Origin of the sequence: Micromonospora chokoriensis (assembly GCF_000718555.1) — a bacterium.
Lineage (GTDB): Bacteria > Actinomycetota > Actinomycetes > Mycobacteriales > Micromonosporaceae > Micromonospora > Micromonospora chokoriensis_B.
This window is the reverse complement of the sequence record NZ_JOAN01000024.1, coordinates 57,672-143,467: the sequence shown is the minus strand read 5'-3', so window position 1 is coordinate 143,467 and position 85,796 is coordinate 57,672. Positions and strand designations below refer to the sequence as shown.

Sequence of the window (85,796 nt, the reverse complement as noted above, 5' to 3'; positions counted from 1 at the left end):
ACTCCTCGCGACCTGGACCGGCGCCTGCATCACCTGCCACCAACCCGTGAAACCGTTACACCGCAACAAACGCCACAGAACCTAACAAAGCACTACTAGGCCCTAGGCCCTGACAGTGACCTGGTGGTTCTCACAGGCAGCGATCATCCGGGGAATAGCTCGACCCAACTCGGCACGGCGAAGCTCAGCTCCCGGCCCGATGTTGCGAGGGTCCTGCACACGCTGCACCATCCCCGCCGCGAACACGCCCGCAGACTTCAGGTCATCGTGAGCAGAACGTTCGAACAACTCACCCACCCGCTGCACCTCATCGGCGGACGCGACCTGTCCTTGCTCGGCCCGAACCAGCACGCCAGCCGATCGGCACCCCGTCACCCCGGGGTCCTCATTCCCACGGCCATTCAGCTCCCAGTAGACCGCCGCGCCACCTACTAGAACGAGCAGAACAAGGAACACCGCAGCCAGGCCAATCCAGCGGCGCTGAAGCCTCGAGCCGGCAGAGGAACCTGTGTCGGCTTGGGAGTCGATCACGCAACATCTCGCTTCTCGTCAACAAAAGGGGTCGGTAAGTTACCACCTGCTGGGCGACCACGAACCTGTGCCGACATACAGCCGAGAGCCCACAATGGGTCAGCCGACGGATCCGCATCACCACAGGTCGACGCCCGCCGACCTGTCCAACATCGGTGAGCATTTCGGATGCGCTGACCACTTCGCCAACCTGTACCCAATCTGCTCCCAGTTGCAAGGCCATGCCACCCGACAGGTCCTCGCCGCCGTGACCTGCGCGCACTCCCCTGCCAGGGGACATAGAGATGGTTGACTGCTGCCCGAAACCGCAGAGCACCCCGCGGTGAAACAGGACGCCGCACCGACTCTGACCTGCGAAAACGCAGATCCGCAGGCAGGGGTGGGTGCAGTTGAGCCCTGTTCGATGCCGTTGGACGCAGTTTCAAGGCCGTTCAGGGCACCCCACTGCTCCCGACCTGCTTCCCCTGAACCGGGCTCGCACCGGGCCGCCGACCGATCGTGAACTGCCGGCCCAGTGCTCTGGTTGGCGCCAGCGCCGGCTCCCGCAGCCGCATCGGTCGGTCGGGTGCACGCTCACGACCGCGGCGCCTTGTCAGCGGCAGATGTGCGCCGTGGGGATGACCCCCGTGAAGTTGCGGATGAGCGGGATGTTTGCGCGGTCCGGGCGGGATGCGAGGCTGAACGTGTGGCTTCCGGGTCGACATACACGGGGACAACCCCGGCTGCCCGGCGGCTTGGTACGCAGCTTGGACGCGTCGGTGTATCTGAAGACCGGCGAAAGCGCGGTGGAGTGTTAGGCAACCAGGCTCACCCCGCGCAGGTCGATGACGTCCTCGCCCGGGTGGAGTCTGGCCGGGTTCCTCGACTCGTACGCCCCGGACGCCCGCCAGTCCCTGAGCCGGCGCGACGCCCGCCCCCGGTGACGCCCGCATGAGCTTGGTGTCGGCGTTCGCACCGATCTGGATCCTTACCGCGGTCGGCTACGCGGCCTGTCGTTGGGGCCTGCTGGACGAGGCGGCGTCGTCGGTGCTCGGCCGATTCGTGTTCCATCTTGCGATGCCGTCCGCCCTGTTCCTAGCCCTGTCCCGAGTGCCGCTCTCCGGGTTCGCCGGCCGCTCGCTGCTCGCCTTTGGGGTGAGCACGGCCGCGGTCGTCGGGTTCGGGTGGGTCGGCGCGAGCTGGCTGTTCGGTCGCCAGCCCGACGAACGACCGATCTGGGGCATGGCCGCCGGGTACGTAAATTCTGCGAACCTCGGCATCCCGATCGCAACGCAGGTTCTCGGCAACGTGTCGTTCCTGGCAGAGGTGGTGCTGCTGCAGGTGCTGGTGGTGACGCCCGTGATCATGGTTGCCCTGGACCGGCACAGCGACCCGGCCGGGCGGGTACGGGTCCGCCGTATCGCCTCCCTGCCGGTACGCAACCCTGTGATCCTGGCGTCGTTGCTCGGTGTCGCGTGCTCGGCTGCTGGCCTGCGTCTGCCGTCGGCGGCTGGCGCGTCGCTCACCCTGCTGTCGGGCGCCGCGGTTCCGGCCGCCCTGGTCGCGCTCGGCGCGTCGCTGCACCACACGGTGCCCTCGCGGGCCGAGCCGGCCGAGCTGGCCGTGATCAGCGCGCTGAAGCTCGTCGCACAGCCGGTCATCGCGTACGCGGCCGGGCTGGCCTTGCACCTATCCGCGCCGCAGTTGCTCGCCGTGGTGGTGTGCGCGGGCCTACCGACAGCGCAGAACACGTTCATCTTCGGCCAGGAGTACGGCGTCGGCGAGGCGGTGGCCAACCGGGCGGTAGTGGTGACCACGACGCTGTCGCTGGCCACCCTGGCCGCGGCGGCGGCGCTGCTCGGGTAGGTCCGTCAGCTGACTCGTCCAGCATCATGGTGAGTCACGCTGACCATGGCGTTGAGCGGTTCGAACCGGGAATCTCATCCTCGAACAGCGCCTCCAGCGCATCCCCCGAAGCATATTTCTGGCACACAGCGAGTGCTCCTTGGTCAGGGTGATGTGGGACCAGACCATGCCCGTGATGCCGGTCGTCGGCGTGTCCACCTGGGACTTCCGGTACCCCCGATGACATGGCGCCAGCAGCAAGACCGCGATCTCGCCTGGTCCCGCCGGAATGGCCGCTGGCCCTACAACATCTCCAGCGGTTGCGGGCCGGCCGGCGGCGGGAACGCCGTGTCGAGTGCCGCCGCGTCCTCCTCGGTCAGCTGCACGTCGCGCGCTTCGGCGTTCTCCCGGGTGTGTTCGGGGTTCGACGATCGGGGGATGGCCGCGACCAGCTCCTGCCGCAGCAGCCAGGCCAGCGCGACCTGAGCGGGCGTGGCCTCGTTCCGGGCGGCGACCTCCGCGACCTGGTGGTGGCCGAGCAGCCGCCCCTGCTCGATCGGCGAGTACGCCATCACCGGAATGCGGTGCTCGCGTAGCCACGGCAGCAGGTCGTACTCCGGACCGCGACGGGTGAGGTTGTACAAGATCTGATTCGTCGCGCAGGCGTTTCCGCCCGCCTCAAGGAGGTCCGTCATGTCCGAAAGATCAAAGTTGCTCACGCCCCACTGTCCGATGTCGCCGGCGTCGACGAGTTCGGCGAACGCCTCGATCGTCTCCGTGAGTGGATGCGTGCCGCGCCAGTGCAGCAGGTAGAGGTCGATGTGGTCGACGCCGAGTCGTTGCAGGCTGCGGCGACAGGCCTGCACGGTTCCCTGTCGGCTGGCGTTGGATGGCAGCACCTTGTCTACGAGAAAGACATCGGCACGGCGTCCGACAATCGCCTCGCCGACGAGTTCCTCGGAAGCGCCGTCACCGTACATCTCCGCAGTGTCGATCATGGTCATGCCCAGGTCGAGACCGGTACGCAAGGCGGTCAGTTCGGCCTGCCGACTTGCAGGACGTTCCCCGAGGTACCAGGTTCCCTGGCCGAGCACGGGCATGGCCTGGCCGGACGGCAGCTCGATCGCATCGCTGGAGAGGGTCATGTCAGCCTTTCCCGGGTACGAGTGGGTTGTCTGCCTTACCCGCTGCGGCAGGCAGCACACGCCCATGACACGCCTCTTCCCACAGGCGCCGGCTGTGCGGCGAGCAGGTGGCCCGAATTATCCATTGTCAGGCGGGCTTCGCCGGCCGTTTGCCCGTGCTGGCGCTGGGAACGAGCCAGCAACACGCCGCTGACGGAGCGGCGCCACGAGGGGGAGGCCGCCGAAATGGCGCAGAGCCAGCAGCCACTGACCGGCAAGCGAGTCGCTTGCCTTGCCGCCGACGGGGTGGAGGACGTGGAATACACGCAGTCCCGAGCCGCCGCAGAGCAGGCGGGAGCCGAGGTCCACCTGATCTCGTTGCAATCCGGCGAGATCCAATCGATGAACCAAGACATCAACCCGGCCAACCACTATCGGGTGGATCGGACTGTGAACGAGGCCAATGCGGCCGACTACGACGCCCTGTTGCTGCCGGGTGGGACGGTCAACCCCGACCGGCTCCGGATGAACCCGCAGGCGATGGACTTCGTCCGGGCGTTCTTTCAGCAACAGAAGCCGGTGGCGGCGATCTGCCACGGCCCCTGGTCGTTGGTCGAGACCGGCATGGTCAACGGCCGGACTCTCACCTCATTCCCCAGCCTGCGCACAGACATCCGCAACGCTGGCGGGAACTGGGTCGACCAACAGGTGCAGGTCGACAACGGCCTCGTCACCAGCCGCAACCCCAGCGACCTTCCGGCCTTCTGCGCAAAGATGGTCGAGGAGTTCGCCCAGGGCGAAGACGTCCGCCAGATGGCGACGGCCTAACAACGGGGCTCAGGGCCGGGAGCATCAGGCCGGCCCTGAGCCGTGGTGGCGGTTATCCCCCGCCCGAAATGCCTCCGCTCCCGCCGAGCAACGGCTGGTAGACCCGTCCAAAGCGACGGTTGGCCGGTGTCCAGCAGCCGGTCGGCCTCCGGCGGCTGGCGTACGCGGTACGGGCGCACGGCAGGTCTGTGACCGACGACCTGGTCGCTTGGCTGGCCGTACCGGTGCTGGTGATCGGCCGCGACGCCGTGCTGCGCAGCGGGACAGGGATCGCCTCCATACTGCGGCCGATGGGCGGGTTGAGGTGGTTTCCAAGGGGTATCCGGGCATTTACGGGTCGCGCCCGGACCGTCGCGAACCGGAATACGCGGCCGGTGCGACCGGATACGGAGGACTCAACTAGCAACCCGAGAGGCAGTAAAGGCCAGGCAGGACGAGATTCAGCGGCGGGGGCTCGGCTGGGTGAGTCTCGGTCTGGCGTGGCACAGCTGGCGGCACCGGACCCGATGCGCCGGATCAGCGGAGTGGACGACTCCCCGACGTCACGGACGGTGGTGCCCCTGGTCGGGGTGCAGGAGTTGGTACACGCGGCCGGGCTCTTGACGAGCCGCGTCGTCTCGTCGGTGTCACTGGTGCCGTCGTCGGGATCACGGTGGTGGACCTGCTGACCGCCGTGCAGGCCGCCCGGGCGAAAAGGGATCAGGGCGGTACGAGGCTTACGCGAAGGAGGATCTATGGAGCTGACGGCCACGACAACCATCCGCAAACCCCCACCCAAGGTCTACGCGTTCTGGCGCGACCTGGGCAACCTCCCGACGTTCATGGCCCACCTTGAGGAGATCCGCACCACCGGTGATCGCACGAGCCACTGGTCCGCCACCGCTCCGTTCGGCAAGAATGTCGAGTGGGACGCGGAAATCGTCGACGAGGCACCCGGCGAGACGATCGCGTGGCGGTCGACCGGGAAAGCGGATGTGCCGAACGCCGGTACGGTCCGGTTTGTGCCCGCCCCGGACGGGGTGAGCACCGAGGTGCACGTCGTTCTGTCGTACGACATCCCGGGCGGTGCGATCGGCAAGGCCGTGGCCAGGTACTTCGGCGAGGAACCGCACCAGCAGCTCGACGACGACCTGCGCCGACTCAAGCAGGTGATGGAGACCGGCCAGGTGGTCCGATCCGACGGTGCCCCGTGGGGCAAGCGGGCCCGCAAGGAGTTCCCGCAGCGTCCGGCGCAACCGCTGTCGGACTCCGAGCTCGCTAAGGGGGCGGACGCGTGAGGGCGAACACCTGGGCCGGCCGCAACAAGGTCGAGGTCCGCGACGTACCAGATCCGAAGATCCTCAACGACCGCGACGCCATCGTACGGATCACCTCCACGGCGATCTGCGGCTCGGACCTACACCTGCTCGATGGGTACGTGCCCACCATGCAGGACGGCGACATCATGGGCCACGAGTTCATGGGCGAGGTGATCGAGGTCGGCCAGGGCGTAGATCCGGGTCGGCTGCGCGTGGGTGATCGCGTCGTCGTGCCGTTCCCCATCGCCTGCGGCGCGTGTGGCGCCTGCGCCGCCGAGCTGTACTCCTGCTGCGAGAACTCCAACCCCAACGCCGGGATCGCCGAGAAGATGTTCGGTCACCCGGTCGCCGGAATCTTCGGCTATTCGCATCTCACCGGCGGCTTCGCCGGTGGTCAGGCGCAGTACGCTCGGGTGCCGTTCGCCGACGTCGGCCCGCTAAAGATCGAGTCCGACCTGACCGACGAGCAGGTGTTGTTCCTCTCCGACATCCTGCCCACCGGTTACATGGGCGCCGAGATGTGCGACATCCAGTCCACCGACGTGGTGGCGGTGTGGGGCGCTGGCCCGGTCGGCCAGTTCGCGATGGACAGCGCTCGCGTGCTCGGCGCCGCGAAGGTCATCGCCATCGACAAGGAGCCCTACCGGCTACAGATGGCCGAACGGGCGGGCCACACACCGGTGAACTTCGAGGAGGTGGACGTGCGATCCCGGCTGCTGGAACTGACCGGTGGGCGGGGACCAGACAAGTGCATCGACGCGGTCGGCATGGAAGCCAGCCACGGCAGCGCGCACATTCACGCCTACGACCGGGTCAAGCAGGCAGTCCGCTCGGAGACCGAGCGCCCGCACGCGCTGCGGCAGGCGATCCTGTCGTGCCGCAGCGGCGGCATCGTGTCGGTGATCGGCGTGTACGGGGGCTTCCTCGACAAGTTTCCGGCCGGGGCGTGGATGAACCGAGCGCTGACCCTGCGTACCGGTCAATGCCACGTGCAGCGCTACATGAATCCGCTGCTGCAGCGCATCGAACGCGGGGAGATCGATCCAACCCGGGTCATCACCCACACCCTGCCGCTCGACCAGGCAGAACGCGGCTTCGAGATCTTCAAGAACAAGCAGGACCACTGCGAGAAGGTCGTCCTCAAACCCTGACTGCCAACCGCATCCGGCTACCACGGCGCGCCCGGTAGCCGGATGCGGCGTGTCGGGAGGCATCGATCTGCAGGCGCCATGCATTCGCGAACCGAGCTGCCCAGCTGTTTGCCGCGGACGACCCTGGGTAGGCGCACTTGGTGAGTGGGCCAGACACGGACCTAGGCAACCGATCGGACACCAGCCGTGCCGTCGCGTTCAGCGACGCGATCTTCGCCATCATCATCACGCTGCTGGTCCTGGACCTCCGGGTGCCGGACGTCCCGCCGGGCCGCCTCCTGTCCGGCTTGCTGGAGCAGTGGCCGTCGTACGTCGCCTATCTCGCGTCCTACTCGTATGTGGCCGTCGTCTGGCTCAACCACAAGGCGGCATTCAACCGCATTCAGCAGGTCGATCGCGGCCTGCACTGGATGAACCTCCTCGTACTGTTCAGCACGGCGCTGCTGCCGTTTCCGACGGTCGTCGTGTCGCACGCACTCCAGGAGCACAACAACGTGGACCAGCGTGTGGCCATCGCCTTCTACGCGCTGATCGGCGCGTTGCTGTGCGCGACGTGGCTGGCGTTCTACCACTACCTGGCCCGCAAACCCGACCTGCTGAAGGACCAGGCTAAGGGTGGCTTCTTTCACGTCGAGCGGTTCCGGGCCCTCGCCGGGGTCGTCCTGTACCTCCTCGCGGGGCTGGTCGGCTACCTGGTGGCGCCCTTGATCGGCCTGGTCATCTTCCTCCTCCTTCCGGTCTTCTACGCCATCACCAGCGCCGGCCTGTACCACTCGCGGGTGACCCGACGTATCACCCACCGCCCTCCCCCACCACGCTGAGAGCGGGCGAACCGCCGATTCAACCGGGCGGTAGCGGGTACCCGCCGCAATCCGGTTCGAGGGGGGGGATCCGAGGTGAACTACAGCGAGTTCAAGTTTCCGCAGTTGACCGGGCCAGGGTCGGGACAGCTCAGCCCCGCCGGATCGGCACCTAGGCCACACCGAGGTGGCATTACCCGGCGTAGTACCCGGTCGGAGCGCATCCGCGCGAGGACCTGCACGGGCAGATCACGCAGGAGAAACGCGAGCCGGCGCGTCGTAGCCGGCGTCGGCCACGACCAGGATCTCCAGGTCACCGGGCTGCCACTGCCCGGCCGCGATCAGCCGCCCCACAATGTCGCGCAGCTGCTCGGCGGTGACCGTGGCCGCGTCGCCACCAGGCGCAGCACGTCAATCCATTTCTGACCGCCCAGGCGAACTTGTCGGCAGCGGTGGGGTTGCCGATCAGGGGGTTCGCGCCGAATCCCGTTATGCACACCCGAAGAGTTACTTTGGGTTTTTCGATGTCCAACATCACCCGAGAGCAGGCCCGCCGAGACATCTTCGCCTACCTCACCTACTACAAACACCAGCGTCTACACTCGACACTCAACCGCCGCACGCCCCACGAAGCGCGCGCCTGCTACCGTCAAGCCCACACCCTCGCGGCATAAACCCCGGTGTCCGGTCCCGGGGTGGAACCTCGCCCAGAGGGACTTCACCTGTCGGTGCAGCAGACCCTCTTCTGGGTCACCTGGCACGGTCGACTACAGAGGCACTTGAACGCCTGGCACACTACGCCAATGCAATCCGCGATCACCTCGGCTGAGCCGTTCCGCCCCACAGTAGTCGACTTTCACAGGGCAAACCGAGGGGGCGGCCTGTTCAGCGAGTTGATTAGCCAGTGGCTAGGTGCCGCATTCGCGGTCGCTGCGCACCGGCTCGGGCTGCGCCCAACCGCGCTGAGCCTCACCAACCTGATACTTGGGCTGGCCACCTCGGTCACCGCGGTGGCGCTCGCTGGTAAGGTCGCTGCCGGGCAGGTGCCGGCCTGGGTGGTCGGGCTGGTCGCACTGATCGGCTGGCAGGTCGCGTACTCTTTGGACTGTGCAGATGGGCAGTTGGCCCGGGTGACGGACCAGCGCACCGCCGCCGGAGGACGAGTGGACGTGCTGTGCGATGTGGCCGCGCAGATCGCCTTGGTCGCCGCGCTATGCGCGACCGCAGTGGCGCAACGACCGGCGACGCCGGCCTGGCTGATCGCGGTCTTTGCCGGCACATGGATGGTCAACCTGGTCACCGCGGTGATGCAGGCCGGGCCGAACGCGGCAAGCATGGTCACCTCGACCTCACTGCCTGTCCGGTTGGCGAAGCTAGTCCGCGACTATGGCGCCGTGATCTTTGTGACCGCGGTGGTACTAACCTTCTCCCCCGCACTCATCCTCTGGGTGATCGTTACGTTCACCGCTATCAACGGCGGCTTCCTTCTCGTCAGCATCGCCTTTTCCGCCCGCGCCTCGCTGCTCTGACCTCACCACAACCCGGCCGCCGTGGCCTGCCGCGCCGGCCTTGCCGGGCCGAACCGGGCCTAATACTCCACCGTCACATGGCTTGTCTGCGCTGGTATTGGGCTCGGCGGGCTCGGGCTTGGGATGTTCGTCGCCAGATCGACCAGTGCAGGGTGTGCTCTGGCGGGAGCGTCACGGCGAGGACAAAGGCGTTGAGGAAGAACGGGCGCAGCTCTCACTGAGTTTGACGAACTGCCTCTCTCCGGGGCGGCCCTGCCCAGCCGGCCGTCCCGCGCAACTGCCCAGTATCCGCAGTTCGGCCTCGGTGAGCATCGCGGTAAGCGGTGCTTGGGGCGGTGCACCCGGCCCAGCAGGCCGTTCAACTGGGCCGTCCACGTTAGGTCAAAGCCTAGGAAAGAACCTGCTTGATGCCAGAGCTATTAGCATCGCAGCTGCTGCAAGGCCTGGGAAGAGACCCAGTGCCCCCCCAGCCGTCACCACACTTCCGGCTGATATCGGCCCGACGATTCGGCCAATGTTCAGCGCCACGCTTGCCGCACCGTTATACCTGCCGCGATTAGCAGGTGTGGCCAGAGAATTAACGGCTCCCGGCATGGCTCGGGCGAGAAAGAGTTCACCCGCCGCGAAACCCAAGCCCGCAAGGACAGCGAGCACTAGACCAACCGATACTTGCGTCAACATCGGAAGCACACCAATCAAAAGCCAACTTAAACACCAGCAGAAGGCCGTGAAGACAAATCCAAGGCGATAGCCGGGCTTTCCGAACATCTTGGCGAGCAGAGCGCCGCAAGCCACGACGGCGATGGTGTTGGCTGCATAAATGAGGGAAACTCCGGCAGTGGGCACTACCGAATATCCAGTAATGAAGGGAGGCATCACACTTTCGAACTGCCCATAGCCCACCATGCCCAACGCAGAGACCAAAACAAGAACTACGAGTAGACGCTTATCGGTAAACACGGAAGCTGCCTTCGGTGCCCCGCTTTCACTACCGAGCGCGACGGTGTCCTGATTAAGCGTAGGGGCAAGGAACAACAGCAAAATCGTTCCGCAGACCAGAAAAGAAGCCGCGTCAATAATGAACAGAGCGGAGAAGTGTCCATGACCTCCTTGCGCGACTATGGCGCCACCAATGAGACCGCCGCATCCGAGGCCCGCGTTGAATACAATGTAATCCCACCCGAAAGCCTTCGAACGCAGCGTCCCCGACACGGTCCGAGCGATCAGCGTGGGCCATAGCCCACCTCCCGCTCCAACGCCCAGGCCAAAAAGTACAGAAGCCAAGAAGACGATGGAGAATTTATCTGCGAACGCGTATGAACCACTACCAAGCGCCGCGAGCAGAAATACGGCCACCGTAACCAAGCGCCACGAAAACTTGTCCAGGAGCCACCCACCCAACATGCCGCCGATGACAGCGGCGACTGAGGTGATGGACGCTGCAGCCGTGGCTGTCACCATGGCGAACCCTTGGACGTCGCGGAGATAGATGACCAAGTAGGGGCCTACCACCCCTGTCCCTGCCGCTGTGATGAGCCTGCCGACCAGGATTGGCACAAGGCCCGCAGGAAGCGACCTCCGAACAGAGGCTTGTGAATCAGTAACCGCATCTCGAAGTTCTTGGCTCAACCCTGGTTCCTATTCTCGGTGCTGCGCGGGGCATTCATGTCGCAAATATCTCTACAGGACGCTCTGAAGATCCACACTCGTCCGAGAATTCGTCTGACCATTGCGGGGGTCACTCAACTCAATGTAACGGGCAACCCGCTGCGGCACGTCTTCCGGGTCTACGCCCTGGGACGCATAGAGGTGACCTATTGTCGATTCGACCGCTGCAAGATCGTTCGAACTTTCGCCAATCAGGATCGCAGCACTCTGCAATGCCGTACGCAGGGTACGTTTACGTCCCTTCTTTCGAGGACGCATTCCTGCAGCGAGCAAGAGTTGTGAGATCGCCAGACAGTCGGCGAGTTTGATGTCAATCGCGTTCCGGAAGACCAGGTTCTCGGCTACCGGTGAGGCTAGGATCGGATGCCCGACGTTATGACGTAGGGCGAGAACCATAGGGACACTGATTCCCAACTCCGAGGCAATCGGGACACCGTCTTTCTCCATGATGACCAGGTTTCCCGCAATGTCAGCGAATCCCAATTCATTCCGGGTGCCAAAATTGAAATTTCGGCCGGTGAGCCCTGGGACACCGTACACATGCCGATATCGAGCAGGCGGCTGGGTGTCATACAGGATCTCGGAATCGGCGAAGTAGGTTTCAACCAAATCCACGAGATCTTTATCCGCACTCGACAGCCAAACGACCAGTCGCTGCGCATGACCTCGGTCAAATGATCGGAACCACGTCGCGCAGTCATGGGCGAGTAGCGGTGTCATTTCTGGCCAGACAGTCGCGCCGATCATGCGAAACGCCGAGGCCCGGTAGGGAACCTCTGAGTCCAGATTTAGTGTTTTGAGGTTCTGAGTACGCAGACAAGCCTGGTTTATAAGTACGCCTTCGGCAGGGAGTCGACCTGCAAGCAGATCCACTTTTATGAGATTAGTGTTGGATCCGATAAAGTCGACACTGGGATCGACTTGTTGAGTAACCGGGATCTCCTGCAACTCACGATAACCTGTCGGCCGGAAGTGGGTCAGAAAATCATGGCAAAGCTCTTTCCAGCGTTCCGAGGCGTCACGGATGGTAAGCATGACGGAATCCGTGTTTTCGAATTCCGAAGACTGCGACTCAACTAGAGCGCGCATCAGTGGACCCCGTCTTCGTCGGTATCTTTCGCGATGGGCCACGCTCTTCACGTCGAGTCAGCAACACCGACTCAGTGGGTTCATTCTGCCGCCCGTAGTGCCCCTTATACGGATCGACAGAACCAAAGTTCGTCCAGAAGGAAACCTGCCCGATCGTCATCGCCGGATATACGCGGAACGGCTTTACGCAGACCAATTCCAACGTCCACTGGTGGCAGGACGTCGTGTGTCCCAGGTTCGCGGAGACTTGGAGAAACAGACCAAGCCGGCCAATAGAGCTGCGCCCGATGAGGGACATTGCATATTCGCTACTCCCGATTACCTCCATTGTGTTACCCAGGTACATACGCCCTGGTTGGAGAACGTAGCCGTCGCTCGGGATCTCCACCTCCGAGAAGACTGGCAGGCCGACATCATCCACCCCCTGAAAAGGCTTGATGACAGGCCCTAGTCGATAGTTGTAACTGTTAGGATTGACCTGGGCAGGCATGAAGGGGTCCAGCGTGATGTTGCATAAACGTCTTTGGCGGACGATCTCGTTACCAGTTAGGATCACGCTGCCGCACCTGCGCTGTCCCGGTACGACAACGACGGCATCGGTCCAGTGCTGCCCGCATACTTCCCCGAATACAGCGTGATTTCACCGACCGGCTTCCAGAAGGTCACCTGCGCGATTGGCATGAGGTGATAGATCCGCACCGGAAGCGTGGCAAACAGCTGCAGCGTAGATCGCCCATAACTGCCAATATCAATCAGGTCGGCCGTCACGTGCACGAATAGACCGAGTCGTGCGGTCCCAGACTTGGCGTGGATGAGTGGAACGTTGTGGTCACTGCCAATCATCTCGTGCGTTTCCCCGAGGACGAAATCTCCACTCTGGAGCGTCAGGCCATCATCAGGAATCTCGACCATTTCATATTCATTGTTGACTCGTGGATCGAGAATCTCACCCGTGTAACGAATGATCCTTCTGCCGAGAAGCAGGTCGTATGAATTCGTGGTGATGCGACTAGGGTCGAAGTCGCTGATCCGAATTGCTCCGGATTCCCACTGCGAACCTATTTCCGTTCCGGTTAGAATCATGCCTTATGCCCTTTCGGCGGGATCTCTGACGTGGACGAGGCTGTGATAGCGAGCTACGCAACTCAGATGGTCGCGCATCCTTCGCTCTTCTGGCGCTGCGGGCCGTGTGGGGTTACGGCTCTTCAGCTAGAGATGCTGTGCCGCAGCACCCTTCGGACCGCTCGTTCAACGGTCCGCAGTTCCTCTAGATCCGCGCCTTCGATTAGAGCCTCCGCAACGTTGTTCTCGACGCTCAACGAAGTGATTGAAATACCGTCGAGGACGTAAGCGTCGAGAACCCCTGAGAGCGCCTTGAGGTCTTCGGCAGTTGCCTCGAAGCTCACCTTGCCGATGGCTGCTGCCTCGAAAACAACCATCCCCACCAACTTCCCCGGATGTTCTGCAGGGTGAAATTGCCGGTCCTGACCTGCGACCGCCATCCGCACCGCTAGATCAACTGGATCGATGTTGGTCGCGTGCATCACGGCTTGGCGGTACAAGCGACCGCCCGGCCGCGGATTGATCTCCAGGATCTCCGTGGAACCGTCGGCTCGAGTACGCGCCTCGACATGTAGCCACAAACCGTCGAGAGCGAGGCTCTCGCTGAGGCGGTCGATCATCTTGGCGATTGTGGCTGCCGCGCCCTGGACCAACGTCGAGACCGGCGGCGATACGAGCAAGCCAGCGTCGTGATGCCGGATATCATCGTGATCGATCTTCTCCACGTGCAACAGCGGATGGAACGCTCCATCCAGCACCGGGCCATCCATGGATGATTCGATCCCGTCGATGAACTCTTCGACGACGATCTCGGTGTCCGCTGCGAGCTGGGTGAGCAGGGTCGCGAGGCAAGCCTCGAACTGCGCGGGACTATCAGCCCGCATCACGGAGCGAGATCCTCCCGAGTCTCTCGACGGCTTCACGATCACGGGGTACTTTGCAACGTCCGCCGATGTAAGATCGCCGAGCCGGCCGCCGCCAAATGCAATCGAAGTCACGCCTACATCGAGCAGGGCCCGACGTGTCTCGAGCTTGCTCGCCAGGACCCGAAGTCCCCTCGTCGAACCAGGAAGCCCGTAGTGCTCCAGCAGGTCGCACTGCCAGGGGATCAGGGGCTCAACGAAGTTGATGACCGCTATCGGCTTCACGCCCTTCTGCGCGATCGACCGCGTGACGGTCGGCAGATCGGCCTCCCAATCGGTTACGACATGGGCATTGCAAAGGTTCCGATTACGATCATCCGGCAGAGCGGACACGAGAACTGATTGCAATGACAGCATCCGAAGGGCCGCGGCAACGTCTCTCACACCGCCCACTTGTCGGACAGAAAGAACCAGCGCATCGTTACTCATGACCCACTCCGATCAGTGCTTTGACGGTATTTGCTTTATAGAGATTCGGCATCGTCACGCGGACTTGCATTGAGATCGAACTCGACCAACAGGGGAGCCTAAGCTGAAGCGTCGCGTGATTTGAGCTGGACGACTCAAGCGCACAGCGCTGCGGCTACGGGACGTCGTAGAACAGCAGGGTCTCGTCAACAACGCCCTGACGATCTTCGGAGGGCCGATGACGACGGGCGGGTCGAGGAAGATACCCCTCAATCGTCTGCATATCCAGATTGCTCAAGTACCTCGCATAGAAGCTCTCTGGCGCGGAGAACCACTCTGGCCGAAGGGCGCGATTGACGATGATGTCCTTGCAGAGCATCATGAAGTAGAATGCGCGCGCGGCCGGCGAGGCCGACGAGGGGGACTCGACATCGCCCTCTTCCAAAATCACCACCGATCCCATGGGGGCGATACGCTTCAGTCCAGCGCCAAACTCGGACCACCGTAATTCGGGAAACACGTGATGCAGCGTCCAAAAGGCCAAAATTACGTCGAATGCTGGACCGTCAGCCTCTTCCAACTCGTTCAGTCGGAGATCAGTGACGTCAGAATTTTGGATCCTGCTAAACGGGTTGTAACGAAAGATGGTCGCTTTTTTGCAGATTCCCAATTCGAGGAGATGCTCGGCCACCCTGCGTTCATCCGTACACGAGTCGGCTCCGTATCCGAGGATATTGATCGAGTCCCGAGCAGGCAAGGTCGAAAGGTGCCCCAATATCGTCGCGGTGCGAGCCTGGTCGCGGGCATCGGTTTTCTCGAAGAAGGCCTTGGTTGATACCTGCGACGGCTGGTCGAGATTGTCTCCGATAAGCTGTTGGATCAGTTCCCGTTCAACGGCTTCACCTGAGAGGAATCGCGTCAACAGCTCGGCGCGCTGGGCGACGAAACGCCTCGCCATGCTGCAGTACTCGTCGCCAATCACCGGATAGAGCCGAAACGTTCCAAGCCTCCGACATCGGCTTTCCATATCCGACGACTCGATCATTTCTAGAATATCTCGCGGCGTAAGACTGCTCGGTCCAAAAATGAGGTCCGAGTTACTCATCGTCTTCTGCACGGCGCTGACCCCTTTCCCTTGGCATTCCTTGGTGCTGGCGAAACACCAGCTGAGATTTCCGGTGAACCCTTTGTGATCGACGAATGCTGCCTGTGCGTCGAGGCCCGCCATTTCGTTGACTGGAGCTCGTAGACGCCGCAGCTCGCCCCGAATTCAGTGAAAAGGTGGCCCTGGCCCGATCGGGCAATTTGTGTTAGCTGAGCGTTGGCGCACCAAACCACGCGCCAGATCGCCCGCCATTCGGAGCGACCCACTCTGCCGCGCACCGCTCGTTGAAGTCGACAGGTTCACCGCCCGGCCAAAATGTTCAGAGTGGCCACGGTGTCATTCAACAACTGCGCGGCTGTACGAGGGTCAACACCATCCTCACGATGCAGCAAAATCAGCTCCCACCCTCCGTCGGGCTGCGGCACCGCTTCGAACATCAACTCCAGGGCTGTCGCCGGCGGTGGAATCCGCACCGCTTGCAAGCTCAGGTCCGGCCCGAGTTGACGGCTGGGCGGCTGCTGTTGGAGAACGACCCAGATCTGGAACCAGGGATGCCGGTCACGGGGAGGGCCGAGTGCCCGGACGAGTTCGTCGAATGGCGTTCGAGCGTGCGCGAGTCCTGCCACGACCTGCTTCGCGGATCGCTTGAGTAGTGACTCCGGCGCGTCGTCCCGGGCCGACGGAAGCGGCACCACCAGCGGGTTGACGAAGTACCCCACCAACGGCTCGAGCGCAGCGTCCGGCCGGCCCGCCGTCACCGTCCCCAGGCAGACGTCGGGGACGTCGAACCGGCGGGCCACTGCCTGCCCGACGGCCGCCAGCAAAGTCGCCACTCCGGGGCCACCATGGCGTCCGGCCGCCTGGTGCAGCCGTCTGACAGCCTCGGCCGGTACCTTCGCGGTCAACTCCCGTCGAGGCGCCTCCTGAATGCTCGCGGGGGGAGGCAGCACTGGCTCCGGCACCTTGGCCAAGGTTCGACGCCAGAACGGCAGCTCCGCACGCAACCACAGCTCAAGCGAGGTCCGTTCCCAGCGGCTGTACTCCGCGTAGGAGGGCCACGCCGTGACGTTGGGGACCTGGCCCAGTAGATACGCCGTGTAGACGTCGGCCAGATGATCGATCAGCCGGTTCTCCGACCACCCGTCGAAGCAGACATGGTGAACCTGCAGGCACAGCAACCACCGGCCCTCCCCCAAATCGGCAACCCGGGCACGAATCGGGAGCTCCTTTTCGAGGTCGAACGGCCGTTGCCACCAGTTATCGGTGGCCAGGCGAGCCGCCGCGGCCACCCCCAGTTCCCCCGACCCGGGCGGCAACATCACCCGCTCCAGCTGTAGGCGGAGGGCCCCGTCCGGCAGGACGTGCTGCTCGGGCGCCTCGCTCGCCCAGTGGTAGACGGTGCGCAGCGCGTGGTGCCTGGAGACCATCTCCCGCAGCGCCGACTCCAGCAGCCCTTCGTCGATCTTCCCAGTGAGCAGGTAGGCGAGCACGACCATGTTGTCCGCGCTGGCCGGCGACATCTGCTCAGCCATCCAGAACCGCGTCTGAGCATGCGACAAGGGCGCGGGGCCGATGTCACCTCCGGTCCCGCCGAACCCGCCGGACGGCGGGGCCGTTTCGGCGGCGGCCCGGATCTCGGCAAGGCTGCCCAGCCGGTAGATGTCGGCCACGGTCGTGAGGGCGCCCAGCCAGGCCTCCGTGCGGGCGGCGAGCCGGACCGCGTCCAGCGACGTGGCACCCGCCGCGAAGATGTTGTCCTCGGCTTCCAGCTGGGGCAGGTCCAGCAGCTCACGCACCTGGTCGAGGAAGATGTCGCCGGACGCCACCGCCGGCGCTGACGGGGACGCCGTACGGACCGCGGCGAGGTGGTCCGCCAGCAGTAGCGCGGCGGCATCCGGATCGGACTTGCCGGTGGCGCCAAGGGGAAGCCGGTCGACCTGGTGCAGCACGGTCGGGATCATGGCGTTGAGCAGGTGGGGTGCCGCGACGGCGCGCAGCTCTCCTGCGTCGATCGTCGCACCGTCGGTGCTCACGTAGAGGAATCCCACCTGGGGCTGGCCTGCGGTGGGCTCCAGCCGGACCACGCAGCAGGCAGCCACGCGTGGATGCGATTCCAGAACCGCCTCGACCTCGCCCGGCTCGATCCGTACTCCATTGATCTTGAACTGCCGATCGGCCCGGCCCCGGTAGCGCAGATTCCCCTCGGCGTCGAGGCTCGCGACGTCCCCGGTCCGGTAGTGCCGGACTCCGTCCAGGTCGAAGAAGCGGCGGGCGGTCTCGTCGGGTGCCGCGAGGTAGCCGGTCGCGAGTCCGTCGCCGGAGAGGGCCACCTCGCCGGGCTCGTCGCGGCCCACGCGGCGTCCCTCCGCGTCGACCAGCGCCACGCCGGTGTACGGAATCGGCCGTCCGATGGGGACGTCCGCGCCGGGGCTGGAGACGTCGGCGGGCCGGATGACATGGGTGGTCGCGAAGATGGTGCACTCGGCAGGGCCGTAGCCGTTGACCACCTGCACCGCCGGAAAACGATCGAGGATCGTTCGTACGTGCCGTGGCGAGACCCGTTCCCCGCCCACCAGCAGCAGCCGCAACCGCCCGAGGAGGTCGGGTGCCTCCTCCGCGAAGAGATTGAACAGCGAACTGGTCAGCCACAGGGTGTTCAGGCCTCGCCTGAGGGCCTTCCGCAAGGCGTCGGCGTCCAGCACGTCGCTACGTCGGTCGAGCAGCACGCAGCGGCCGCCGTTGAGCAACGGCCCCCACAGTTCCATTGACGCCGCGTCCCAGGCCAGCGGCGCAGCCTGGAGAAAGACGGTCTCCCGGTCGAGCGGAACCGTGGGACACCCAACCAGCGTGCGGATCGTCCCCCGGTGGGGGGAGAGCACCCCCTTTGGGCGCCCGGTCGAGCCCGAGGTGTAGAAGACACAGGCTGGCGCTCGGCCATCGAGGTCCATGGGCAGGGCTGGCCGATCAGGCCCGGCCGGCATGTCGGACGGATCGAGGAGTGACAGGTCGGAGCCGGACCGGTCGGTCCCGATCTGGAGACGCGCGCCACAGTCCCGGAGCACGTCGGCGCGGCGCGCGGACGGCCAGGCCGGATCCATGGCGATGTAGGCGGCACCGGCGGTCAAGACCCCGAGAAGCGCCACCACGAGGTCGGTCGAGCGGCCCAGGCACACGGGCACGACGTCGCCCGGCCCGATTCCTTCCTTCGCCAGCCGTGCCGCGACGGCATCAGCGGCCGCGACCAGTTGCGCGTAGCTCAGTCGTTCGTCACCCTGCTCCAGTGCGACGGCGTCGGGCCGCAGCGCGGCGTGGTGAGCGATGACGCGCTCGATGCGGTCGCCGTGCTCGTAGGCGTCACTGGGGGCCCCGACGAGCAGCGGCACGGCGTCCCTCACCGAATCTCCACCGGCAGCGACGTGGTGCCGAGGATGAAATTGGAACGCAGGCGGCGGACCTCACCCGCGAGTGCGAAGCGCCCGCTGATCGGGATCAGCCGCTCGAAGAGGAGCAGCAGCTCTGTCTGGGCGACCGGGGCGCCGATGCAGCGGTGGATCCCGGCGCCGTAGGACAGATGACGGTTCGGGCTGCGGCCGACGTCGAAGAGGTGGGCATCGGGGAACTGGGTCTCGTCCCGGTTGGCCGAGACGTTCCACAGGGTCACCGACTCACCCGCGCGCAACAGGACGCCGTCCCGTTCGACGTCCTGCTTCACGACCCGCTGCACATAGGCGTTGACCGAGCCCCACCGGAGCATCTCCTCCACCGCGCTCGGCAACAGATCGGGTGACTGCCGGAGCCGCTCGTACTGCTCGGGATGGGCGATCAGCGCCTCCAGTCCCAGACAGGCGGTGTAGGAGGAGGTCTCGTTGCCGCCCACAGCCACGTTCATGCAGTTGTAAAAGATGTCCTCCTCAGACAGTGGGCGGCCGTTGAGCCGCGCCCGGCTGAGCACGGAGAGCAGGTCGTCGCCCGTACGGGTCCGGCGCTGCGCCAACAACTCGGCGAAGAACTCGAAGATTTCAGCCTGCAACCAGGCCAACCGCAGCTTCTGGTCTCCGCCGGTGTCCACGAACGTCTCATCCCGGAAGCCGACCATGCGGCGGGTCAGCCCGATGAGGTGGTGCGCCTCCGCATGGTCGATGCCCATGACGACCATCAACGCGCCCGCCGGCAGCTCGGTGGCGATCTCGGTGGCCACGTCGGCGCCGCCCTGCGCCACCATCCGCTCGACGGCGGCGTCGATCAGGACGCGAACCTGCTCGGTCACCCGAGCCACTACCGAGGCGGCGAGAGCCGGGTGGATCTGCTGCTTGAGCAGACGGTGCCGGGGCAGGTCCGAGGCGACGAGCATCCGGTTACCGGCGGTGTCGTCCTCGCTGCGGAACGACCCGCCGAGGATGGCGCCGCGGGCGGAGCCGAAGAGGGCGTGTTCCCGATACGCCCACAGGACGTCGTCGTACCGGGTCAACGCCCAGAACGTATTGCCGTCGCCACCCTCGTTGCGGTAGATCGGCGCGTGCGCGCGGAGCCACTCCAGGGCTTCCGTGTGCTTGCCGTCGACGAAGAGCTCGACATCGGTCAGGTCGATTCCGGGATTGTTCGTCACAGCAGCGCCCCGCCCTTCTTCAGTTCGTCGATCCGGGCCGCGAGGTCGGCCAGGACGCTGTTGCGCAGGATCACGCTGTACTCGACCGGGACCGCAAACTCCCGTTTGATCCGGCTGTTCATCCGGAAGGCCAGCAGGGAGTGGCCGCCCAGGCTGAAGAAGTCATCGTTGCCGCTGACCGACTCGATGCCGAGCAGTTCCTCCCACAGGGCGGCGAGGTAGCTCTCGGTCCCGGTGGTCGGGGCGACGTAGCGGTCCTGCCGGCCGCGGTGCTCCTCCAGCAGCCGTTGCAGCGCAACCGGGTCGCGCTTGCCGTGGTCGTTGCTGGGGATCTCCGACAGCTGCACGAGATGGCTGGGCACCATGAAGTCGGGCATCTCGGCCTCGGCGTACTCCCGTAGCCGCTTCGCGGTCAGGGTGCCGCCGAGAACGACGAACGCCACCAGGTGCTTGTTGTCCCCCGACCCGGAGGCGAGCACCGCGACCTCCTGCACGTCCCGGTGTCGGGTGAGCGCGCGCTCGACCTCACCCGGCTCCACCCGGTATCCGCGGATCTTGAGCTGGTCGTCCGCGCGGCCGACGAATTCCAGAACGCCGTCCGGGTTCCACCGGGCCAGGTCACCAGTGCGGTACAGCGGCGTCGCACCGTCCGGGAACGGGCTCGGCACGAATCGCTCGGCGGTCAGCTCGGGTTGCCCGAGGTAGCCCCGCGCCACACCCGGTCCGCCGACGTGGATCTCGCCGATCTGACCGGGGGCCGCTGGGCACATCTCCGGGGTCAGGACGTGCACGGTCACCCCGGCCAGCGGACGTCCGATGGGGACGCTGTCGAGTTCCGCCTCGGCCTTCGTCACCCGCTGCAACGTGCACGCGGTGGTGATCTCGGCGGGTCCGTAGAGGTTGTACAGCTCGCCACGGAAGTCACCGTCGAGCAGTTCGCGGCAGGCGGCTGGCAGCAGCACGTCGCCGCCGGCCTGGAGGATGCGCAGGGAGGCGAAGGCGTCCCGGTCCTCGCGGACGACCTGGTTGATCACCATGGTCGGCACCAGCATCGCGGTGATCCGCCGCCGCTTCATCTCCCGACGAAAATCGGCCGCCAGAAGGTCGGGGACTGGGGGCAGGATGACCACCTCGGCACCGTGCGCGAGCGTCGACCACATCTCGAAGTGGAACGCGTCGAAGGAGAGGCTGGAGATCTGTCCGGTGCGGTCCTCGGGGGTCAGGGCGGGCAGCGACGGATTCGTGGCGAACGAGCAGATGTTGCGGTGTTCGAGGACGATGCCCTTGGGCTGCCCGGACGAGCCCGAGGTGAACAGGATGCTCGCCGCCCACTCCGGTTCCACGCGGACGCGCGGCTCCGCCTCGGGTCCCGGGTCGGCCGCCGCGGCGCTGCGGAAGCCGACGACGTCCAGATCGAGATGGGCGAGGCGGTCCTCCCACTCGGGCCGGGTGACCACGAGCCGGGGGTCGCTGCTGGACAGCATGTGGTCGCGGCGGGCGTCCGGGTACCGGGTGTCCACGGCAACGTAGGCACCGCCGGCCTTCAGGATCCCGAGGATCGCGACGAGGACGTCGACGGACCGGTCGAGATACAGACCGACCCGGTCCTGCGCGCGGACGCCGCGTGCGCGCAGTTGCGCGGCCAACTGATCGGCGCGTCCGTTCAGCTCCGCGTAGGTGAGGGTCTGCTCGTCGTCGCTCACCGCCGGGCGCTGTGGGTGTCTGACGACGTTCGCGGCGAACAGACCCGTCAGGGTCGAGACTTGGTCCGGACTGTTGGTGCTCGGCATCGGGTTCTCCATCGCAAAGGCTCTGCTGGCTGTCGGGTCTGCGTCGGTCGTGGTCGCGGGCTCAGACATGGATCCACACGGTCCTGGTCAGGCAGCGCACCGCGCCGTCGGCAGCCAGCAGGATCTTGAAAGGCTGCACGTCGGGAATGGTCAGGTCGGCGTCACTGGTGCCGACGAAGGTGGTGGTCGTCCGTTCGCCGGGCCCCAGCGTGAGGGACCGGCTGTCCAGGATCCGGCAGTGGAGACGATCCTCGTGAGCAAAGGCCGTGCCGAGGGCGACGTCGAGTGGCCTGTCTGGTGGGGCCTGAATGGTCACGTCCACGGTGATCGGATCACCGCGGCGGGCCTCACCCTGGCTGCGGATCCCGACGTCGGCCGGGAACGCCTCCAGACCGGAGAGCACCTCGCCGCAGCGGACGCAGACTTCGTATCGCAGCGCCGGCCCGGCGCCACCGGCGGGCCGGACCCGGTGTCGGATGGTGGAGCGGCCAGCGCACTGCGGACACTTGTGTGTCTCCTCATCGGTCTCCGACTGCCACGGTTCGGGCCAGCCGTCGACGAAGCTGTAGAAGGTCCTGCTCGCCCACCTGATCTCCTTGTCGATCATCCGGTACTGAATCTCCGCCAGCTTCCGCTCCGCCTCCGTGAAGGCGGCATCGGCGTCTCGCGCCGCCGTCAGGTCTGCGGCCTCCGCCCGGGCCCGCACCGCGCTGGACGCCATCCGGTGGGCGGTGTCGAGTTCCGCCGTGCTGACGTCGAGGCCAAGGCCGGCCAGACCGCGCAGCCGGTCCAGCCAAGGACGGAGTCGGCCGCTCCAGCGTCCGTCCAACCGGTCCGGCACCTGCGCAATCCGGCCACCGGACCGACCAAGAACTGCCGTCAGCACCCAACTTGACGAGCCTGTCGCTCGTGGGACGACCAGCGGACCTCCGGCGTCCAGGGCCAGCAAGCCGGTGCCGGGCACCAGCACGGCGGCGTCGCTGGCCAGCACTTCGACGCCGCCCTCGCCGTCGATTGGCGTCACCGTCTCCGCGGGGTGGAGGTCAACCGCCACCGGGGCCAGTCCAGCATCACCGAAGAGGGCAAGCTTCCCTACCGCCGCCGGATCGGCGAAGATCGCTCCGTTCATCTCGCTGAGCGCCTGACCGAGCGACGCACCCCTGCGTACCAGGGCACGGAACAGAGGGCCGGCGTGGGCGGCCCCCCCGCGGGTGCCCACGGCGCAGTTGACCGCCAGGGCGTTGCCCTCCAGCATGCTCAGCGGGATCGAGACGTCGGTGCGAATCCGAGCGCCGCCTGCGACGGCCGTCCGGCAACTGTCCAGCACGACAAACGCCGCCCGAATCTCCGCGCTGCGCAGGTGGTCACCGATCTTGACGTCACCCCGCCAGCATCGAGGGCCTTGCTGACAGGCGGTGGGATACTCGGTCCAGCTCGCGCCGAGCGACGGCTGCACACCCAGCAGCGGCCGTTCCTGCTGTCGACCGCAGATGCCACCGCCGTTGAGGTGCATGAGGCAGTCGCGGGCGTGGCCGCGACCGGCAAGCACGGCCGCCCCGGCGCCGAGGGCCGAACGCAGCCCGGTGGGTGTCAACCGGACGCCAGTCAGCCAGCCCGGCGCTGGGTCCTGGTCGGCGAAAGTGTCGAACGACACGTCGTGCATGGCCGCCATGACGGCCGGACCGTGCAGCACCGTCCTGGCGACCAGCTGAGTGGTGGCAGCGAGGTCACGCCCGACGAGCACGCCCAGTTGGGCGTCGTGGGGAACGGTAGCCAGCCGCTCGGGGGACAGCGCGGCGGGTTCCACCAGGACAGTCACTGGAGCGGTCCGGCTGGCCCGGACCGCCTCGTCGAGGTCACCGTGGTGCAGGGGTCGTCCCGTCGCGCGGGCGAGCACCTGCGCCGCCGCGCTCAGCCCGCTGGCGCAGCACCAGACAGACCCCCGCCAGTGCCTCGGATCGTGGTCGACCACAGTCGGATAGGACAGCAGGCTGCCGGTGGTGCCGTCCGACCGGCGCAGGATCGGCAGCGGTGCGGCCAATCCGTCGACGTCGGCCGCCCGCCGCGCATATTCGGCCTCGTCAACGACGACTGCCACCCGGGTCGGCTGGCTCGCCGTAGCATCAATAGTGATCATGATCTTTGCCCTTCGGCCTTGATGGGAAGCGGCAGGTGGCCTAGATCAGGGAGGAGAAGCCGCAGCGATCCGGCGGACAGCCGCGCTCTTCGGATGGCTGACTCGGCCGCGGGGTTTCTCTGGGGGTACCCAAAGTCCATCGATGCACGGGGCGCGCCAAGACAGGGTGCCGGGCCTGTCCCCGGGAGGGATGTGGGTTGCGGTCACGGGAGATGCCGAGCCGGTGCTGCTGCCTCAAGCTAGATCCGCCTTCATCCATGACGCCCGACCGCCGCTCGGCGCAGGGGAGTCATATTGAGGGCGGCGGCAACGTGTTGGAGCACCGCGGGTTCCGCCTGATGGAGAAAGAAGTGGTCCCCGATGAACGACGTCGTCGCGAAGGCGCCGCGGGTACGCTGCGCCCACCCGGCGGCGGCCAGGTCCGGCCGCGGACCGTCCGAAGTCCCCCACAGCGCGTCAATCGCGCAGTCGACAGCCGCATCTGTCTCTGGCTGGTAGGTCTCCGTCAGCCGAAAGTCCGCACGAAGGATGGGCAGGTACAACCTGACCAGTTCGGGATCGCGGAGGAACTGGGGCGGTGTGGCGCCGAAGCCCTTCAGAAGCTCCAGGAACTCGCCGTCGGGCAGCTGGTGATAGCGGGGTCCCGCAGTGTCCGGAGCGCGGGATGCGGAGGCGAACAACCGGCGAACCGGACGCCCGGCGGCCTCTAGTCGCTGGGCCGTCTCGAATCCAATCAGCGCGCCCAGGCTGTGGCCGAAGATTGCCACGTCGCCGTCAGGCAGTTCCCGGATCTGTCTGGCCAACCGGTCGGCCACCTCGGCCATGCTGTCCGGCAGGTGCTGGCCGACGCCGCGCCCCCGCCCCGGTAGCTGGACGATGTGGACGTGAAGCTGACCCAACGCTGTGGGCCAGCGTCGGAAGGCCTGGAGGCTGCCACCGGCGTACGGGATGCACACGAGGTGGGTTCCTCCGGTCGCCCGAACAATGCTCCTGCCCCCACCATCTGCAACGGGGTTGGCGATCATGAACCGATCTCGCCGTCGAACGTCACGACCATGGCTGCGGTGATCCGGCGGCCGTTGGTCAAGGTCGACGGTGTCACCGTCCCGGCAGTAGTTCCCGCAGAAGTTGGCTGTGCGGGTGAGCTGCGCGGCAGGGGCGTCGGCCTGTCAGGAGGTCGCGGGGTCACCGCCTGCCAGGTCGCCCAACGCCGAAAGGAACCGCTGAGAGTCGGCATCCGTCCTGGGCCCCGCAAGCGGGTCTGGCGGTGATCGTCTCGCGACGGCCGTGCCCAGCTCGGCGTCGAGGTGACCGACAACCGATCTATCGAAAGCCAAATAGATAGCGGCGGTGCCGTCCGTGCGGCGGCATTGCATCTGGATCCGGCGAGTCTGGTGAACGAAAGAAACAAGCAGTCTGGTAGGACCAGGACGGCTTGAAACATGGGAATACGGCTGCGATGACTGCTTTGGAAAACCGCGTCCAGTACGCATGCGGATAGGCTGTGGCGGTGATCATCACCGCCTCGAAGCGGACTGGGAACCGCTTCGAGGAGGGCCGAGAATAGATTTTCACCATTCGATCGGCTTGAAGATGGCGGTGGGTCGCCGAGCATTTCGGTGACGTCGTGGCTTTCCACGCCATGAGCAACCATGGGCATATTTACGACGACGTCCGATTGCCCGTTGAAGCGGCGCAACCGTGCCTGGTGGGCAGCGAGGACCGAAGTTGTCATCTTTGCCCGGCGGTCCCGGTTGCGCAGTGCCGTCGACGTCTGCATCGGCAGGTCTCGGGCGACGGTCCCTGCAAACAACGAGCGTCCGGTCCGGTGCCGAAGAGTGATCGGAACCTTCCACCCTGTTGCAGCGGCCACCCGCTGAGGAGTCTGGACGGCCGTTTGGCGCCGCCGCATCCCGGGCGCCGGGACCCGATCGGGGCCAAAGGGGGTATTCCATCCCGCCACGCACGGGGCATCCAGGCGCCGGCCGAAGCGCTCGGCCGGCCGGAGACACCCCGGGCCGCCCGAGAGCCCGGTGGACCAGGTCCGGTGGTTGATGTTGTTGATCGGTGCGTCCGGCCACCTCCGCCCCAGCACCAAGACACATTTCTGCTGGGAACGGATCGGGCGGGTCACCATTGCGCCTTCCGCGCCTCGGCCATGCTTAACGGCGGAAAACAGCGCTGGCGATAATCGGCCTTCAAAAGAGCACATGAAACGAATGGGCGAGCGGTTTTAATTTGTTCCTCCCCCGTGGAGGTGTAGCCATTACCCGAACATGTTCGGTGTGACTCGGTTGCGTACCGAACGGCAAGTAGTGTTACACGGATCGACACCTCTGCCAGAGTGACCTGGATCACAACAAGCGGGCTTGTCGATTCGTGAATTTGTTGATTAACTGGCTGCTCGCACCTGGTTGCAGGTGTGCCAATGAACATCACGTAGCGCAGTCGCAATCCGGGGTCCACTGGAGTTCCTCCATGGCGGATCGGCGATTCGACCACGCGAATCGAGCGTCGCCAGGCCATAGACAGCTGCACTACTTCGAGTGGCGGCGAGACTCGGAAGCGGTAGTGGAGGACGCCTCATGGCCGCCGCGGGGGGGCCAGGAGCGACGCGCACGCCGGACGCCTGACTGGGCAGAACAACGGCGGGAATCACTGACAAGGCGCCGCACGTCATCGGAGAGTTCGCCTAGCGCTGGTCACTGAGAGTAGTGCAGACTCGGTGTCGGATGGGCTTAATAATCCTTTTTCATCCTTCGTGGCGGTTTGCTTCAACTTTGTGCAGAACGAGATGGCCTGCACGATCGGAGTCGCTCGCCGTGGGCAGCAGCGCAGCTTGGCCAGGCTCTTCCAAGTCTTGAGGGTGGCGATCGCGCGTTCGCGCGGGCGCGGAGTTTTCGCGTAGGCGCGGTTCACGCCTTCTGCCTACGTGACAGCTTTGGTCGGCAGCGGCGCCGCTTGAACGGTGTGCGCATGCTGCCGAGGGCTCCTTGGTAACCCTTGTCGGCGAAGGTTCATCACGTCTGCCCTGGTCAGCGCCTCGATGATGCCGTGGGTCCTGGCTGCGGTCAGGTTATGGACCGAACCGGGCAGCGCCGGTGAAGCCCAGACGAGCCGGCCAGCGGCATCGGCGATGACCTGCATGTTCACGCTGTGGCGTTTGTGCTTTCCGGAGTAGTAGGGCTTCTGCTTGGCGACCCGGTCGGTCGGGATCAGGGTGCCGTCCAGGATCGCGTACGCCAGCAGCCGGATGCGTCGCATCGCGGTGTCCAGGTCGTCGGCTGCAGAGCTGAGCAGGGCTATCGCCTCCTGGACGTAGCGCCAGGCGGTGGCGACGCCGATCTCGAAGCCGGCCGCGAGTCGGTGGCAGTCAACGCGGACGCCGCCCGGGCCGCGTTCGACGACCTGGCCGAGAAGTGGCGTGGCCGGTATCCGGCGGTGATCCGGTTGTGGGACAACGTCTCGGCCGAGTTCATCCCGTTCCTCGACTACGACCTCGAGATCCGCAAGGTCATCTGCTCGACCAACGCGATCGAGTCGTTGAACGCCCGCTACCGGCGGGCCGTGAAGGCCCGCGGCCACTTCCCCACCGAGCAGGCCGCGTTGAAGTGTCTGTACCTGGTGACCCGATCCCTGGACCCCACCGGAGCAGGCAGAACCCGATGGACGATGCGCTGGAAACCCGCGTTGAACGCCTTCGCCATCACTTTCAGCGACCGCTTCCCAGCCGCTGAAACCTACTAACCAAGATAGCCGGAAACACCGTTAGCGAGACAGCCCCCGCGCCTCGGCTCGCGGGTCGTCGGCAGCTCGCGTATTGAGTGGTACAGCCCGTCGATCGTCCGGTCAAGCAGGAATTTCCACCGCGCGAGGGCAGGCCACCGGCGATGACGCTCGAACGTCGTCGGGGAGGTGGGGCACGAGGGCGGGCTGGAGGTGACGCAGTTTCGTGTGCACCGTATTCCAGGTCCCTTGTGCTAGCCGCTCGACAGGACACCCGCAACTGTTGTGATTTTCGTTCGGGGTGACACGGGCGCGTACGCAGGCAAAGGCGTCGTTGCCAACGTCCGCGCGCAGCAGATGCCACCGACCGGCTTGCTGCTCCGCAGGTGTCGCGGCGAAGACCTCTGGAGTCTGGGGCAGGTACAGGTGGTTGCCGTGATGACGCAGAAGGTAGAGCCCATCGACCGGGTCGATCTCGTCGACGGCGGGCTGGTGGGTGGCCAGCCAAGTGACGGCTTCGGCGGCGGAGCCTGGCCCCCACAGGTATTGCGTCGGGACGCGAGTCGTGACGTATCGGGAGTCGAAGCGCTCGCCCTCGTAGCCGTCGGGCACCCCGCGGTACAGGATCCACCGGGTGGTGGGATCCTCATCTGCGGTAAGGTTCCCCGCCCGCGTGGACTCCTGGACGCCGGTGGCCGGGTTCCAGCCGACCGCGAGCGTCTCGCGTCGTACTGGCCCCGGGTAACACCTGCCGTCGGGAGTCGCGACGCCCCACAGTTGATTGATGAACTCGGCCAGGTTACGCAGAGCCAGTGTCGCGTCGACCGGGGTATGGATGTGATGTGGTCGGGCGTGCGCGAGGTAATTGCGCATCTTGACGATCACCTGCTCGCGATGTCGTGCCCGCTGTCCCCTCAGGAGTTCGTGCTGGCGTGCCCATGCGAACAGGTCAGCGAGCATGCCAGTGAAGCGCTTTGGCGCCCCACTCCCAGCGGGCAGGCGAAGTTTACGTCTGCGCAGATGCTTGGCGATGTCGTCGTAGTTGGTGCTGGTCAACGACTGTGGTCTGCCTTCGTCGTCGGTGAAGGGGATCACCCTGCCGTGGTAGAACTCGACGAATCGGGCACGTAGAGCGGGCTCGTAGAGGCCGATGGCAGCGTCAGCAACGACGGTGAACTGCTCGTAGTCGACCACACCCAAGCTGTGCTGGTCGCGCAGCCGCTCAAAGCTCACCTGAAGATCGCCAGACACGGCATCGTTCAGCACCGCTCCGGCGATCTGGGAGCGCTGAAAGGCAAGCGCATCATCCTCATGCAGAAGCCCGTCGAGGCTCAGCCCCATCGAGGTGAAGCGCAGCGTCCGCTCATCCGGCTTCGTCAACTCAGCGAACACGCCTACTCCCCATCATCCCTTCGGGCAACAGGACAGCATCTACCCCTGCAGGCGCAGCCGGCATCCCATATTCGGATGAAGAGACAACGCCCGTCCGGCGCCCCCTCGCCGTAACACTGATAGCGGGTAATTCACCACAGACGCCCTCCATCACAGGCGGGTGTTCGGCAGGTTGCCCGTGTCCCGGACAGCTCGCGTCGGAGCATTGTCGCGCCGCCCGGCCGCCGAGCGGCACACCGCCCTCTCAGTGTCTGGGGGCAGCGGCGGTTCGCGTAATCAGCTCGGCATAGTGGGTGTGGCGCTCGTCCACGTGCGTCTTGTCGCGAACGAGCGTGCCTTCTTCTGGGCGGTAGGTGTGCGTGGGCTGGTCCCGGAACGACAGCCAGTCGAATCGGCTGTTCACCCACGTGTCGTCGAAGATCAGGATGTTCGGCTGCGGATCGGGAACGTGGGCAAGGGTGAGCCTGGGGTACCGGCCGGCGAGTGCACGCAGCCGGCTGAGGGCATTGTTGCCGCTCTGCGCGGGCTCCTGGCCGAGGCCGTAGCCGATGCGCGCGGTCAAGCCGGACCTACGCAGCATGATCTCAAGCTTGGCCAGGAAGTCGCCGTTGACGACAGCGTCGCGTACGAACGGTGCGGCCAGCGGGAACCTAGTGCGGGCGGTGTTGAGCGCGGTCGTCAGCAGTTCCCGGTGCTCGAACAGCGGCACGGAGCGGACGGTCAGAGCTTCCAGCTCGCCGCGGGCGGTGACGCTCTCATGCTCCTCTGTGCCGGTCGCGGCCGCAGCGTGCGTGCTGTCGTCGGCCGGCAGCTAGACGCATGAGGTGGTGTCCGCAGCCGCTCCGGAGAGTAGTCGCGCTATCGCCTCCTCGCAGGCTTGGGAGGTGCTTCAGTAGGCGTTACCGCCTTCCTAAACCCGCATGTCGCAGATTCGAATCCTGTCCGAGGATGCCCGCGAATCGAGCAGATAACGCCTAATCGGACTCGCCACGCCCGCGTCGTCGCTTCGATCGCGCTGCCGGACCCACCGACGACCGCGGACGTGGCTGCCCGCCGCATACCAGCGCGGATAGAGGCCACCCCAACGGTTCGGCTGTCGACATCGCCGGTCCGCGCCACCTCAGCAGGGGTGCAGCACCCTTGGCCACCGTCTCGCCAGGTCTACCAGATATCGCGTACCGCAGCTGGAGGCCGCCTCCGCCGCTGCATGGGCAGACAGACTCAAGTGCTACCTCCTAGCCGAGAGTCAGTAGCTACTGGGGTGGACGTCCGGGCAGACCGGGTTACTCCCACTTGTTGGGGTCGACGTACGTATCGGTCTTCCTCAGGTAGGGCACGGCACGGGTCCACTCGCCAAGGAGATTGGCGAATCCGTCATCGTCGGTAGCCCAGACCTCACCCAATCCCACGGGCCCGGAGCCTGAGCGCGACTCGACCACCACCATGGGAGCGACCGGGTCGCTCGCCCGCTTGCTGCGCTGCTTCTGCGCCGGCCGCACGTACAGGATCCTCGAATGGACCTCATCAGGCTGCGGAAGGACCAAGTGCGCTTCAAGAGGGTCGTCGTCCGCCGTGGCTCTACCGCCACTGGCGATACATGCCGCGACGAGTTGCTCTATGCGTACCAACTGCTCGCGGGCGCCCCACCGGCGCGCTGGACTTGTTTCGAACATCCATGCCTGCACGATCCACCCGGCCGCGCCGTCTGGCAGCGGTCCAACCTCTCCGTTGCGCAACGACCGAGTCACCTCGCACATCTGCCATATCCGCGAGGACGCAAGCTCCGGATCACCCCCGGTCGGCAGTAACCGCAGCGCCTCGGCCCGTTCCGCCGCGTCGGCAGCGATCTCGTCCGCGATCGTCAATCGCTGGGTCCGTGGCAATGCACCGAACACCTCGGGCAGTTCGCCACCGAACAGCTCGACGAGATCCTTGTGGCTCCACGCCTCCGCGTGGCGGCTACCCTCATCGGCCATCAACGACACCGGGTCAATCGCAACCTCCGAGTCCCGCAGCGCCTCGACGAGGCGTTCGATCGCTTCCTCAATGGCCGGATGAGTATCGAGAAATGCCGCTGCGTCCCATGCGTCCTCAGAAAGCCGCGTGAGGACACTGGCGAGGCGGGCTGCGCGCTGCGGGTCGTCTATGGTGGTGATCTTGCAGCTTTGGTCGCACTCCTCGCCGGACCATGTCGCGATCACGGTGGTCCGGGGACCGGTGGGCAGAACGCTGTAGCTGGTCATCGCCAAGCTCCTAACGGGGCGCAGAAAGCCGCCAGGAACCCGCGCATCACCGCGATCGATCCTGGCGAACTAAGAATGATTTCCGGTAACCCCGCAGCACGACCGCAGCGCCGATCCGTACCGTCAGCATCACATGCCCGACCACGCAGACGCAACAACCTCCCGGCCGCAAGAAGCACGCGGACGCGATGACTCCCATCAGCACGTCAGAAGGGAAGGCAGTCGCCTACGCCAGGTCCCAGCGGACGCCCGGGACGAAGACGGCGGCGGCTGATGTTCGTGCCACCTCGACTTTGGTAAGCCAGTAGGTGTAGGGCTTGCCGTCTCTGAGGTGGTGCTCGCCGAGATCGCAGACGAGGTACTCCGCAGACTCGATGTGCTGCAGGCCGGCGGTCGACCATTCCTCGCTCTGCCGCCACTGCACCAGGCTGAATGGGTTGGGGATCACTATGCCGGTGACGAACTCCATCTCCGGGTCGATGCTGGTCCCTGATGTCACGATGTGGGCTATCGGCTCGATCGGGACCCTCATCCAGTCCGGCAGGTGGAGTACGCGGCGTGACCGTTCGGCGAGGGTGCGGAAGTAGGTGCCGTGGTGAACTCCGATCGACCGGCAGAGTTGGAGCAGCGGGCCGGTGTCGAGCGGGACACCGTGAAGTTGGATCGACAGGTGGGTCTGGGTCGCCCGCCGGTAGTCGTCTGCGCCGATGGTCGAGGTTAGGGTGTAGAAGCCCCCGTCGCAGTTGTCGACGTAGCAGAACTCCTCACTGTGATGCGCCTTAGGCGTGTCAGCCCGCGCTTTCCACTGGCTCAGTTCTGACGCAAACGCAGCGGCTCCGAACCCATGCCAGTTGGTTCGGGCCTGCTGGATGCTCCACCGGGCATCGGGCGACGTCCAACCAAGATCCGCGAGCTTGTCGATGACGGCGAGCACGTCACGTTCATCGAAGGCCGGCACGTCGACGTCGAGTGTGGCACCGCTTCCAGCGGCGATCACCCAATCCACGTCGACGACATCATGGGCAAAAGTGAATTGATCAAACCCGCCTCCACAGGCGAAGACCGGCGCGTCCGGCCGCCCTGCCGCAACAAAACGTGAGGCGGAGCCCGGAAGCGGCCGACGGGTCCGTGTCCGCCTTGGCTGCGCAGGTTCGTCAACGAGTGCCTTGCCATCGACCTGCAGCGCCTGCCTCTTCCGCCACAGCAGATGGGCCAACTGTTCTGGCCGCCGGGCGAGCCTGCGGATTTCCTCGCCTGAAAGCAGGAGAATCGGCTGGTGACGGTGGTCTGCGACCTCCGAGATGGCAGTGCCGGAGAATCCGGAGTTGCTGATGAGCAGACCGACGGTGCCGTTTGTCCTTCGGAGTCGGCTGCGGAGGCCGTCCACGTCGTCAATGTCTGCTCGGGCCGAGCGCCACTTGCACTCAATTAGATAGGTCTCGGTTGCCCGAGTTGCCAGGAGATCGGTTTGCCGGGGACGGGCGCTCCCCGCGTCCTTCGTGACCTCGAAATGGCTCGCGGCGAACAGCGCGGCGACGTAGTCCTCAAAGGCCCGTCCGCGCCGCTGCGGGTCCGTTATCGCCTCGATCCGGCTGTACTGCTCGTACAGGTCGGCCGCCGCCATCCGATCGCTCCCCTCACTGGGTCGCATCGACCCTAGACCAGCACTGCTCGTAAATAAGTGCCTTGAGGGGCTGCCGAGCCGCGCCCTGCGACGCGATGATGAATGCCCACCATTCAGCATTGTTCAGCCACACGTCGCCAGCATGACCGTGCATGCCGTCGACGCCCACGAACGCCGTCGTCTCGGCGCGGCCGGGAAGGCGGAGGCGCCTCGCGAAGGTGATCGCCAAAGAATCCTGTGCACGCATAGTGCGGGGGCACCCATACCGGGTCTCGATCACATGCGCCTGATCCGTGGAGATCACCTGGTCATGATCAACGGGACTGGATCGAGGCGCCGCCAACATATCCGGCGAGTACGTCATCCGATGAGCGTCGCGACCTGCTGGGCGGCCAGAAACTCGGTGAGCGCCTCGATCTGTTCGGCCTGAACGGCGATCGTGACGAGGCGCTGTGCCCGGGTGACCGCGACGTACCAGCCGCGTAGGGATTCGTCGGTGTCCGGGTTGCCGTTGATCCAGCGGCTACTCGCGTCGCTGTCGGGCATGAGCAGCATGACAGCGAGATGTTCGTTGCCTTTGACCTGATGGATGTTGTCGGAACGAAACGACGCCGTTGCAGTGTCTACGGCACGTGGCGTCGGTGGTTTACCGCTGAGCCGGCCGACGCCGCGGCTCGGTCGCGCGCCCGGCGGCTGCGGCGCGTTCCTGAGTTCGGCGTTCACGTCGGCGATCCAGCCTGCGTGCGGCTCCGGCAACCCGTACAGGAATCGGTACGCGCGCCGGATGATGCCGGTGAACTCGACACCGGCCGCACTGCAGCGTGCTTCGACACTGCCGCGGGCGGGAGTATCCGGGTACCAGTACCGCAGCAGCATCCTGGCGGCGAGCCGGCATGCGTCGTCGACGAGGGCCTGGTCAGCGGTCCCAGAATGCACAACGTGCCGGGCGTGGGCAAGCATGGTGGCGTTGTTCCCGGACGGGCGCCGGTTCTTGGCTGGCAGGTAGATTCGGCTGTGCGCGGTTGTCAGGCAGTCCACTGCCTCAATGCCGTTGGCCTGGGCGTGCTCGAGGAACACGTCGACGACCGGCCGGCCGCTCTGGACGTGCTTCGCTGTGCCGCCTCTCGGGAACCGGGTCGGCAGCAGGATCAACGGCGGCTCGAGCTGCGGCGGCCGGACCACGGAATCAGGCGGGCGGGCACCGGAGCGCAGGGTCGCGGCGGCCTGGCAGACCGTCCGGGAGCTGCGCCAGTTCCCAGTGAGCTCGACGGTCTGCCCGAGCTCGGCCGCCAGAGCCCGCAGTACCCCGAGTTTGGCGTCACGCCAGCTGTAGATCATCTGGTCCGGGTCGGCGACGACGACCAGCGGGATCCCGACGCGGTGCAGTGCTGTCATGATTTCCAGGTCGGTTACCGAGCAGTCCTGCGCCTCGTCAACGACGATCTCGGCGAACCGTGAGCGCAGCGGCCCGGTGACGCTCTCTCCCTCGGCGAGGTATTTCAGCGCCAGCAGCCGGCTCTCATGCCCGGTGACGTATCCGTCCTGAGATTGGGCGTCGCGGACGGTGAACGCCGCCTGCGCCCACCGGTCCCACCCATAGCTGCTGCCGTTGATAAGCAGGGCGTGTTCCTGGGAGAGCAGGTCCTGCCGGATGGACTCCTGGCCGGTGCGCGGATCCGACACGAACGTGAATCCGTTGAGCGGAATCTGCCGGTCGAGTTTCACTTCGGCCTGCACCCGGTCCCAGCTGTCGATCAGTTGCAACGGCTGGTTCGACGGCAGGTTCGGTGCCACCAGGGCATCCCAAATGAAGGCGTCCAGGGTGCCGATGTAGTGGGGAAAGGCGGTTGCGTCGGGCCGGCCGTCGCGGTGGCAGCGGCGGCGCATCTGGGTCGCCGCAGCCCGGGTGAACGACAACAGCGCCCGCCCGCGGCGCAGCGTAACCTCGGGTCCGCGCAGGTGCCGCGAGACGATCACGTGGGTTTTCCCGGCGCCGGGACAGGCTCGGACGAACAGCGGCGCCTTTGCGGTGATCGCCTGTTCCTGCGCCGCGACGGCCTGCTCGAACGCCGTCGTCATCGGGCGCTCGTCGGCCAGACCGGAGGGGAAGCCTCGGCGATGTAGCGAATACCGTCGGCAAGGTTGTCGGGCACGACGAACTCGCATCCGGGAATTAGCCGGTCGGCCAGGGCGTGCGCAAACTCCGGCTTGGAGATGGCCGAGCCCTCAGCTGCCGCATCGTCAGAGCTGGAGATGAACAACATCCGGAACATCTCTGGCCGCTGGTCGACGGGAGCGGCCGCGATCGGCGCCCACCGATGCTCCGACCTGGGTGCACACTCCAGGAACGCCTGGTGTAGCAGTTCCTCGTTTTGCGGACACATGAGGGTCGGCTCGAGGGTGCGCGGTGCGACGAACCACTCGATGACCTCAGGTCCGGCCCCGAGTTGTCTGGCCTCCGCGCGAGCGTCGATAACCCGCTTCGGTTCGTCGGTCCCCGCCTTGTCGGAGTCGGTGATCACCGCGATCCGCTGGCCGATCCGGGCACCGTTGGCGGCGGTCAGCAGCACCTTGAAATAGGCGCCGAATCCCACGCCGTCGGCGAGGACGATCGTCGCGCCGTGGAAGCGGTCCATCGCCTCCTGCGCGGCCTGGAGCTGCGGTTCGCGGGAGCCGGCCGGCGCGGCCAGCACCAGGTCGGCGAGGGCCGGCAGCAGCAGCCCCTCGGATGGGCCCTCGACCAGGATGATCCGTGCCGCGTAGAGCAGCGCGTTCTTGGTGACGTCGAGGAACCGGTCGAGCTGTTTGATCTGCTTGATCCTGAGGCCCAAGTCGGCGACCGCCACGGCCCGAGCCTGCCATCCGGTGGATTCCTTAAGCGGTCCGCGGGTCATCACGACGAGATCCTCAACACTGACCGCCGCGGACAGCACCGGTGAGTGGGTGGTCAGCACGACCTGAATGTGCCCGGCTGGCTGGGACGGATCAGTGACCATACGCTGCCGGGAGGCTGCCGCCCGCCGTTTGAGGTAGCGCAGCAGCAGGGTCTGCAACTGCGGGTGCAGATGGGCTTCCGGCTCCTCGATCAGCAGCAGGGTCAGGTCGGACTCACGGGCGGTCTCGAGTTCGGCCAGGACGGTCGCGATGTACAGCGCGTTCGCGTAGCCCAGCCCGGAGTTGTCGATCGACGCCGTCAGCGGCAGTTCCGCGTCGCCGAGCAGCATCCGCAGTGCCCGCGAGATCGACCCCAGGTTGGCATCCGTCACCGTCAGACCGGCCTGCTGACGGTGTGCCCCGGACGTGATCGCCCCGAGTGAGCCGCTGACTGCCGAACCGACGGCTCGAACCGCCTCGTCCTGTGCGAGTGCAGTGAAGTGCCCGGCGGCACGGTCGACGAAGGCGTCGACCTTGTCCTGACCGCCGAGCAGCGCCTCCAGCATCACCCGAATCCGGGCACCACCGGCGACGCCGAGGTCGCGGACGGCATCGCGCAGCGCGGGCAGGTGCACGTGCCGGATCGCGGTGCGCAGAGAGGGCTCGCTAGACGATTCCTTGTCCTCGCCGACCTGCCACGTCGTCGTGCCTCGACGACGCCCCAGCGGCGGCCTGGTGTATGTCAAGGCCCACGCCGCCGAGCGTTTCCCATCGGCGGTCGCGCCGGGAAGAAACGCCGACAGATAGGCGCCAGCATGGTCCGGGTCAATGTCCGACAGAACGGCCCGCAGCTGGACTTGATCATCCGGGCCGGCACCGTCGAACATGTCACCATCGGTCAGCGCCGGGCCGCGCCGTCCGTCGAGAGCATCGGTCAGCTGGCGCAGACCGTCGATCACCGTCGTCTTGCCCGCATTGTTCTCACCGGCCAGGACAGTGACCTCGGGCCGCAGCCGGACGCTGACCTGCCGGCACGACCGATAGTTCCCGATCGTGATGTTGGAAACGAACATGACCGCCCCTACGAGTACGAACGTCCATGATCGCAGCGAACCCGATCATGGACGTCGGACATCAGGTCCGATCCCCGGCACCGAACGCACGAGGCGCACTCCGCCACCTGCCGGCAACGATCCGTCCAGCGTCTCGCCGACGCGCAGGCAAAGACGGGCAGCTGAGCGACGACGGTGCAGCCCGACCGGAACCCCCGAGCGCACCTGGCAAACCGCCAAGTACAACAACTTCCGCCTCGCCATCGCGCCGCCGGGAGGCGTCCGCCCAGACTCCGCGCCCTGCTGAAGAGGTCTCGAAGTCCACCGGCGCTTCCCACGCCCGTGGGGGTGGACCCTCAGTCGCACCGGGCGGCATGCTTGATCCGAGGTGCTCCCCACGCCCGTGAGGGTGGACCGTACGAGTCGGCGATCTGAGTCGGCTCGTCGTTGTGCTCCCCACGCCCGTGGGGTGGACCGGCACGGGCCAGCGGGTCGGCGGACTCGACCAGGTACTTTCCACGCCCGTGGCGGCGGACCGCTGGCCCGAATCGTCGACACGCTGCACTTCGCGTGCTCCCCACACCCGTGGGGGTGGACCGGCGTACCGGTGCTTCCCGCCGCTGGTCACCCAGTGCTCCCCACGCCCGTGGGGGGTGGACCGCAGTCGACGTCAACGGTGGCGTAGTCGTTGACGTGCTCCCCACGCCCGTGGGGGTGGGCCAGCGCTCCAGGCGGGTGAGCGTGGCCTTGGCGAGTGCTCCCCACGCCCGTGGGGGTGATCCCTCCTTCGGCCTCGATCACGTACTCCCGCACATTCCCTGCACCGTGATGGCTGGGCCCGCCGATCGCACGCCAGGCCCAGCCCACACGGGTCATGTCAGAGGGTGCGGTTCGTTGGTGAGTGCCGCCAAGGCAGCGGCGACCTCTTGCAGGGTGGCTCGCACGTAGGTTGCGGTGGTGCCGGCGTCACTGCCACTGTCCGAATGACCGGCATAGGCGCGTGCGACGCCGTAACCGAAATTTCGCTCCACCCACGTGAGCGTCGTGTGTCGCAGCCAGTGGGTGCTGATCTGCTGCACGTAGACCCAGGGCAAGTGCTCACCGATGCGTACCCACAGGTGGTCGTAACGCCGGTAGGTGATGGGCTGCCCGTTGCGGTACCGAAGCAGTTGGCCCGTGTCCGTCGCGCCCCGCTCCTCGGCATGCCGCTGCAGATATCGCATCAGCGTTGGGGAAACGGGCTGCCACCGGACCGTGTCGCCCTTCTCGCGAAGCAGGATGAGGCACTGATCCGGATCCAGGTCGACCGGGCGAAGCGCCAAGGCGCCTCCGCGGCGACAGGCTGTTTCCGTGTGCAGTCTCAACAGCAGACTGTCGAGCGCTGGATCGTCACCTGTGCTCGCGGCAACCTCGTTAATCTCAGCCAGCCGAGTGTCCGCCACCGCTCGCCGCGTGCTCGGCAAACGTCGCGGCTTCGCCACCTTCAAGGCAGGGTTGTCCGACGCCGATATGAAACCATCAGCGACTGCCCTCTTGTAGAGACACCGCAAGGCGGCAATCAGATGCTCCGCCGCACTTCGACCTCCGCGAGCATTGCGCCGAGCCACGACGTGCGTCTTGACGTACTCCGCCAATTGCTCAATCTCTGACGGCGTCGGTTCGTCCAGCCTGCGTTGCCCCCAGTGCTCCACCACACGGTTCCAGTAGGAACCGTAGGCACGTCGCGTTCCCGTTGTGACCGCCGCCGACACCACAGGGACGTATTCGGCGAAGGTCGGCGACGGAGGCCGAACCGCAGCGGCCTCAAGAAGATCAGCAGGCGAGATCCCCATCCGCGCAAGAAGCAGCCGAGCCGCGTCCAACTCAGCGCGGCTCGCTGCGGCGTCACTCATGATCGCCCCCGAACACCGCGTCGTGAGTCTGCGTGATCATCTCGTCGAGCTTCGCTGGCGGGTACGCCACCAAGCGTGCGCTGTCTGGTTCCGCCACGATGAGTACGCGGTCGCCAGCGGTGAGACCGCACCATTGACGAACCACTGCCGGCAGCCGAACGTGGCCCTCCCTCGTCACCTTGAAAACGCCCTGCTCGTCAGCTGATACGACGATCAGCCCTCGGCGCTCCCTGATGCTCAATCGCAGTCCGGGGGTCCACTGGAGTTCCTTCATCACGGACCCGTCAGCGATACGACCCCGCGAATTAAGCGTCACCAGGCCATAGAGAGCTGCGCGGCTTCGAGTAGCGGCAAGACTCGGAAGCGGCAGTGGAGGGCGCCTCATGGCTGCTGTGGGAGCGCCAGGAGCGGCTCGCACGCCGGACGCCATGCTGGGCAGAACAACGGCGGGAATCGCTGACGAGCTGCTGCCGCGCGTCATTGACGAGCTCGCTCAGCGCCGGTCACTGAGAGTAGTGCCATGCGCGGTGTCGGATGAGTTTCAGCGGTGGTCAAGCATCCTTGACCACCGCCACGTCCATGTCGCACAGGAGAAACGTTCTTGTGTCCGAGGGGGGACTTGAACCCCCACACCCTATACGGGTACTAGCACCTCAAGCTAGCGCGTCTGCCATTCCGCCACCCGGACCTACACGTTCAGCCTACCTCGCCGTCCAGATGATCTTCCATCTGGTGTTCAGCGCGGTGAGCCGCACGGGGAGTTACTGTACACGCCGCTCGTGGATCATGCACATCGCCTTCTGGCGCCCCTCTCCCGGCGCTTCCGTAGCTGCTCAAGCCGCCTCAAAACCACCGCGCCGACACACCGCCGAAGCGTGTCCGGGTAGCGTCCGGCGGCCCTCGGACGGCAGCATTGCCACGTGTCCCATCCCTCCCCCCTGGCAGCCGCCCAGCACCGAGCCCTCGCCCTGCGCGCCGCGGGCGACCTCAGCGCCGCCCGGCACCTGCTCGCGGAGGCCGTCGAGTCCGCTCCCCCGCCGTTCGGCGACGACCACCCCGAGATGCTGCACACCGCCCATCTGCTGGCACGACTGCACCGGGAGGGGGACGACCCGCTCGCCGCGCGCCGGGTGTTGGAGGAGGCGTTCGCGGCGGGCGAGCGGCGTTGGGAGCACGCTGAGCCGCTGATGCTCGCGCTCGCGTTCGAGCTCGCTGAGGTAGCGGAGGAACTCGGCAACCGGCACGAGGCCCGCCGCAACTACACCCGCGTCGCCACCGCTGGGCCCGCCGCGCTCGGGGAGAACCACCCGGCGGTACGCGCCGCCCGCGACTATCTGCGCCCACCCGCGTCGACGCCGGGTGAGCAGCACCCCGCGCCTACGCCCAGTCTGGCCGAGCCCGGCACCCGGGCGGCGCTCTCCGGCCCCACCCTGTCCCTGGCGACCCTGGCCGCGATGCGACCCTCCGCAGGTGGCCCACCGGCGTCCGTCTCACCCTGGGCGCCGCCGCAACCGCCGGCCACGCCCCAGCACACCCCTCCGGCGGTACGCGCACCAGCCACACCCCCGTCGCCGCGCAACGCCACTGCGGCGCCGGTCCCAGTCTCTCGGGTGACGCCCGTTACGCCGGCAGCTTCCTCAATCGCGTCACCGCAGCCCGGCCCGCCGTCGGCCGCGCCTGCGATGCCGCCCCGTCAACGTGCCAACGAGCAGCCGGCCGCCCCTTCCCGGCCAGCCGTTGCCCCGTCGCCCCGGCCGGGAGTCGACGGTCCGTCGACGCTGCCCGAGCAGCGGCCACCACACCAATCGCCGGCCGGACCGACCGCGGCACCACGTCAGCGGATGGGCGACCCGGCAACCCCGCCGGCGGTCGACGTGTCACCTCGGCCGTCGACCCCAACCGCCCCGACGTCGGCCGCCCCGCCAGCGGCACCGCCGGTGCCGGCACCTCGCTGGGACAACCCCACGATCCAGGTACGGCAGATCGAGCCGCTGCTCGCCGAGGAGGCCGCCCGAACCGCGGCCCAGCCATCCGGGCCGAACGAATCGCACCACAATGTGTCCGGCGCGGCGACATCGCCGGGCAGGCCCTCTCCGACCGGGGACCATCCGGGGCCGGCGTACCCGGTGAGCGGACCACCCGCCCAGCCCATCAGCGCACCGCCCGCGATCCCGCAGCCGATCTCCGCACCACCCGGCCACCCGTACCCGGTCTCCGGACCACCCGGCTACGGCCAACCCGTCTCCGCACCACCCGGCTACAACCAACCCGTGTCCGCACCACCGGGCCACGGCCAACCCGTCTCCGCACCACCCGGGCACACCTATCCGGTGTCCGCGCCGCCCGGTTTCGGGCCACCTGTCTCCGGGCCGCCCTACGGACACCCTGTCTCCGCGCCGCCGGTGAGCGCACCGCCCGTACCGCCGTGGGGGATGACCGCACCGCCCTGGAGCAGCAGCGCCCCATCGCAACCACTGCCGACTCCCAGCGCCGACTCCGCCGCCCACGCCGCGATGCCCGCGCGCGCGATGGCTGGGCAGGCCACGATGGAACCAACCGGCCCCGGCGCGGACAGCGACTCTGGGCTGGGCATCCTCGACGCCCCGGTAGTGCCGACCCAGCGGGCCGGTAACGCGCCGTCCGACCAGACTGAGGTGTTCCCGTCCGTTCCGTCGCAGGGTGACCCGGCCGAGGTCGGGGCCAGCCCGAGCCGACCCGTCGCCACCCAGCAGACCCCAGCAGCCGCGCAGACGAGCCCCATCACCCCGCAGGCGAACTCCACCGCCGCTCAGGTAAGCCCGAACACCGCGCAGGCAAGGCCCGCCGCCGCTCAGGCAAGCCTGACCGCCGCACCGGAGAGCCCCACCGCGGCCTGGCCACCGAGTGCCGGCTCCAGCCAGGCGATGCCATTGCCAAGCGCGCCGCAACCGGTCGGGCACCACCAGGGCCAGCAACTGCCCCCGGCGCCGTACCCGGGCCAGCAGTACCACCACCAGGTGCAGGACGCGTACCGGCCCACGTACACCGATGAGGGTGGGTCGACGGGCCGCAACCGTGCGGCGCTGATCGGCGCGGTCGTGGCGGCCGGGGTAGCCGTCGTGGCGGTGGCCGGCCTGGGTGCGGTGATGCTGACCCGCGACGATGCGCCACCGACCGGGACCGCGCCGACGGCGGCGGCGCAGGCACCGACGGCGGCGGGGCCTGCGCCGGGCGACCTGAAGCTGCGCGACGATTCGACCACGGTCACGCTGACCTGGACAGATCCGACCGGCGGTGCGGTGCCGTTCATGGTCGCCGCGGGTCGGGCGGGGCAGCCGCTGGGCGTGATCGCCACCGTGGACCCGGGCCGGACCAGCCACACGGTCAACGGGTTGAACTCCCGAGTGGATCACTGTTTCACCGTGTTGGCGGTCTACTCCACTGACAGCTTTGCGACTTCGGGGCAGGTTTGCACGACGCGAGAGCGCACCGCCTCGTCGAGCGGGTCGCCCTCGGGTCGACCGTCGCCACGCTGAGGCGAGCGGAAACCGGGCTGAGTCAAGCGGAAACCGGGCTGAGCTGGGTGTCCACACCGCACACGCTCGGTATCCACAGGGGTGACGGTGCGGGTTCCCCCGTCACCGGCAGCGCCATATGATGGCACCCGGCTCAGGGGAGGGTCGCCGCGAGGCGCTCCACCTGCCACGACTCAGGGGAGGCAGCCGGCTGTGGCCAGCATCGACGACGCCGTACAGTCCGAGGCTCCGCGCTCCCGGTCGCGGCTGCGCGGCGGGCTGGTGACCGTCGGCACGGTGGCCGCGCTGCTGGCCGCCATGGGGCTGACCGTCCTCGGGTTGGGCGCGGCGGACAACGCGGTGGCCAACTACGACGCGAGTTCCTGGTTGTGGAGTTCGGTGCGCAGCGAGCTGGCCCGGGTCAACGGGGTCACCGCCCGGGTGGACACCCGCACCGAGATCCCTGGTGCCCGCCAGCATCCGATGCAGGTCACCCAGACCGACCGACTGCTGCTCCTGCGTGACCTGCAGACGGGGCAGGTCAGCTCCCTGGACCTGGCCACCCTCCAACTCAGCGCGACCACCCGGACCACCCCTGGCCTCGGCGTCAGTGTCGCCCTACACGAGGACGCGGCCTTCGTCGTCGACGCTGTGCAGGGCATCGTGCGCCAGCTCGACCCGCGATCGTTGACCCCGGTCGGCGAGCCGGTGCGCTACCCGCCGGGCATCACTGGAGGTGCCTTCGACGGTAAGGGTCGGCTCTGGATCGCGGTGCCCAGTGAGGGCACCGTCTCGGCGATCACCGCCGCCAAGCTGCCGTCCGTGCCCGCGTCGGCCGCGCCGGCCGGTGCCGGGCTCAGCCCGCAGCGGGTCGAGTCGTACGACGTCGCCGACGCCAGCCACGAGCTGGTGGTCTCCACCCTGGACGACGGTGTGGCGGTGCTCGACCGGACGGCCGGGAAGCTGGTGCGGGTGCAGCGCGGTGAGGTTCACCCGATGCCGCTGACGCTGTCCGGCCCGGCGGAACTGCCCACCCGCACCAGCGGGCCCCGGGTGCCGGTCACGGTGACCGCAGACCGGCGGGTGCTGCTGGTGGGTGACGGTGGGCAGGAGAGCGCCTTCACGGTGCCGGGCGAGGGGGATCGGCTCAGTCCGGCGGTGGCCTGGGCGAACCGGATCTACTGCGCCGACGAGGCCACCGGCACCATCTACTCCTTCGACGCGGGCGGTCAGCTGGTCGAGACCATCCGCGGGCGGGCCAACGGGCCGCTGGAGCTGGAGGTCCGGGAGAATCACCTGTTCATCAACTCCCCCGACGCGGCGACCGCCCGGGTGGTGGATGACAAGCACCAGGTGCGCGAGGTCAACAAGTACGCCAACGACGTGCTCGGCGGCGACCCACCGCCGGTTCCCCCGCCGCCGCCCCCGCCGAAGAAGCCCCGGGTGGGTAAGCCGAGCGCGCCGCGCAGCGTCACCGCCGCCGCCGGCAACGCCCAGGCGCGGGTGAGTTGGCGGCCGGCCGCCGCCAACGGCGCCGAGATCATCAAGTACGTGGTGCAGGGCGCCGGCCAACGCCTGGAGGTGGGCGCCAACCAGCGTGCGGTGGAGGTCAAGGGTCTGACCAACGGCGAGACGTACCGCTTCGCGGTGCACGCCGTCAACGCCAAGGGCGACGGCCCGCCGCGCACCAGCAACCCGGTGACGCCGACCGCCGCGGTACCCGACCCGCCGGCGAGCGTCACCGCGCAGGAGCGGCCGGACGGCACGGTGTTGGTGAAGTGGCCGGCGGCGAACGGGCAGGGCAACACCATCGCGAAGTACGCGGTGACGGCCAGTTCGGCGGGGACGAACGCGCCAGCCGGTGAGTCGACCAAGACGGAGCTGGTGGTGCCCGCCGGTGAGCTGGAGTACGGCACCCAGTACGCGTTCACGGTGGTGGCGGTCAACAGCAAGGGCGCCGGGTCGGCCGCGTCCCCGGTCAGCAACACGGTGGTGCCCTTCGCGGCGCCTGGTCGACCGCTCGACCTGCGCGCCGGCACGGTCGCCAACCAGCCGGGTGCGGTGACCGTGCAGTGGGCGCCGGCCGAGGCCAACGGCCGGCCGGTGACGAAGTACCTGGTGGACGTCGGTGGGCGGGTCAGCGAGGTGACCGACACCCGCACGACCGTCACCGGGCTGGGCAACGGCCAGAACGTCACGGTGAAGGTGAAGGCGGTCAACGAGGCGGGGCCGGGCCCGGAGGCGACCGACACCGCCCGTACGGTGGCCGAGCCACGGGTCACGGTCACCGGCTCGTCGTCGACGGCCACTGGTGCGACGGTGACGTTCACCGTGGACGCCGGTGGCGGTCAGGCCACCTGCGCGTTGTCCACGACGGGCGAGCCGGCGAAGGCCGGGGCGTGCTCCAGCATCACGATGACGGGCCTGACGCCGGGCACCGCGTACACGTTCACGGTGACCGCCAGCAACGCCGCCGGTAGCGGCACGGCGACGAGGGCGGAGACGACCCAGCCGCTGTACGGGATCGCGACCTGCCGCAACGGCGCGTCCGGACCCGAGTCGACCTACTGCGACAAGGACCGGAGCGGCCGCAACGGCAACGAGATCTTCTCGGTCGCCCGACAGGACAACGACAAGCAGGTGGGCTGGGCCAAGCCGGGCACCCGACTGCAGGCGTACTGCAAGAAGTCCGGTGAAGAGGTCTACGCCTACATCTACAACAGCGACAAGCGCAGCACCTGGTGGGTGCAGGTCAATTACAGCGGGAAGAACTACATCCCGTGGGCCTGGCTCAACCTGGAGGGCGGCGACAACATCAACGTCCTGCCCACCTGCTGAAACACCAGGCAAGGAGCACCACCGACCGTGAACACCCACGAGCCGCTCACCCAGCCGGAGGTGCAGGGCTTCGCCGCCCTGGCCGCCCGGCTGGCCGAGAACGTCAACGCGGTGGTGCTCGGCAAGCCGCAGGTGGTGCGGCTGGCGCTGACCGCGCTCTTCGCGCAGGGTCACGTGCTGCTGGAGGACGTGCCCGGGGTTGGTAAGACGACCCTCGCCCGGGCCATCGCCGCCACGGTGAAGGGTGAGTGGCGGCGCATCCAGTTCACGCCCGACCTGCTCCCCTCGGACGTGTCCGGCGTGACGATCTTCAACCAGGCGACCCGGGACTTCGAGTTCCACCCGGGGCCGGTCTTCGCCAACATCGTCATCGCCGATGAGATCAACCGGGCGTCACCCAAGACCCAGTCGGCGCTGCTGGAGGTGATGGAGGAACGCACGGTCACGGTGGACGGGGTCCGGCACCCGGTGCCATCGCCGTTCCTGGTGGTGGCCACCCAGAACCCGGTGGAGATGGACGGCACCTACCGGCTGCCCGAGGCGCAGTTGGACCGGTTCCTGGTGAAGCTCTCCGTCGGGTACCCGGACGAGGCGGTCGAGGTCGAGGTGCTGCGCGGCGCGACCGTGCGGTCCCCCGAGGCGCTCGCCCCGGTCACCGACACCGCCACCGTCGGAGAGATGGTCCGGATGGCCCGCCGGGTGCACATCGCCGAGCCGCTCTACGCGTACGCGGTCCGGCTGGCCGCGGCCACCCGCACCCACCCGCAGGTACGCGTCGGAGTCAGCCCTCGAGGGGTGATCGCGTTGACCCGCGCGGCGTGCGCGTACGCGCTGATCGACGGGCGGGGCTGGATCATGCCGGAGGACCTGAAGGCGCTCGCCGAGGCGGTGTTCGCGCACCGGCTGCTGCTCACCCCGGACGCTCAGGTGCGCGGGATGACCCCGGCGGAGGTGCTGCGCCAGGCCATCGCCTCGGTGCCCGTGCCACTGCCGTCGGGGCAGCCCGCTCCGGTGCAGGGCTGACCGGCAGCAGCGCGATGGGGATCACCGCCCGTGGCGTCGGGCTGCTCGTCGCCGCCGTCCTGCTGCTGGGGGCGGGCTTCCGGTTCGCGTACCCCGAGTTGACGCTGCTCGGCGCGGCGGCCGGCGCGGCCGTCGGCTACGCCGCGCTGGTCGCGGCGTGGCGGCCCCGGCTGACGGTGACCCGCCACGCGGACCCGGACCGGGTGGCGCGTGGCGAGCCGGCGAGCATGACGTTGACCGTGCGCAACACCGGCCGGCTGCGCTCGGCGAACCTGCTGGCCGAGGACCGGTGCGGTGAGCGGACCGTGCCGGTGCCGGTGCTGCGCCTGCGGCCCGGCCGGGACACCGAGGTCCGCTACGACGTGCCGACCGACCGTCGTGGGGTGGTGCTGGTCGGTCCGCTGCGGGTGACCCGCCGCGATCCGCTGGGGTTGGTGGCGCTGGCCCGCCCGTACGGCGCGGCGGTGCCGGTCTGGGTGTATCCCCGGATCCACCCGTTGACGGCGGTGCCGCGTGGCGCGGGGCGCAGCCTCGACGGCCGGGTGGACGGTGTTCCGCACGGGTCGATCACGTTCGACTCGCTGCGCGAGTACGTGGTCGGTGACGAGCTGCGCCGGGTGCACTGGCGCACCAGCGCCCGGGTGGGTGAGCTGATGGTGCGGGAGAACGTGGACACCAGCCTGCCCCGCCTGGTCGTCCTGCTGGACAACCGCCTCGCCGCGCATCCGCAGCGGGTGGGCGGGGTGGCCGAGTCGTTCGAGTCGGCGTGCGAGGCGGCGGCGTCGATCGTCACCGCCGCGCACCGCGCGGACCTGCCCGTGCTGTTGCTGTTGGTCGCCGCAGCGCCGGCTGAGGCCCAGACGTCCGACGGCGGACCGGCGCTGGGTCCGCTGGACCGGCTCGCCGCCGCCGACCTGTCCGCCGATGGTGACGCGGTGCGCGCGGCCACCACCCGGCTCCGCCAGGACCGGCTCGGCGACACGCTGATCTTCCTGACCGGGCCGGGTGGCCGGGACGAGTTGGGGCACGTCGGGGCGCTGCGCGGGGCGTACCCGTCGGTGGTGGTCGCTGTGTTCGGCGCGGCCGAGCCGACGCCGCCGGGCGCCGCCGGCCTGGTGGTCGTCGACGCGGCGGACGGCGCGCAGTTCGCCGCCGAGTGGGACGGGGTACGCCGGTGGTGACGCGCGTCGTGCGGGTGCTGCGGGCGGCGGTCCTGCCGCTGGCGCTGATCGGGTTGACGGCGCTCGCCGGGGTGGTGCTCGCCCGGGTGTACGCGGGCAGCCTGCTGACCTGGCTAGTCATCGGCGCCGCGGCGGGGTCGGTGCTGGTCAGCGTGGCCGCCCGACGGCTGCCGTCCTGGTTGGTGGCGCCGGTGTCGGTCGCCGCGATGGCCGGCTGGACACTGTGGTCACTGCGGCTGGCCGCGACCCGCGCCGAGTTGCCGGGCGGCCTGCTGGAGGTCACCGCGGACGCCGCCCGCAACGGCATCCCGCGGCTGCTCACCGCGATGATCCCGGTGGAGCCCACCCCGGACACGGTGCTGGTGCCGGTCGTCGCCGCCTGGCTGGCCGGGCTGACCGGCGCGGAGGTGGCGCTGCGCAGCGGCCGGGTGTTGCTGGGTTACCTGCCGGCGGCGGGTCTCTACGCCGCCGCTCTCTACGTGGTCGGCCCGAACGCCGAACCGGCGGTCGGGGCCACGCTGGCGTTCGTCGCGGTCGCGGCCCTCGGCCTGGCGACCCCCGCCAGGTCCGCGCCGAGCGGCGGCGATCCGACCGCCGACCTGACCCCCGGGGTACGCGCGGCGGTGCGGCTGCGGCTGGCCACCAGTGCGGCGCTCGGGGTGGCTCTGGTGGTCGGGCTGGTCGCGGTGCTCGGCCCGGTCGTCGCCGGGCAGGTCGACGGCCGGCCGGTGGACCCGCGCCGGTACGTGGAGCCGCCGCAGGTACAGACGCTCGACGAGAACCCGTTGATCCGGATCTCCGGTTGGGCGCTGCACCCGGAGCAGAAGCTCCTGGACGTGAGCACGGAACGCACTGCCGGTGCTGCGCCAGCGGCTGACCCGGCGGCGGACGCCGCGCGCAGTGTGCGGATCCGGTTGGCGGTGCTCAGCGACTACGACGGGGTGACCTGGCGGGTCGGTGCGACGTACCGCAACGCCGGTCGGATCCTGCCGGCCGCGACTGCGGCTCGGGACAGCACGGTGCGGACGGTCCGGCAGCAGATCAGCGTGGCGGAGTTGAGCGGTCGGCTGCTGCCCGCCGTGGCGACGCCCCGAGAGGTCAGCGGCGCCCGGGTGGCGTACGACCCGGCGAGCGGGACGCTGATCCGGCCGGAAGGGCTGACACCGGGGCTGCGGTACTCGGTGACCTCGGCCGAGGAGCACCCCGACTCGAACCTGCTGGCCAGCGCGAACGTGCCCGCCGGCGATGAGGTGGCCCGGGTGCTGCGGGTCGCCGACGGGGTGCCCGACCCGATGCGCCGGCTGGCCACCCAGCTCGCCGAGGAGAATGGCGCGCCGTTCGCGCGGGCGTCGGCGATCGAGCAGTTCCTGGCCGAGCACTACCGGGTGGTGGCGGACGCGCCGAGCGGGCACGCGTACCCGAATCTGGGTTTCTTTCTGTTCGGGCCCCGCAACGGCGGTGGGCAGGAGGGCACCTCGGAGCAGTTCGCGGCGGCGTTCGCGGTCCTCGGCCGGCTCTCCGGGCTGCCGACCCGGGTGGTGGTGGGCTTCCGGACCAGTGGGCAGGGGCCGGTGCTGGCCGGTGACGCGTACGCCTGGCCGGAGGTGCTCTTCGACGGGCTGGGGTGGGTGGCGTTCGACCCGATGCCCCGCCCGAACGACGAGCCGAGGCCGGTCGAGGAGGATTTCCGCCCGACGCCGGAGGACCCACCGCCCTCGGAAGCGCCGGCGCCGACCGTGGAGCCGAGCACCCCGCCGGAGCCGACGGCCGCCGCCGACGGCCCGCCTCGCCGGGACGGGGTTCCCACGCCGGTGCTGGTCGCCGGCGGCAGCGGCGGTCTGCTGCTGCTGGTGGGGGCACTCCTGCTCACCCTGTTGGCGATGCGCCGTTCCCTCACCCGCAGCCGGCTCGTTCGGGGCGACCCCGGCCAGCGCATCGCCGGCGCCTGGCGGGAGGTCACCGACGCGCTCCGGCTGGCCGGTCGACCGGTCGGTGACGATCTGGCGGCTACCGAGGTGGCCGGGCACGCCCGCCAGGCCCTCACCGACGCACGCCTAGCCCAGACGGGAGGCGGCGCGGTCGGCGGCGGCACGGCGGAGGCAGACCCGGCGAGCCCGACGGTCGACGAGCTGGCGACCCTGCTCAATCAGGTGGGCTTCGCCCCCGGCGCGGCGACCCCCGACCAGGCAACTCGTGCCGCCGAGGTGGCCACCACCTACGTGGCGACCCTGCGCTCGGCCCGCCCCTGGTGGCGTCGCCTGCTCTGGTCCATCCACCCGTCCCCCCTACACCGCGCTCGCCGCTCCGCCCGGTGATCAAGAAGTTTGCGTCACCCGCAGGCCCGTTCCTGACGCAAACTTCTTGATCACCTCCGGCAGTGCCCCAGGGGCCGGAGGAGACTCGGTGGGTGCGCGGTAGCGGGGTCACGCCCTCAGGCGGCGGATGAGCTTGCGCATGCCGGCCTGCCAGCCGTCCGGGTCCTCGGCGCGGCGGCGCGCGTAGTCGGCGACCTCGGGGTGCGGCAGGATCAGGAACCGTTCCTCGGCGAGCCCGGCGATGGCGGCGTCGGCGACCTGGTCCGGGGTGAGCACCGCACCGGAGGCGGCGACCACCCGCGCGCCGAGGTGGCCCTCGGCGAGCCCGTCGGTGAGCATCGGGGTGTCCACGCCCTGCGGGCAGAGCGCGCTGACCCGGATGCCCTGATCCCGGTAGGTGATGGCCAGCCACTCCGCGAACCCCACCGAGGCGTGCTTCGTCGCGGTGTACGCGGCGTCGCCCACCGCGGTCAGCACGCCCGCCGCCGAGCAGGTGTGCAGCAGGTGCCCGCCGCCCCGGGCGAGCATTCCGGGCAGCACCGCGCGGGCCGAGTAGACGTGGGCGAGCACGTTGACCCGCCACGCCCGGTCCCAGCCGGCGTCGTCGACCTCCACTCCCCCGCCGGTGGTGACCCCCGCGTTGGCGCAGAACAGGTCGATCCGGCCGTACCGTTGCTCGGTGTCGGCGACCAGCGCGCGGACCTGCTCCTCGTCGGTGACGTCGAGGGCCCTGGCGTGCGCGACCGGGCCGATGCCCTCGGCCACCGCGCGGGCCGCGTCGACGTCGAGGTCGGCGACGACCACGGCCGCTGCCCCCTCGGCGGCGAAGCGACGTGACAGCGCCGCGCCGATGCCGCCGGCCCCGCCGGTGACCACGACGATCCGGTCGGTGAGGTTCACGCGGCGGCCACCATCGGGTTGGTGCCCAACCGGGCGATGAGGCTCAGCAGCGCGGTCGCGCCGCCGGCGGTGACCTCAGGAGTGGGCAGCAACGCGAGGATCGGCACGTCCACACCGTTGTCGGCGTAGCGGCGCACCTCGGCGCGGCACTGCTGCGGCGAGCCGTGCAGCACCAGCGCGTCGACCACCTCGTCGGGCACCGCGGCGTTGGCGCCGCGCCGATCACCGGCGGCCCAGGCCGCCCACATCGGCGCGAGCGTCTTGTCGCGGCCGAGCCAGCGGTGAAACTCGGCGTACGCGCCGACGGTGAGGTAGCTGGTGATCAGCCGGCGGCCCAGCGCCCGGGCGTACGCGGCGTCCTCGGTGGGGCAGACGAAGATCCGCGCGGCCACCTCGAAGCCGGTCCGGCGCTCGCCCAGCTCGGCGAGGGCACGCGGCACGTCGTCGGCGCTGAGCCAGTTGAGGATGACCCCGTCGGCCTCCGCGCCGGCCAGTCGGAGCATCCCCGGGCGCAGCGCGGCGAGCAGGATCGGTGGCGGCACCGCCGGTGGTTGCTCCAGCGTGAACCGGCGTACCGCGAACGTGTCGTAGACCTCGTCGACGGTCTCGCCGCGCAGCGCGGCGCGCAGGAAGCGCAGGACGTCGCGGGTGCGACGGAACGGCTCGTCGAACGGCACCGCGTTCCAGTCCCGCACGAGCACGGGTGAGGACGCGCCGATGCCGAGCGAGAACCGGCCCGGCGCGGCCTCGGCCAGCGCCGCCGCGCTCATCGCCAGCAGCCCGGGGCCCCGGGTGAAGACCGGCGTGATCGCGGTGCCGAGCCGCAGCCGAGGTTGCCAGGCCGCGGCGAGTGCCAACGGGGTGAACGCATCGGCCCCGGCGACCTCGGACGACCACACGTCGGTGAACCCGGCCTGGTCGAGGGCCGCGTAGGCCGCGTCGTGGTGCGCCAGCGCGATCCCGCCCAGCGGCACCGTCATGCCCCATCGATTCGTCACCGATCGATCGTGCCCGTTGACGGTGGCTCGAGCAAGATCCCCGAGTTGGGCAGAATCGCCGGTTTCCGGCCGTGCGGCCGGTCAGAAGTGCTACCACATCGGGGTGGACCGGACCGACGGCGCAGGCCGCTGACCATGGGTTCCAGAGCAGCGGGACACCTGGAGCCGGTCCCGGCGGCGACCCCGCCCGGCCGGGCGACGTTCCTGGAACTCTTCTTCGACCTGGTGTACGTCTTCGCGCTCACCCGGATCTCGGCACGCGCGTTCGAGGACCTGACCGAGGAACCGGGTCGGGAGCACGGCTGGGCGACGGTCACCGGCGGCGGCAAGACGCTGCTGTTGCTGCTCGCGCTCTGGGCGGTCTGGCAGGGCACCGCGTGGACGACCAGCCGGTACGACCCGTACCGGGTGCCGTTGCAGACCGTGGTGGTCACCGCGTTGGTGTGCAGCATGCTGATGGGGGTGGCGATCCCCCGGGCGTTCAGCGAGACCGGGCTGATGTTCGCGGTGGCGTACGTGGTCGCACAGGTGACCCGGCCGGTGATCCTGTCGGTCGCGCTGGGACCGCACCCGTACCGCCGGCTCAAGGTCCGGATGGCGGTGATCTTCGCCACGACCGGGGTCCTCTGGATCGGCGGCGCGATGCTGAGCACCAACGCGCAGGTGGTGCTCTGGTCGGCGGCTCTGGCCACCGAGTACCTGGCCGCCCGCTGGGGCTGGCCGGTGCCCGGCCTGGGCCGTTCGACGATCTCCAAGTGGGAGATCGCCGGGGAGCACCTGGCCGAGCGGTACCAGCAGTTCTTCCTCGTCGCGCTGGGCGAGACGATCCTGGTGGCGGGTTTCGCCTACAGCAGGGGGCCGTACGAGGCGGGCCACGCCTGGGCGTTCGCGCTGGCGCTTGCCACGTCGATCATGCTGTGGCGCATCTATGTGCAGCGGGCCGGGCGGATCCTGGGCGAGGCGGTGATGAAGGCCCGTCACCCCGCCACCATCGGCCGTTCGGCGGCCGACACCCACCTGGTGATGGTGGTCGGTCTCGCTGCCACCGCGATCGGCTACGAGCTGATCATCAACCATCCGCTGGAGCGGATCACCGGGCCCTGGCTGGCGGTGGTGCTCGGCGGCCCGGCCCTGTTCCTGGCCGGGCGGGCCCGCCTGGAGTACGAGGTGTTCGCGCGGGTCTCCCCGTCCCGGTGGATCGCCCTGCTGGTGCTGGTGGTGTCGGCGGTGCCGCTGCTGGTGCTGCCCGGGGTGGCCGCGACCGCGGTGGGGGTGCTGGTGTTGGCCGCGGTCGCGGTGGCCGACGCCCGTCGGGCGCGTGGCGCCCCACCCGAGGCCGCCGCGCCACCCTTCTGAGCCAACGACGCACGACGATGTCACCCCAGCACGGGCGGCTAATCTCGTCCGGTGACCTTTTCGCTCGTCGCCCGCTCCGACGACGGCCGCCTGCACGGCGTGGCCGTCGCCAGCAAGTTCCTCGCCGCCGGGGCGCTGGTGCCGGCCGCCGCCGCCGAGGTGGGCGCGCTGGCCACCCAGGCGCACGCCAACCTCGCCTACCGCCGGCAGGGCCTCACCCTGCTGCGTACCGGGGTGGTCGCCGCTGACGTGGTGGCCGGGCTGATCGCCGCCGACCCCGAGCGGGAGCACCGCCAGCTCGGTGTCGTGGGGGCCAGCGGTCCGGGTGCCAGCTGGACCGGGCCGGCCTGCCACCCGTGGGCCGGCGGACGGACCGGCGACGGCTGGGCCGCGCAGGGCAACATCCTCACCGGCCCGGAGGTCGTCGACGCCCTGGGTGCGGCCTGGCTGGCGGGGTCGGCGCTGCCGTTCGCCGAGCGGCTGGTCGCCGCGCTGCGGGCCGGCGACGAGGCCGGCGGCGACCGGCGCGGCCGGCAGAGCGCCGGCCTGCTGGTCGTCGAGCGCGACGGCGGGTACGGCGGCACGAGCGACGTGGTGGTTGACCTTCGCGTGGACGACCACCCGGCCCCGGTCGCCGAGCTGGGTCGCCTGCTCGGCGTGCACACCATGCTGTTCGGCCGGCCCGACCCGGCCACGCTGCTCGACCTGAGCGGCGCGGTCGCCCAGGAGGTGGCGACGTTGCTCAACGCGCTGGGCCATCCGGCGCACGAGGGCGGCACGGAAGCCGCGTTGATCTCGTGGGCGGGGCTGGAGAACCTGGAGGAGCGGCTGGTGCCGGGGCGGATCGACCCGGTGGTGCTGACACACCTGCGCGGTGTCGCCCCGCACGTCCCCGCACCGCGCTCGGCGAGCTGACCCGGCCAGGCCGAGCGGCGAGCGGAGCCGGCAGCCATACCGCCGGCGGCGCCCGGGTCAGCGGCCGAAGGCGAGCCAGCGGAAGCCGGCGGCATCGATCGCGGCCCGTTCCGGGGTGGTCAACGCCGCCCGGCCGGTGGTCTTGCGGATCAGGGTCAGCCGGTCCCAGCTCAACCCGGCCGGCGTCGGTCGCCCGCCGGTGAGCAGGTCGGCGATGACCACGGCCGCCGGTGGGGTGAGCCACGGGGGCCGGCCCAGCGCGGCGGCCAGGTCCAACCCGTGCACGCCCACCTCGACGACCCGGGTCCGCAGGAACTCGTTGAGGCCCATCGCGTCGCCGTGGCGGGTCCGCACCACCCGGTCGGGCGGCGCGGCAGCGATCGCCGCCTCGGTGGCCCGCCACGTCCGGTCGAACTCGGTCGCCAACGCTGCCCGGTCCACCTGCAGCGCGTCCCGCTGGCCGCCGGCGACACGGTCGGCGTCCACCGCTGTGGTGAACTTCGCGGCGCCGAAATAGCCGGCGGCGTCCACCTCGGCGCGGGGCGGGGCCGGCGCGGCGAGCATGGCGGTCAGCCGTCCAGCCCCGGTGCGGATGTGTGCGATCAGGTCCCGGACCCTCCACGGAGGGCAGTCGGTGGGCCGGTCGAGGTCGGCGTCGTCAAGCCCGGCCAGGACCTCGGTGAGCTGGGCGCATTCGGCGCAGAACGCCGCGAGGGCCGGCTCCACCGGCTGGCTCAGCCCTTGACCCGGGGCACCAGTCGGTGCACGACTGTCAGCACCAGCGCCATCACCACCGCCATCGTGCCGGCGATCCCGGCGGCGCTGCCCGCGTACCCGACGAACAGGGGGCGGCGGGCCAACTCTTCCGGCCCGATGTCGCGCAGGTCGAGCAGCCAGGACAGGGAGAGCCCGCAGGCCACCAGGGCGAGCACACCGCCCAGCCCGAGCACCAGCGCCGCGACCCGGTGCGCATCGCCGGGGGCAACCTCAGCCTGCTCCCGTTGAGTGATCAGCAGGAGCAGCCCGGCCAACGCCGCCCACACGCCCACCACGAGGTACGCGGCGATGGCGTCGCTGGGCCGGTGCCAGCCGGCGGAGAGGGTGGCGACTCCGGCGACGGCGGCGTAGCCGGCACCGATGAAGGCGCCGACGGCCCGCACCTTGGGCGGCAGCACGAGCATCAGCGCGACCGCCACCGAGGCGGCCACCGTGGTGTGCCCGCTGGGCAGACTGTTACCCACCCCGGCGCGTTCCGGGTCGAGACCGTAGTCGGGCCGGTTCAGCCCGTACTTCAGCAGTTGGGTCGAGACGTTCGCTCCGGCGATCAGCAGCGTCGCGGTGATCGCCAGAGCGATCCGCCCGCGAATCAACGCGATGAACCCGATCATCGCGGTGGCGGCCAGCAACGAGACCACCGACATCGCGTTGAGGATCCGGTCGACCGGCCCCTCGATGGTGTCCTGCCCGATCCGGTTGCCGGTGAGGGCGACCGTGTCCACCCACTGGCCGATCTCGAGGTGCACGGCCACCCGCCACACGGCGAGGAAGGCAGCCGCCTGGACGAGGGCCAGTACGACCAACCAGACCGCAGTCCAACCCCGTGCCGTCGCGCGCATCCGCACACCGTAGCGGCAGGTGTCGGCGGTCCGAGCGGTGGCCCGCCGCCAATCGCCGGTTAGGTTGTGCCGAAGACGAGGAGGCGGTGGTGGGCGAAACAGCGGAGCGCGACAGCGGCCAGGCCGAGCCCGGACCGGAGCAGCGAAAGGGCGACGACCCGGCGTCGGGTCGGCCAGCGCGGGCCGAGTCGCTGACGGATCTGCTGGGCGGGCGACGCGGTGCCATCGACGCCACCCTGCCGCCGCTGGCGTTCGCGGCGGGCTGGCTGCTCGGCCGGGAGTCGCTGTGGGGCGGGGTCGGCGCGGCGCTGGCCGTGGGTGCGGTGGTGGCCGGCGTACGGCTGCGCCGAGGTGACCGGCCGCGCTCGGTGCTGATCGGGCTGCTGGCTGTCTGCGTCGCGGCGTTGATCGCGGTACGCACCGGCCGGGCCGAGAACTTCTTTCTGGTCCAGGTGCTGTCCAATGCCGCGAGCGCTCTGGCGTGGACAGTCAGCATCGTGGTGCGCTGGCCACTGCTCGGCGTGCTAGTCGGCGCGGTGCTGGGCCAGCGCGCCGGGTGGCGGCGCGACCCGGCGCTGCTGCGCGGCTACGGCCGGGCCAGTTGGGTGTGGACGGCGACCTATCTGCTGCGGCTCGCAGTGTTCGTGCCGCTCTACCTGGGTGGGCAGGTGCTCGCGCTGGTGGTGGCCCGGGTGGCGCTGACCTGGCCGCTGGTCGCCGCGGCGCTGGCGCTGAGCTGGGTGGTGCTGCGGCGCTCGCTGCCGGCCGGGCACCCGGGTCTGCGTCATCCGGTCACACCGCCGCGCTGACCGGCGCGGGCGGGACCGGGCGGGAGCCGGGCAAAAAAGTGGAGAGGCCGCCACGGGGGGAGCGGCCTCTCCGGTGACGTACGTTACTCCGTCACGGACCTCGGTGTGATCCCGCGACGGCCCGAATTTCTGGGCCTTTTCGCGGCTAGCTTCAGTCCGGGCGGTGGGGCGGGCCGGCCGATCCGCTGCGTCGGCCAGATGGCCGGCCCACCCCGGCCTGACCGTGGGTGTCAGGCCGTCCGCCAGCCCAGGTCCGTCGTTCCCCGGACCCGGGCCGGACCCCGGGGTGGGCGGTCCACGCCACCCACCCCGGGTCGTCGTCAGCCGTTCGGGAACAGGCTGCCGTAGTCGGCGTACGCCATGGCGACGTCAGCCTGTGCCCAGAACCGGTGGTAGTTGAAGCTGGGCTCCGCACCACCGTCCAGGTACGCCTGCACCTTGGGCCAGTCCGGGTCGTTCTTGTAGAAGGACCGGATGTCCAGGAAGCTCTTGCCGGCGGCGATGGTGTCGCCGTTCGGCATCTTCCCGGTCCAGCCCGACGGGACGTAGAGGCCCTGCCCGGTGGACGCGTTGTAGACGTCGTCGAAGCGCCGGTAGTCGCCACGCTTCTCGGTGGTGGAGACGCCCTTGGCGTCGCTGGCGGCCGACAGCGCGTCGAGCAGCCCCTTGGCGGTGTCCTTGGCCGCCACGTTGCCCGACTTGGCCGCGTACGCGATCAGGATCCGGGCGTAGGCGGCGGTGACACCGACGTCCTGACCCTTGCTGATGACCTCGACGTGCAGGCCGGTGTTGGGCTGCGGGTTGGACGGGTTCCAGGTGGTCGGCTGGCCGGTCCACGCCATGTCCGACGGGATCGACCAGTTGGTGCCGAGGGTGGTGTTGGCGATCGCCCAGGGCACCCACTTGTCCAGCAGCGCCTTGGCCTTCGCATTGCCGGTCTGCTGGTACAGCTCGGCGATGCGCTGCATCGACCAGGCCTGCATGCCGAACCACTGGTTCGACGGCGGGTCGTTGTAGACCGGGTCGACGTCGTAGAACATGCCGTAGAAGGTGCTGGTGCCGGCCGGCGGCTGGGCGTAGCTACCGTCCCAGCTGTTGGTGGCGCCACCGGCGATGCCGCCCTCGGCGGACTGCAACCAGGTGTAGAACTCCAGCTGCCGCTCGAAGCTCTTGGTCCAGTCGGCGACCGCGGTCGACGACTGCGGCTTGAGCTCCGGGGTGTTGGTCAGCGCCCAGGCCGCGAACGGGTTCTGGTAGCCGAAGTGGTTGTGGCTGGAGCCGATCCGCCAGGACCAGTTCTGGCTGGCGTCGTACGCGCCGCCCCAGGCGTAGTACCAGGACAGCAGGTAGTGCGCCGAGTCCTTGCCGCTGCCGGCGGCGCAGGTGCTGGCCCCGACGCAGTTGCCGATCTTCTTGAAGTACTTGTCGAACATCGCGTACCGCAGGTAGTCGCCCATCTTCGCGGCCTTGGTGATGGTGGCGGCGACGTCGGCCTGCTTGTTCTGCGCCTTGGCCCAGGTCAGCGCCCAGTACGCGGCCTGCACGGCGCGGGCGTCGGCGTCCGGGGCGTTTGTGTACTTCCACTGCTTGGCGGGGGCACCGGTGTCCTTGACGAACAGGTCGAGGTAGCCGTACTGACCGCCGTGCTTGAAGGTGTCGCAGGAGGGCTGCGGAACGGTCTCCCACACCGACTCCTGGGTGCCCCGCTGGAAGGTGTTGATGTATGCCGGCTTGGTGGTGCCGTCACCACAGCGGCCGAAGCCGTAGGTGTTGTCGACGTCCATCAGCCAGTGCATGCCGTAGATGTCGCCGGTGCCGTAGGTGGACTGCAACTCCGAGCGCAGCGGGTCCTGACCGACCGGGACGTTCGGGTTCAGCGCCGAGGGGTACTGGCTGGGCAGGTTGTACTCCGCGGCGTACTGCGGGGTGCCGGCGGAACCTGCGGTCGGCTGATCGGCGTGGGTCGGAATAATATATTTCTCCATCACCGTCCAGGCGTTGTTGAACGGCGCCCAGTTCTGGGTGACCTTGCCGTAGTAGGCCTCCAGCCAGAGCCAGAAGCTGAACGCCTCCGAGGTGGTCTCGTGCCCGTGGTCGGGCGCCTCGACGATAAGCGTCTCCACCGAGTGGTACGGCACGCCCTCGGGGCTGAAGTAGCCCGAGTTCTTGATCTTGCCGTACTGCTCGAGGAACTTCGCGATATAGGCGTTGTCGCCGCCCGGGATGTCGTTGTCGATCTCGGTGGCGCTGACCGCCAGCGAAGCGAGACCGGTGGCGGAGGCGGTGATGGTGGCGGCGCCACCGGCGGTGTCGGTGTCCTCCGCCGCGGCGACCGTGACGGTGACCCCGGTGTTCCAGTTGCTCGGGGTCAACGTGGCAGTGGTCGGCGAGACCGTGACATCGGTGTCGCCGGTGCGGGTGAGCGTGACCGGCACGCTCGCCGTCGGCGCGGCGCTGAGCTTCAGGTTGAAGGTGGCGGTGCCACCCTCGGCGACGCTCACCGCGGACGGCGTGGCGATCAGCGTCGGGCCGGTGGCAGCGCCGACGGTGAACGCCTTCTCGGCGACTCCAATGCCGTTGGCGTTGTCGTACGCCTTGGCCTGGACGGTGTAGCTGCCGGCCGGCAGGTCCTCCTGCGTGTAGGCGTACGGCGCCGAGGTGTCAGTGTTGATCAGCAGGCCGTTGCGGTAGAACTCGACCTTGCTGATCGTCCCGTCCGGGTCGCTGGCGGTGGCGGTCAGCGGCACGTCCGCCGGCGCGGTGAACGGCCCGCTCGGCAGGCTGAGGGAGACCGTCGGCGGCTGGTTGGCCGGGGTGCCGTTGCAGGGCGTGCCGTTGAGGGTGAACGAGGTGGGCTTCGGGTTGCTCCCCGTGTGGGAGCCGTTGAAGCCGATGGTGGTGGAGGCCCCGGTGGCGAGGTTGCCGTTGTACGACTCGTTGGTCGCGGTGACCTCGCTGCCGGACTGGCTGTACCGGGCCGACCAGCCTTGGGTGACCCGCTGGCCGCTGTTCGGGAAGGTCCACTTGAGCGTCCAGTTGCTGACCGGGTCGCCCAGGTTCTTGATGGTGACGTTGGCGGTGAAGCCGGTGTTCCAGTCGTTGGTCGCGTAGACCACGTCGCAGGCGGGTGCGGCCTGTGCGGCGCCGGCGGGCAGGGTCACCCCGCCGATGGCGAGCGCGGCGGCAGCGATGATCGCCACTCGACGGCGTCGTGCCAGTTGTCTCATGTGCGCGGTGTCTCCTCGGACCAGGCCGGGATGGTCCCCGGCGAGGCGCCTGCCCGCGTGGGTGGTGGTCCGCGGGTGTTGTCGAGGCGCCGGGAAGGTGGTCTCCCCCGGGCCCGGCCGGGGTCGGCGGTGCGGCCCGCACGGGAGGGGGTCCCGCCGGCTGATCGGGTGACCGTGACCGGAAGTGGTGCCGCCGGCTGCCCTCGGTGGACCCGCACTCACGCGATGTGGCTCCTGTCGCGTCGAATCGACAGTGTGCCATGGAAGCGCTCCCACAACAAGCGCAGGGAGCGCTGGATCAGCTCCTTGTTTCGATCTCGTTTTGGGGCTTTCACAAAGGCGTGACGGGCGTTACAGTCGCAACATCGGTCGATGGGAGCGCTTCCATCGACAAGGTTCCAACTAGAAGATCGCCGGAACCGTCTCTGACGGGCCCGGGGAACCAGACAGAGGGCCGACGACGGGCCAGCCCGGACGCCGTCGTCAGCCATCGTCCCGCCACATGGAGGGAGGTGGAACCAGAGCCACTCGCGTGGCCCGGCTCCCGCGCGACACACACGGCAGGACCCAAATCTCGCCCGTGTGTGTGCAGTTACGGTGGGGACGGGGGTTGCCCTCCCCCGTCCCCACACTAAACCCCCGTACACGATAGGAAAAGAGGCCGACGGGACAGGCGCGCCGCGCCGCCCGGACGGCCTCGTTCGCTGCTCGGGGCCAGACCCGCCTCCCATCCGCCAGCGCCAACCGTCATGACGGTTGGCTGACCGGCCGGCAGCGCCTGCCCTATCATGGGAGCGCTCCCGAATCTCTTCGGCGGCGGCCCCGTATCCATGAGGAGAATCCATGTCGATACCTATCGGGCCCGCCGGCCCGCTGCGCTTCCCGGACAACTTCGGCTGGGGCGCGGCCACCTCCGCGTACCAGATCGAGGGCGCCGCCAAGGAAGACGGGCGCGGCGAGTCGGTCTGGGACACCTTCAGCCGCGTCCCAGGGCGCACCCGCAACGGCGACACCGGCGACGTGGCCATCGACCACTATCACCGGTACGCCGAGGACCTCGACCTCATGCGCGACCTCGGGTTGCGCAGCTACCGCTTCTCCATCTCCTGGCCACGGATCCAACCCGACGGTGCCGGCGCACCCAACCAGCGCGGGCTCGACTTCTACCGCCGGCTCCTCGACGGCCTGCACGAGCGTGGGATCACCCCGATGGCCACCCTGTTCCACTGGGACCTCCCCCAGGCACTACAGGACGCCGGCGGCTGGGAGTCGCGCGACACCGCCCACCGCTTCGCCGACTACGCCGACGTGGTCTTCCGCGCGCTCGGCGACCGGGTGCCAGCCTGGCTCACCATCAACGAGCCCAAGACCGTGGTGCAGAACGGCTACCTCACCGGCCACCACGCCCCCGGCCGGCAGGACCCGGACGCCGCCTACCTGGTCGCCCACCACCTGCAGCTCGCGCACGGGCTCGCCGTCGGCGCGCTGCGGGACACCGGCAGCGACAGCCGGATCGGCCCCGCGCTCAACCTGCACCCCTGCTACCCCGCCGACGACTCCCCGCAGGCCGCAGCGGCCGCCCACCTCTACGACGCGTACGAGAACCGCCTCTACCTCGACTCCCTGTTCAAGGGCGCGTACCCGGAGGACCTGCTGGCCGACCTGGGCCCGCAGAGCCGGATGGTCCAGGGCATCCGCGACGGCGACCTCGCGATCATCTCCGCGCCGGTCGACCTGCTGGCCGTGCAGTACTACACACCGATCTACGTCACCGCCGACGGCGGCACCGAGCACCGCTGGGCGACCTCCGAGGCCGAGTGGCAGCAGATCTACCCCGAGGGGATCTACGACCTGCTGACCCGGATCACCCGCGACTACGGCCCGATCCCGCTCACCATCACCGAGAACGGGCTGCCCACACCGGACACTCTGGGCGCAGACGACACCGTCCAGGACACCGGTCGGATCAGCTTCCTGCGCGACCACCTCACCGCCGCGCACCGGGCCATCGCCGACGGGGTGCCGCTGGAGAGCTTCCACGTCTGGTCACTGCTGGACAACTTCGAGTGGGACCAGGGATACGACCAGCGCTGGGGCCTGGTCTACGTGGACTACCCCACCCAGCGGCGGGTGCTCAAGAGCAGCGCCACCTGGTACCGATCCGTCATCGCCGACGGCGGCTTCTGAACGCGCCGCCACCCGGACGGCCGGGCCCGGACGGCTCGGCTCCGGTGAGCCGGTGACCGTCCGGGCCTCGGCCGGCTCACTCAGCGGGGCAGCGCCTGCTGCAACTCCGCCCGCAGCGCCGGGGTGAGCATCTCCCCCGCCTGCTTGGCCAGCCGGGCCATCTCGTAGCCCACCACGCCGATGTCCGCGTCACCGGCGGCCAGCGTGGCCAGGATCGAACCGTCGCGTACCTGCATGACCAGGAAATAGCCACGGCCCATCTCGACCACCGTCTGCTTGACGACATCGCCGTCGAACAGCTGGGCCGCACCCGCGGTGATGCTCATCAGCCCGGAGGTCACTGCGGCGAGCTTGTCCGCGTTGTCCCGCGGCAGGTGGTCGGAGATCGCCACCAGCAGCCCGTCGGAGGAGACCACCACCGCGTGCGCCACACCCGGCACCCGCTCCGCGAACGCGCTCACCAGCCAGCTCAGGTCACGCGCCTCCTGGCTCAACGTCGTCACTGTCGTCGTCCCCCTTCGTCGTGCCCCCCGGACGGTGGCACGGATATCTCGGTGGTGTCCTCGGCCTCGGCGCGCCGTACTCCGCTGTAGAGCCGCGAGAGCATGCCGCCGACCGCCTCCGGGTCCGGGTCGGTGCGGGTCGGTGCCGACATCGGTTGTGCCGAACGGGTGACCGCGCTCAACTGCGCCATCGGCACCCGCACCGGCAACCCCCGCTCATTGATGCCGGCGGTCACTGGGACGCTCGGCGGCGCCGCCGGTGCGGGCACCGCCGGCGCGGTCGGGCCCTGCCGCGAATACCAGCCCCCGCCGGCACCACGAGCACCGGCCGGGGTCAACACGTCCTCGGCGCGCACCGGCACCGGGCGGCCCTGACGCGGCACGGCGACGCCCGGCGGGCGACCAGCCACCGGCAGGTCCCGCGCCGCGACGCCCGGACCGGGGCCATCGGTCTCCCGGCCCACCCCGGACTGCGAGACCACTCCCCGAGCCGCGCTCGTCGCCAGCATCCGCGCCGGCGCGGGCGAATCCAGCTCCACCGGGGCGCCCGCCGGGGCCAGCAACACCGCGGGCAAGGCCAGCCGTGCGACCAGGCCGGACTCGCCGCCGTCCAACCACACCCGTACGCCCAACCGGGCGGCCAGGTGGCTGACCACGAAGTGCCCCATCCGCTCCACCGTCGCGACGTCCGCGGCCGGCGGGCTGGCCAGCACCTCGTTCGCCTGGACCAGCGCGGCCGGGCTCATGCCCAGGCCCCGGTCGACGATCTCGATCACCGGATTTCCCGCCTCGACCCGGGCGGTCACCACCACGACGGTGTCCGGGCGGGAGAAGGCCGTGGCGTTCTCCAGCAGCTCGGCCAGCAGGTGCACCAACTCGCCGACGGCGTGCCCGACCACGTGCACGTCGGCAACCGAGTCGATCTGGACCCGCTGGTACTGCTCGATCTCCGCGGCGGCGGCCAGCAGCACCGCACCGAGGCCGACCGGCCGGTTCCACCGACGGGTGGAGTCACTGCCGGCGAGCACCAGCAAGCTCTCGTCGTTACGGCGCATCCGGGCGGCCAGGTGATCGAGCTTGAACAGGTTCTCCAGCTGGTCCGGGTCGGCCTCCTCGCGCTCCAGGTCGTCCAGCAGCTCCAGCTGTCGCTCCACCAGCACCTGGCTGCGGCGGGCCAGGTTGACGAACATCGCGTTGACGTTGCGCCGCATGAGCGCCTGCTCGACGGCGACCGTGACCGCGCTACGGTGCACCGCCACGAACGCCTCGGCCAGCTCGCCGATCTCGTCGAGCGAACGGACCACCGCTGGCGCGACCTCGATGCGGGGCACCCCACCGGTGACGGTCTTCAACCGGTCCAGCGCGTCGGGCAACTCGACCTGGGCGATCCGCAGCGCCTGGCTGCGCAGCAACCGCATCGACCGGGCGACCGACCGCCCGATGAACAACGAGATCAGCAGGGCGGCCAGCAGAACCGTGACGACCCCGCCGACGACCAGCAGGGTCGTCCGCAGCTGACCGTCGCTGGCCTCGTCGGCCTGCCGCACGGCGTCGTCCAGCACACCCGCCTCAAGCTGACGCAGCAACTCCTGGCGCTGCTGGCTGGCCGACCACCACTGCTCGGACGGCAGCACCTGCGGCGACGCGCCGCCATAGGAGAGGCTGCGCTCCTCCAGCCCGGTGGCGACCAGGAACATCGGCGACACCGACGTCTCGTCGTACCGGCGGATCTGATCGTTGGTCGCGGCCACCCGGAACGCGCCGAGCGCGGTGAGTTGCTGACCACGCAGGTCGGCGAGGACCACCCGGTCCTCGGTGCCATACCCACCGGAGCGGGCGGCGCTGTAGAGCTGGGCCCGCACCCGGGAGGAGAGTTCCTTGACCCGGGCCAGCTGGACGTAGCGCAGCACCGAGTCGTTCAACGCCGGCTGATTCTGACCCGGCTTCGGCTCGGCGAGCAGGTCGAGCAGCGCGCCGATGGCCCGGTGGTAGTTGCTCAGGATGGTGTCGCTGCTGAGCACCGCCGGCGGAATCGCCGGACGGATGTCGACCACCTGGTCGTACGCCTCCAACGCCTCGGAGAAGGCGACCCGCCAGGACGCGTCCGCGTCCGCCAGCGGCTCGGCGGCCCGGCTGAGGTCCACGATGGCCTTGTCGGTGGCCTCCTGCAACGGCTTCAGATCGGCCGTCGCGGTCTGCCGGTCGCCACCCTTACGCAGCTCAGCCAGCTCACCCGCCGAGCGGTCGCGCTCCTGCTGGAGCCCGTGCACCGCAGCGGTGATCTGCCGGCCGATGCCGACCTGGCTGGAGAAGTCACTCAACGCCGTCGTCTGCCCCACCAGCGCACTGGTCTGCACACCGGCGAGCACCACGAATGCCACCGACGGCACCACCAGCACGGTGGCGAGCTTCGTGCTCATCCGCCAGTCGCGCAACCGGAACGGCGACCGCCGTCGATGCGGAACAACTCGGACGTCGAAGCGACGTCGGCGGTGGCTCGACACCGCGCCGTTCGCCGGGTCGGGACCTGCCGCCACCCTGCCTCCTCCGTCCTACCGCGTCCACCGCGGTCGGGGGAGCGCGGTCCATCCAACCAGGCTCCCTACCGCTGTCAACGGCCCGGGCCAGGCGGAGGTTCAGGAAGAATACTGCGGGTGCGAACGTCCTGCCGTGGTCGGCAAAACCAGCTCGTCCGTCCGGCTGATGTCGGCGAGCTCGTTCGCCGCTTCGAACCGCCCCAGCGCCACCAACGCGGCACCGGTGGCGCCGATTTCCGCGTTGCGCTGATGCGACACCGGTCGCGGTGCGAGCGCGGTGGCGAAGGCCTGCCGCCACCACGCCGAGGCGGCCACCGCGCCGCCGCCCAGCACCACACCGACCGGCTTGTCGATTGTGGACTCCAACACCCCGAGATCCTCGGCGACCAGCTCACACAGCCCCTGCATCAGCCCGGCCAGGATGTCGACCGAGGTGGTGCTGAAGCTGAGGCCGCTCAGCTGACCGCTGCCCGCCGGTGCCAGGCCGGGCGCCCGGTCGCCACCGAAGCGGGGGTTCGCCGGGCGGCCGCCGCCCGGGGGCAGCAGGGCCAGCGCCTTGTCCAACTCGGCGCCGCTTGGCAACCGCAGCTCCCGGTTCGCCCAGGCGAACAGGTTGCCCCCGTTGGCGTACGCGGCCCCGGTCACCACGTGGTCGTGGTCGACCCGGTAACGCCACAGCCGTTCGGGGAGGCGGGGCATCGGTTCGCCGGCCGGGATCCGCTGCATCAGCCGTACGGCCGCCGAGGTGCCCACGGTGACGGCGGCCCGGCTCGGGTCGACGCAGCCTGAGCCGACGTTCGACGCCCCACCGTCGCCCACCGGCGGTGACCACCGGGCCTGCGCCAACTGCGGCCACCGACGGGCCAGGTCGACCCGGAGCCGGCCGTGCCAATCCAGCTCGGCGAGGGGCGGCAGGTCCTGGGGTCGTGCCCCGGCCAGCGTCAACGCCTCCTCGTCCCACCGCAGGGTGCCCAGGTCCAACAGACCGGTCCCGGAGGCCTGGGAGATCGACATGGGCGCCGTGTCGAGCAGCTCACCCAGCACGTACTCGGGCAGGCCGACGAATCGGGCGATCGGGGCTCCGGAGTGCTCGCGCAACCAGGGCAGCCGCATCGACCAGTACGAACGGTGCCACCAACAGCCGGTGCGCTGGTGGAAGCCGTCCGGGTCGGCCGGCCCGGCGGTGCCGCCGACCGGGGCGGGCCGGGTGTCCAGCCAGGTGATCACCGGGCCCATCGGGGTGCCCTCGCGGTCCAGCGGGAGCACCGAGTGCCACTGGGCGGAGACCGCCACCAGGTCGACCTCGTGCAGATGCCCCGCATCGGCCAGCTCGTCCAGGCACTCGACCAGGCTCGCCAGATAGTCCCGACCGGACAGCGTGCCGGTGCCGTCGTCGCCGATGGCGAGATCGACCTTGCGACGGGCCAGGGCACCGGGCAGCGGCCGGGTGTCCGCGTCCAGCACCAGCCCACGTACCGATGAGGTGCCCAGGTCCAGCGCGAGAATGTTCATCGCCGGTCAAGTTACCCGGTGTCAGCCGGGCCACGGGCGCGTAGGGTGGATCACATGCTCGCGCACCTGACCAGTTGGTGGCCCGCCGACCCGGCGGCCATCTCCCGCGCGTAGCTCCATCCACGCGGCCGCCATCGAGGCGGTCGCCGGATCTCCCGGCCCAGGATGACCGCCCTGACGGCGGCGCCCGGCATGACGGAGACACCCGATGACCCACCTGACCGACCTGCTCGCCGCCGTCGCCCACGGCGTCGACCCCGGCCCCTTCGCGCTGCTGCGCCGCGACGGCGCGGACGAACTGGACCTCTTCACCGGCCCGGTCGACACCGTCGAGGGGCTCACCGACATTCCGCTGCCGCCGGGCCCGCCCGGGTCACAGGCGCTGGCCCTGGTGCCGTTCCGGCAGATCACCGAGCGCGGCTTCGCCTGCGTCGACGACGGTGCCCCGCTGGAGTTCCTTCAGGTCCGCGAGCACCAGCGGATCACGCTGGCCGACGTCCTCGCCGCGCTGCCCGACGAGCCGGTCCACACCATTGACGTCGGCTTCGACGTCAGCGACGAGGAGTACGCGCGAACCGTCCAGCGGGTGCTGTCCGAGGAGATCGGTCGGGGCGAGGGCGCAAACTTCGTCATCCACCGGGCCCTGCACGCCACCGTGCAGGGCCCGCCGGTGGGGGCCGCACTGGCCGCGCTGCGCCGGCTGCTCATCGCCGAGCGCGGCGCGTACTGGACGTTCGTGGTGCACACCGGCGCGCGGACGCTTGTCGGCGCCAGCCCGGAGCGGCACGTAAGCGTCGAGGACGGACTGGTGATGATGAACCCGATCAGCGGCACCTTCCGCTGCCCCGGTGGCGTCGCGGACCGGGCGGCCCTGCTGCGCTTCCTCGCCGACCCGAAGGAGGTCGAGGAGCTGTACATGGTGCTCGACGAGGAGCTGAAGATGATGGCCACCGTCGCCGAGCACGGCGGGCAGGTGATCGGGCCGTACCTGAAGGAGATGTCACACCTGGCGCACACCGAGTACCTGCTCGCCGGGCGGGGCACCCGCGACGTGCGGGAGGTGCTGCGCGAGACGATGTTCGCCCCCACCGTGACGGGCAGCCCGATCGAGAACGCCTGCCGGGTGATCGCCCGGCACGAGCACCGGGGCCGGGGCTACTACGCCGGCGTGCTGGCGCTGCTCGGCCACGACGAGGCCGGCCGGCAGACGCTCGATGCCCCGATCCTGATCCGGACCGCCGAGATCTCCCCCACCGGACAACTGCGGGTGCCGGTCGGCGCGACCCTGGTCCGACACTCGACGGCGGCCGGCGAGGTGGCCGAGACCCACGCCAAGGCCGCCGGTGTGCTGGCCGCGCTCGGCCTCGGCCCGGCGGCGTCCGTCGGCGAGGGCGGGCCGATCACGCGGCTGGCCGACGACCCTGCGGTACGCGAGGCGCTGGCCGCGCGCAACGCACCGCTGGCGCGGTTCTGGCTGGACCAGCGGGCACCGCACGCGCCTGGACTGCCCGGGCTGGTCGGCCGCCGGGTGTTGATCGTGGACGCCGAGGACACCTTCACCGGGATGCTGGCCCACCAACTGAGCGCGTTGGGTCTCGCGGTGACCACCCGGCCGTGGCAGGAGGACGGCCCCGTCGACGACTACGACCTGGTGGTGGCCGGTCCCGGCCCGGGTGACCCGCGCCGCGTGGACGAGCCGAAGATGGTGGCGCTGCGGGAGCTGCTGACCGGGCTGCTGGCGACCGGCCGCCCCACCCTCGCGGTCTGCCTCGGCCATCAGGTGCTGGCCGGGCTGCTGGGGCTGGCGCTGCACCGCCGGGAGGCGCCCTATCAGGGGTTGCAGCGGGAGGTGTCGGTGTTCGGCCGGGCCCGCCGGGTCGGCTTCTACTCGACGTTCACCGCCCTCGGCGAAGCCGACCGGCTGGCCACCGCGTACGGGCCGGTGGAGCTGGCCCGGGACCCGGGCGACGGCGCCGTGCACGCCCTGCGTGGGCGCGGCTTCGCCGGGGTGCAGTTCCACCCGGAGTCGGTGCTCAGCCCGGACGGGCTCGCCGTGCTGACCGAGCTGTTGACCGATCTGCTGCCGGCGTCTCACCCCGACGAGCTGTCCGCGGCGCGCGGCGGTGCATAGTCGCCCTGGCTCGGGGGTAGGGCTTGGATCGACCGGTGGCGCGGACGGGCCGAGAGCCCCCGCCCGCGTCACCGGTCGCCGGTCAGCCGGCCAACCCCGCCTTCAGCGCGGCCCCCATCAACACCGCACGACGGGCGGTGAGCGCGCAGGCCCCGAGCGCCACGGCGTCCGGGGCGATCTCCCCGTTGTTGCTGGTGTGCGAGGCGCCGTACGGGTTTCCGGCGATGAACTGGCTGGTGTCGGTGTAACCGGGGGTAACCACGACACCGCCCCAGTGGTAGAAGACGTTGAAGAGCGAAGTCAGCGTGGTCTCCTGCCCCCCGTGCGAGGTGCCCGTCGAGGTGAAGGCGGCGTAGACCTTGTCGACAAGTGCGCCCTGCGACCAGAGCGGGCCGGAGGTGTCGATGAACTGCTTCAGCTGGGCGGCGATCATGCCGTACCGGGTCGGCGCACCGAAGATCACCACGTCGGCCCAGGCGAGGTCGTCGAGCATCGCCTCGGGCACATCCTGGGTCTCCATGTGGTGCGCGTGCCAACCGGAGTTGGAGCGGATCGCCTCGTCCGGCGCCAACTCGCGCACCTTGCGCAGACGCACCTCGGCGCCGGCATCCCCAGCGGCCTCGCACACGGCCTGCGCCATCTGGTAGGTCGTGCCGGTGGCGCTGTAGTAGATCACCGCTACCTTGGTCTGGGCAGCCATCAGGGTGTCCCTTCTCGTCTCGGATCAGCTCCCGCGACTACCCGCTGCCGGCGCGCTCTAACGACCGGCCCAGGCGCTCCCAGAGACCGATCCGCCGGCTCAAGTTTTCCGCAACTTCCCGGTCGTTACGGCCCGACGCCCCGCGCGGACGGCGATCCTGATGCCATCGGTGCCGGCGGGATCACGCCGCCGCCCCGCACCGGGCACCTGAACGGGGGATCGCGCTCCGCCGGCGATGGCGCCGGCGTAGCGCGATCAGGGGACCGCCCGCCGAGCCGAGTGGCGACCGGGGGGGTCAGTCGAGCTTGTCGCGCAGCTTGTCCACCTGGGTCTGGAGGCGATCCACCGCGCTGTCGTTGTTGACGAACGTGGTGATTCCGGCGGCCAGACCGAGGCCGAGCAGCACGGCCAGGATGCTGAGCACCAGGCCACCGATCGACACGCCACGACCGGTTACCCCGGGTCGGCGCGCCATCTTGAGGCCGACGATGCCGAGGATGATCCCGATGATGCCGAGCACCAGCCCCAGCCAGGCGAGGATCGCCGTCAACACGCTGAACAGACCGGCCACTCCGAACACCAGGGCGAAGGTCGCTGCGGCGCTCGTCTTCGCGCGGGCGTCCCCCCGATGGCTGCGGGACCCGGCCGGTACGCCGGCACCCCGGGCCGGCTCGCTTGCGGCAGTCATGAGACTTCCTTCCCGTACGCGCGGCGCGCGCACTTGCGGCCAGCCGCTTTCCCCCGACGAGGGCCGTTACGCCTCCCGTCGGCAGGAGTGTCGGTGCTCGGTTCTAGGCTGGCCGCCCGGCCACCGAAGGGAACGCCCTGATGCCTGCAGACCTCAGCGCGGCCGACGCGTTGGCGCTGCGGATGACCAGCCTGCTGCTGCGTCCACATCCCAGCGCCCGACCCGGCACCGTCGCCGAAGTCGTCGAGTGGTTCGGTGCCATGCAGGCACAGGACCTGGCCAGCGGGTTGTGGTCGCTGGGCGCCCGGCTCCCCGGTCAGACGATGGCCGACGTGCAGGCGGCGTTGGAGCGGCGCGACGCGCTGCGCACCTGGCCGATGCGCGGCACCGTGCACCTCGTCCCGCCCGCCGACGCGCGCTGGATGTTGGCGCTGACCGGCGTACGATCGCTGGCCGGCGCGGCGACCCGGCGGGCGCAGCTGGGGCTCACCGAGGCCGACGCCGACCGGGCCGTGGATGTCCTCGGCGCCGCCTTGGTCGGCGGCGGCCGGCTGACCCGCGCGCAGTGCCTGGCCACCCTGCGCGACGCGGGTCTGAGCACCGATGGGCAGCGTGGTTACCACCTGCTGTGGTTCGCCAGCGTCCGTGGCGTGACCTGCGTGGCGCCGAACGTCGGCACCGAGCAGACCTTCGCCCTGCTCGACGAGTGGGCGCCCGATCCTCGCCGGCTGGAGCGGGACGAGGCGCTGGCCCTGCTCGCCCACCGCTACGTGCGCGGGCACGGCCCGGTCACCGACCGCGAGTTCGCCGGGTGGAGCGGCCTTACCCTGACCGACGCCCGGCGCGGCCTGGCCGCCACCGCCGACGCGCTGAGCACGGTACGGGTCGACGGCGAGCCGATGTACGTCGACGCGGCGCTGGCCGACGCGCCGCGCACCTCGCCGGACGACGTGCTGGCGCTGCCCGGCTTCGACGAGTACCTGCTCGGCTTCCGGGATCGCACGTTGATGCTCGATCCCGCCCACCAGGCGGCCGTGGTGCCGGGCAACAACGGCATCTTCCAGGCCACCGTGGTCCGCGCCGGTCGGGTGGTGGGCGTGTGGAAGCGCAAGATCGGCCGCACCGCGGTCACCGTGACGATCCAGCCGGTCACAACGCTAGACGTAGCCGTACGAGCCCGGGTGGAGCAGGCCCTCGGCCGCTACGCCGACTTCCTCGGGCTGCCGGCCCGCGTCGACTGGCTAACCTAACCGCCGCGCCGATCTTGCACTTTCTGTCCCGAAACAAGGGATATTCCACCTATAGCGGCAACCGAAAATGCAAGATCGGCGCGAGCTGGCCGTCAGTCGGCGAGCGCGCCGGCGGCCCGACCCTCGTGCAGGGTCAGGTTGCGGCCGGTGCCCGGGTCGAACAGGTGGATCTTCTCCAGGTTGAACCAGACCCGCCGGGTCTGCCCCTCGGCGACCGTGGACTCGGCGGAGAGCCGGGTCACCAGGTTGCCGCCGGCACCGGCGAAGTCGGCGGCGCCCGCGTCGGCGGCCAACTCCTCCAACTCGGCGGCGCTGGCCTTCTCACCCTCGACCGTGAAGTAGACGTACTTGTCCGAGCCCATCGACTCGACGATGTCCACCGGCGCCTCGAACTCCATGCCCCGCCGACGGGTGTCGTCGTCGACAAGCTCGGCGTCCTCGAAGTGCTCGGGCCGGATGCCGAGGATCAGCTCGCGGGGCGCGTCGGCGGACTCCAACTCCCGGCGGACCCGGTCACCGAGCGGCACCTCACCGAGGGCGGTGTGCAGCCCGCCGTCCTGCACGGCGGCGTGCAGGAAGTTCATCGACGGGGAGCCGATGAACCCGGCCACGAAGAGGTTGCGCGGGTGGTCGTACAGCTCCTGCGGTGGCCCAACCTGCTGCACCGCACCCCCGCGCATGATCACCACGCGGTCGCCGAGGGTCATCGCCTCGGTCTGGTCGTGGGTGACATAGACGGTGGTGGTGCCGAGCTGCTTCTGCAACCGGGACACCACCGTGCGCATCTGCACCCGCAGCTTGGCGTCGAGGTTGGACAGCGGCTCGTCCATCAGGAACGCCTTCGGCTGGCGGACGATCGCCCGGCCCATCGCCACCCGCTGGCGCTGCCCACCGGAGAGGTTGGCCGGCTTGCGGTCCAGCAGCGAGGTCAGCTCCAGCACCTTCGCCGCCTCGTCGACCTTCCGGTTGATGGTCTCCTTGTCGAGTTTGGCCAACCGCAGCGGGAACGCCATGTTCTCCCGCACGGTCATGTTCGGGTACAGCGCGTACGACTGGAACACCATCGCGATGTCCCGGTCCCGGGGAGCCTTGTCGTTGACCCGCTGCCCGGCGATGCGCAGCTCACCGGAGCTGATGTCCTCCAGCCCGGCGATCATGTTGAGAGTGGTGGACTTTCCACAGCCGGAGGGCCCGACCAGGATCACGAACTCGCCGTCGGCGATCTCCAGGTCGACGTCCTGCACGGCGACGGTCCCGTCCGGGAAGCTCTTGCTCACCTTGTCCAGCACGATGTCAGCCATGACTACTCACCTATCCCTTGACTGCGCCGGAGGTCAGACCGGACACGATGCGACGCTGGAAGAAGAGGACGAACAGGATGATCGGCACGGTGATCACCACGGCGGCGGCGCAGATCGCCCCGGTGGGATCCTCGAACTGCGACTCGCCGGTGAAGAACGACAGGGCGACCGGCACCGTACGAGCGCGTTCGGTGGAGGTCAGCGTGATGGCGAAGAGGAAGTCGTTCCAGCAGAAGATGAAGACCAGGATCGCCGTGGTGAACAACCCCGGCGCGGCCAGCGGGGCGATGACCCGCCGGAACGCCTGCCCCTGGGTGGCGCCGTCCATCTTCGCCGCCTTCTCCAAATCCCAGGGGATCTGCTTGAAGAACGCCGACAGCGTGTAGATCGCCAGCGGCAGCGCGAAGGTGATGTACGGCAGGATCAGGCCGGGCCAGGTGTCGAAGATCTTGAGCTGACGCTCGATCTCGAACAACGGCGACACCAGTGACACCTGCGGGAACATCGCGATCAGCAGGGAGACGCCGACCAGCAGCTTCTTGCCGGGGAAGTCCAGCCGACTGATCGCGTACGCGGCCATCGCGCCGAGCACCACCGCGATCAGCGTGGCGATCAGCGCGATGCCGATCGAGTTGATCAGCGCTCGGACGAACTGATCGGTGTCGAAGATCGTCTTGTAGTTGTCAAGCGTCCACTCCCGGGGGATGAAGTTCCCGTCGGTGAGGGTGGCCGGCGTCTTGAACGACAGCGACGCGATCCACAGCACCGGGATGAGCGCGAAGACGACCACGAGGACGTCGAGCAGACCCCAGCGCAGCTTTGCCCTGGTCGTGGTTTCGACAGCCATGTCAGCGCCTCTCGGAGTCGTCGCTGCCCGGGGCAGCGGTGCCGAACAGCTTCACGAAGATGAACGCGATGATCGCCACGGTGATGAAGATCAGCACCGACATCGTCGAACCGATGCCGAGGTTGAGGCCCCGGATCAGGTTGTTGTAGGCGAGCATCGACACCGAGGACGTCTCGTTACCTCCGGCGGTCAACACGAAGATGTTGTCGAAGACCCGGAACGCGTCCAGGGTGCGGAACAGCAACGCGACGAGGATCGCCGGCTTCATCACCGGCAGCATCACCTTCGTGAACTTCTGCCAGGCGGTCGCACCGTCGGTGGAGGCGGCCTTGAGCAGGTCCTCCGGCACCAACGCCAACCCGGCCATCAGCAGCAGCGCCATGAACGGGGTGGTCTTCCAGATCTCGGCCAGCATGATGATCGCCAGCGAGCTGGCCCGCTCGGTGAGCGGCGCGCCGTCGCTGAACAGATTGGCCAGGTAACCGGTGCCCGGCGTCCACGCGTACCGCCAGGAGAACGCGGCGACCACGGTGACGATCCCGTACGGGATGAGCGCCGAGGTCCGGACCAGACCGCGGCCGACCAGGGTGCGATGCATGATGATCGCCAGGCCCATGCCGAGCACCAGCTCCACGGCCACGGTGACCACCGTGATCAGCATGGTCACCCCGAACGCCGTCCACCAGAATTCGTTGGTCAACACGGTGACGTAGTTGTCCAACCCGATGAACTCGCGCTGGTCCGGGAAGCGCAGGTCGAAACGCTGCAACGACAGCCAGACCGAGTAGATGATCGGGTACGCGGTCACCAGGATCATGACCAGCGCGGCCGGCGCGCAGAGCAGCAGACCGAGCTTGCGTTCGGCCTTCTTGTTCTCGCTCAGCGGCGGCTTACGACGGCCGCCACGTTGGGTGGGCACGGTGGGGGTCGTGCTCTTCTCGACGGTGTCCGCGCTCACGGGAGCACCCCCTTCGACTGGAGGGCGTCGGAGATGGCGCCGCGCAGCTCGTCGGCGGTCTGCTCTGGCCGGATCGCCGACGGCGGCGACAGGATCGCCGACATGACGGTGGAGATGCTCTGGTACGCGGGGGTCAGCGGACGCGTCGCCGGGTCCTTCAGCTCCTCCAGGATGGTGTCCTTCATCGGGTACGCCTCGGTCATCTCCGGGTCGTCGTAGACGGCCTCGATGGTGGGTGGCACGCCGTCGTTGATGGCGGAGAACTTCTGGTGCTCGGCGCTGCGGATGCACCGGGCCGCCTCGAAGGACATCTCCGGGTGCTTGGAGTAGGAGCTGACCGCCAGGTTGACCCCACCGATGGTGACCTTGCTGGGGGTGCCCTCGTCGATGCCGGGGATCCGGGCCCAGCCGACCTGCTTGGCCAGCTCCGGGTCGGCCTCCTGAAGGGCCGGGTAGACGAACGGCCAGTTCACCTGGAACGCGCCCGAGCCGGACTGGAACTCCAACCGAACCGGGTCCTCGGTGGCGTTGCTGAACGACGGCGAGGTCACGCCCGACGTGGCGAACTTCTTCAGCTGCTCCAACGCCCGGACCGTGCCGTCGTCCATCACGGCCTGCGTGCCGTCGTCGTTGAGGATCTTTCCACCGGCGCTCTCGGCGAGGGTGTTGTAGAGGACGACCAGACCCTCGTACTGGGCGCCCATGGTGAGCACCTGGTACGGCTTGCCCTGCTCCTTGAGCTGCTGGGCAGCGCTGATCATCTGGTCCCAGGTGGCCGGCGGCTGCGGCACCAGGTCCTTGCGGTACCAGAGCAACTGGACGTTCGTGTTCTTCGGCGCCGCGTACAGCTTGTCCTCGTACCGGGCGGTGTCCAACGGCCCGGCGAGCGTGCCCTGCTCGACCTCGGCCTTGTCCTGACCGGTCCACTCGCGGATCCAGTCGGCGCTGGCGAACTCCTGCGTCCAGGTGACGTCCAGGCCGAGCAGGTCCATCCCGGTGTCCTCGGCGGCGAGCCGGCGCACCATCTGCACCCGCTGGTCGTCGGCCTGCCGGGGCAGCACCCGGTAGGCGATCTCGTACCGCCCCTGCGCCTGCGCGTTGCAGTCGTCGACGACCTTCTGCAGGTTCTGCTCGGGCGGGTAGTACAGGTTGATCGTCGGTGGGCCGCCGTCGTCGTCCGCGCCGCACGCGGCCAGCGGTGCGACAAGCGCCAGCGCGGCGGCCGCCGCCCCCAGCCGCACAATCGGCCGGCGTCGGTGTCGAGCCGTTTCGGGGTCCGTCATCGCCCTCCCCCTCTCCTCGGCGAAAGACCGGGGAGGGCGTCCGTGCCCCGGCGCACGGCGAGCTTTGTCCAACCCCGACGAGCTGCGAAAACGCCCCGGACCGGATGCTCTGTGCGGCTACACTGCCCCACCTGCGAAGCCGCGAAACCTGGATGTAATAGCGAGAGTCCGCATACCGACCGTCCGTGCTCGCCCTGGGCCGACGCCGCCTGCGTGATCGACTCGAGTTCCTGAAAGTCGCGCCGTCCTGGTGCGTGATCGACTCGAGTTTCTGGAAGCCGCGCTGTCCTCTGCCTCAGGAAAGCCCCGTTTGCAGGAGGCCGAGTCGATCACGCACGCGGACCGCGATGCCGCTCGCCATGCACGCGCACGGACCGCGACGCCGCCTGCTACGTAGGCGCGGGACCCGCCCCGGAAGGTGCCGGGCTAGCCGCCTGGCTTGGATCGGCGACTTTCCGCTCTCGGTATATCGCGACGCCAACTAGCGAGGTAGTATGTGTCGCATGGTAGCGGCGGAGAGCCAGTCGATCGACGACAACGACCGGCAGACCCAACTCCTGCGCGGCGCGCTGGACATGTGCCTGCTGGCGCTGCTGGCACGCGAGCCCGCGCACGGCTACGAGTTGGTGCGCCGGATGGAGACGGCCGGCTTCGGTGCAATCAGCTACGGCACCATCTATCCGCTGCTGACTCGGATGCGCCGACTTGGCCTTGTCGCTCATGAACAGCAGGTCAGTCCGACCGGCCCGCCCCGGAAGGTCTACGCGCTGACCGGGTCCGGGCGGGTCCACCTGGATGCCTGGCAGAAGCAGTGGAACCGCTTCACCGACACCGTTGACGCCGTTCTCTGCCCGCTCGAGCACAACCCCACGAGGAGTTGACCCATGGACACCATCGACCGCCTTCTGGGCGAAGCCGACCAGGCGTGGCGCGGATATGGGGTCGGCTCGGCCGATCGGGCGACACTCGCCGCGGACCTACGCCTCGACCTGCGGGCCGCGGCTGCCGACGGGGGCGATCCCGCGCAGTTGCTCGGTGGCGACGTGGCCGGCTTCGCCCGACGGCTCGCCGACGAGGCTGGCGTCCGACGCGTGCGCGGCGACTACAGCCGCATTCTCGGCACCGCACTGATCGGCGCGGTGCTCGGTGTCGCGCTCGGCTGCGGCCTCCTGATGGCGGCCTACCCGGCCTTCGTCCGCATGGTCGACATCCCCCGCTCGATCGACGTGCCAGTCCAGCTCGCCGTCGCCGTCTACTACGGCATACCGGCCGCCGTGGTCGCCGCAGGAGCGGTCATCGCGGTGCGGACCCGGCTACGCGACCTGCCCAAGATTCGGCGGACGGCTCGGTTGATGATCGTCCTCGTGCCGACGGCCGGCATCGTCATCACGCCGATCACCGTCGGCTTCGCCTGGTCCACCGACTACAGCACGGCACCGCCAGTAGTGGTCGCGGAGATCGCCATGGTCCTGGCCGCACTCGCTGGCGCGACAGCTCTGGCCCGCCGCCTGTCGCTCCGCGAGGGGCGGACCGTTTCCGACACCCGCAACCCAGATGCCACGAACTTCGAACCTGCCTGACGTGGAAGCCACAACAGTATGACAGGTGTAAGGTGCGCGTATGACAGAGCCGCAGCGCCGCTTCACGATCTCCGTGCCCCCAGACGTGAGTCAGATCCTGGAGAGCCAGGGCCACCGCATGGCCAGCGCCTACGTCACCGAGTCGGTACGCCGCCGCAGGCAGGTGGAGCAACACAAGGAGTTGTTGCTCGCCGCCGGCATGCACATCACTGAGCAGGGTGTCGCCGAGGCTCGGGCCCGCCGCCTGGGCGTGGAAGCCGAGTGGTCCGCGGAGCGGTTCGAGGCCGAGCGCGCCAAGATCCGCGCCGCCATGGAGGCCGAGATGAACGGCGACGACGCTGCTCCCCGCGCCGACGCCGCATGACCTCTGAGGCGAAGCCACCGGTCCGGCTGATCCTGGACCGGTCGGCCCTGCTGGGGTACGCCGTCCTCCGCACGGTGCACGTGGGCGAGCCCGTCCACGAGATCATTGAGGACGGGGTGCGGTTTGGCGTGCCGGTGGTGGCAGCCGCCGAAGCCCTGAACATGGCGACCGGCAAGGACCTGGCCCTGCTGCACAGTCTGCTGGCCCTGCCCGCCTGTGCGCTGCTGCCGGAGCGGGCGCAGGACCTACCGGAGCTGACCTTCTGGCAGCGCCGGACCCGCCGCTTCGACCTGGCCGCGGCCGCCGTGGCAGGCCTGACCCACGACGCCGCGGTGCTCACCGGCGAAGGGCCTGGCTACGTCGACGGGGTGCCACTGATCCACTTCCCGGGCTGAACCACGACCGGCCGAGCGTCAGCGCCGAGCCCTCGCCCAGGAGAGGAAGCGCTCGGTCATCCGGGTCGGCGGATGATCCGGGTGGAGCTGGGTGAGCTGGTTCGTCGCCTCGTGCATCAGAGTGCCGAGATAGATCAACAGTGCGGTCCGGCTGGTCCGGTACTCGGTGAGCAGGGCGAGCTTGGCCGGCTGACAGGGCCACTCGCTGCCACAGTTCCGGCACCTCCAGAGCGGGCGCATCGCGACGTGCGGCACGGGCGGACGGACCACCATCAGCGCCACCGCATCCCGGGCTGCTGGTCGGTCGGGCTCAGCACATCAACCTCCTCGGGGGGCGGGGAAGGGGCCGCTCCCGCAAGGGGGGAACGAGAGCGACCCCGGGCGGGGCCCGCCGCCGCCAACTCCGGCTACCAGCGGACCCGCCACTGGTGACAGTGTGGTGATCAGGCGACTACCGTCGATACGTGCTCGTCGCATCCGTGCAGCTCAACGCCGTAGACGAGCAACCCTGAAGGACACGCCGATCCACACTGAGCAAAGGTTGGGGAATCGATGGGGATGGTCACCGACTACGTGCTGGAGGAGCTGCGCCTGTTCCGCACCGGGCTCGGGCTCAGTCAGGACGACTTCGGCAGGGGCATCGGCTATTCGGGCTCGCACGTCAGCTCGGTGGAGACCGGCGGCCGAGCGCCCACGAAGGAGTACATGAGGGCCATCGACACCCACCACCCCACCGCTGGACGCTTCCAACGGATGCTGGACAGGTTGGCCCGGCTCGACGCGGTGCCGGCCTGGCTGCGTGAGTGGATCGAGTTCGAGCGCGAGGCGACCACGCTGCGCTGGTTCGAGCTGGCGTACGTCCCGGGCCTGCTCCAGACCGAGCGGTACGCCCGCGCCACCCTCGCTGGTGGCCGGTTCGACGCCGAGGACGTCGACCGGATCGTCGCCTCCCGGCTGGAGCGGCAGGCGATCCTGCAACGCCCCCGCCCGCCGCAGCTCATCGCCGTCCTCGACGAGGCGGTGCTGCGCCGGCCGGTGCTCGACCAGCCGGGGCTCATGGTCGAGCAGTGCGAGCACCTGGCCCAGTTGGCGACGGCGGAGCATATCCAGGTGCACATCGTCCCGGTGGATGCTGGGATGTATCTGGGGCTGGCCGGGCAGTTCATCATCGCCGAGATGCCCGACGGCGAGCGGGTGGCTCACGCCGACAACCAGCTCACCGCGCAGTTCGTCGATGCACCGACCGACGTCGCTAAGCTGGCGAAGACGTGGGAGATCGTGCGCAACGAGGCGCTCCCCCGCCGGCAGTCAACCGAGCTGATCAAGGAAGTGGCGAAGTCATGGGCATGCTGACCCCGCAGTGGCGAAAGTCGACCCGATCCGGCGGCAACGGCGGCTCCTGCGTCGAGGTCGCCGACAACCTACCGACCATGGTCCTGGTCCGCGACACCAAGGACCGCGACGGCGGCACCCTGCACATCGACCCGACCGCCTGGAAGACATTCATCGAGTACGCCAAGCGGCACTGAGCGCTGACACGTCCGCCCGGACCAGGCATGCTGGGATGATGATCGCGCGCTTCAAGGACCTCTGCCTGGACGCCGCGGACCCGCTCGCGCTCGGCGGCTTCTGGGCCCGGGTGCTGCACGCTGACGTGGCCGATGCCGGTGACGGCGACACCCGGGTGGACCCACGCTCGGCACGCTCGGCCACCGAGTCGATCTGGGTGAACAAGGTGCCCGAGCCTCGGGTGGGCAAGACTCGCGTACACCTGGATCTGCGGTTGGCAGACGCGGAGCCGGCGGCGCTGCTCGCGGCCGGCGCGCGGCTCGTCGCCGAGCAGGGCGGCCAAGCCACCTGGTGGGTGCTGGCCGACCCGGAGGGCAACTTGTTCTGCGCGTACCCGGCCCAGGAGGGCAGCCGCCCCGGCCCGCTCGAACTGGTCGTGGCCTCGGCCGACCCGGCCACGCAGGCGACCTGGTGGGCCGGCGTGCTCGGCGGCGCTGCCGAGCACGGCTCGACCACCTCGTCGGTGCTCGGCGCGGCCGGGTTCCCCTGGGAACGCTGGGTGTTCGACAGGGTGCCCGAGCCCAAGACGGTCAAGAACCGCCTGCACTGGGACGTCGAGTTGACCGACCCGGAGCCCGGCGCACTGGTGAGCGCCGGCGCGACCCTGCTGGCGGAGCCGAGCGCCCGCAGCCGCTGGTGGGTGCTGGCCGACCCCGAGGGCAACGAGTTCTGCGCCTTCGCACCACGCCCCACCGGGTAAACGACCGACTACCCAGCGCGGGCAGCGTCGGCTAGCGTTTTGCTAGCGCCGTAGCCGGCGCGTTCGCCGCCGCCGTCGACACGCCTCCGGCCGACCCCACGCCTGCCCGAACGGTTGGTAATCGCGTGAACGCCCACCGCCGCTCCCCCGGTTCGGCAGGATCGTCCCAACGAGGAGGTGCCGTCGTGCAGGACACCCGCGCTCTCGCCCTGACATTCGAGGTGAGCGGCCTGCCACCGGTCAAGACCGAAGCGTTGTCCATCTTCGCCGCCGGGCATCGGCAGGCGACGAAGGTCCGCACCCTGCTCCAGGCCGCCCTCGCCGCGGCCCAGCGCACCGGCTGGACGCCGTTGCCCGGGCCGATCGAGGTCGACCTGGTGTTGCGCTGCCCGCCCGGGCACCGTACGTCCGACGCCAGCACCCTGCTCGGCGGCGTCTGTGCGGTGTTGCAGGACAAGAAGCGGGTGTCGACCATCGGCCTCGCCCACCTGGGCGTCCTGGTGGACGTCGCCCTCTACGACGACGACCGGCAGATCCGCCGATTGTCCTACCACGAGGAGCCGGCGGAGGACTTCTCGTACCAGGTGCGGATCGCCGCCGTACCGACCTTGGTTTGACCGACGTCCGCGGTGGGGTATCGCGGACGCCGACGAAGGGAGCACCGATGTCGGAGCCACATGTCACGCTCGACCCCCGCGGGCTCGACCCAGTGCAGCAAAAGCTGCGCGGGCCGTTGGAGGAGCAGCTGACCTCGGCGCTTCAGGCCGCCACCGACCGGGTCCGCGCCGACTACGCCGGCGAACCGGTCGAGCAGGTCTGCCAGCGATTGTTGGAGGAGACCCGCTCCGGGTTGCATCCCGACATCGCGGCCGGGTTCAACCCGGACATGGACGAGTTCTGCCGGGTGGCCGTGGCGATCGTCCGGCGCGAGGCCGGCTGAGCAGCCCTAATAGCGGCCGAGCTGGGCGTACGGGGTGAGCACGATGCGCGGCGAGAGCTGCGGGTCGAGCCACGTGAGCACGTCGACCAGATGGTTACGGGCCAGCGAGACACAGCCGGCGGTGGCGTTGCCGGCGCTGGTGCCGAACTGGTGCAGAAAGATGCCGCTGCCCGCGTCCGGCACCGGCTTCGGCACGTTCGGCGACATGTTGTAGGTGATCACCGCGAAGTACGTGTACGAGGGTGTCTCCTTCCACAGCGCCTCGCTGGCCCCGCCCGGGTTCGTCGCGCTCTGCTGGAAGGTGTTGTACCGCGCCGACGACGGATTTTCGTTCCACCAGTCCCCGCTGACCAGCCGGTGGTACGGGTACCGCACGCCCGGGTTGGCGGCGATGCCGTACATGGTGGGGCCGATTGAGTAGACCCCGGTGGGGGTGGTCGGCACGCCCTCCCTGTGGTTGTCGGTGAAACCCTTGGAGCCGATCCGGGCGGGCATCGACGACGAGGCCGGCTGCCAGCGATCCCGCACCCGCACGTACGCCTCCAGGGTCGCGTACGTGGTGGTGGCGGAGGCGGTGGTGACGACGACGACCTGCCTGGTCTGCGTCGGCAGGGTGGTCAACCGGGCGGCCAGGTTGCGGCGCGGCACCGTCGGACGGGTGGACCGGGGAACCGGCGCCGTGCCCCACGCCGAGGCCGGTGGCCTGGTCGCGCCGAGCGCGGGCGCCGCCGGGGTGAGCACGGCCGGCACGGCAAGACCCGCCGCCGCGCCGAGCAGGAGCTGTCTGCGCTTCATGCCGCCATCCTGACAGTCGAACCGGCACGCCGTCTGTCCCCACGCCGGGCGGGGCGTGTGCGCGGGTCTCCCCCTTCGCGCGATCAGAAGTGCCGCAGCAGGTCGGGGAAGGCGGCGAGGCGCAGCACTGCGCTGTCGGTCGGGTCCAACTCGTCGTCCTCCAGCACCCAGGTGTTCGCGTTCGGAATGAACACCGCGTTCAGCCCGGCCGCCCGCGCCGGCAGGATGTCGGACTTCGGGGAGTTGCCGATCATCCATGCGCTGGCCGGCGGAAACCCGTGTTCCCGAGTGAGCCACCGGTACGTGTCGACGTTCTTCTCGGCGACGATGTGCGCGGCCCCGAAGTGGTGCAGCAGGCCGCAGGCGTCCAGCTTGCGCTGCTGCTCCTCCTGGTCGCCCTTGGTCAGCAGCAGCAGCTCGTGCCGGCCGGCCAACTCGTCGAGCGCGTCGGCCACCCCGGGCATCAGCTCCACCCGGTGCTCGACGAGGGCCACCGCCAGCCGGTCGATCTCCTGGCGTTCGGAGTCGGTGGCCGGCCGCTCGCGCAGCCGCTCCAGGCACTCCGCCAGGCTGCGCAGGAAGACCTTGCTGCCGTACCCGTGCGCCACCGCGTTGGCCCGCTCGATGTCGTCGAGGACGGCCCGCAGCGCGGCCCGGTCCAGTGTGGGGTGGTCCAGCCAGCCCAGGAAGTCGTCGATCACCCGCTCGAAGACGACGTTGTTCTCCCACAGGGTGTCATCCGCATCGAAGATCAACACTTGTGCCTGCCGCCGCCCGGCCACGTCGACTGTCATGGCGTACCCTCCCCGTGCCCACCGCTGAAACACCGAGGGGCCAGGATAGGCCGCAGACAAACGTCAAGGTCCACGAATTATTCCGCCCGACAGATGCGGGGCGGCATGGTCACGGCCACCGCAGCAGCCGTTGTGCGATAAGCGCTTCGCGTTCCTCCTGCCCCTCGGGTCTAAGCCGACCACCACGGGTGAGCATCACGACGCCGTGCAGCAGGCTCCAGCCCACCTCGGCGAGGGTGTCCGGGTCCCGGCCCTCGGCCAGCGGGGTCAGGGCCGCCCGCAGCTCCGCGAAGACCGCCCGCGGCGCGGCCGGCACGCCATCCACGCCGAGGGCCAGGTCGGGGGTCAGCGCGAGCATCGCGTCATAGACCTCCGGGTTCGTGTACGCGAAGTCGAGGTACGCGGTCGCGACCGCCGGCCAGACCCCCTCGGGGCTGCCGGCGGTCTCCGCGTGCGCTTCGGCGAGATCGGCGGCCAGATCGGCGAATGCGCACACCGCGACGGCGGCGATCAGCGCTTCCAGATCGGGGAAGTGCCGGTAGATGTCGCCCATGTCGATCTCGGTGCGTTCGGCGAGCCGTCGGGTGGTCACCCCCGGCCAGCCCTCCACCTCGGCCAGCTCTCGTGCGACCGTGACGATGAGGTCACGCCGGTCCTGTTCGCTGGCCTTCTCCGCAGGTCCGGGCACGCACACGAGCGTAAGGGCGGACACCTGCCGTAGCTGCCAGGTGACGGATTGGTGACTGTTGTGGACGACCAGCCCCGCTTCCCACGTGCCACTGCCGCCCCCTGACTCGTTAGGCGAGGAGATCACCGTGAGGGAGGGCACGCGCGTGGCGGGCGGATGAGAGAAGAGCGCGGCGTACGGCTGCTGCGCGACGACGCCACCCGTCAGCGGGCAACCTTCCTGGAACTCTTTCTCGATCTGGTCTTCGTCTTCGCCCTCACCCGGATCTCCGCACGGCTGATCGCCGACTTCACCGACGGCCAGCGCGGCGTGTATGCGGGCCTCGGCCAGGCTCTGCTGTTGTTCCTGGCACTGTGGGCGGTCTGGTCGTTGACGGTCTGGTCGACCAGTTGGCTGGACCCGGAGGCGCCGATCGTCCAGACCGTCATCGTCATGACGCTGGTCGGCGCCATGACGATGGCCGTCGCAGTGCCCGACGGCTTCGGGACGCGGGCCGCCCTCTTCGCCATCACCTACGTCGGTCTCCAGATCGGCCGGGTGGTCTACTTCCACCTCGCCGGACACGGCCGACCGGACCCGCAACAGTCCTTCCGACTCCTGCTCTGGCTCGGTCTGAGCGCACCGTTCTGGGTCATCGGTGGTCTGGCCGACGACGGCACGGTACGCGGGCCGCTCTGGAGCATCGCCGTGCTGATCGACTACGCCGGGCTGTTACTCGGTTGGCCGACCCCCCGCATCGGCGGGCAACGGCTCGGCGTCCGGATGATCGCGGCGGAGCACCTGGCCGAGCGGTACCAACAGTTCCTTCTCATCGCGCTCGGCGAGGCGATCTTCGTCATCGGGTTGGCGTTCAGCGGCAGCGCGTTCCACGCCGACCAGACGGCGGGCTTCCTCCTGGCGCTGGTGACCACCGTCCTGCTCTGGCGGATCTACTTTCACGTCGCGGGCGGAATGCTGGACGAGGCCGTCAGCCGGTCCCGGGACGCCGCCCGGCTGGCGACCGACATGTCCTTCGCCCACCTGATCATGATCGCGGGGATCGTCCTGACCGGCGTCGGCTTCGAGTTGTTCATCACCGAACCGCTCGGGCACCTCCCGGCAGCCTGGCTCATCGCCATCCTCGGCGGCCCACTGCTCTTCCTCGCCGGGCGAGCGGCCCTCGAATACCAGGTCTTCGCCCGGGTCTCCCGGTCCCGGGTCGCCGGTGTGCTGACCCTCGTCCTGCTGGCGCCGGTGACGCTGCACATCGAACCGCTCGCCGCGGGCGGCGCCGCCGCCGTGGTGCTGCTCGGCGTCGCCGGCGCGGACACCCGACGCTCACGCCGACACCCACCGGAGACACCCTCGCCGCCGTTCTAGTCGTGGGCGGCCACGACTCTGGGTGCCGCGCGGCGGTCCCTGCCAGGTGAAGTCGGACGATGCCCGTGGCGTACGGGAATGCGCCGGCTCCTCCTGGCAGGGACCGCCTCAGCAACTGCGGCGTCAGGGCCGCTTGAGGATCGTGTACTGGATCACGTCATTGCGGAGCACGTCTCCGGAGACCTTCACGATGCGCAGCGTGTGCTCGGCATCCTTGAGCCCGGTGGCGACGAACGCCGGTCGGCCGGTGACCCGCACCGGGTTCGAGAGGCTAACGCGCTTGACCAGCTTGCCGTCGATGAAGACGTCGGCCTCGCCCTGATCGGGGCCGAGTGCCGTCCGCCACTCGACGCCAACGCCACGGAACGTGAAGGCCACCGCCGCGCCGTTCTCGGTCGCGGAGTGAACGTCGTCGCGGTGGTCACCCCGGAACCGGAAGTCGAACACCGCGTTGCCGACGGGCTGCGCCGCGAGGTACGCCTTCCCGATCGTCACGACCTGACCGTTGATGGTGTAGTCGGTTCCCTTGACCAACGCCTTTCCACCGTGGGCGATCGCCGCAAGCTCGCCCGGGTCGCGGCCGATCTCGACGGTGACGTCGGCCTGAGCGGACGCCTTCTTGTCGAAGGTCGCCGTGTTGGCGCTCAGCAGACTCTCCTGCCGCACGTCGAACTTGTCGAGCAGCATGTACGACCCCGAGCGCTTGACGCCGCGGATCGTGTGGGTGCCGTTGGGCAGGTCCGAGATGCTGTAGACCACCTGCTGCGCCTTCCGACCCGCGGCCGGGTCGAGATGGGTGCTGACCGTCTTCTTGAACTCACCGTCGATGTAGATGTCGACGTCGCCCTGGGACTCGTGCAGCTCCGTCACGTAGTCGACGCCGGTGCCGATGAACGAGTACTGGAACGCGTCGCCGTTGGGCTCGGCGTAGTGCACGTCGTCCTGAAAATCGCCGAGCCCTCGGTTGGTGCTCCGACCCCAGGAGCCCGTGTAGACGATCTCCGGGTTGTCGTTGTTCACCGAGATCGTCCGCACACCGGCTTCGGCCTGCTTCTTGGCAGCCTTCGCGCCGGAGGCCGACGAGTCCCGCACGTCCACCGTCAGCTGCTCCGCGACCGCGGCAACCTCGCGGTTGCCGTTGCGCTGCCACGCGCCCTCGTACGACACCCGCAGGTCGTCGTCGTTGACACTGACCGTCGAGTTCTTCTGCGGCGTGACCTTGAGCAACCGGACCCCGTGCACCGGCACGTCGTTTGCGACGTAGCCGCTCGCGAACTCGCCCAGGTCCTTCTTCGCCCACAGGTCGCGCACCTTGGCGGACCCGTTGAGGCCGAGATCGGCCCAGTTCACCGCCATGTTGGCCTCGG

At 69.0% G+C, this 85,796-nt stretch carries 68 protein-coding genes, 1 tRNA gene and 3 pseudogenes (1 of these 72 only partly in view); 28 read left to right on the top strand and 44 right to left on the bottom strand.

From position 1 onward, the window contains the following. Positions 1-102: 102 nt before the first annotated feature. On the bottom strand, positions 103-531 hold the full coding sequence (locus IF46_RS0127365) for a hypothetical protein (RefSeq protein ID WP_030491268.1): 429 nt from the start codon (positions 529-531) through the stop codon (positions 103-105). A gap of 930 nt (positions 532-1,461) precedes the next feature. On the opposite strand from IF46_RS0127365, the gene IF46_RS0127360 reads away from it, so the two are divergent. Beyond that, on the top strand, positions 1,462-2,376 hold the full coding sequence (locus IF46_RS0127360; RefSeq protein ID WP_030491267.1) for an AEC family transporter: 915 nt from the start codon (positions 1,462-1,464) through the stop codon (positions 2,374-2,376). A gap of 281 nt (positions 2,377-2,657) precedes the next feature. Here IF46_RS0127360 and IF46_RS0127355 read toward each other — a convergent pair whose 3' ends face one another. Beyond that, positions 2,658-3,500, bottom strand: coding sequence for an aldo/keto reductase (locus IF46_RS0127355; RefSeq protein WP_030491266.1), 843 nt, complete (start codon positions 3,498-3,500; stop codon positions 2,658-2,660). A 225-nt stretch (positions 3,501-3,725) separates the two neighbouring features. On the opposite strand from IF46_RS0127355, the gene IF46_RS0127350 reads away from it, so the two are divergent. The 4 genes from IF46_RS0127350 (at position 3,726) to IF46_RS0127330 (ending at position 7,577) form a co-directional block, all read left to right on the top strand. Then, positions 3,726-4,307 (top strand): type 1 glutamine amidotransferase domain-containing protein, encoded by a 582-nt coding sequence (locus IF46_RS0127350; protein WP_030491265.1) that lies wholly within the window; start codon positions 3,726-3,728, stop codon positions 4,305-4,307. A 734-nt stretch (positions 4,308-5,041) separates the two neighbouring features. Further along, positions 5,042-5,584 (top strand): SRPBCC family protein, encoded by a 543-nt coding sequence (locus IF46_RS34055; RefSeq protein WP_030491263.1) that lies wholly within the window; start codon positions 5,042-5,044, stop codon positions 5,582-5,584. After that, positions 5,581-6,756, top strand: a complete 1,176-nt coding sequence (locus IF46_RS0127335) for a zinc-dependent alcohol dehydrogenase (RefSeq protein WP_030491262.1) — start codon at positions 5,581-5,583, stop codon at positions 6,754-6,756. Before IF46_RS34055 ends, IF46_RS0127335 begins: the two co-directional genes overlap by 4 nt. A gap of 140 nt (positions 6,757-6,896) precedes the next feature. After that, positions 6,897-7,577 (top strand): TMEM175 family protein, encoded by a 681-nt coding sequence (locus IF46_RS0127330; RefSeq protein ID WP_051724217.1) that lies wholly within the window; start codon positions 6,897-6,899, stop codon positions 7,575-7,577. Positions 7,578-7,738: 161 nt separating this feature from the next. Here the strand turns inward: IF46_RS0127330 and IF46_RS35675 are convergent. After that, positions 7,739-7,967, bottom strand: a pseudogene (locus IF46_RS35675) (transposase); the annotation flags it as partial. A gap of 392 nt (positions 7,968-8,359) precedes the next feature. Here IF46_RS35675 and IF46_RS0127320 point away from each other — a divergent pair. After that, positions 8,360-9,085, top strand: coding sequence for a CDP-alcohol phosphatidyltransferase family protein (locus tag IF46_RS0127320; protein ID WP_030491260.1), 726 nt, complete (start codon positions 8,360-8,362; stop codon positions 9,083-9,085). A 381-nt stretch (positions 9,086-9,466) separates the two neighbouring features. Here IF46_RS0127320 and IF46_RS34045 read toward each other — a convergent pair whose 3' ends face one another. The 12 genes and pseudogenes from IF46_RS34045 to IF46_RS32875 form a co-directional block, all read right to left on the bottom strand. Continuing rightward, a complete protein-coding gene (locus IF46_RS34045) occupies positions 9,467-10,642 on the bottom strand; it encodes an MFS transporter (protein ID WP_269640140.1) in 1,176 nt (391 codons plus the stop codon). Between the two features lie 123 nt (positions 10,643-10,765). Further along, a complete protein-coding gene (locus IF46_RS34555) occupies positions 10,766-11,788 on the bottom strand; it encodes a hypothetical protein (RefSeq protein WP_157563527.1) in 1,023 nt (340 codons plus the stop codon). 37 nt (positions 11,789-11,825) lie between these two features. Then, on the bottom strand, positions 11,826-12,398 hold the full coding sequence (locus tag IF46_RS34040; RefSeq protein ID WP_198041549.1) for a dCTP deaminase: 573 nt from the start codon (positions 12,396-12,398) through the stop codon (positions 11,826-11,828). After that, complete coding sequence (locus IF46_RS0127315) at positions 12,395-12,925, bottom strand: dCTP deaminase (protein WP_030491259.1); 531 nt, start codon at positions 12,923-12,925, stop codon at positions 12,395-12,397. The genes IF46_RS34040 and IF46_RS0127315 overlap by 4 nt, the downstream gene beginning before the upstream one ends. A 122-nt stretch (positions 12,926-13,047) precedes the next feature. Then, positions 13,048-14,256, bottom strand: a complete 1,209-nt coding sequence (locus IF46_RS0127310) for an ATP-grasp domain-containing protein (protein WP_084598075.1) — start codon at positions 14,254-14,256, stop codon at positions 13,048-13,050. 154 nt (positions 14,257-14,410) lie between these two features. Continuing rightward, on the bottom strand, positions 14,411-15,463 hold the full coding sequence (locus tag IF46_RS0127305; protein ID WP_157563523.1) for a hypothetical protein: 1,053 nt from the start codon (positions 15,461-15,463) through the stop codon (positions 14,411-14,413). 176 nt (positions 15,464-15,639) lie between these two features. After that, entirely contained in the window at positions 15,640-18,735 is a 3,096-nt protein-coding gene (locus IF46_RS0127300; RefSeq protein ID WP_084598074.1) for a non-ribosomal peptide synthetase, read from the bottom strand. After that, positions 18,732-19,946, bottom strand: a complete 1,215-nt coding sequence (locus IF46_RS0127295; RefSeq protein ID WP_030491255.1) for a cytochrome P450 — start codon at positions 19,944-19,946, stop codon at positions 18,732-18,734. Before IF46_RS0127295 ends, IF46_RS0127300 begins: the two co-directional genes overlap by 4 nt. After that, a complete protein-coding gene (locus IF46_RS32880; RefSeq protein WP_084598079.1) occupies positions 19,943-21,736 on the bottom strand; it encodes a non-ribosomal peptide synthetase in 1,794 nt (597 codons plus the stop codon). The genes IF46_RS0127295 and IF46_RS32880 overlap by 4 nt, the downstream gene beginning before the upstream one ends. 61 nt (positions 21,737-21,797) lie before the next feature. Then, entirely contained in the window at positions 21,798-23,873 is a 2,076-nt protein-coding gene (locus tag IF46_RS0127285) for a hypothetical protein (RefSeq protein ID WP_157563519.1), read from the bottom strand. Positions 23,874-24,124: 251 nt separating this feature from the next. After that, positions 24,125-24,829: a thioesterase II family protein gene (locus IF46_RS0127280; protein ID WP_051724215.1), complete on the bottom strand. Its 705-nt coding sequence runs from the start codon at positions 24,827-24,829 to the stop codon at positions 24,125-24,127. 1,796 nt (positions 24,830-26,625) lie between these two features. Next, positions 26,626-27,239, bottom strand: a pseudogene (locus IF46_RS32875) (transposase family protein); the annotation flags it as partial. A 3-nt stretch (positions 27,240-27,242) separates the two neighbouring features. On the opposite strand from IF46_RS32875, the pseudogene IF46_RS34035 reads away from it, so the two are divergent. Then, positions 27,243-27,620: pseudogene (locus IF46_RS34035) on the top strand (transposase); the annotation flags it as partial. A gap of 102 nt (positions 27,621-27,722) precedes the next feature. Here IF46_RS34035 and IF46_RS0127265 read toward each other — a convergent pair. From IF46_RS0127265 to IF46_RS0127220, 10 genes are all read right to left on the bottom strand, one after another. Then, positions 27,723-28,991 (bottom strand): hypothetical protein, encoded by a 1,269-nt coding sequence (locus tag IF46_RS0127265; protein WP_051724214.1) that lies wholly within the window; start codon positions 28,989-28,991, stop codon positions 27,723-27,725. Positions 28,992-29,235: 244 nt separating this feature from the next. Beyond that, positions 29,236-29,700 carry a hypothetical protein gene (locus IF46_RS0127260; protein ID WP_030491250.1) on the bottom strand — a complete coding sequence of 155 codons (465 nt, stop codon included), beginning with the start codon at positions 29,698-29,700 and terminating at the stop codon, positions 29,236-29,238. 574 nt (positions 29,701-30,274) lie between these two features. Then, complete coding sequence (locus IF46_RS0127255; protein WP_030491249.1) at positions 30,275-31,234, bottom strand: hypothetical protein; 960 nt, start codon at positions 31,232-31,234, stop codon at positions 30,275-30,277. Positions 31,235-31,460: 226 nt separating this feature from the next. Continuing rightward, a complete protein-coding gene (locus tag IF46_RS0127250; protein ID WP_030491248.1) occupies positions 31,461-32,858 on the bottom strand; it encodes a restriction endonuclease in 1,398 nt (465 codons plus the stop codon). 13 nt (positions 32,859-32,871) lie between these two features. Then, positions 32,872-33,222, bottom strand: a complete 351-nt coding sequence (locus IF46_RS34915; RefSeq protein WP_198041548.1) for a hypothetical protein — start codon at positions 33,220-33,222, stop codon at positions 32,872-32,874. After that, on the bottom strand, positions 33,219-34,937 hold the full coding sequence (locus tag IF46_RS0127240) for a UvrD-helicase domain-containing protein (protein WP_030491246.1): 1,719 nt from the start codon (positions 34,935-34,937) through the stop codon (positions 33,219-33,221). Before IF46_RS0127240 ends, IF46_RS34915 begins: the two co-directional genes overlap by 4 nt. Beyond that, positions 34,934-36,805 (bottom strand): ATP-dependent nuclease, encoded by a 1,872-nt coding sequence (locus IF46_RS0127235; RefSeq protein ID WP_030491245.1) that lies wholly within the window; start codon positions 36,803-36,805, stop codon positions 34,934-34,936. The genes IF46_RS0127240 and IF46_RS0127235 overlap by 4 nt, the downstream gene beginning before the upstream one ends. Before the next feature lie 851 nt (positions 36,806-37,656). Then, a complete protein-coding gene (locus IF46_RS34030) occupies positions 37,657-38,676 on the bottom strand; it encodes a tyrosine-type recombinase/integrase (RefSeq protein ID WP_084598070.1) in 1,020 nt (339 codons plus the stop codon). Further along, positions 38,669-38,950, bottom strand: a complete 282-nt coding sequence (locus IF46_RS32870) for a hypothetical protein (RefSeq protein WP_036393431.1) — start codon at positions 38,948-38,950, stop codon at positions 38,669-38,671. The genes IF46_RS34030 and IF46_RS32870 overlap by 8 nt, the downstream gene beginning before the upstream one ends. Before the next feature lie 330 nt (positions 38,951-39,280). Continuing rightward, positions 39,281-39,364 (bottom strand) — tRNA-Leu (locus IF46_RS0127220). 232 nt (positions 39,365-39,596) lie between these two features. On the opposite strand from IF46_RS0127220, the gene IF46_RS35325 reads away from it, so the two are divergent. The 5 genes from IF46_RS35325 (at position 39,597) to IF46_RS0127185 (ending at position 49,527) form a co-directional block, all read left to right on the top strand. Then, positions 39,597-42,191, top strand: a complete 2,595-nt coding sequence (locus IF46_RS35325) for a tetratricopeptide repeat protein (protein ID WP_232234185.1) — start codon at positions 39,597-39,599, stop codon at positions 42,189-42,191. A 192-nt stretch (positions 42,192-42,383) separates the two neighbouring features. After that, positions 42,384-45,008 carry a fibronectin type III domain-containing protein gene (locus IF46_RS0127200; RefSeq protein WP_030491239.1) on the top strand — a complete coding sequence of 875 codons (2,625 nt, stop codon included), beginning with the start codon at positions 42,384-42,386 and terminating at the stop codon, positions 45,006-45,008. A 27-nt stretch (positions 45,009-45,035) separates the two neighbouring features. Next, on the top strand, positions 45,036-46,031 hold the full coding sequence (locus IF46_RS0127195; RefSeq protein ID WP_030491238.1) for an AAA family ATPase: 996 nt from the start codon (positions 45,036-45,038) through the stop codon (positions 46,029-46,031). 14 nt (positions 46,032-46,045) lie between these two features. Beyond that, positions 46,046-47,212 carry a DUF58 domain-containing protein gene (locus tag IF46_RS0127190; RefSeq protein WP_030491237.1) on the top strand — a complete coding sequence of 389 codons (1,167 nt, stop codon included), beginning with the start codon at positions 46,046-46,048 and terminating at the stop codon, positions 47,210-47,212. Continuing rightward, positions 47,188-49,527 carry a transglutaminase domain-containing protein gene (locus IF46_RS0127185; protein WP_036393428.1) on the top strand — a complete coding sequence of 780 codons (2,340 nt, stop codon included), beginning with the start codon at positions 47,188-47,190 and terminating at the stop codon, positions 49,525-49,527. Before IF46_RS0127190 ends, IF46_RS0127185 begins: the two co-directional genes overlap by 25 nt. A gap of 108 nt (positions 49,528-49,635) precedes the next feature. On the opposite strand, the gene IF46_RS0127180 is transcribed toward IF46_RS0127185, so the two are convergent. After that, positions 49,636-50,427 carry an SDR family oxidoreductase gene (locus tag IF46_RS0127180; RefSeq protein WP_030491235.1) on the bottom strand — a complete coding sequence of 264 codons (792 nt, stop codon included), beginning with the start codon at positions 50,425-50,427 and terminating at the stop codon, positions 49,636-49,638. Further along, complete coding sequence (locus tag IF46_RS0127175; protein WP_030491234.1) at positions 50,424-51,407, bottom strand: LLM class F420-dependent oxidoreductase; 984 nt, start codon at positions 51,405-51,407, stop codon at positions 50,424-50,426. The genes IF46_RS0127180 and IF46_RS0127175 overlap by 4 nt, the downstream gene beginning before the upstream one ends. A 153-nt stretch (positions 51,408-51,560) precedes the next feature. Between IF46_RS0127175 and IF46_RS0127170 the strand changes: the two genes are divergently transcribed. Both IF46_RS0127170 and IF46_RS0127165 read left to right on the top strand, forming a co-directional pair. Further along, entirely contained in the window at positions 51,561-52,781 is a 1,221-nt protein-coding gene (locus IF46_RS0127170; protein ID WP_051724212.1) for a low temperature requirement protein A, read from the top strand. 51 nt (positions 52,782-52,832) lie between these two features. Next, positions 52,833-53,696 (top strand): DUF1028 domain-containing protein, encoded by an 864-nt coding sequence (locus tag IF46_RS0127165; protein WP_030491232.1) that lies wholly within the window; start codon positions 52,833-52,835, stop codon positions 53,694-53,696. 57 nt (positions 53,697-53,753) lie between these two features. Here the strand turns inward: IF46_RS0127165 and IF46_RS0127160 are convergent, their stop codons facing one another. Both IF46_RS0127160 and IF46_RS0127155 read right to left on the bottom strand, forming a co-directional pair. Then, positions 53,754-54,422 (bottom strand): maleylpyruvate isomerase N-terminal domain-containing protein, encoded by a 669-nt coding sequence (locus IF46_RS0127160; protein WP_232234183.1) that lies wholly within the window; start codon positions 54,420-54,422, stop codon positions 53,754-53,756. An 8-nt stretch (positions 54,423-54,430) separates the two neighbouring features. Continuing rightward, the gene (locus IF46_RS0127155; protein WP_030491230.1) at positions 54,431-55,318 is read right to left on the bottom strand and encodes a phosphatase PAP2 family protein; all 888 of its coding nucleotides are present in this window, start codon (positions 55,316-55,318) and stop codon (positions 54,431-54,433) included. Positions 55,319-55,503: 185 nt separating this feature from the next. Here IF46_RS0127155 and IF46_RS0127150 point away from each other — a divergent pair, with 185 nt between their 5' ends. After that, positions 55,504-56,121 carry a DUF3159 domain-containing protein gene (locus IF46_RS0127150; protein WP_051724218.1) on the top strand — a complete coding sequence of 206 codons (618 nt, stop codon included), beginning with the start codon at positions 55,504-55,506 and terminating at the stop codon, positions 56,119-56,121. Between the two features lie 320 nt (positions 56,122-56,441). Here the strand turns inward: IF46_RS0127150 and IF46_RS0127145 are convergent, their stop codons facing one another. Next, positions 56,442-59,348, bottom strand: coding sequence for a glycoside hydrolase family 48 protein (locus IF46_RS0127145; RefSeq protein ID WP_030491228.1), 2,907 nt, complete (start codon positions 59,346-59,348; stop codon positions 56,442-56,444). A gap of 843 nt (positions 59,349-60,191) precedes the next feature. Between IF46_RS0127145 and IF46_RS0127140 the strand changes: the two genes are divergently transcribed. Then, positions 60,192-61,535: a GH1 family beta-glucosidase gene (locus IF46_RS0127140; RefSeq protein WP_030491227.1), complete on the top strand. Its 1,344-nt coding sequence runs from the start codon at positions 60,192-60,194 to the stop codon at positions 61,533-61,535. Between the two features lie 80 nt (positions 61,536-61,615). On the opposite strand, the gene IF46_RS0127135 is transcribed toward IF46_RS0127140, so the two are convergent. The 3 genes from IF46_RS0127135 to IF46_RS0127125 all read right to left on the bottom strand — a co-directional run bounded on the left by IF46_RS0127135 (position 61,616) and on the right by IF46_RS0127125 (position 66,087). After that, positions 61,616-62,029, bottom strand: a complete 414-nt coding sequence (locus IF46_RS0127135; protein WP_198041555.1) for a roadblock/LC7 domain-containing protein — start codon at positions 62,027-62,029, stop codon at positions 61,616-61,618. Between the two features lie 5 nt (positions 62,030-62,034). Next, entirely contained in the window at positions 62,035-64,575 is a 2,541-nt protein-coding gene (locus IF46_RS0127130; RefSeq protein WP_030491225.1) for a nitrate- and nitrite sensing domain-containing protein, read from the bottom strand. A 99-nt stretch (positions 64,576-64,674) separates the two neighbouring features. Next, on the bottom strand, positions 64,675-66,087 hold the full coding sequence (locus tag IF46_RS0127125; protein ID WP_030491224.1) for an FGGY family carbohydrate kinase: 1,413 nt from the start codon (positions 66,085-66,087) through the stop codon (positions 64,675-64,677). 208 nt (positions 66,088-66,295) lie between these two features. On the opposite strand from IF46_RS0127125, the gene IF46_RS0127120 reads away from it, so the two are divergent. Further along, complete coding sequence (locus tag IF46_RS0127120; protein ID WP_030491223.1) at positions 66,296-68,218, top strand: anthranilate synthase family protein; 1,923 nt, start codon at positions 66,296-66,298, stop codon at positions 68,216-68,218. Positions 68,219-68,300: 82 nt separating this feature from the next. Here IF46_RS0127120 and wrbA read toward each other — a convergent pair whose 3' ends face one another. Together wrbA and IF46_RS0127110 are read right to left on the bottom strand one after the other, a co-directional pair. Further along, complete coding sequence (gene wrbA / locus IF46_RS0127115) at positions 68,301-68,918, bottom strand: NAD(P)H:quinone oxidoreductase (RefSeq protein WP_030491222.1); 618 nt, start codon at positions 68,916-68,918, stop codon at positions 68,301-68,303. Positions 68,919-69,213: 295 nt separating this feature from the next. Continuing rightward, positions 69,214-69,606, bottom strand: coding sequence for a hypothetical protein (locus IF46_RS0127110; RefSeq protein WP_030491221.1), 393 nt, complete (start codon positions 69,604-69,606; stop codon positions 69,214-69,216). A gap of 140 nt (positions 69,607-69,746) precedes the next feature. Between IF46_RS0127110 and IF46_RS0127105 the strand changes: the two genes are divergently transcribed. Then, entirely contained in the window at positions 69,747-70,856 is a 1,110-nt protein-coding gene (locus IF46_RS0127105) for a winged helix DNA-binding domain-containing protein (RefSeq protein WP_030491220.1), read from the top strand. A 92-nt stretch (positions 70,857-70,948) separates the two neighbouring features. Here IF46_RS0127105 and IF46_RS0127100 read toward each other — a convergent pair whose 3' ends face one another. From IF46_RS0127100 to IF46_RS0127085, 4 genes are read right to left on the bottom strand one after another with little or no spacing between them, the layout of a single operon-like run. Next, complete coding sequence (locus tag IF46_RS0127100; RefSeq protein WP_030491219.1) at positions 70,949-72,157, bottom strand: ABC transporter ATP-binding protein; 1,209 nt, start codon at positions 72,155-72,157, stop codon at positions 70,949-70,951. A gap of 10 nt (positions 72,158-72,167) precedes the next feature. Then, positions 72,168-73,004 carry a carbohydrate ABC transporter permease gene (locus IF46_RS0127095; RefSeq protein WP_030491218.1) on the bottom strand — a complete coding sequence of 279 codons (837 nt, stop codon included), beginning with the start codon at positions 73,002-73,004 and terminating at the stop codon, positions 72,168-72,170. Between the two features lies 1 nt (position 73,005). After that, complete coding sequence (locus tag IF46_RS0127090) at positions 73,006-73,962, bottom strand: carbohydrate ABC transporter permease (RefSeq protein WP_030491217.1); 957 nt, start codon at positions 73,960-73,962, stop codon at positions 73,006-73,008. Next, positions 73,959-75,245, bottom strand: a complete 1,287-nt coding sequence (locus tag IF46_RS0127085) for an ABC transporter substrate-binding protein (RefSeq protein ID WP_030491216.1) — start codon at positions 75,243-75,245, stop codon at positions 73,959-73,961. Before IF46_RS0127085 ends, IF46_RS0127090 begins: the two co-directional genes overlap by 4 nt. A gap of 503 nt (positions 75,246-75,748) precedes the next feature. Here IF46_RS0127085 and IF46_RS0127080 point away from each other — a divergent pair. From IF46_RS0127080 to IF46_RS0127065, 4 genes are read left to right on the top strand one after another with little or no spacing between them, the layout of a single operon-like run. Beyond that, positions 75,749-76,126, top strand: a complete 378-nt coding sequence (locus tag IF46_RS0127080; RefSeq protein WP_036393422.1) for a PadR family transcriptional regulator — start codon at positions 75,749-75,751, stop codon at positions 76,124-76,126. A gap of 3 nt (positions 76,127-76,129) precedes the next feature. Beyond that, positions 76,130-76,825 carry a hypothetical protein gene (locus IF46_RS0127075; protein WP_051724211.1) on the top strand — a complete coding sequence of 232 codons (696 nt, stop codon included), beginning with the start codon at positions 76,130-76,132 and terminating at the stop codon, positions 76,823-76,825. A gap of 40 nt (positions 76,826-76,865) precedes the next feature. Continuing rightward, on the top strand, positions 76,866-77,189 hold the full coding sequence (locus IF46_RS0127070; protein WP_030491213.1) for a hypothetical protein: 324 nt from the start codon (positions 76,866-76,868) through the stop codon (positions 77,187-77,189). Continuing rightward, entirely contained in the window at positions 77,186-77,584 is a 399-nt protein-coding gene (locus IF46_RS0127065) for a hypothetical protein (RefSeq protein WP_030491212.1), read from the top strand. The genes IF46_RS0127070 and IF46_RS0127065 overlap by 4 nt, the downstream gene beginning before the upstream one ends. Before the next feature lie 18 nt (positions 77,585-77,602). Here the strand turns inward: IF46_RS0127065 and IF46_RS0127060 are convergent, their stop codons facing one another. Continuing rightward, complete coding sequence (locus IF46_RS0127060) at positions 77,603-77,857, bottom strand: hypothetical protein (protein ID WP_030491211.1); 255 nt, start codon at positions 77,855-77,857, stop codon at positions 77,603-77,605. A 279-nt stretch (positions 77,858-78,136) separates the two neighbouring features. Here IF46_RS0127060 and IF46_RS0127055 point away from each other — a divergent pair, with 279 nt between their 5' ends. The 5 genes from IF46_RS0127055 to IF46_RS0127035 all read left to right on the top strand — a co-directional run bounded on the left by IF46_RS0127055 (position 78,137) and on the right by IF46_RS0127035 (position 80,793). Next, on the top strand, positions 78,137-78,937 hold the full coding sequence (locus IF46_RS0127055; protein WP_030491210.1) for a helix-turn-helix domain-containing protein: 801 nt from the start codon (positions 78,137-78,139) through the stop codon (positions 78,935-78,937). Next, positions 78,931-79,113: a DUF397 domain-containing protein gene (locus tag IF46_RS0127050; RefSeq protein WP_030491209.1), complete on the top strand. Its 183-nt coding sequence runs from the start codon at positions 78,931-78,933 to the stop codon at positions 79,111-79,113. The genes IF46_RS0127055 and IF46_RS0127050 overlap by 7 nt, the downstream gene beginning before the upstream one ends. 38 nt (positions 79,114-79,151) lie before the next feature. Continuing rightward, a complete protein-coding gene (locus IF46_RS0127045; protein WP_157563516.1) occupies positions 79,152-79,853 on the top strand; it encodes a VOC family protein in 702 nt (233 codons plus the stop codon). 185 nt (positions 79,854-80,038) lie between these two features. After that, positions 80,039-80,470: a hypothetical protein gene (locus IF46_RS0127040; protein ID WP_030491207.1), complete on the top strand. Its 432-nt coding sequence runs from the start codon at positions 80,039-80,041 to the stop codon at positions 80,468-80,470. Positions 80,471-80,517: 47 nt separating this feature from the next. Next, positions 80,518-80,793 (top strand): hypothetical protein, encoded by a 276-nt coding sequence (locus IF46_RS0127035; protein WP_030491206.1) that lies wholly within the window; start codon positions 80,518-80,520, stop codon positions 80,791-80,793. Positions 80,794-80,799: 6 nt separating this feature from the next. Here IF46_RS0127035 and IF46_RS0127030 read toward each other — a convergent pair whose 3' ends face one another. From IF46_RS0127030 to IF46_RS0127020, 3 genes are all read right to left on the bottom strand, one after another. Next, a complete protein-coding gene (locus tag IF46_RS0127030) occupies positions 80,800-81,588 on the bottom strand; it encodes a L,D-transpeptidase family protein (protein ID WP_030491205.1) in 789 nt (262 codons plus the stop codon). An 83-nt stretch (positions 81,589-81,671) separates the two neighbouring features. After that, positions 81,672-82,370, bottom strand: a complete 699-nt coding sequence (locus tag IF46_RS0127025) for an HAD family hydrolase (protein ID WP_030491204.1) — start codon at positions 82,368-82,370, stop codon at positions 81,672-81,674. Positions 82,371-82,491: 121 nt separating this feature from the next. Then, positions 82,492-83,070, bottom strand: coding sequence for a TetR/AcrR family transcriptional regulator (locus tag IF46_RS0127020; protein WP_036393448.1), 579 nt, complete (start codon positions 83,068-83,070; stop codon positions 82,492-82,494). A 156-nt stretch (positions 83,071-83,226) separates the two neighbouring features. On the opposite strand from IF46_RS0127020, the gene IF46_RS0127015 reads away from it, so the two are divergent. Further along, positions 83,227-84,429, top strand: a complete 1,203-nt coding sequence (locus IF46_RS0127015) for a low temperature requirement protein A (protein ID WP_030491202.1) — start codon at positions 83,227-83,229, stop codon at positions 84,427-84,429. A 123-nt stretch (positions 84,430-84,552) separates the two neighbouring features. Here IF46_RS0127015 and IF46_RS0127010 read toward each other — a convergent pair whose 3' ends face one another. After that, positions 84,553-85,796 carry the 3' portion of a X2-like carbohydrate binding domain-containing protein gene (locus IF46_RS0127010; RefSeq protein ID WP_030491201.1) on the bottom strand. Its footprint extends 1,243 nt past the window's final position, so only the last 1,244 of its 2,487 coding nucleotides appear in the window; the start codon falls outside the window, past its right edge — the gene reads right to left on this strand; it ends in the stop codon at positions 84,553-84,555.

Coding starts and splice junctions, on each gene's coding strand:
- IF46_RS0127030 (WP_030491205.1), bottom strand. CDS start 81,588: ATGAAGCGCAGACAGCTCCTGCTCGGCGCGGCGGCGGGTCTTGCCGTG.
- IF46_RS34915 (WP_198041548.1), bottom strand. CDS start 33,222: ATGACGTACTCGCCGGATATGTTGGCGGCGCCTCGATCCAGTCCCGTT.
- IF46_RS32870 (WP_036393431.1), bottom strand. CDS start 38,950: ATGAAGGAACTCCAGTGGACCCCCGGACTGCGATTGAGCATCAGGGAG.
- IF46_RS0127075 (WP_051724211.1), top strand. CDS start 76,130: ATGGACACCATCGACCGCCTTCTGGGCGAAGCCGACCAGGCGTGGCGC.
- IF46_RS0127070 (WP_030491213.1), top strand. CDS start 76,866: ATGACAGAGCCGCAGCGCCGCTTCACGATCTCCGTGCCCCCAGACGTG.
- IF46_RS0127060 (WP_030491211.1), bottom strand. CDS start 77,857: ATGGTGGTCCGTCCGCCCGTGCCGCACGTCGCGATGCGCCCGCTCTGG.
- IF46_RS32880 (WP_084598079.1), bottom strand. CDS start 21,736: ATGCCGAGCACCAACAGTCCGGACCAAGTCTCGACCCTGACGGGTCTG.
- IF46_RS0127250 (WP_030491248.1), bottom strand. CDS start 32,858: ATGGCGGCGGCCGACCTGTACGAGCAGTACAGCCGGATCGAGGCGATA.
- IF46_RS0127190 (WP_030491237.1), top strand. CDS start 46,046: ATGGGGATCACCGCCCGTGGCGTCGGGCTGCTCGTCGCCGCCGTCCTG.
- IF46_RS0127100 (WP_030491219.1), bottom strand. CDS start 72,157: ATGGCTGACATCGTGCTGGACAAGGTGAGCAAGAGCTTCCCGGACGGG.
- IF46_RS0127350 (WP_030491265.1), top strand. CDS start 3,726: ATGGCGCAGAGCCAGCAGCCACTGACCGGCAAGCGAGTCGCTTGCCTT.
- IF46_RS0127175 (WP_030491234.1), bottom strand. CDS start 51,407: ATGACGGTGCCGCTGGGCGGGATCGCGCTGGCGCACCACGACGCGGCC.
- IF46_RS0127360 (WP_030491267.1), top strand. CDS start 1,462: ATGAGCTTGGTGTCGGCGTTCGCACCGATCTGGATCCTTACCGCGGTC.
- IF46_RS0127140 (WP_030491227.1), top strand. CDS start 60,192: ATGTCGATACCTATCGGGCCCGCCGGCCCGCTGCGCTTCCCGGACAAC.
- IF46_RS0127240 (WP_030491246.1), bottom strand. CDS start 34,937: ATGACGACGGCGTTCGAGCAGGCCGTCGCGGCGCAGGAACAGGCGATC.
- IF46_RS0127315 (WP_030491259.1), bottom strand. CDS start 12,925: ATGATTCTAACCGGAACGGAAATAGGTTCGCAGTGGGAATCCGGAGCA.
- IF46_RS0127310 (WP_084598075.1), bottom strand. CDS start 14,256: ATGAGTAACGATGCGCTGGTTCTTTCTGTCCGACAAGTGGGCGGTGTG.
- IF46_RS0127105 (WP_030491220.1), top strand. CDS start 69,747: ATGCCTGCAGACCTCAGCGCGGCCGACGCGTTGGCGCTGCGGATGACC.
- IF46_RS0127080 (WP_036393422.1), top strand. CDS start 75,749: ATGGTAGCGGCGGAGAGCCAGTCGATCGACGACAACGACCGGCAGACC.
- IF46_RS0127065 (WP_030491212.1), top strand. CDS start 77,186: ATGACCTCTGAGGCGAAGCCACCGGTCCGGCTGATCCTGGACCGGTCG.
- IF46_RS34555 (WP_157563527.1), bottom strand. CDS start 11,788: ATGCTTACCATCCGTGACGCCTCGGAACGCTGGAAAGAGCTTTGCCAT.
- IF46_RS0127055 (WP_030491210.1), top strand. CDS start 78,137: ATGGGGATGGTCACCGACTACGTGCTGGAGGAGCTGCGCCTGTTCCGC.
- IF46_RS0127125 (WP_030491224.1), bottom strand. CDS start 66,087: ATGAACATTCTCGCGCTGGACCTGGGCACCTCATCGGTACGTGGGCTG.
- IF46_RS0127320 (WP_030491260.1), top strand. CDS start 8,360: ATGCAATCCGCGATCACCTCGGCTGAGCCGTTCCGCCCCACAGTAGTC.
- IF46_RS0127095 (WP_030491218.1), bottom strand. CDS start 73,004: ATGGCTGTCGAAACCACGACCAGGGCAAAGCTGCGCTGGGGTCTGCTC.
- IF46_RS0127035 (WP_030491206.1), top strand. CDS start 80,518: ATGTCGGAGCCACATGTCACGCTCGACCCCCGCGGGCTCGACCCAGTG.
- wrbA (WP_030491222.1), bottom strand. CDS start 68,918: ATGGCTGCCCAGACCAAGGTAGCGGTGATCTACTACAGCGCCACCGGC.
- IF46_RS34055 (WP_030491263.1), top strand. CDS start 5,042: ATGGAGCTGACGGCCACGACAACCATCCGCAAACCCCCACCCAAGGTC.
- IF46_RS0127085 (WP_030491216.1), bottom strand. CDS start 75,245: ATGACGGACCCCGAAACGGCTCGACACCGACGCCGGCCGATTGTGCGG.
- IF46_RS0127305 (WP_157563523.1), bottom strand. CDS start 15,463: ATGGCGGGCCTCGACGCACAGGCAGCATTCGTCGATCACAAAGGGTTC.
- IF46_RS0127110 (WP_030491221.1), bottom strand. CDS start 69,606: ATGACTGCCGCAAGCGAGCCGGCCCGGGGTGCCGGCGTACCGGCCGGG.
- IF46_RS0127355 (WP_030491266.1), bottom strand. CDS start 3,500: ATGACCCTCTCCAGCGATGCGATCGAGCTGCCGTCCGGCCAGGCCATG.
- IF46_RS0127255 (WP_030491249.1), bottom strand. CDS start 31,234: ATGACCAGCTACAGCGTTCTGCCCACCGGTCCCCGGACCACCGTGATC.
- IF46_RS0127045 (WP_157563516.1), top strand. CDS start 79,152: ATGATCGCGCGCTTCAAGGACCTCTGCCTGGACGCCGCGGACCCGCTC.
- IF46_RS0127015 (WP_030491202.1), top strand. CDS start 83,227: ATGAGAGAAGAGCGCGGCGTACGGCTGCTGCGCGACGACGCCACCCGT.
- IF46_RS0127285 (WP_157563519.1), bottom strand. CDS start 23,873: ATGATCACTATTGATGCTACGGCGAGCCAGCCGACCCGGGTGGCAGTC.
- IF46_RS0127050 (WP_030491209.1), top strand. CDS start 78,931: ATGCTGACCCCGCAGTGGCGAAAGTCGACCCGATCCGGCGGCAACGGC.
- IF46_RS0127145 (WP_030491228.1), bottom strand. CDS start 59,348: ATGAGACAACTGGCACGACGCCGTCGAGTGGCGATCATCGCTGCCGCC.
- IF46_RS0127170 (WP_051724212.1), top strand. CDS start 51,561: ATGGGTTCCAGAGCAGCGGGACACCTGGAGCCGGTCCCGGCGGCGACC.
- IF46_RS34030 (WP_084598070.1), bottom strand. CDS start 38,676: ATGAGTGACGCCGCAGCGAGCCGCGCTGAGTTGGACGCGGCTCGGCTG.
- IF46_RS0127120 (WP_030491223.1), top strand. CDS start 66,296: ATGACCCACCTGACCGACCTGCTCGCCGCCGTCGCCCACGGCGTCGAC.
- IF46_RS0127235 (WP_030491245.1), bottom strand. CDS start 36,805: ATGTTCGTTTCCAACATCACGATCGGGAACTATCGGTCGTGCCGGCAG.